General features: G+C 54.5%; 118 protein-coding genes and 3 tRNA genes (2 of these 121 cut by a window edge). 66 read left to right on the top strand and 55 right to left on the bottom strand.

The window, feature by feature from the left end; all coding sequences use genetic code 11:
• Positions 1-1,373 carry the 3' portion of an AAA family ATPase gene (locus tag SYN8016DRAFT_RS01205; protein ID WP_006852392.1) on the top strand. Its footprint begins 1,279 nt before the window's first position, so the window shows 1,373 of its 2,652 coding nt (coding positions 1,280-2,652); the start codon falls outside the window, past its left edge; its stop codon occupies positions 1,371-1,373.
• On the opposite strand, the gene SYN8016DRAFT_RS01200 is transcribed toward SYN8016DRAFT_RS01205, so the two are convergent.
• Positions 1,370-2,899 carry a hypothetical protein gene (locus SYN8016DRAFT_RS01200; RefSeq protein ID WP_006852391.1) on the bottom strand — a complete coding sequence of 510 codons (1,530 nt, stop codon included), beginning with the start codon at positions 2,897-2,899 and terminating at the stop codon, positions 1,370-1,372. The genes SYN8016DRAFT_RS01205 and SYN8016DRAFT_RS01200 overlap by 4 nt on opposite strands.
• A gap of 513 nt (positions 2,900-3,412) precedes the next feature.
• Between SYN8016DRAFT_RS01200 and SYN8016DRAFT_RS01190 the strand changes: the two genes are divergently transcribed.
• The 3 genes from SYN8016DRAFT_RS01190 to arsS are packed head-to-tail and all read left to right on the top strand — an operon-like array spanning position 3,413 to position 6,307.
• Positions 3,413-4,000 (top strand): glutathione S-transferase family protein, encoded by a 588-nt coding sequence (locus tag SYN8016DRAFT_RS01190; RefSeq protein WP_006852390.1) that lies wholly within the window; start codon positions 3,413-3,415, stop codon positions 3,998-4,000.
• Positions 4,001-4,056: 56 nt separating this feature from the next.
• Positions 4,057-5,268: a glucosylglycerol 3-phosphatase gene (gene stpA / locus SYN8016DRAFT_RS01185; protein ID WP_006852389.1), complete on the top strand. Its 1,212-nt coding sequence runs from the start codon at positions 4,057-4,059 to the stop codon at positions 5,266-5,268.
• Positions 5,213-6,307: an arsenosugar biosynthesis radical SAM (seleno)protein ArsS gene (gene arsS / locus SYN8016DRAFT_RS01180; protein ID WP_006852388.1), complete on the top strand. Its 1,095-nt coding sequence runs from the start codon at positions 5,213-5,215 to the stop codon at positions 6,305-6,307. The genes stpA and arsS overlap by 56 nt, the downstream gene beginning before the upstream one ends.
• Here arsS and SYN8016DRAFT_RS01175 read toward each other — a convergent pair.
• A complete protein-coding gene (locus tag SYN8016DRAFT_RS01175) occupies positions 6,300-6,524 on the bottom strand; it encodes a cell division protein SepF (RefSeq protein WP_253909757.1) in 225 nt (74 codons plus the stop codon). The two genes, arsS and SYN8016DRAFT_RS01175, sit on opposite strands and share 8 nt — an antisense overlap.
• Positions 6,525-6,618: 94 nt before the next feature.
• Here SYN8016DRAFT_RS01175 and SYN8016DRAFT_RS01170 point away from each other — a divergent pair, with 94 nt between their 5' ends.
• Positions 6,619-7,092, top strand: coding sequence for a hypothetical protein (locus tag SYN8016DRAFT_RS01170; protein ID WP_006852386.1), 474 nt, complete (start codon positions 6,619-6,621; stop codon positions 7,090-7,092).
• On the opposite strand, the gene SYN8016DRAFT_RS01165 is transcribed toward SYN8016DRAFT_RS01170, so the two are convergent.
• Positions 7,093-7,539: a Fur family transcriptional regulator gene (locus SYN8016DRAFT_RS01165; RefSeq protein ID WP_006852385.1), complete on the bottom strand. Its 447-nt coding sequence runs from the start codon at positions 7,537-7,539 to the stop codon at positions 7,093-7,095. It lies immediately after the preceding gene.
• 105 nt (positions 7,540-7,644) lie between these two features.
• On the opposite strand from SYN8016DRAFT_RS01165, the gene SYN8016DRAFT_RS01160 reads away from it, so the two are divergent.
• Entirely contained in the window at positions 7,645-7,881 is a 237-nt protein-coding gene (locus SYN8016DRAFT_RS01160) for a hypothetical protein (protein ID WP_083825887.1), read from the top strand.
• Here the strand turns inward: SYN8016DRAFT_RS01160 and SYN8016DRAFT_RS15675 are convergent.
• Positions 7,878-8,351 carry a hypothetical protein gene (locus SYN8016DRAFT_RS15675; protein ID WP_253909756.1) on the bottom strand — a complete coding sequence of 158 codons (474 nt, stop codon included), beginning with the start codon at positions 8,349-8,351 and terminating at the stop codon, positions 7,878-7,880. The two genes, SYN8016DRAFT_RS01160 and SYN8016DRAFT_RS15675, sit on opposite strands and share 4 nt — an antisense overlap.
• Before the next feature lie 61 nt (positions 8,352-8,412).
• Here SYN8016DRAFT_RS15675 and SYN8016DRAFT_RS01150 point away from each other — a divergent pair, with 61 nt between their 5' ends.
• The 4 genes from SYN8016DRAFT_RS01150 to SYN8016DRAFT_RS01135 all read left to right on the top strand — a co-directional run bounded on the left by SYN8016DRAFT_RS01150 (position 8,413) and on the right by SYN8016DRAFT_RS01135 (position 11,250).
• Positions 8,413-8,652 (top strand): hypothetical protein, encoded by a 240-nt coding sequence (locus SYN8016DRAFT_RS01150; protein WP_006852382.1) that lies wholly within the window; start codon positions 8,413-8,415, stop codon positions 8,650-8,652.
• 240 nt (positions 8,653-8,892) lie between these two features.
• Positions 8,893-9,894, top strand: coding sequence for an SDR family NAD(P)-dependent oxidoreductase (locus SYN8016DRAFT_RS01145; protein ID WP_006852381.1), 1,002 nt, complete (start codon positions 8,893-8,895; stop codon positions 9,892-9,894).
• Between the two features lie 78 nt (positions 9,895-9,972).
• Positions 9,973-10,554, top strand: coding sequence for a glutathione S-transferase family protein (locus tag SYN8016DRAFT_RS01140; RefSeq protein WP_006852380.1), 582 nt, complete (start codon positions 9,973-9,975; stop codon positions 10,552-10,554).
• Between the two features lie 60 nt (positions 10,555-10,614).
• A complete protein-coding gene (locus tag SYN8016DRAFT_RS01135; protein ID WP_006852379.1) occupies positions 10,615-11,250 on the top strand; it encodes a DUF3598 family protein in 636 nt (211 codons plus the stop codon).
• Here SYN8016DRAFT_RS01135 and SYN8016DRAFT_RS01130 read toward each other — a convergent pair.
• From SYN8016DRAFT_RS01130 to SYN8016DRAFT_RS01105, 6 genes are all read right to left on the bottom strand, one after another.
• Positions 11,229-11,696 carry a nucleoside 2-deoxyribosyltransferase gene (locus tag SYN8016DRAFT_RS01130; RefSeq protein WP_006852378.1) on the bottom strand — a complete coding sequence of 156 codons (468 nt, stop codon included), beginning with the start codon at positions 11,694-11,696 and terminating at the stop codon, positions 11,229-11,231. The two genes, SYN8016DRAFT_RS01135 and SYN8016DRAFT_RS01130, sit on opposite strands and share 22 nt — an antisense overlap.
• A gap of 9 nt (positions 11,697-11,705) precedes the next feature.
• Positions 11,706-12,101, bottom strand: coding sequence for a hypothetical protein (locus tag SYN8016DRAFT_RS01125; RefSeq protein ID WP_006852377.1), 396 nt, complete (start codon positions 12,099-12,101; stop codon positions 11,706-11,708).
• A gap of 78 nt (positions 12,102-12,179) precedes the next feature.
• Complete coding sequence (locus SYN8016DRAFT_RS01120; RefSeq protein ID WP_141561302.1) at positions 12,180-12,371, bottom strand: hypothetical protein; 192 nt, start codon at positions 12,369-12,371, stop codon at positions 12,180-12,182.
• Between the two features lie 1,092 nt (positions 12,372-13,463).
• Complete coding sequence (locus SYN8016DRAFT_RS15195; RefSeq protein WP_006852373.1) at positions 13,464-13,613, bottom strand: hypothetical protein; 150 nt, start codon at positions 13,611-13,613, stop codon at positions 13,464-13,466.
• 313 nt (positions 13,614-13,926) lie between these two features.
• A complete protein-coding gene (locus SYN8016DRAFT_RS01110; protein ID WP_006852372.1) occupies positions 13,927-14,247 on the bottom strand; it encodes an MgPME-cyclase complex family protein in 321 nt (106 codons plus the stop codon).
• Positions 14,244-14,993 (bottom strand): pyridoxine 5'-phosphate synthase, encoded by a 750-nt coding sequence (locus SYN8016DRAFT_RS01105; RefSeq protein ID WP_038013079.1) that lies wholly within the window; start codon positions 14,991-14,993, stop codon positions 14,244-14,246. The genes SYN8016DRAFT_RS01110 and SYN8016DRAFT_RS01105 overlap by 4 nt, the downstream gene beginning before the upstream one ends.
• 205 nt (positions 14,994-15,198) lie before the next feature.
• Between SYN8016DRAFT_RS01105 and SYN8016DRAFT_RS01100 the strand changes: the two genes are divergently transcribed.
• The 4 genes from SYN8016DRAFT_RS01100 to grxD all read left to right on the top strand — a co-directional run bounded on the left by SYN8016DRAFT_RS01100 (position 15,199) and on the right by grxD (position 17,066).
• A complete protein-coding gene (locus SYN8016DRAFT_RS01100) occupies positions 15,199-15,825 on the top strand; it encodes a 1-acyl-sn-glycerol-3-phosphate acyltransferase (protein WP_006852370.1) in 627 nt (208 codons plus the stop codon).
• 26 nt (positions 15,826-15,851) lie between these two features.
• Complete coding sequence (locus SYN8016DRAFT_RS01095; protein ID WP_006852369.1) at positions 15,852-16,391, top strand: hypothetical protein; 540 nt, start codon at positions 15,852-15,854, stop codon at positions 16,389-16,391.
• 68 nt (positions 16,392-16,459) lie between these two features.
• Positions 16,460-16,693 (top strand): BolA family protein, encoded by a 234-nt coding sequence (locus tag SYN8016DRAFT_RS01090; protein WP_006852368.1) that lies wholly within the window; start codon positions 16,460-16,462, stop codon positions 16,691-16,693.
• A 49-nt stretch (positions 16,694-16,742) separates the two neighbouring features.
• Entirely contained in the window at positions 16,743-17,066 is a 324-nt protein-coding gene (gene grxD, locus SYN8016DRAFT_RS01085) for a Grx4 family monothiol glutaredoxin (RefSeq protein ID WP_006852367.1), read from the top strand.
• Between the two features lie 23 nt (positions 17,067-17,089).
• Here the strand turns inward: grxD and SYN8016DRAFT_RS14335 are convergent, their stop codons facing one another.
• The gene (locus SYN8016DRAFT_RS14335; protein ID WP_006852366.1) at positions 17,090-17,362 is read right to left on the bottom strand and encodes a DUF6761 family protein; all 273 of its coding nucleotides are present in this window, start codon (positions 17,360-17,362) and stop codon (positions 17,090-17,092) included.
• Positions 17,363-17,480: 118 nt separating this feature from the next.
• On the opposite strand from SYN8016DRAFT_RS14335, the gene SYN8016DRAFT_RS01075 reads away from it, so the two are divergent.
• Positions 17,481-18,203, top strand: a complete 723-nt coding sequence (locus SYN8016DRAFT_RS01075; protein WP_370586583.1) for a response regulator transcription factor — start codon at positions 17,481-17,483, stop codon at positions 18,201-18,203.
• A 7-nt stretch (positions 18,204-18,210) separates the two neighbouring features.
• Here the strand turns inward: SYN8016DRAFT_RS01075 and SYN8016DRAFT_RS01070 are convergent, their stop codons facing one another.
• From SYN8016DRAFT_RS01070 to SYN8016DRAFT_RS01035, 8 genes are all read right to left on the bottom strand, one after another.
• Positions 18,211-18,435 (bottom strand): hypothetical protein, encoded by a 225-nt coding sequence (locus SYN8016DRAFT_RS01070; RefSeq protein WP_006852364.1) that lies wholly within the window; start codon positions 18,433-18,435, stop codon positions 18,211-18,213.
• 270 nt (positions 18,436-18,705) lie between these two features.
• Complete coding sequence (locus SYN8016DRAFT_RS01065; RefSeq protein WP_006852363.1) at positions 18,706-19,248, bottom strand: hypothetical protein; 543 nt, start codon at positions 19,246-19,248, stop codon at positions 18,706-18,708.
• Positions 19,245-19,526 (bottom strand): hypothetical protein, encoded by a 282-nt coding sequence (locus tag SYN8016DRAFT_RS01060; RefSeq protein WP_006852362.1) that lies wholly within the window; start codon positions 19,524-19,526, stop codon positions 19,245-19,247. Before SYN8016DRAFT_RS01060 ends, SYN8016DRAFT_RS01065 begins: the two co-directional genes overlap by 4 nt.
• A gap of 78 nt (positions 19,527-19,604) precedes the next feature.
• Positions 19,605-21,140 carry a carotenoid isomerase gene (gene crtH / locus SYN8016DRAFT_RS01055; RefSeq protein ID WP_006852361.1) on the bottom strand — a complete coding sequence of 512 codons (1,536 nt, stop codon included), beginning with the start codon at positions 21,138-21,140 and terminating at the stop codon, positions 19,605-19,607.
• 31 nt (positions 21,141-21,171) lie between these two features.
• Positions 21,172-22,125, bottom strand: a complete 954-nt coding sequence (locus tag SYN8016DRAFT_RS01050) for a cation transporter (protein ID WP_006852360.1) — start codon at positions 22,123-22,125, stop codon at positions 21,172-21,174.
• Complete coding sequence (gene trmFO / locus SYN8016DRAFT_RS01045; RefSeq protein ID WP_006852359.1) at positions 22,106-23,485, bottom strand: FADH(2)-oxidizing methylenetetrahydrofolate--tRNA-(uracil(54)-C(5))-methyltransferase TrmFO; 1,380 nt, start codon at positions 23,483-23,485, stop codon at positions 22,106-22,108. The genes SYN8016DRAFT_RS01050 and trmFO overlap by 20 nt, the downstream gene beginning before the upstream one ends.
• A 43-nt stretch (positions 23,486-23,528) precedes the next feature.
• Positions 23,529-23,651 carry a photosystem II protein Y gene (locus SYN8016DRAFT_RS01040; protein ID WP_006852358.1) on the bottom strand — a complete coding sequence of 41 codons (123 nt, stop codon included), beginning with the start codon at positions 23,649-23,651 and terminating at the stop codon, positions 23,529-23,531.
• A gap of 27 nt (positions 23,652-23,678) precedes the next feature.
• Positions 23,679-24,242, bottom strand: a complete 564-nt coding sequence (locus SYN8016DRAFT_RS01035; protein WP_006852357.1) for a gamma carbonic anhydrase family protein — start codon at positions 24,240-24,242, stop codon at positions 23,679-23,681.
• Between the two features lie 79 nt (positions 24,243-24,321).
• Between SYN8016DRAFT_RS01035 and SYN8016DRAFT_RS01030 the strand changes: the two genes are divergently transcribed.
• Positions 24,322-24,393, top strand: a tRNA-Lys gene (locus SYN8016DRAFT_RS01030).
• 71 nt (positions 24,394-24,464) lie between these two features.
• Positions 24,465-24,818, top strand: coding sequence for a response regulator transcription factor (locus SYN8016DRAFT_RS01025; protein WP_006852356.1), 354 nt, complete (start codon positions 24,465-24,467; stop codon positions 24,816-24,818).
• Here SYN8016DRAFT_RS01025 and SYN8016DRAFT_RS01020 read toward each other — a convergent pair.
• Both SYN8016DRAFT_RS01020 and SYN8016DRAFT_RS01015 read right to left on the bottom strand, forming a co-directional pair.
• Entirely contained in the window at positions 24,815-25,945 is a 1,131-nt protein-coding gene (locus tag SYN8016DRAFT_RS01020) for a HAMP domain-containing sensor histidine kinase (protein WP_256364591.1), read from the bottom strand. The genes SYN8016DRAFT_RS01025 and SYN8016DRAFT_RS01020 overlap by 4 nt on opposite strands.
• Positions 25,946-25,991: 46 nt before the next feature.
• Positions 25,992-26,375, bottom strand: a complete 384-nt coding sequence (locus SYN8016DRAFT_RS01015; RefSeq protein WP_006852354.1) for a PAS domain S-box protein — start codon at positions 26,373-26,375, stop codon at positions 25,992-25,994.
• Positions 26,376-26,453: 78 nt separating this feature from the next.
• Between SYN8016DRAFT_RS01015 and SYN8016DRAFT_RS01010 the strand changes: the two genes are divergently transcribed.
• The 4 genes from SYN8016DRAFT_RS01010 to SYN8016DRAFT_RS00990 all read left to right on the top strand — a co-directional run bounded on the left by SYN8016DRAFT_RS01010 (position 26,454) and on the right by SYN8016DRAFT_RS00990 (position 28,943).
• Positions 26,454-26,527 (top strand) — tRNA-Pro (locus tag SYN8016DRAFT_RS01010).
• A 468-nt stretch (positions 26,528-26,995) separates the two neighbouring features.
• Positions 26,996-27,388 carry a hypothetical protein gene (locus tag SYN8016DRAFT_RS01000; protein WP_006852353.1) on the top strand — a complete coding sequence of 131 codons (393 nt, stop codon included), beginning with the start codon at positions 26,996-26,998 and terminating at the stop codon, positions 27,386-27,388.
• 127 nt (positions 27,389-27,515) lie between these two features.
• Entirely contained in the window at positions 27,516-27,857 is a 342-nt protein-coding gene (locus tag SYN8016DRAFT_RS00995) for a hypothetical protein (RefSeq protein ID WP_141561301.1), read from the top strand.
• A gap of 237 nt (positions 27,858-28,094) precedes the next feature.
• Positions 28,095-28,943, top strand: a complete 849-nt coding sequence (locus SYN8016DRAFT_RS00990) for an RNA polymerase sigma factor RpoD/SigA (RefSeq protein WP_006852351.1) — start codon at positions 28,095-28,097, stop codon at positions 28,941-28,943.
• 383 nt (positions 28,944-29,326) lie between these two features.
• On the opposite strand, the gene SYN8016DRAFT_RS00985 is transcribed toward SYN8016DRAFT_RS00990, so the two are convergent.
• Positions 29,327-29,776: a hypothetical protein gene (locus tag SYN8016DRAFT_RS00985; RefSeq protein ID WP_006852350.1), complete on the bottom strand. Its 450-nt coding sequence runs from the start codon at positions 29,774-29,776 to the stop codon at positions 29,327-29,329.
• A 1,299-nt stretch (positions 29,777-31,075) separates the two neighbouring features.
• On the opposite strand from SYN8016DRAFT_RS00985, the gene SYN8016DRAFT_RS00980 reads away from it, so the two are divergent.
• Positions 31,076-31,276, top strand: a complete 201-nt coding sequence (locus tag SYN8016DRAFT_RS00980) for a hypothetical protein (protein WP_006852348.1) — start codon at positions 31,076-31,078, stop codon at positions 31,274-31,276.
• A gap of 572 nt (positions 31,277-31,848) precedes the next feature.
• Here SYN8016DRAFT_RS00980 and SYN8016DRAFT_RS00975 read toward each other — a convergent pair.
• The gene (locus SYN8016DRAFT_RS00975; RefSeq protein ID WP_253909754.1) at positions 31,849-32,196 is read right to left on the bottom strand and encodes a hypothetical protein; all 348 of its coding nucleotides are present in this window, start codon (positions 32,194-32,196) and stop codon (positions 31,849-31,851) included.
• Here SYN8016DRAFT_RS00975 and SYN8016DRAFT_RS00970 point away from each other — a divergent pair.
• The 8 genes from SYN8016DRAFT_RS00970 (at position 32,190) to SYN8016DRAFT_RS00935 (ending at position 44,642) form a co-directional block, all read left to right on the top strand.
• Positions 32,190-32,798: a metallophosphoesterase gene (locus tag SYN8016DRAFT_RS00970; RefSeq protein WP_006852346.1), complete on the top strand. Its 609-nt coding sequence runs from the start codon at positions 32,190-32,192 to the stop codon at positions 32,796-32,798. The genes SYN8016DRAFT_RS00975 and SYN8016DRAFT_RS00970 overlap by 7 nt on opposite strands.
• On the top strand, positions 32,792-36,088 hold the full coding sequence (locus SYN8016DRAFT_RS00965; protein WP_006852345.1) for an exodeoxyribonuclease V subunit gamma: 3,297 nt from the start codon (positions 32,792-32,794) through the stop codon (positions 36,086-36,088). The genes SYN8016DRAFT_RS00970 and SYN8016DRAFT_RS00965 overlap by 7 nt, the downstream gene beginning before the upstream one ends.
• On the top strand, positions 36,085-39,738 hold the full coding sequence (locus tag SYN8016DRAFT_RS00960; protein WP_006852344.1) for a UvrD-helicase domain-containing protein: 3,654 nt from the start codon (positions 36,085-36,087) through the stop codon (positions 39,736-39,738). Before SYN8016DRAFT_RS00965 ends, SYN8016DRAFT_RS00960 begins: the two co-directional genes overlap by 4 nt.
• Positions 39,735-41,414, top strand: coding sequence for an ATP-dependent RecD-like DNA helicase (locus tag SYN8016DRAFT_RS00955; protein ID WP_006852343.1), 1,680 nt, complete (start codon positions 39,735-39,737; stop codon positions 41,412-41,414). The genes SYN8016DRAFT_RS00960 and SYN8016DRAFT_RS00955 overlap by 4 nt, the downstream gene beginning before the upstream one ends.
• Entirely contained in the window at positions 41,415-41,804 is a 390-nt protein-coding gene (locus SYN8016DRAFT_RS00950; RefSeq protein WP_006852342.1) for a phosphomannose isomerase type II C-terminal cupin domain, read from the top strand.
• 103 nt (positions 41,805-41,907) lie between these two features.
• The gene (locus tag SYN8016DRAFT_RS00945) at positions 41,908-43,716 is read left to right on the top strand and encodes a DEAD/DEAH box helicase (RefSeq protein WP_006852341.1); all 1,809 of its coding nucleotides are present in this window, start codon (positions 41,908-41,910) and stop codon (positions 43,714-43,716) included.
• 48 nt (positions 43,717-43,764) lie between these two features.
• Positions 43,765-44,013, top strand: a complete 249-nt coding sequence (locus SYN8016DRAFT_RS00940) for a hypothetical protein (RefSeq protein ID WP_006852340.1) — start codon at positions 43,765-43,767, stop codon at positions 44,011-44,013.
• Between the two features lie 272 nt (positions 44,014-44,285).
• Positions 44,286-44,642 carry an RNA-binding protein gene (locus SYN8016DRAFT_RS00935; RefSeq protein WP_006852339.1) on the top strand — a complete coding sequence of 119 codons (357 nt, stop codon included), beginning with the start codon at positions 44,286-44,288 and terminating at the stop codon, positions 44,640-44,642.
• Positions 44,643-44,661: 19 nt separating this feature from the next.
• Here SYN8016DRAFT_RS00935 and SYN8016DRAFT_RS00930 read toward each other — a convergent pair whose 3' ends face one another.
• Positions 44,662-44,847: a hypothetical protein gene (locus SYN8016DRAFT_RS00930; RefSeq protein ID WP_006852338.1), complete on the bottom strand. Its 186-nt coding sequence runs from the start codon at positions 44,845-44,847 to the stop codon at positions 44,662-44,664.
• Between the two features lie 97 nt (positions 44,848-44,944).
• On the opposite strand from SYN8016DRAFT_RS00930, the gene SYN8016DRAFT_RS00925 reads away from it, so the two are divergent.
• The 6 genes from SYN8016DRAFT_RS00925 (at position 44,945) to SYN8016DRAFT_RS00900 (ending at position 54,102) form a co-directional block, all read left to right on the top strand.
• Complete coding sequence (locus SYN8016DRAFT_RS00925; protein ID WP_006852337.1) at positions 44,945-46,753, top strand: ABC transporter ATP-binding protein; 1,809 nt, start codon at positions 44,945-44,947, stop codon at positions 46,751-46,753.
• Positions 46,754-46,783: 30 nt separating this feature from the next.
• Complete coding sequence (locus SYN8016DRAFT_RS00920; RefSeq protein WP_006852336.1) at positions 46,784-48,874, top strand: cation:proton antiporter; 2,091 nt, start codon at positions 46,784-46,786, stop codon at positions 48,872-48,874.
• A 67-nt stretch (positions 48,875-48,941) separates the two neighbouring features.
• Positions 48,942-49,850, top strand: coding sequence for an LCP family protein (locus tag SYN8016DRAFT_RS00915; RefSeq protein WP_006852335.1), 909 nt, complete (start codon positions 48,942-48,944; stop codon positions 49,848-49,850).
• 27 nt (positions 49,851-49,877) lie between these two features.
• Positions 49,878-50,828 carry an aromatic acid exporter family protein gene (locus SYN8016DRAFT_RS00910; RefSeq protein WP_038013581.1) on the top strand — a complete coding sequence of 317 codons (951 nt, stop codon included), beginning with the start codon at positions 49,878-49,880 and terminating at the stop codon, positions 50,826-50,828.
• 60 nt (positions 50,829-50,888) lie between these two features.
• Positions 50,889-51,974, top strand: coding sequence for an FUSC family protein (locus tag SYN8016DRAFT_RS00905; protein WP_253909753.1), 1,086 nt, complete (start codon positions 50,889-50,891; stop codon positions 51,972-51,974).
• Between the two features lie 316 nt (positions 51,975-52,290).
• On the top strand, positions 52,291-54,102 hold the full coding sequence (locus SYN8016DRAFT_RS00900; RefSeq protein WP_253909752.1) for a TolC family protein: 1,812 nt from the start codon (positions 52,291-52,293) through the stop codon (positions 54,100-54,102).
• Positions 54,103-54,298: 196 nt separating this feature from the next.
• Here the strand turns inward: SYN8016DRAFT_RS00900 and SYN8016DRAFT_RS00895 are convergent, their stop codons facing one another.
• Entirely contained in the window at positions 54,299-55,606 is a 1,308-nt protein-coding gene (locus SYN8016DRAFT_RS00895) for an NHLP bacteriocin system secretion protein (RefSeq protein WP_038013067.1), read from the bottom strand.
• 119 nt (positions 55,607-55,725) lie between these two features.
• Positions 55,726-56,280, bottom strand: coding sequence for a photosystem II reaction center PsbP (psbP, locus tag SYN8016DRAFT_RS00890; RefSeq protein ID WP_006852329.1), 555 nt, complete (start codon positions 56,278-56,280; stop codon positions 55,726-55,728).
• 104 nt (positions 56,281-56,384) lie between these two features.
• Here psbP and recR point away from each other — a divergent pair, with 104 nt between their 5' ends.
• Positions 56,385-56,954 carry a recombination mediator RecR gene (gene recR / locus SYN8016DRAFT_RS00885; RefSeq protein ID WP_006852328.1) on the top strand — a complete coding sequence of 190 codons (570 nt, stop codon included), beginning with the start codon at positions 56,385-56,387 and terminating at the stop codon, positions 56,952-56,954.
• Positions 56,955-56,985: 31 nt separating this feature from the next.
• Positions 56,986-57,888, top strand: coding sequence for a lipoyl synthase (lipA, locus tag SYN8016DRAFT_RS00880; protein WP_038013580.1), 903 nt, complete (start codon positions 56,986-56,988; stop codon positions 57,886-57,888).
• Here lipA and SYN8016DRAFT_RS00875 read toward each other — a convergent pair.
• From SYN8016DRAFT_RS00875 to lysA, 7 genes are read right to left on the bottom strand one after another with little or no spacing between them, the layout of a single operon-like run.
• Positions 57,870-58,373: a hypothetical protein gene (locus SYN8016DRAFT_RS00875; protein ID WP_006852326.1), complete on the bottom strand. Its 504-nt coding sequence runs from the start codon at positions 58,371-58,373 to the stop codon at positions 57,870-57,872. The genes lipA and SYN8016DRAFT_RS00875 overlap by 19 nt on opposite strands.
• Entirely contained in the window at positions 58,373-59,350 is a 978-nt protein-coding gene (locus SYN8016DRAFT_RS00870) for a DUF952 domain-containing protein (protein ID WP_038013065.1), read from the bottom strand. Before SYN8016DRAFT_RS00870 ends, SYN8016DRAFT_RS00875 begins: the two co-directional genes overlap by 1 nt.
• A 35-nt stretch (positions 59,351-59,385) precedes the next feature.
• Positions 59,386-60,333 (bottom strand): rhodanese-related sulfurtransferase, encoded by a 948-nt coding sequence (locus SYN8016DRAFT_RS00865; RefSeq protein ID WP_006852324.1) that lies wholly within the window; start codon positions 60,331-60,333, stop codon positions 59,386-59,388.
• Positions 60,333-61,310, bottom strand: a complete 978-nt coding sequence (bioB, locus tag SYN8016DRAFT_RS00860; protein WP_038013578.1) for a biotin synthase BioB — start codon at positions 61,308-61,310, stop codon at positions 60,333-60,335. Before bioB ends, SYN8016DRAFT_RS00865 begins: the two co-directional genes overlap by 1 nt.
• 48 nt (positions 61,311-61,358) lie before the next feature.
• Positions 61,359-62,132 carry an isoprenyl transferase gene (locus tag SYN8016DRAFT_RS00855; RefSeq protein ID WP_006852322.1) on the bottom strand — a complete coding sequence of 258 codons (774 nt, stop codon included), beginning with the start codon at positions 62,130-62,132 and terminating at the stop codon, positions 61,359-61,361.
• Positions 62,129-62,962, bottom strand: coding sequence for a diadenylate cyclase CdaA (gene cdaA / locus SYN8016DRAFT_RS00850; protein ID WP_006852321.1), 834 nt, complete (start codon positions 62,960-62,962; stop codon positions 62,129-62,131). Before cdaA ends, SYN8016DRAFT_RS00855 begins: the two co-directional genes overlap by 4 nt.
• A 29-nt stretch (positions 62,963-62,991) precedes the next feature.
• Positions 62,992-64,353, bottom strand: a complete 1,362-nt coding sequence (lysA, locus tag SYN8016DRAFT_RS00845; protein WP_006852320.1) for a diaminopimelate decarboxylase — start codon at positions 64,351-64,353, stop codon at positions 62,992-62,994.
• Positions 64,354-64,446: 93 nt separating this feature from the next.
• On the opposite strand from lysA, the gene SYN8016DRAFT_RS00840 reads away from it, so the two are divergent.
• The 5 genes from SYN8016DRAFT_RS00840 (at position 64,447) to SYN8016DRAFT_RS00820 (ending at position 70,281) form a co-directional block, all read left to right on the top strand.
• Entirely contained in the window at positions 64,447-64,869 is a 423-nt protein-coding gene (locus tag SYN8016DRAFT_RS00840; RefSeq protein ID WP_006852319.1) for a GNAT family N-acetyltransferase, read from the top strand.
• 190 nt (positions 64,870-65,059) lie between these two features.
• Positions 65,060-67,642: an ATP-dependent Clp protease ATP-binding subunit gene (locus tag SYN8016DRAFT_RS00835; protein ID WP_006852318.1), complete on the top strand. Its 2,583-nt coding sequence runs from the start codon at positions 65,060-65,062 to the stop codon at positions 67,640-67,642.
• A 7-nt stretch (positions 67,643-67,649) separates the two neighbouring features.
• On the top strand, positions 67,650-68,783 hold the full coding sequence (locus tag SYN8016DRAFT_RS00830; protein ID WP_006852317.1) for an iron-containing alcohol dehydrogenase family protein: 1,134 nt from the start codon (positions 67,650-67,652) through the stop codon (positions 68,781-68,783).
• Positions 68,780-69,646, top strand: coding sequence for an alpha/beta fold hydrolase (locus tag SYN8016DRAFT_RS00825; protein ID WP_006852316.1), 867 nt, complete (start codon positions 68,780-68,782; stop codon positions 69,644-69,646). The genes SYN8016DRAFT_RS00830 and SYN8016DRAFT_RS00825 overlap by 4 nt, the downstream gene beginning before the upstream one ends.
• Entirely contained in the window at positions 69,643-70,281 is a 639-nt protein-coding gene (locus tag SYN8016DRAFT_RS00820; RefSeq protein ID WP_006852315.1) for a DUF2993 domain-containing protein, read from the top strand. The genes SYN8016DRAFT_RS00825 and SYN8016DRAFT_RS00820 overlap by 4 nt, the downstream gene beginning before the upstream one ends.
• Positions 70,282-70,320: 39 nt before the next feature.
• Here SYN8016DRAFT_RS00820 and SYN8016DRAFT_RS00815 read toward each other — a convergent pair whose 3' ends face one another.
• On the bottom strand, positions 70,321-71,241 hold the full coding sequence (locus SYN8016DRAFT_RS00815) for a phosphatidate cytidylyltransferase (RefSeq protein WP_006852314.1): 921 nt from the start codon (positions 71,239-71,241) through the stop codon (positions 70,321-70,323).
• Entirely contained in the window at positions 71,238-72,662 is a 1,425-nt protein-coding gene (locus SYN8016DRAFT_RS00810; RefSeq protein ID WP_006852313.1) for an aminotransferase class I/II-fold pyridoxal phosphate-dependent enzyme, read from the bottom strand. The genes SYN8016DRAFT_RS00815 and SYN8016DRAFT_RS00810 overlap by 4 nt, the downstream gene beginning before the upstream one ends.
• Positions 72,663-72,829: 167 nt before the next feature.
• Between SYN8016DRAFT_RS00810 and SYN8016DRAFT_RS00805 the strand changes: the two genes are divergently transcribed.
• Both SYN8016DRAFT_RS00805 and SYN8016DRAFT_RS00800 read left to right on the top strand, forming a co-directional pair.
• The gene (locus tag SYN8016DRAFT_RS00805) at positions 72,830-74,539 is read left to right on the top strand and encodes an AarF/ABC1/UbiB kinase family protein (protein ID WP_006852312.1); all 1,710 of its coding nucleotides are present in this window, start codon (positions 72,830-72,832) and stop codon (positions 74,537-74,539) included.
• A gap of 43 nt (positions 74,540-74,582) precedes the next feature.
• The gene (locus SYN8016DRAFT_RS00800) at positions 74,583-75,062 is read left to right on the top strand and encodes a hypothetical protein (RefSeq protein ID WP_006852311.1); all 480 of its coding nucleotides are present in this window, start codon (positions 74,583-74,585) and stop codon (positions 75,060-75,062) included.
• Positions 75,063-75,070: 8 nt separating this feature from the next.
• Here the strand turns inward: SYN8016DRAFT_RS00800 and SYN8016DRAFT_RS00795 are convergent, their stop codons facing one another.
• Positions 75,071-76,036 (bottom strand): RpoD/SigA family RNA polymerase sigma factor, encoded by a 966-nt coding sequence (locus tag SYN8016DRAFT_RS00795; RefSeq protein WP_006852310.1) that lies wholly within the window; start codon positions 76,034-76,036, stop codon positions 75,071-75,073.
• A 193-nt stretch (positions 76,037-76,229) separates the two neighbouring features.
• Here SYN8016DRAFT_RS00795 and SYN8016DRAFT_RS00790 point away from each other — a divergent pair, with 193 nt between their 5' ends.
• Positions 76,230-76,961: a pseudouridine synthase gene (locus SYN8016DRAFT_RS00790; RefSeq protein ID WP_006852309.1), complete on the top strand. Its 732-nt coding sequence runs from the start codon at positions 76,230-76,232 to the stop codon at positions 76,959-76,961.
• Between the two features lie 16 nt (positions 76,962-76,977).
• On the top strand, positions 76,978-77,826 hold the full coding sequence (locus SYN8016DRAFT_RS00785; protein WP_006852308.1) for a RodZ family helix-turn-helix domain-containing protein: 849 nt from the start codon (positions 76,978-76,980) through the stop codon (positions 77,824-77,826).
• Here SYN8016DRAFT_RS00785 and malQ read toward each other — a convergent pair.
• Positions 77,793-79,319, bottom strand: a complete 1,527-nt coding sequence (gene malQ / locus SYN8016DRAFT_RS00780; protein ID WP_006852307.1) for a 4-alpha-glucanotransferase — start codon at positions 79,317-79,319, stop codon at positions 77,793-77,795. The genes SYN8016DRAFT_RS00785 and malQ overlap by 34 nt on opposite strands.
• 194 nt (positions 79,320-79,513) lie before the next feature.
• On the opposite strand from malQ, the gene SYN8016DRAFT_RS00775 reads away from it, so the two are divergent.
• Both SYN8016DRAFT_RS00775 and SYN8016DRAFT_RS00770 read left to right on the top strand, forming a co-directional pair.
• A complete protein-coding gene (locus SYN8016DRAFT_RS00775; protein ID WP_006852306.1) occupies positions 79,514-80,554 on the top strand; it encodes an NAD(P)-dependent oxidoreductase in 1,041 nt (346 codons plus the stop codon).
• Between the two features lie 195 nt (positions 80,555-80,749).
• On the top strand, positions 80,750-81,745 hold the full coding sequence (locus SYN8016DRAFT_RS00770) for an LCP family protein (RefSeq protein WP_253909751.1): 996 nt from the start codon (positions 80,750-80,752) through the stop codon (positions 81,743-81,745).
• Here the strand turns inward: SYN8016DRAFT_RS00770 and SYN8016DRAFT_RS00765 are convergent.
• On the bottom strand, positions 81,714-82,265 hold the full coding sequence (locus tag SYN8016DRAFT_RS00765; RefSeq protein WP_006852304.1) for a hypothetical protein: 552 nt from the start codon (positions 82,263-82,265) through the stop codon (positions 81,714-81,716). The genes SYN8016DRAFT_RS00770 and SYN8016DRAFT_RS00765 overlap by 32 nt on opposite strands.
• A gap of 96 nt (positions 82,266-82,361) precedes the next feature.
• Between SYN8016DRAFT_RS00765 and SYN8016DRAFT_RS00760 the strand changes: the two genes are divergently transcribed.
• The gene (locus tag SYN8016DRAFT_RS00760; protein ID WP_006852303.1) at positions 82,362-83,357 is read left to right on the top strand and encodes a ribose-phosphate pyrophosphokinase; all 996 of its coding nucleotides are present in this window, start codon (positions 82,362-82,364) and stop codon (positions 83,355-83,357) included.
• A gap of 70 nt (positions 83,358-83,427) precedes the next feature.
• Complete coding sequence (locus SYN8016DRAFT_RS00755) at positions 83,428-84,543, top strand: glycoside hydrolase family 10 protein (RefSeq protein ID WP_006852302.1); 1,116 nt, start codon at positions 83,428-83,430, stop codon at positions 84,541-84,543.
• 29 nt (positions 84,544-84,572) lie between these two features.
• Here the strand turns inward: SYN8016DRAFT_RS00755 and pepN are convergent, their stop codons facing one another.
• The 3 genes from pepN to SYN8016DRAFT_RS00740 form a co-directional block, all read right to left on the bottom strand.
• The gene (gene pepN / locus SYN8016DRAFT_RS00750; protein WP_006852301.1) at positions 84,573-87,221 is read right to left on the bottom strand and encodes an aminopeptidase N; all 2,649 of its coding nucleotides are present in this window, start codon (positions 87,219-87,221) and stop codon (positions 84,573-84,575) included.
• A gap of 55 nt (positions 87,222-87,276) precedes the next feature.
• Entirely contained in the window at positions 87,277-87,738 is a 462-nt protein-coding gene (locus SYN8016DRAFT_RS00745; RefSeq protein WP_006852300.1) for a hypothetical protein, read from the bottom strand.
• 67 nt (positions 87,739-87,805) lie between these two features.
• Positions 87,806-88,378: a hypothetical protein gene (locus tag SYN8016DRAFT_RS00740; RefSeq protein ID WP_006852299.1), complete on the bottom strand. Its 573-nt coding sequence runs from the start codon at positions 88,376-88,378 to the stop codon at positions 87,806-87,808.
• Between the two features lie 103 nt (positions 88,379-88,481).
• Between SYN8016DRAFT_RS00740 and SYN8016DRAFT_RS00735 the strand changes: the two genes are divergently transcribed.
• From SYN8016DRAFT_RS00735 to SYN8016DRAFT_RS15190, 3 genes are all read left to right on the top strand, one after another.
• Positions 88,482-89,633, top strand: a complete 1,152-nt coding sequence (locus SYN8016DRAFT_RS00735) for a histidine kinase (protein WP_006852298.1) — start codon at positions 88,482-88,484, stop codon at positions 89,631-89,633.
• A gap of 46 nt (positions 89,634-89,679) precedes the next feature.
• Positions 89,680-89,752 (top strand) — tRNA-Glu (locus SYN8016DRAFT_RS00730).
• Positions 89,753-89,785: 33 nt separating this feature from the next.
• On the top strand, positions 89,786-89,938 hold the full coding sequence (locus tag SYN8016DRAFT_RS15190; protein WP_159098280.1) for a hypothetical protein: 153 nt from the start codon (positions 89,786-89,788) through the stop codon (positions 89,936-89,938).
• A 17-nt stretch (positions 89,939-89,955) separates the two neighbouring features.
• Here SYN8016DRAFT_RS15190 and SYN8016DRAFT_RS00725 read toward each other — a convergent pair whose 3' ends face one another.
• Positions 89,956-90,456 carry an SRPBCC family protein gene (locus SYN8016DRAFT_RS00725; RefSeq protein WP_006852297.1) on the bottom strand — a complete coding sequence of 167 codons (501 nt, stop codon included), beginning with the start codon at positions 90,454-90,456 and terminating at the stop codon, positions 89,956-89,958.
• A gap of 186 nt (positions 90,457-90,642) precedes the next feature.
• Here SYN8016DRAFT_RS00725 and SYN8016DRAFT_RS00720 point away from each other — a divergent pair, with 186 nt between their 5' ends.
• From SYN8016DRAFT_RS00720 to SYN8016DRAFT_RS00690, 7 genes are all read left to right on the top strand, one after another.
• Positions 90,643-91,794 carry an FAD-binding oxidoreductase gene (locus SYN8016DRAFT_RS00720; protein WP_006852296.1) on the top strand — a complete coding sequence of 384 codons (1,152 nt, stop codon included), beginning with the start codon at positions 90,643-90,645 and terminating at the stop codon, positions 91,792-91,794.
• Positions 91,795-91,967: 173 nt separating this feature from the next.
• Positions 91,968-93,491 carry a glucose-6-phosphate dehydrogenase gene (gene zwf / locus SYN8016DRAFT_RS00715; protein ID WP_006852295.1) on the top strand — a complete coding sequence of 508 codons (1,524 nt, stop codon included), beginning with the start codon at positions 91,968-91,970 and terminating at the stop codon, positions 93,489-93,491.
• Between the two features lie 58 nt (positions 93,492-93,549).
• On the top strand, positions 93,550-94,845 hold the full coding sequence (locus tag SYN8016DRAFT_RS00710) for a glucose-6-phosphate dehydrogenase assembly protein OpcA (RefSeq protein ID WP_006852294.1): 1,296 nt from the start codon (positions 93,550-93,552) through the stop codon (positions 94,843-94,845).
• 16 nt (positions 94,846-94,861) lie between these two features.
• A complete protein-coding gene (locus SYN8016DRAFT_RS00705) occupies positions 94,862-96,250 on the top strand; it encodes a cobyrinate a,c-diamide synthase (protein ID WP_006852293.1) in 1,389 nt (462 codons plus the stop codon).
• Positions 96,199-96,549: an acylphosphatase gene (locus SYN8016DRAFT_RS00700; RefSeq protein WP_006852292.1), complete on the top strand. Its 351-nt coding sequence runs from the start codon at positions 96,199-96,201 to the stop codon at positions 96,547-96,549. The genes SYN8016DRAFT_RS00705 and SYN8016DRAFT_RS00700 overlap by 52 nt, the downstream gene beginning before the upstream one ends.
• Positions 96,550-96,593: 44 nt before the next feature.
• Positions 96,594-97,187 carry a histidine phosphatase family protein gene (locus tag SYN8016DRAFT_RS00695; RefSeq protein ID WP_006852291.1) on the top strand — a complete coding sequence of 198 codons (594 nt, stop codon included), beginning with the start codon at positions 96,594-96,596 and terminating at the stop codon, positions 97,185-97,187.
• A 668-nt stretch (positions 97,188-97,855) separates the two neighbouring features.
• A complete protein-coding gene (locus SYN8016DRAFT_RS00690) occupies positions 97,856-98,203 on the top strand; it encodes a hypothetical protein (protein ID WP_006852289.1) in 348 nt (115 codons plus the stop codon).
• 29 nt (positions 98,204-98,232) lie between these two features.
• On the opposite strand, the gene SYN8016DRAFT_RS00685 is transcribed toward SYN8016DRAFT_RS00690, so the two are convergent.
• The gene (locus SYN8016DRAFT_RS00685; RefSeq protein ID WP_006852288.1) at positions 98,233-98,661 is read right to left on the bottom strand and encodes a hypothetical protein; all 429 of its coding nucleotides are present in this window, start codon (positions 98,659-98,661) and stop codon (positions 98,233-98,235) included.
• A gap of 367 nt (positions 98,662-99,028) precedes the next feature.
• Here SYN8016DRAFT_RS00685 and SYN8016DRAFT_RS00680 point away from each other — a divergent pair, with 367 nt between their 5' ends.
• On the top strand, positions 99,029-99,715 hold the full coding sequence (locus tag SYN8016DRAFT_RS00680; protein ID WP_006852287.1) for a GAP family protein: 687 nt from the start codon (positions 99,029-99,031) through the stop codon (positions 99,713-99,715).
• Positions 99,716-99,789: 74 nt separating this feature from the next.
• Here SYN8016DRAFT_RS00680 and SYN8016DRAFT_RS15455 read toward each other — a convergent pair whose 3' ends face one another.
• Positions 99,790-99,966: a hypothetical protein gene (locus tag SYN8016DRAFT_RS15455; RefSeq protein ID WP_006852286.1), complete on the bottom strand. Its 177-nt coding sequence runs from the start codon at positions 99,964-99,966 to the stop codon at positions 99,790-99,792.
• Between the two features lie 576 nt (positions 99,967-100,542).
• Here SYN8016DRAFT_RS15455 and SYN8016DRAFT_RS15185 point away from each other — a divergent pair.
• Complete coding sequence (locus tag SYN8016DRAFT_RS15185; protein ID WP_006852284.1) at positions 100,543-100,713, top strand: hypothetical protein; 171 nt, start codon at positions 100,543-100,545, stop codon at positions 100,711-100,713.
• 994 nt (positions 100,714-101,707) lie between these two features.
• On the opposite strand, the gene SYN8016DRAFT_RS00675 is transcribed toward SYN8016DRAFT_RS15185, so the two are convergent.
• From SYN8016DRAFT_RS00675 to folD, 4 genes are read right to left on the bottom strand one after another with little or no spacing between them, the layout of a single operon-like run.
• Complete coding sequence (locus tag SYN8016DRAFT_RS00675; protein ID WP_006852282.1) at positions 101,708-103,189, bottom strand: AAA family ATPase; 1,482 nt, start codon at positions 103,187-103,189, stop codon at positions 101,708-101,710.
• Complete coding sequence (locus SYN8016DRAFT_RS00670) at positions 103,186-103,701, bottom strand: divergent PAP2 family protein (protein ID WP_006852281.1); 516 nt, start codon at positions 103,699-103,701, stop codon at positions 103,186-103,188. The genes SYN8016DRAFT_RS00675 and SYN8016DRAFT_RS00670 overlap by 4 nt, the downstream gene beginning before the upstream one ends.
• Before the next feature lie 2 nt (positions 103,702-103,703).
• Complete coding sequence (gene crtE / locus SYN8016DRAFT_RS00665) at positions 103,704-104,642, bottom strand: geranylgeranyl diphosphate synthase CrtE (protein WP_006852280.1); 939 nt, start codon at positions 104,640-104,642, stop codon at positions 103,704-103,706.
• A 41-nt stretch (positions 104,643-104,683) separates the two neighbouring features.
• Entirely contained in the window at positions 104,684-105,565 is an 882-nt protein-coding gene (gene folD / locus SYN8016DRAFT_RS00660; RefSeq protein WP_006852279.1) for a bifunctional methylenetetrahydrofolate dehydrogenase/methenyltetrahydrofolate cyclohydrolase FolD, read from the bottom strand.
• A gap of 71 nt (positions 105,566-105,636) precedes the next feature.
• On the opposite strand from folD, the gene SYN8016DRAFT_RS00655 reads away from it, so the two are divergent.
• Positions 105,637-107,742 carry an HDIG domain-containing metalloprotein gene (locus tag SYN8016DRAFT_RS00655; RefSeq protein WP_006852278.1) on the top strand — a complete coding sequence of 702 codons (2,106 nt, stop codon included), beginning with the start codon at positions 105,637-105,639 and terminating at the stop codon, positions 107,740-107,742.
• Here SYN8016DRAFT_RS00655 and SYN8016DRAFT_RS00650 read toward each other — a convergent pair.
• The 6 genes from SYN8016DRAFT_RS00650 to SYN8016DRAFT_RS00625 all read right to left on the bottom strand — a co-directional run bounded on the left by SYN8016DRAFT_RS00650 (position 107,732) and on the right by SYN8016DRAFT_RS00625 (position 110,344).
• Positions 107,732-108,412, bottom strand: coding sequence for an RluA family pseudouridine synthase (locus tag SYN8016DRAFT_RS00650; RefSeq protein ID WP_006852277.1), 681 nt, complete (start codon positions 108,410-108,412; stop codon positions 107,732-107,734). The two genes, SYN8016DRAFT_RS00655 and SYN8016DRAFT_RS00650, sit on opposite strands and share 11 nt — an antisense overlap.
• A gap of 3 nt (positions 108,413-108,415) precedes the next feature.
• Positions 108,416-108,823: a hypothetical protein gene (locus tag SYN8016DRAFT_RS00645; protein ID WP_006852276.1), complete on the bottom strand. Its 408-nt coding sequence runs from the start codon at positions 108,821-108,823 to the stop codon at positions 108,416-108,418.
• A 41-nt stretch (positions 108,824-108,864) separates the two neighbouring features.
• A complete protein-coding gene (locus SYN8016DRAFT_RS00640; RefSeq protein ID WP_006852275.1) occupies positions 108,865-109,161 on the bottom strand; it encodes a hypothetical protein in 297 nt (98 codons plus the stop codon).
• Entirely contained in the window at positions 109,154-109,648 is a 495-nt protein-coding gene (locus tag SYN8016DRAFT_RS00635) for a hypothetical protein (protein ID WP_253909750.1), read from the bottom strand. Before SYN8016DRAFT_RS00635 ends, SYN8016DRAFT_RS00640 begins: the two co-directional genes overlap by 8 nt.
• Before the next feature lie 185 nt (positions 109,649-109,833).
• Complete coding sequence (locus SYN8016DRAFT_RS00630; protein ID WP_006852273.1) at positions 109,834-110,136, bottom strand: MTH1187 family thiamine-binding protein; 303 nt, start codon at positions 110,134-110,136, stop codon at positions 109,834-109,836.
• A 10-nt stretch (positions 110,137-110,146) separates the two neighbouring features.
• Positions 110,147-110,344 carry a hypothetical protein gene (locus SYN8016DRAFT_RS00625; RefSeq protein WP_371212433.1) on the bottom strand — a complete coding sequence of 66 codons (198 nt, stop codon included), beginning with the start codon at positions 110,342-110,344 and terminating at the stop codon, positions 110,147-110,149.
• Between the two features lie 167 nt (positions 110,345-110,511).
• On the opposite strand from SYN8016DRAFT_RS00625, the gene SYN8016DRAFT_RS00620 reads away from it, so the two are divergent.
• The gene (locus tag SYN8016DRAFT_RS00620) at positions 110,512-110,970 is read left to right on the top strand and encodes a hypothetical protein (RefSeq protein WP_006852271.1); all 459 of its coding nucleotides are present in this window, start codon (positions 110,512-110,514) and stop codon (positions 110,968-110,970) included.
• Positions 110,971-111,082: 112 nt separating this feature from the next.
• Complete coding sequence (locus SYN8016DRAFT_RS00615) at positions 111,083-111,289, top strand: hypothetical protein (protein WP_006852270.1); 207 nt, start codon at positions 111,083-111,085, stop codon at positions 111,287-111,289.
• Here SYN8016DRAFT_RS00615 and SYN8016DRAFT_RS00610 read toward each other — a convergent pair.
• Positions 111,286-111,564 carry the 3' portion of a 2Fe-2S iron-sulfur cluster-binding protein gene (locus tag SYN8016DRAFT_RS00610; protein ID WP_006852269.1) on the bottom strand. 3 nt of this gene lie beyond the right edge of the window, so the window shows 279 of its 282 coding nt (coding positions 4-282); the start codon falls outside the window, past its right edge; it ends in the stop codon at positions 111,286-111,288. The two genes, SYN8016DRAFT_RS00615 and SYN8016DRAFT_RS00610, sit on opposite strands and share 4 nt — an antisense overlap.

Raw genomic sequence — 111,564 nt, 5'->3', positions numbered from 1 at the left:
CAGATCAGACCATTTCCATTGAGGGATCAGACCTGAAGGAAGGTGAATCATGTGAACAAGCAGGGGTCTTCCGCATTGGCGTTGGAGAGCACGTCCGTCTAAAGATCAGCCCAGGCGAAGGAACAGGACTCGCCTCACTCGAAAACACACAAAAGACCCTCCAAAGTGCCTTGCAAGCTGGCTTAAAGCGTTGGAACGCAAGCTCCGTTGAGGAGGCTCAACAACGCAACGAACAACGCAACCTCCTTCTCCAACAGCAAGCACTTTTAAAAGCCCAATTAACACAACTGGCTCCTCCTCCAGGACAGAACCTCCCCAACCTCGAGGAGTTACGTCTCCAGTTGGATGCCCTCAATCAAGGTCTTCCAGCCAACGGTCTGAAACCCAGTTCAGATGATGAAAAAGACCTAGAAACGTGCCGGATTCACTACCGAGAGTTGAAAGACGAAAGCAACACCCATCAACAACAGATGCGGCAACTGGAAGTTCAGCACAATGCCGAACAGAAACAATGGCAGCAAAAGCGTCTCCAGCAAGAACGACTCAAAGCAGAGCAGGAGCAACGTTTAAAGCAACATCAAACACTTGAACAAGAGGTGGGATCGCAGGAACAACTCGCAGAATTGATCCAAACAGTGATCAATCAACAACAGGCATTGAAAGCTCATATTCAGGACCTTCAACGACCCATCCCAGGGCAAGAGATCTGCAATCCAAAAGCGGAATTAGAAACGCTTGATCGCCTAGAGCATCAGCTCACAGAGCAGCGTCATGAGCTGGGGAGCCAGCGTGGTGCACTCCTGGAACGATGCGACTCTCTTGGACAGAGTGATCTCCACTCCGCAGTGGCAGAAGCCTTAGCAAAGCTCGACTTAGCCATGCAAGCTGAACAGCAAGAAGCCCTCTTGGTCCGCGCCCGTAGCCATCTACTTCAACGCTTTCAACAAGCGCGCAGTGATCTCTCTCAGCGCTATTCCAATCCGCTTAAACAGAACATCAATCAGGTCCTTCAACCCCTGCTGGGCAACCCAAAAGACGGCTGTTCGCTTGGTTATGACCCACAAGATGGCTTGCAACAACTAGGCCTACAACGGGAGGGAACGCTCTTTGCCTTTCAGCAATTAAGCGGCGGGATGAAAGAACAATTGAATGCAGCCCTACGCATCGCGATTGCTGACACCCTTAAAGAGCGGCATGGGGGCTGTCTTCCCCTGCTCTTCGACGACGGCTTCACCAACACGGATGCTCAGCGCTTGCAGGGCGTTTTGAAGATGTTGCAAGAAGCCGTTTCAAGGGGCCTCCAGGTGATTGTTTTGAGCTGTGATCCTGATCCCTACAAATCCGTGGCCGACAACGTCATCATGATTGATTAAAGCGCATTTTCAATCACATTCATCGCTCGGAGATAGGCCGGAGGATCATCATCAACTTCCATATCCTCGAACCCTGAATCGCCTCGAATCAGGCGTCTTGCATTATCTGCAATCACGGCATTAACGATCAGATCCATGGCCTCCGGCAGGTCCAGATTCTGCAAAGCCTCGGCATAACGGCGGCTATGGGATGGTCGAACAGATTCTTGACAATAGGTAGATAATTGCCGGCTATCAGTCATGACTGAAAAAGCAACATCTTTGGTCGCTTGTCGCCCATAAATAGCCATATAGAGCAAATTGATCATGGATGCATCGTGAACAGGAATGGAATATTTGCGCGCAATTTGTGGCCAATAACGCAAAGCCTTCAACCCCTCTAGACCGCCCTTGCGTAAGCCGGCAGCTTCACACCAACCTTCCAATTCCTCCATGCTTTCAGGACAACGCTGCTCGAGGCGCATGTGATCTGAAAGCACCTGACCAACCTGAAAATTCCGTGTGGGCTTCCCTGAAACGGGCATCATCATGCTGCCGCGAACATCAGCCACCATCGCCGTGAGTTGCGCAAAGGTGTGGTCACGAACCTTCTCCATGTCCCCTTCACGCACCAGGGCCGCTTCAATTCTCGGCACGCCATAACCTAGTTCAGTAAGTGAAAATGGCTGGCGGTTGTACAGCCGTTGACGATCGCGGCGTGCCATCGACACCGTGGCGGCCTGATCCAGGCATTGATCCAAAAGAAGCGTGAGCAACGTCGGCAAAACGCCTGGATTCTGTTTGTGAAACGAGTAACCAAAGCCTGCAAACACGGATGCCATGTTTTTAGCTGCCTTGATGTACTGGCCCTCCACGTTGTGAACCCCCGGAGAAACCTGAATATTCGGCGAAAGACAATCAAGCAAACGTGCGCCCAAAAGAGCCGTTAACGCATTGGGATGACAGAAATTGGCCGTGAAACTATCCAGGGGATTTCGTAAGGCTCCATGCCGATGAAAGCCTGAGAAAAAAGCCAAGTTGGGCTCTTTTTCGCAGAGCACATAAGACTCATTGGCGATTTGATCATGACCAAACGAGCCAGCAAGACAAGCAATCACCACCTGCTCCCTGTTGAGCTCCGAGCGCAGCCGACAAGCCTCTCTCAGATCTTCCTCGACGTGGTTGCTGTTCGCACTAAGGATCACCAACTCACAGCGCATCAGCAGGTCGGCTAAGGAGTTGGTCACACGCTTGCCAGCAAGCTCGTGGGTGGCCATCGCCTCAATCGTTGCCACATGGACTTCGTCCATGCCTTGAATCACATCGTCGGGAAACGCGCCAAGCAAGTCACGACCTGGGCGAGGGGCCAGTAAGAGATGCCCCTCACTGTTTTTCTGCATGGCGCAGTTGTAGGCCAGGGAGGCGGGATAGAGCCCCACGCTGTAGAGGCCAACCTTGCCTTTCTCCAGCTCCAGAATGCGGCGGTGGATGGCGTCCCGATCAAGAGACGGCGAAAAAAATGAGTTGCTATCCAGCACCGTCTCCATCAACCCATCGCTTTGCACACCCCAACACTAAAGAAGGCATAGCTGAGCTCGATGTTCCCGATGAGGAAGCACCAGGCTGCGGGCATGCTTCGCGGCATGAACAAAGGGAGCTGCGCTCAAACAATCACGCCTCAAAACCCCCGCTAGCAAGGCAGCTACAGCCATCTCGCGCTCTCGCTGTTCAACACCAAAGGCCCAGAAACCAAGCAAAGATTAAAACTGCCTAAAGAATGAGGTCAAACAAACAAGACAGCCCTTCGCCATAACCAGCACAAAGACAAAATAGTGTTCAATTCAATACAGATTCATCACGCTGGTCTTCAGCCAAGCAACAAAGATAAGAGTCTGATTCCGCACCAACAAACCACAGCCATCTCACGACTTTTGATCGAATCGACAGGAGCGCTGGATCCCTTTTGATATTGGTATTTACAATGAATCAGCCATTGTGATAACACTGGAACCCCCCGGGTGAAGCATCACCAAAAGCTTTAGAAATCTGAGGAAGGTTCCATGGTGTTGACGCTATACGGAGGTCCAAAAACGAGGGCAAGCCTGCCACGTTGGTACATGGAAGAAAAAGACATCTCCTATCAATTAATCGAACTAGATCATCGGAAGGGCGAGAACTACAACACAGAATTCCTCGCAATCAACCCATTTGGAAAACTTCCAACACTGATTGATTCAAGTATTTCAATGCCAAATGGAGAGCCTCTCACCCTCTTTGAAAGCGGAGCAATCCTTTTGCACTTGGCAGAGCAATATAGCGAAGACATCCAAACAATTGAACACAAAGCTCTTACAAGCCAGTGGTTACAGTTTGCCAACTCAACCCTATCAATTGCCCTGTTTGTTCCAAGGCATCGAGAGAAAGAATTTCCGCATCTCATGAAAGAGTTGGATCGCCAATTAGAAACAGGTCAACCCCTTGTAGGGAACATCTGGGGAGCAGCGGATTGCGCTATTCAGGCCTATCTAGCTTATTTGCCTTTAATGTTTCCCCAGATCGATCTAACTCCCTATCCATCAATCCGAACAACAATCAAACATGTTGAGCGTCGTCCCGCTTATCGCAAAGCCATGGGAAATCTGCGCTAAAACACCCCATCGCGCTCTCGAACCGCTTCAAAACTCCTAAGGACATCGCTCAAACAATGGCACCACTAAGCCTTGATGCACTCCGTGACGAAATGAGTGCGGAGACAGACTTGCTGATCGTGCAAGACCTCGACGGAGTTTGCATGCCCCTTGTCAAAGATCCGCTCACCCGCAGCCTTCGCGCTGATTACGTGCAAGCGGCGGCAGCGATGCAAAACAAGTTCAGCGTGCTGACGAACGGTGAACATGAGGGCAGGCGAGGTGTAAACCGACTCGTTGAAAAAGCCCTAGGCGACAACCAGAAGGCCCAACGGGAGGGGCTCTACCTGCCAGGGCTGGCCGCGGGAGGCGTTCAATTTCAAGACCGATTTGGCAGGGTTTGCCACCCCGGGGTCAGCGATGAGGAAATGAGCTTCCTGGAATCCGTGCCTCAAAGGATGGAAGATCTATTGCGCTTCAAACTGAGTCAAGTCCTGCCTGATTTACAGGGCCAAGCACTCGAGGAAGAACTCAAGCTCGCCATTCTTGATACGCAAGTCTCACCAACCATCAACCTGAACAGTCTGTTCAGCAGGATCCAAGGAGACGTGGATCGCCAAAAACAGCTGCAATTGATGTTGTCCGATTTGATGGATGCCCTGATGTCAGCCGCAGCAGAGGCTGGACTACCCAAGTCATTTTTTCTACACGTCGCTCCAAACCTGGGACTTGATGCCTCTGGTGAGGAACGAATCAAACCGGCAGAACCTGGCGATGTTGGAACCACTGACATCCAATTCATGCTGAAGGGAGCCATCAAAGAAGTGGGATTGCTCGTGCTCATCAATCGGCACATCGCACAAAAAACCGGAACTGCGCCACTTGGTGAGACGTTCAATGTGCGCAACGCGCCCCACGATCATCAAGCCCTGCTGGATCTTTGTCATCAGCACATCAAACGCGATGCCATTCCGATGCTGGTTGGCGTCGGTGACACCGTGACGTCCACGCCCTGTCCGCTGGGTAATGGTTGGTTGCGAGGAGGAAGCGACAGAGGATTTTTAACCCTTCTTCAACAACTCGGTGCAAGTTATGACCGGCCAGCCCGTGTTGTTCTTGTGGATAGCAGTCATGGAGAAGTCGATCGCCCGAATTTGAGCAACAGCCAGCTCTCAGGGATCAGCGATCCTGACGACCCACTCCGTTTTGACTGCCTCGTCAAGGGAGGTCCCAATGAGTACGTCGATTGGTTTAAAACATTGCCTTATTCCTGCACTGATGCTGAATAGCTCATCAGCAGCGCTGCAGCCTTCTCCAAAACCAACACCTCGGTCCCCTCATCCCCTCCCCTTGACATCCATCTCCCCCCTCACTGAGCAAGATCCCAAGCGAAGCGCGAAGCCGTTCCCTGCACTCAACCGTGGAGAGCTTGAGACACTTCAAGTGAATCTGGGCTACCGCTGCAATCAGAGCTGCAGCCATTGTCATGTCAATGCGGGACCGTGGCGAACGGAAATGATGGAAGAGGAGCACATCAAGCTCATTCCCAAGGTTCTCCAAACGCTCAAACTCAACTGCCTCGACCTAACGGGAGGTGCTCCAGAACTGCATCCCCAATTCCGATCACTGGTCCAAGAAGCTCGAGACCTTGGTGTTCAAGTAATTGATCGCTGCAATCTCACGATCCTTCAAGAACCTGGCCAAGAAGATTTAGCTGCATTTTTGGCCGATGCAGGAGTCAAAGTGGTTGCTTCTCTCCCGTGTTTTGAAGAGGAGAGAGTGGACACCCAACGAGGTTCTGGTGTTTTTCAGCGCAGTATTGCTGGCCTACAAAGCCTGAATGCACTGGGTTATGGAATGCCAAATAGCAACCTTGAACTGGATTTAGTCTTCAATCCTTCAGGGGCACAATTACCACCTGCACAAGGAGAATTAGAACGCATATATCGCGAAAAACTCTTAGAAAATCATGGCATTCATTTCAGCAGATTATTAACCATCACAAACATGCCAATTCAAAGATTTGCCCAAACGTTAAAGGCCCGTGGTGAGCTTGAGGCTTATTACGCCTTGCTGCATCAAGCCCATCGCGACAACAACCTCAGCGCAGTGATGTGCAGACATTTGATCAGTGTCGACTGGACTGGACACTTGTTCGACTGCGATTTCAATCAACAATTAGGCATCCCCGTGCGTTCTGGACCAAGGACCCTTAATGAACTTCTGAATCAATCTGGAACCGTCAACAACCAACCGATAGCTGTTGGAGCTCACTGTTTCGGATGCACAGCTGGAGGGGGCTCCAGCTGTGGTGGGGCGCTTAGCTGAGCTGATCAATATCAACAGAGGCCGGTGCAAATAACAACACCCGCTCTCCCACACGACGCTCCTGCCCCTGCAGGGCATAGACGCCACCAGAAACGAAGTCAGCGGTGCGCTGCGCCAGTTTCGGCTCCATCTCTGAAAGGTTGAGCAGAACAGTGCGTTGCTCGCGTACAGCCATGACCGCGTCCAACCCCTCTTCGAATCCTCGAGGTTGGAGCACGATAATTTCGTGAAAGCCTGAAACGCCAGAAAGGTCCATACTCACCAGATTGACGGAAGCTTCTGCTCGCCACAAGAGCAGTAATAATTAATCAATGATTGATCCAGACCCAAAGACCAAAGGAGGACACTGCGGCACGACGCCAAAGAAATTCGCAATCGGAATTGCTCCGCTGGGGACGGTCTCCATCGGAGTTGTGCCCATGGGGGTGATTTGTATCGGAGTTGTTCCGATGGGGGTCGTCTCGATCGGAGTTGTCGCGATGGGTGTGATCAACCTCTCGGTGGTGGGGATGGGTCTGTTGGCGATCGGCGTAAACACCATGGGCGTTTGGACCGCAGGACCGATGAGCATGGGGCTCGTGCCCTTAGGCAAAAACTCAACTGATCACAGCGCTCACCAGCATGGCCAGCCAAACCAACATCAAGAGGGCGATGACCCGAGGTTCATGGCCTACCCCACCCGGGCCGAAGCCGAAGCCCAGGCCGCTGCGCAAGGATGCCAAGGGGTCCACGCGATGGGTGACTTCTGGATGCCCTGTTCAGAGCATCCAAGCAACGATCAATGATTAAAGGCAATTAGGGCAAACGGCTCGCACGTTCAAACTCGATTCGATCAGTTCAAAGTTGAATCGCTTGGCTGCATCACGGCCAGCCTCAAGAACTGGGATGCTTTCAAATTCTTCGGTGCGGCCGCAGCGAACGCAAATCAAATGATGATGATCGCCATGATCGCCGCTGGAGAGCTCGAAACGACGACCGCCATCACTCAGTTCAAGCTCTTGCAGAAAGCCCATCTCAACCAACAGTCTCAAGGTGCGGTAAATCGTCGCCAATGAGACCCGGGCCTTTGAATCCACCAGCAATCGGTGGACATCCTCGGCACTGAGGTGAGTACCCCCACCGATTTGCTCAAACAGATCGAGAATCAGTCGACGCTGGGGAGTTAAGCGCCTGCCGTCCTGATGCAAACCACGCTCTAGAGGTCCTTCAACCGGAACTGGCAACGAGGCCATTGGCGTCTGCACCGGAACAACTCTTCTCAACAGTACCGATTAATGCGAGAGGAAAACATGGCAGGGAAAAAGACCGGTAAGGTTTGACTCTGTTTTCCAATTGCTGTGTCTACCTCCTGGCGAGTGTTGATGCGCTTTGTAGCCAGCGGGCTGTTCCTTCTGGCACATGGATTACTCGTGCTCGAGTACGTGGCGCTTGGCACTGCCCTGCACGGCATTGCTGAAGTCTTCCTTGCGCCCTGGGCGATCCGTCATCGGGCCTGGGATTTGATCGTGATCGGTGTTGTCTTCTGCGTCTTTGATCTGTGGGGAACGCTCAGGCTCACCAACATGATTGGCTAATCAATCCACCAACGCTGAACCAACCCAGACAAATCGGAGGACGCTGCGGGGACCGTTACCACCGAAAGTCGCTGTCGGTCCTTGGCATAGTCGTAACGACAAAAGCCAACACCTGTCCCAGAACAGGCGGAAAGAGCAGGAAGGGCTGATCCAGAGGGATCTCGCCTAGGCCCCTCAATGGATTGATCGGGTTGTGGCAACCAGCCTGATGCCAACAACGAAGCATCTGCCGCACGGATCGACTGACCCACTTGCAACTGAACAGTCGTGGAAGACATGGAGTCAGCGAAGACGGCACCACCACTCAGAAATGGCAGGACGCAGAGTGCAAAGCGCAGTCCTTTCATCGCTTCCAAACCATGACTGACTTCGGCATAGCAACGATGCAAGCCGAACGTCATCAACGCAACGAAACGCTTGGAACCATCAGCAGCCCCATCCGCAACCTCATCCGCAGAAGGCTCCAGCAAGCAACAACCAGCCCCAAAGGGAAGAATCAGCGCTTATAAGGAGTGAAGACACACAAAGCCCATGTCCGCTCAGGCCGTGATCGACCTTGCCAACGCCATCAAAGCCGATGCAACGTTGAAAGCTCTCTGTGCATCAAGTCAATGCGCAGATGTCGATGATCAATGCAGTGTTGCCAAAGAGAGGGGATTTGACATTCACCCCCATGACTTTGATCAATTCAATAACGGCGACCTGGTAGAAGCAAACGACGAAGACACATTTCTCAAGCCATCCTGGTGGGAGCGCATTCCACAACAGTGAGATCCTCGAGAAGAGGCCATCAAGCAACCCACTCAAAAACCAACCAATCATTTCTTTATATTGCATTCATTTTATAGACGCCAGCAGCATTAATAGCTTGCTTTAAAAACATTGTTAGACGCAATTAACCACTACAGAAAGTACAATGTAGTGATCAATAAAGCATCACAGTAAGAGCAAGGAAGTCTATAGAACGCAAAGCCCCCAATCTTCTCTTATCAATCACCATTCCAGCCCTGAATGCAAGACGAGACTGCTCAACGAATTCTGATCACAGGAGGAAGTTCTGGCATCGGACTCGAGGCAAGCAAACAATTAACGCAGAGAGGGCATCGGCTCACACTGCTCTGCCGCACAGCAGAGCGCTGTCAAGAAACGGTAAGAACCTTGTCGGCAGAGAGCGAGGAGCACATAAAAGCAGAAGGAATAGCCATGAACCTCACAGATCTCAAAAGCATTGAAACTGGTTGCAGCACAATCCTTCAAAAAAACGAACCGATCGACACCCTCATTCTGAATGCTGGAATTCAAAATGTAGGAATCAAAGAGCCACGATTAACTGAACAAGGGATCGAAGAAACGTTCTGCGTTAATCATCTGGCCCATCAACTGATCGCCATGCGCCTGCTGCCATTGCTTATCAAAAGCAAGAAACCTCGGCTCGTGATCACCAGCTCTGAAGTGCACAACCCAATCAGCGGAGGAGGGCGCGTTGGCCTACCAGCCACACTGGGAACACTTGCTGGATTAAAAGATCAGAAAAGCATGGCAATGCTCAACGGTCAGAATAATTTTGATGCCGACAAAGCCTATAAAGATAGCAAGCTCTGCAATATCCTCATGGCAAAACATATTGCCATCAAACTCAAACAAAGTGGGCAAGAGATCCCAGTGGTTGCATGGAGCCCAGGACTGATCATTCCTCAAGGAAGCGGTGGTTTTTTTCGAACAAGTCGTCAGCAAAATCCGATCGGCCTGGCTGTCTTTACGTTCGTTGCAAGAGACTTACTTCGGCTAACAGAAACCGTGCAAAAAGCAGGATCACTCCTTGCAGGACTAGCCGATAGATCTATCTATGAAAAGAACGGATTTCAATACATCAGCAATCAACTAATAAGACCTGGAAAACATGTTTTCAAAGAAACGGAGACAAGCCATGAGGGAAACAATGAGCAGCTTGGAGAGGAACTATGGACACTCAGCGAACACTTGATCAATCAGAAACTCGGCGAGACCCCTTAGATCCAAGACCTCTTTTTGGGATCACATCAAGAGCAAGCATCTATTAGCATCACAAGAGAAACAAAGATCTTATTAGAGATGGCAATCATCCTTTACGGCGGGCCCCAAACCCGCGCCTCCATGCCCCGTTGGTACATGGAAGAAATGGGCATTGCCTATGAGCTTATCGAACTCTCGTTAGCTGAAGAACAACATCTAAAAGAAGATTTTCTATCGATTAATCCCTTCGGGAAACTTCCAGCCATGAAGGATGATTCCATTGTCGATGCCAACGGACAACCCTTGGTCTTATTTGAATCAGGCGCCATTTTATTGCATTTAGCCGAGCATCATGGCAACGAGATCAAGAGGCCGTGCGATCGATCATTAATCAGCCAATGGACACATTTTGCCAACTCAACATTAGCATTTGCTATTTTCGTTCCAGACCAAAAAGCAAAAACTCTGCCGCGACTTTTAACGCAACTGAATTCAGAAATTGCAAAAGGATATTTTGTCAACAACAAATGGGGCGCCGCTGACTGCGCTATCTCATCTTACTTGGCATATATCAAATTATTCTTCCCAAGTGAAGATCTCAGTGCCTATCCGTCAGTCGAAGCATTAATTCAAACCACGCGCGAACGTCCTTCCTATAAAAAAATCATGGGGATCGGCTAATCAATACTTAAAGCAGCACATCCAAGCTAGCCGAACTAACGAAACCAATCTGACCAACCGATGCATGATCTTCGTAAAATCTTGCTCTTGCACAACAGTGGGCATTGGCAGGGATGCTTTATCAGAATGGATCACACAGGAAAAGAACAAGAGCGCTTCTCCACGTCCCTTGAGGTCAAAGAAGCGGAAGGCTTTATTCAGACATGTTTAACCTACAAAGAGAATGGCCGGCAGCAATCGATGAATTTCGGATCGATTCCTCCATCGATGCAAGTCACAAATACTGGACATTGGTCAACAGGTCCTAATTTCATCACACCATGGAACTGGGTTGCGGAGCTCTGCGTTGTCAATCAACAACAACGCCGACGCATGATCGTTCGCCACGGGGTGAGCGGACTCGAACGGATCATTTATGTCGTAGAAGCCAAAGAAGACACAGAACCACAAAACCCGTCACAGCCACTGGAGTGCCAATCAACATCCTTTGGATCGTTACAGATTTGGCAACCGGAGCCAGGAGTGGAGCTATTCATTGATCCAAGAGATCGCCAACAAGGAGATATCACGGGCTGTGGTATCCGCTGGTGTGATCAAAACGGAATCACGCATCAAATTCTGCGTCAGTACAACGCAGAAGGTGCCCTTTCCCCTTTATCGGACAGTTGGATTGATCAGCCCAGTTGCGCCCATTGAGCCAGGGAGCGATCACGATTTTTAATTGAATCCATTGAGTCGTACACCATCTCCTGCCAGTCCGATTCAGGCAACCCGGCAAAGAGCATCAAGTTGAGAGGGTACTGATCAGAATCGGTGCAACGGCGAAAGTCGTCACGGAACAGGAAAACAGGTTTGTTGAGTGCATAAGCAGCTCCAACCTCCACCATCACCCCCTCATCTGGTGGAGTTCCATTCACGATCGCAAAGACCCCGTCAGCGTCACGGACATCCTGCATGCATTGCTGGGCCACGCGATAGGCCCATCCAGGCTTGCTGGTGTCGAGATCGGCATTGCGTTCAAAAGGCTCCCAAACCGTAAGACCAAGATGGGCGAGAGCCTCCACAAACTCAGGAATCAGAAGGCGCTTGCACTGGGCGGAAAACCCGTAAGGAGAAGCCAGATAAATGGTTTTCGATGTCATGAAAAAGTTTCAGGGATGCATGGATCTTGAGGCGCGATAGCGACCTTCATCTTCTACAGCGAGGTCAACATTTTCCCAGGGAAAAACCAACCATTCATCAGCTGAGATCGTTGTAGCGGCATCCCACCATTCTGGAGCGCACTTGCTCATCCAAACAACAAACGTCGCGTCAACCTGTTCGCGGATCGCTCTCAAGGTCTGCCCACTTTCATACACATCGTCCACAACTAAGCAACCGTCCTTTGGTTCTGGCAGCCAAGGAAGGGAGAGCGCGTGACTCAAAGCCACTGCAAGGCAAACACCACCGCGAGGAACACCGTAAACGCCTGCGAAGGAACGAGAGCTATAGCGTTCAGTGATTGTCTCAACAGCTAAATCAAATTGGATCCAAGAAAGTTGCAGCATTTCATTTCAGATCGCACCTCCATTCTATAGATGAACCTGGCAAACTAGAATTCAAAGGCCAACAAAAGAAGCAGTTACTCATCCATCAAAGCAAGACAATGCAGAACTGTTGGCGCTGACATCCGAGAAACAAAACAGGTGAATGAGTGCTTGGTTTGGAGATAATTGGGCTCTTTTATAAAAGGCTTTGCCATCTTTTTGACAAGTTCTTGACGCTCTACCTTCATCGTGAGCTGGGGCAAAACAGGCATCATTGAGTTGCTTGGTCACCTATCTTGAAATGAGCTCAAACCAATGTGTTACAAAAAAGAGCTTGAATTGCTACGAATCCTGTCTGCGCCTGATGCTGTGATCCACGATCAAGGCCTTGGATCAAAAGAGATCAGGGAGAGAACGACTAAACAGATGCCTCATTCTTCAACGCATCAAGCCAATCTGGCCTCATAAGGAGACTCACAACTTCAACAACCCTTGATGGGATAAGGACGATCTCACTACTTGCATTCAACTTGCATTTAATTTGCATTTGATTTGCATTTGATTTGCATTTATTAATTTCTCGGTGAAAGATAACAGCCCATCAACACTGTATCAGCCATGAATCATTAGCAGTCATATTCCACTTCTGAACGCTGTTGATGTCGAATGACATCGTCATCCCTCATCTGTGATTCGTCATAGTCAAGCGCTCGAATAGGGCACGCCGATGCTTTGAAAGGCTTATGCTCTCCTTCGCAAATCACGGTTCCAATAGGCTGTGCTGAGGCGATACTGATTTGCATCAGTGAATGCTGCTACCAAGTAATTCATAACTGCTTTCAAGCAGGGCGCCAGCCTCTGTGCTGTCATCAAGATCAAAGAGAATCAACAGGACCCGAATCTGTTGTGGCAGTTAAGGAGCGAGCACTCAATCCATCCAGGCCAAGCCATGCTTGACGTCGTGATCAACTTTGCCCCAGAAAAAAATCAGACCAACAACATGAACGGCTTAACCATACCGCTTCATAAAGTCATCCAGGGTGTAAAACTCCTTATCTGTGGAGGTTTCTTTGATCAATTCTTCAAGAGTTTTTTGCTCCATCAACAATTGATACTCTTTAAATGAGAGATCAAACCTCGGATCATAGGCATCTTTAAACAAATGAAGATATTCATTGCACAACGCTTGAATAACTTGGACTCGACTAAACTCCATTAGCGACTGACTAAATACTCATCATTGTCATGCATCGCCTGCCTCGATGCTTTGATCAACCAATCATACGATCAAAACCGATCGTTCCCACAGCAGGATTACAAACAAGCCAATAGGGGGGTTCAACGATAAGAGCGATATCTTTGAGCCGAAAACACCGCTTACGCCTAGGGCTTACAGACCTCGGCATTCATTGAACAGCCCTCACAACAGACCTGCCTCCTCAAGAGTTCCTGCTGAGCATTGGAGGCTGCTGCCAAGCCGAGAGCCAACACGAAAGCAGACATTGCGGCGAGCAAGGGAAGTCGAATCACCATGACGGACGCCAAGATCTCAAGAGTTAAACTTTTCTAATTTTATTAAAACACTTTTGCACCAGCTCAGCGAAGGAAACTGATCCCAATCGTGCACATTTATATGGTTAGACCGAAGCAATCCCGGACACAACAATCGCGAATCAGATTCTTTCTATCATCAAACTAAGTTGCGAGCTTGATTTTTGCAAGAAGCTTGGCTATCCAATATCAATCATTAGACGTCTAACGAGCGCACATTTTATTTGAATTGATAAGAATCGCCACTCGTTGCCCCCAGTCATCACCCTCAGAGGTGGGGTTGAATTCTATTTGGTCAGTTCGCTTCAGCAAGAGGATCTGGAATGGAATCAGTTGGTGCTTCGAATTGCCCCTCGATCACATATTCCAGCCGCAACTTCATAAATGTGATGAAGGTTGCATCTGTAGAAACCACTGCTGCGGAAGGTTGGGGAACCTTGGCTTTGATCTCAGATAATTCAGGAGTATTGAGAAAACTTGGATTGCGAACCAGCCAAAAATCAATGGTTTTGCCCTGTTCGCCGTAATGCCTGCGTCTTTCTTTGAGAACTTCTTCCAGAGGTTCCTCTTCTGTCAAAAAGCGAGCACTGGCTGCAACAAAATGATGGGTGGTCATGAGCAACTGCTTCCGAACAAGGGGTCACGTCTGGGATTCTGAACCAGACTCTTCATCTCTCTCACGGCTTCTTGTAAACCCACGGAGAGAGCCCGGGCCACAATGGTATGCCCGATATTGAGCTCTTCCATGCCTGGAATAGCAGCAATGGGCTCCACGTTTTGATAGGTCAAACCGTGCCCTGCATTCACCCGTAATCCCATCGACCTGGCTTGTTCCGTTGCCTCGATGAGACGGGCCAAGGTGATGGGTTGTTCTCTCCAGCTGGCCTGCGCATAGCGTCCGGTGTGAAGTTCAACCCAACGGGCGCCGCTCTGCTGACAAGCTTCAAGTTGATTTCGATCAGGATCCACGAACAAGCTGACCGGAATGTCGTTGCTCTGAAGCGTATCGATCACAGAAGACAAGCTTTTGCACTGACTTCGGACATCCAATCCTCCCTCTGTTGTGACCTCTTCTCTCCGTTCTGGCACCAAGGTGACCATGTCTGGTTGTTCTCGCAGCGCAATCTCCACCATTTCTGAGGTGGCCGCCATTTCCAAATTCAAGCGGGTCCGAACGGTTTGCCGTAAGAGCATTAAGTCACGATCTTGGATGTGACGGCGATCTTCCCTGAGGTGAATCGTGATCCCATCAGCGCCACCCAATTCAGCCATTAAGGCCATCGGCACAGGATCGGGTTCGACCGTGCGCCTGGCTTGCCTGACATTGGCAATGTGATCAATGTTGACCCCGAGACTGGCCACAACCCTCACTCAAAGGATCAACTTTATCCGCGGGTTGCCCACAACCGAGACGCCGCTCTAACTGCCCAAGCTGGAGCGATCCAGAGACAGGAGCCACCTACATTTCAAGCGTGTAGGAAAGCGGTCTTCAGCCGTGGGCAGCGCTCTGAAAACTAGGGGAGAGGTCTTGGGTTCAGCGATGAACCCTTTCTGGTCATCGCTTGCGATGTTGTTCACGCAAGACCTGGCATTGCCTTGGTATTTCCGAGAAAGACATGTGCTTGGCAGCCACCACCTCCCGAAGGAGGGGCCTGTTCTTTTGGCCCCCACCCATCGAGCGCGCTGGGATGCCCTGATCTTGCCGATGGCAACGGGGCGACGCGTCACCGGCCGTGATTGCCGCTTCATGGTGACGCGCACCGAAATGAAAGGCCTTCAGGGCTGGTTTCTTTATCGGCTCGGCTGCTTCCCTGTTGACCAAGGACGTCCAACCCTCACGACACTTCGCTACGCGATTGATCTCTTAGGGGCTGGCCAGCAGGTGGTGGTTTTTCCTGAAGGGCGAATCAACCGCACCGACGAACCGATTCGTTTGCAACAGGGACTCGTTCGTCTTGCCCAAATGTCCACAACAAGTGGGATTCCTGTGAAAGTTGTTCCCGTTGGGATCGCGTACAGCAAAGCCATCCCCTCAGCATTTAGTCGTGCAGCCGTCTGCTTCGAGGCACCGCTCGTAGCGGAAGGAACGGGAAGGGAAGCTGCCGCTCGTATGAGTGAACAGTTGGCCAATCGGATGCATACGGCTGAACAAGCGGCCCGACAGGCGGTGGGCCGACCGCTAAGAAGCCACTAAAGTCCGCCCACTGTCCTGCTCAGTTCATGCGTTCCCGTCTCACCATCACCGCCTTGGCCCTTTTGGCTGGATTGGCTGCTGCTCCAGTGCAGGTGTTGGCTCAGTCTTCAGATGGAACCACCCCCTCTGTGAGCAAAGTTCTGGCATCCAGTGGTGCTGGATTCAACGTGGCAGCTGTCCAAAGCCTTCTCAACCGCGGTGATGCAGCAGTCGCATCAGGAAATCTTGGCCAAGCCAAGACCGATTACGACAATGCTCGGACTGCTGCAAAGCAGCTGCTGGCTTTCTATAGAGATCTCAGTGGTGCGTTCAGAGGTCTGGATGCACGCATTCCCAGGGAGATGGATTCCAAAGGACGCGAAGCTCTATCCCTTCTGGCCCAGGCCAATCTGCGCTTAGCCGCTTTGTTCAGACGGCAAAATCAGCCCGAAGTTGCTGTACCAGTCCTGGTTGAAGTCGTTCGTCTGATGACTCCGACCAGCAACGAGGGTCAAAAGGCCTATCAAAGCTTGCTTGAGCTGGGATTTGTAGAGACACCCTTCGCAGGAGCAAAAGCAGCGAAATAAGAAGTGATCCAGAGGAGTCATTCACGACGTTGATCTGCCAGCATCAGCTCAGTTCAATCCGGCGTTGCATGGTTCAGTCAGAGGCGGTGAGTTCGGCGATTCGCCGAGCTCTTCCAGATGCTCAGGTCTCAGTGGAAGACCTCACTGGAGGTGGAGATCATCTTCAAGTGAGTGTGGTGTCTGCAAAATTCGAGGGTCTCACCCGAATCAAACAGCACCAATTGGTCTACGGGGCCTTGCGGGAAGATCTTGCAAGTGAGGCGATTCACGCATTGGCGCTTATCACTTCAACTCCTGGCTAAGTATTCGCTCGTTCGTTAAGTCTTTATCTTCTTACTCAAACGTTGATCTATGGATTCCCAAACCAAAGAGCGCATTCAGACGCTGATCCAGTCCAGCCCAATTTTTGTGTTCATGAAGGGCACGAAATTAATGCCTCAATGCGGCTTTTCAAACAATGTGGTTCAGATCCTCAATGCCCTAGGCATGAGTTTTGAAACCTTCGATGTCTTGTCGGACATGGAAATCCGTCAGGGCATCAAGGATTACTCCGAATGGCCCACGATTCCCCAGGTCTATGTCAAAGGGGAATTCATGGGTGGATCCGACATCCTGATCGAAATGTATAACTCGGGTGAGCTGAAGGAAAAATTGGAGATCGAGCTCGCCAGCTAAATCTGTGCGATTGGATTTGATCCTTACCAATCGCGATGGGGATGGCTGTACAACGTACTGACATCCCCATCGGGGCCAATAAAGCTAGATGGATCCATGATCCATCGCTCAACCAGAGACTCGAGGCGAGCCATTTCGCGGGTTTCCAAGGCGCTACAGCGCCTCAGAGCGTGCAAATACCCATCGGCATACAGTCTCAGCTCAGATGGGGTGTGGTACCTGGTGGTCAGCTCCTGACAGGCATCACACAGCGACTGGAAGTGTCGAATGGCTTCCGGATGCTGAAGGGATGTCATCTTTAGTGTGAGCTGCAGCCTCTGCTACCAGCAATCAATGGAATGGTACTAGCGTAAGCGCGGTTTTCCGTGCTGTGTGACCTCCTCATCCCGGGACCTTCTGGACAACAGTCCTGACTTGGTCTCCACTTCACAATTCGTGCCGACTGCAGGTCAGCCTCGAGAACCGTTCCGGGTTCTGGTTGTTGAGCCTCACCCCACGCTGAGAACTGTTCTGGTTCAGCGTTTGCGTCAAGACGGTCATCTAACAGCAGCGGTTTCCTCCCCTGCTGAAGCTCAGGAGCTTTGCCAGGACCAATCTCCTGATTTATTGGTTTGTGCTGAGCTCCTCGAGCAAAGTTCGGCTTTGCGCTTGGCCCAACAATTGCGGTCGCCCGTCATCGTCTTAACCGCGCGTACTGGCGCTGAGCCGGTCGTTGGTCTTCTCGACGACGGCGCGGACGATGTGCTCCGCAAGCCCTTCGGTCTTGAGGAATTAGCGGCACGCTGCCGCACGCTGCTTAAGCGGGGCCATAGCGGTCTTCAAGAGCGCGTCAGTGTGGGGCCGTTAGAAGTTCACCTCCTTCTTCGCCAGGTCACCCTGCGCGAGAAGCCTGTGGAACTCAGCCCACGGGAATTCGCCTTGCTCTGCGCTTTGTTGATGCCTCCCGGCATGGTGCGGAGTCGTCAGGAATTGCTGCGAATGGCGTGGCCTCCCTTTAGTGGAGGTCCGCGATCTGTTGACACTCAGGTGCTCACCCTGCGTCGCAAACTGGAGCAAGCAGGGTTGGGAGACGGCGGTGGTATCACCACCGTTCGCCAGCAGGGCTACCGATTCAGTCTTGAAAACATCAGGGACTAAGGGGCAGTCACTGCATGGCTTTTGCTGAAACGAAAGAGGGGGGCAATTGGTAAGGAAGACCCAATCCAGTTGTCCCAACTGGATTGAACCAACGATTGCGAATAAGAACAGCGTTGGCCTCTGCCGCTAAACGGTTTGAGACCAAAACATTACCGGCAGTGTCTTTGATTCCAGCAGCGTTGATGTCAACAGCCCTGGGCGCCTTAGCCAGCAGCCATAGTGGAATAAACATGGCTCGGCGTAGCAAGAGAGACTGCTAAAGAATTATTGATTAGCGTCCTGTCAGGTCTCGCCCTGCTCGAAATCCATGACTAGCTTTGTGATTGCGAGCAGCCTCGTTGTCTTGAATTTGGCCATGATCTCTACAATCTGCTATCAGTGCCGATAAACCTGTCAAAGCTAAATTTACTTAAATAACCACTTAGTCCATACCGATTGAAAGATCATTCTGGTTCGAATTTGTAACCATCACGTCATCCTATGTTTTGAATGATTCGAGTTATCAAGGGATAAGAATCAAGCCCTGCTGGACAGCAAACGCTACAGATCCTTCACCAAGAAGCATCAAAGCTGCCAACACTGCAAGCAGTTGATAAGTCCAAGGAGGCGTCAACCTGCCAACACCCTTGGTTCGCAAGGTGCTCCGAGCTTGGATTAAGTCCAGAAAACGATCAAAGTGTTCAAGGCGCTGTGGAAGCAGCCGTTGGCTTTGATCATGGGTTGTGATGTAAAACACCTTCCCTCCTTGACTGGTACCCACAGGAACGAGGGCTTTCATTTCGCTCCAGTTGAGGCTCCAGCCACGACGCAGCAACCAGCGGCACCAGGCAGGGTGTCCAACCGTGATTCCAGTATTTGTAACGGTGACTTGTTCACTAAGCATCGCCAAAACAGCGAGCAATCCCAGTGGGACAGCGGCAAGAAGCCACAACCTCAGGGATTCCGGGGCCAAGGCCGGCAAAGGAAGCACCAAGGCTAAATAGACGGTGATTAACGTCCCGCGAATTAACGGCGAGAGCTGAAAACAATGGTTGTTGTTGTTCATCGATCCTCCGGAGATGCTGGTAATGGCTCAATCACGTCGTTGGGCCGATAGGTCCCGCCAAACACTTCAGCCTCGCGACCTTTCCAGAACTCACCCAAACGCATCAGATCGGAATGGGCTTCTTTGAGACTGCTCATGTAGTCCTCGTGGCTCATGCTGCCGCGAGCCTCTTTGAGCTTGGCCAAGCGCAACATCTGCAGCATCCAGGGCTTACTGAGGTCCCCTCGACTCTCGAGATAGCGTGCCAATTCAGCGGCGCTGGGAGGAGTGGACTCCACGATGGGCGTTGCTAAAGGAACAAACCTTAGGCACTGACAACCATGTCAGCGTGGTGAACGCGTGATCCTGCTGCCGATTTAAGCGGGAAGGGACCAAGGATTCAGGCCAAGATCCGCGCCGATTCGGTGGCTGCAGGCATAACCACTAAAAGCCACGGCATTGAGCCCCTGGCCAGGGAAGCAGGAATCACCAACGCAATACAGGTTTTTCAGGCCGGTGCGGTTAAACGGCATCGGCAACAAGCCAGGAAGTCGGGTCGCAGGAACCGGCCCATAGCTCCCACCCATGCGGCCAAGGAATCGACGATGCGTCCGGGGTGTGCCAATTTCCTTGAATTCAATGGCGCTCTTCAGGCCGGGGATAAGAGCTTCCAGACGATCGATCAAGCGATCGGCATCCTGCTGTTTCTTCTCGGCATAAGTGCTTGGGGACAAACCTTTCCAATGGCGCATATCGCTCTGGGTAAAGGTGTGCAGGATGTGTCGTCCAGCTGGAGCCAACGAAGGATCCAGAAGCGATGGCATCGAAACAAACACCACACCTTGCTCCGATTCCATCTCAGCCCAGTCTTCAAGCAGGAGGTGGTGACAGTGAAAACCAGGGGGAACCACTGAAGCGTCGATGCCGAGATGGAGGGAAAGGAATGATGAAGAGGGCTGGTAGCGCTTGCGCCAAGTGGTTTCAGCCGCAGGGGTGTGCTCCGGACCAACCAGCGTTGACTGTGCTGATCCTTCCCCAGCGAAGGTGTCCCAGCGCGTGGCGTTGCTCACGATCCGTCTCGCTCTTAGCTCCTCACCATCAGCAAGCCGAACGCCAACAGCCTCACCCTGCTCAATCAGAACGTTGGTGACGCGATGTTTGTAGCGAATTTCGCCGCCATTGGCTTCCAAACCAGCCACGAGTTTTTCGGCGATGACACCGACACCCCCTTTCGGATAATTAATGCCGCCGGCATGACGATCGGAGAAGACCATGCCGGCATTGATCATGGGTGTGCGATCTGCTGGCATCACCGACCAGCAGAAACATTCCATATCGATCAGACGCAAGAGATCCTGATCCTTGATGTGCTTTTTGGCCACATCTCCAACATTGAAAGGAAGCCACCGCGCCAGACCAAGACAAGCCAATGGGGCCTTAAAAAAAACTTTGGCGAGATAGGCAGGATCCTCCAAAGACAGCAATGGCATCGCATCTAAACAACGAAACACCTGCCAGCAGGTCTCGTAAAAAGCGCGAATCCCCTTGGCTTCATGGGGGAAGCGGGCACTCATTCGCGTGATGAAATCGTCGTAGTCCCTGTCTACGGCCATCGTGAGGCCGTCTGGAAGGTGGTATTCAAGCTGCACAGCGTCAGGAACCGTCGCGCAGTGTTGGCCGACGTCCGCCAACGCTCTCGTGAGCAGGTTGGTGTGCCCCTTCTCTCCAAATCCAAAAATCATCGACGCACCAACATCAAAGGTGTATCCCTCTCTGCGAAAGCTCCCACCAGACCCGCCTGGAATCAGATAGCGCTCGAGGACCAACGTCTTCGCCCCCTTGGCAGCCAGTTGTGATGCTGTGACCAGGCCACCGATCCCGGATCCGATGACAATTACATCCCAGTCAGGCATCGGAGCGACGATTCATCCTTCGATCCAGACCCTAGGAGGCGCCGGTCGTGGAGAAGGGAGGAGTGGCGGTCAAAATCACCTCCGATCTCACCGGCATGGCTAAAAGCTCCCGGCAGCGCTCCTCGATTCGTTCTCGGATCAGATCGATGGCTGCACCATCCATCGGTTGATTTGGGTTGAGATACACCACCACAAAGGCCGTACGCCCCACCTGCATCACGGTGAGGTCGAGCAGCCAACACGACAACCCGGCCAGCAAGTCTTCCAGAGCGAGTCGAGTGCTGCGAACAACCTCCGTTTCTGCCGATGCACCAGCAGCCTGTCCGAGCGCATTCAAAAAGGTCTGCAAAGGGTCTTTCAAGATGACCAAGCTGACCACCAACACCAACAGCGAATCGGTGATCGGGCTGAGGGCGGCCAGGGGGGTTCCCTTGAGCAGCGGTGAGCCCAGCAATGCAATGCCCGTCAGCCCGCTGATTAAGGCATCCATTCTCGCGGCCTTCGCTTCCATCAACAGCAATTGAGACTGACGACCGGAACGAATCCAATCGTGGTGATGGCGCCATGCCAAACCCCAGCAAATCGCCACCATCGAGGTGGAGTAAAGCGCCACGGGCCCGAGCGTCACCACGGCAATGGCACGGCCGCTGGCGTAATCAATCAAGGTGCTCAGACCACTCATGGCCGCAAAGCTGAGGACACCAATCAGGACCAGTGAGCGGAAGAGGACGTACAACGCTTCTTGACCGTCGTAGCCATAGGGATAGGCCCTGTCCGGGGGACGAACCACATTGCGGCTAATCCTCGAAGCGACAAGGCCTGAGCCCACCATCACTGCGGAATAAAGCCCATCGAGGAGAAGGGCATACGACCCTGAAAGCACATGAACGCAAACACCAGCGACCGCCATACAGGCGCTGGCATAAACCCCGATGCGCAGTGAGCGCCTTTCAATTTGACGCGCTTTAAGCGGGGCAAGCGACATGGGCAACCTGGCTCTCTTCAATGGTGCTTTGAAGATCCGCCAAGGCTCTATCGCGGTAAGCGCCATAACGGGCGCGCTTATCTCTGATGCGCTCCTGAAGCTCAGGCATCAAGCCGAAATTTGGGGGCATGGGCTGGAATTTGCCCGATGGTGCCTCACTGATGAAATGGGTGAGTGCTCCGATCATCGTGGTGTGCGGCAACTGAATCGGTTCTTGACCATGAACCAGCCTTGCTGCATTGGTGCCAGCCAACCAGCCTCCTGCAACAGCGGCTGCATACCCCTCAGTTCCCGTGATTTGGCCAGCGGCTAGCAGATGAAGTCTGCGTCGGAACTGGAGGGTCGGCTCCAACAGTTCTGGTGCCTCCAAAAAGGTGTTGCGATGCATCACGCCAAAACGCACGAAATCGGCCTGCTCCAGGCCTGGAATGAGACGCAGCACGCGTTTCTGTTCCCCCCACTTGAGATTGGTCTGGAAGCCCACCAGATTCCAGAGTCGGCCATCCTTGTCTTCCTGTCGCAATTGCACAACGGCATAGGCCCGTTTGGCACGGCGTACATCCCGGTCATTCACATCCCCCCAGCGCGGATCCCATAACCCGATTGGCTTGAGAGGTCCGTACCGCATCGTGTCCTCGCCACGACGGGCCAACTCTTCAATGGGCAAACAGCCCTCAAAAAAAGTGGCACTGCTCTGATCAAAGTCCTTGAGTTCCGCTTGTTCGGCCTCCAAAAGAGCCGTTCGAAACGCCAAAAACTGGTCTCGATCCATCGGACAATTGATGTAATCGGCATCGCCCTTGTCGTAGCGACTGGCACGAAAGGCCTTGGTCATATCGATGCTTTCCCCTTCAACGATCGGACTCGCCGCATCGAAAAAATGGCAATCATCTCGGCCCGTGAAAGCACGTAGATCATCAGCCAGTGCCTCACTCGTAAGCGGACCTGTGGCCAGCACGGTGATCTGATCAGGATCCGGCAGCGCTAGCTGCTCTTCTCGACGAATCGTGACCAAAGGATGGGCGTCTAAAGCAGAGGTGAGTGCTGCGCTGTAGCGACCACGATCAACAGCAAGAGCACCGCCGGCGGGGACGGAATGATGGTCTGCCGTTTGGATAACCAAGGATCCAAGACGCCTTAATTCTTCCTGCAACAACCCTGCTGCACGATCACTGCTAAGAGCGCCGAAGCTGTTGCTGCAAACAAGCTCTGCAAACTCAGAGCTGTGATGAGCAGGAGAGCGCTTGAAAGGGCGCATTTCCCAGAGCGTGACGGGAACACCTGCTTTTGCGACCTGCCAAGCAGCTTCTGTACCGGCAAGGCCAGCACCAATCACAACAACCGAAGACTGTTCGCTCAAGGACGATGGGATCGAGAACTCAACTCAACCCTATCGATCACCATCAAGCGCGGCTTCGTTTGATCATCAGCTGGAGCTGACCAACGGCAGCACGACCAATGTTGAACCCAGCCCAGGCAAGTGCCAGAAGGATCGGAGAAGCCACGAGCACAAGCCGAAGGTCCATGAGTCCATTTAGAAAAGCTTTTGGAGTTTAAGGACAGTCGGGAGAAGCCGGGATCAACAGTGGGCAGTCCGTTTGGTTTTGCAGCAATTGAGACCACTGCGCAGCCAGCTCGGCGTAGTGATCTGCGTGGTGCCACTGATCATCGATTTCCTCCTGACTCAGCTCACGTTTCACCTTGGCAGGCACACCCGCCACAAGGGTTTGGGCTGGAACATCCTTCGTGACCACAGACCCTGCTGCAACAAGAGCCCCACGCCCAACGGTGACGCCATTGAGGACAACGGCACCGATACCAATCAAACAACCAGCCTCCAGCAAGGCGCCGTGAACAACGGCTCGATGTCCAATCGTCACGTTCTCGGCAATTTGAACAGGAAAATTCGGATCGCCATGCAGAACAGCTCCCTCCTGAACATTGCTACGAGCACCGATATGAATGGCTGCCATGTCTCCACGGACAACGGCGGTTGGCCAAATGCTTGCTCCGGAACTCACAGTCACATCGGCCATCAGCACCGCTCCAGGTGCAATCCAGGCATCCGAAGCGATGCTGGGTTGGGGCCAAGGGTTGTTCATTCCCAACTCGGTCATCAACGGGGGGACAAGCATCTTGCAGGTGGATCGTTAAGTGATAACCTCCACAGGTGCCTGAATGGCATGCCCATGCGGCGGGTCGCTAGCTCAGCGGTAGAGCACTCGGCTTTTAACCGATTGGTCCTGAGTTCGAATCTCAGGCGACCCATTAGTTCAAAGCTACACCTTTCTCCATTCTTTTTAGTGGTTTCAGGCGCAGGCACCTCTTATCGAAAAACGATGAAATGCGTCGCCATTGTTGATGATGATCCGCGATTACGTGAATTAATTCGAGACGAATTAATCGATGAAGGCGTTGATCCTGTGGTTTGTTCCGACGGAGAAGCCTTGTTGGAGCTCTTGGATCAACGCCAAATTGATTTGATTTTGCTCGACTTGATGATGCCAAATATGAGCGGAATGACCTGCCTACAACACTTACGAGACCGCTCCAATGCTGTGCCGGTTTTAGTTGTCACTGCTTTCAATGAAGACAGCAAACGCAGCGAAGCCAAGGCCCTAGGTGCTAGTGACTTTATTCTTAAACCAGACCTATTCGAACTCCTACCCGAATTACTCGAGCGTTATCTTTAAAGAAAGCTCTTTACTCCAACAGACGACCTAGGGCATGGGAATCGCAATGTCACAACGAGACCCTGACTGATCGAACTTGTGAATCCTTGAGGCGACGCACAACTCGCTGACCCTCCCATTCCTTCCATCAAACTTTTCACCAAAGGGAGTCCAAGTCCACCTCCATCGGTCATGTCAGCCTTTCGATGCTCCTCAATACGGACAAATCGCTCAAAGGCGGCATCGTAATTGTCATCATTTTGCATCCCGGGTCCATTGTCTATAAATTGCAGCTCAACGTGTGATGGATTTTTGATTAAACGTATCTGGATCAACAGCCGAGAACGACAAAACCGACGGCTGTTATCGAGAAGGTTATCGAGAATCAGATAAAAAGCATCTTGGTCAAGCTGAACCTGATATTCATCATTTTCATTAGCAACAATCGTCTGTAGACATTCTCTTGATTCAGGATTCAGCTTGGCGACCCATTGATCAATGTAAGTTCGCAAATCATCTATTTGCAACGTCCAACGGCGGCAGTCAGCATCTAACTCCGAAAGCAACAAAAGATTATCAACAAGACTTGCCATACGCTGTGTCTCTGCGGTGGCATCGGATAAGGATTGGTGAATTTTCCCAGACAGCTGCTCTTTACGCTTCATCCGATGCAAATTTCCGGTAATAATCGCAAGCGGAGTTCTTAACTCATGAGCAAGCTTATCGATAAATTGCCGTTGTCTTGCCAAAGCTTTCTCTAACGGCTCAAGATCACGAAAAATCAACAAAACAAAGCTCTGGTTCATCTGAATGATCTGACGCCAACTCACCGAGCGAGTAATCAGTTGCGACTGATCAAGATCAGGCTCAGAAAGTGCTTGTATTAGATAAGAATTACGACCATCAGCAGAAAGGGCTTTTTGTAAAGGGTGCGTTGGCTCTTGATCCCCCATGGGGCTTCGATCAAGATGGTGGAACTGCAGCAAAGCGGAAAGAGGCCTTCCAACCATCTGCAATGTGATTCCTCCTCCCCAGAGATCTGCAGCTTGCTGGTTAGCCCAGCGCACTGCAGAGGATTCATCCACGATCAACATCGCTTCACCCGTGGAATCAAAGGCAACTCTCAGCAGTCCGAGCGACTGACTCATCTGATGGATCAGAGATCCAGAATCTGCTGACCCTGAAGAGCTGTTTTCAGCAAGCATGGGGTCCTTCCAGGGGCCTCAGCGTTGCCGCAAAACTCCATCCACCATCATCACTACGCTCAGCAACGATGAAATGTTCACTACGAATTTCAGCTCCATCACGACAAATCGTCGCCAACTCAAGGGGGTGATTAACAAGCTTTGATGTCTCTGTCAGCTTGAAACGAGAGAATCCAGCGTGATGGAGCTCACGAAAGGACGCTGGCAAAATCATCCCAATGGTTTGACCAACTAAGCCATCGTCCCAGCCATAAATCAGACGAAAGCGGTCGTTGAACTCAACCACCTGCCCCTGCTCATCCGTGCGGACGAAAGGGAGATTGTGTTGCTGCCTCAATGCGTCGACAGCGCCTGGCGTCCAGGAATTTGACATACCCGGAAAAGCTTTTTATCAGCTTAGACACGCATCCTTGGGATCAGGAGGACCCATTCCTTTAAAGTGGCGGAGCTGCGGGGTGTAGCGCAGTTTGGTAGCGCGCCTGCTTTGGGAGCAGGATGTCGCAGGTTCGAATCCTGTCACCCCGACTGCAAAACCAGTCAGTCCAGCACTGACATTTCAGCCGCCTCCCCAAGGCGGCTTTTTTATTGCCTGCAGAGTGGTGGGCGCAAAATGGTGTGCAAAGCATTGATCGCTGAGGCTGATCATCTCGACATCGACTGCACGGACAGGCTGGCTAGCAAGGCAGAGAAATACGGCATTAAACCGATCAGGTTGCTTGCTCAATCAACCAGGTTTGGTGTGGAGCAGAAGCAACAAGGCAAGAGATGGAGCCGTACTGGTTCAGCGTCACTGCGTAAAAGGCAGTGGATCGATCACTGAACATCGAGTGGCCTAGGGCAATGGTTGAACCGAAACGCTGTGACAACTCCAGAAGCAGACACCAACAGAAGCCAAATTTGGTAGAAGTGGAGTGAGGACATCGGTCTTGTTTGGTAAGACCTGTGTCTATCAATCAACCACTAAAAAACCGACTAAGCGCCGAAAGTAGAGCAATGAAATTCGAAGCCTCATTTTTGGAAGACGCTTACCCAGGTGTTGACTTCTGGGAGGTTGCACAGACCTTTGAAGTGAAGGTCAGGGTGATCGCTGAGGCTGAAACACCGGAAGAGGAGCCATCCGTCTCGTTTGCGAGAGCCGTTCTTGATAAGAAGCTGATAGGTGATGTCGAGTTACCGGAGGAGGTCAACCGATGGCTTGCGGACTATTTCAGGCGGAATCCAGATGCAGCAGAAGTGTTTGATGACATGTGCAAAGAGCTGGTATTCAAGAGCGGAGGCAAGATTGCTGTTGATGGGGCGACAAGAGGACCGAATAAAGCACTTGAAGCAGAAGACCGCATAAACCTCGCGCTCAAATCAATAGATTTTGATGGAGGTAACGACTGAAAAGGGTTGAAAGGTGGACTCACCCCTGCTGAAGACCGCTAGACAAAACACGACGAAAGAAATGACCTATCGAGCGGTTTTAGTCAAACCACTGCGTCTGTCATAAAAACCCCGCTCATGGCTGGGGTTGCTGGTCTTCTGCTGCACCCACAGTGATGGATACCGCATTAAATCAACATCTGCAATGGGAGTTGTTAGCTTTGACGAACCAAGAGCAGCAATTAAAAACATCCGAGACCCAGTCAGCAATGAGCAATTTGCATTAGCCATTGGCGTTCCAGAATTGGGCGTCAGGCCTCCAAATGGTCTAAAACAGACAACAGCCATGATCATTGATTGTAAAACAGGGAGATACGCGGCGACCTTCGGATGGAAGATCGAACGTAAAAATCAAAAGCCATGGACTCGCAAAATCGGTGGATTTTTTTACTGGTTCCATCAAAAGAATTTTAAGCATTCTTTATGGTGATGAAAACAATAAAGAGCCCATACAAACGAGTAACCAGCGATTACTCAAAAAATGAAAGCGACTCAACCCTGTTCCTGCAGAAGCCACCTAACGATTGAACGCGAACAGCTGCCCCTCACGAAGCCACAAGCAAGTTCATAAGTACTAAAGCAGGATCATGCCAATGGTGATGGATCTCACATCAAGGAAGGACAACACGCGCCAAAGTTCCTTTGATAGTCCATCGCTCTGAGCTGAATGCCATTCTTGGATAACGGCAATATCGACCAATTCAAGAACGAGATGGGCCGAACCCCATTGCTCACAGCGGCAGAGGAGATCACTCTCGGAACGGCTGTGAAGTTAAGCCAGTCACCCAAGGCAACCCGCAGCCAAATAAGAGCTGGGAAAAGAGCTAAGGATCGAATGATCAAGGCCAACCTCAGGCTTGTGGTCAATGTTTCAAGGAAATACATGCATCGCCAACTCGGCCAATTGGAGTGGGGAGATTTAATTCAGGAAGGCTGCATTGGCCTAAACCGAGCAGTCGAAAAATTCGACCCAGAACTGGGCTACAAATTCAGCACCTACGCCTACTGGTGGATCCGTCAATCGATCAGCAGGGCTATCGATCAGACAGGATCTACGATCCGAGTTCCAGTCTCCCTGAATCAGTTGATCACCAAGCTCAATCACTTACCAAGAGGATTAACCGATCTAGAGATTTGTGATCAGCTTCAGATCAGCGATGAACAACTTAAAAACTTACGCCATGCACTTGTAGCAAAGAGACCCACATCCTTAGATATGAGACTGGGGGGGGACGGTGATGGCTCAACCCTGAGTGAAATGCTGTGCGACGAACAGTCCACACTCCACATCGACAAATTCCAATGGGAAACAGTCCGAGACAGCCTCCAACTGCACACAAAATTAGCTCAGAATAATGACCAAGAATTGCTGCGGCGCAATGTGATTGGTGAAGAGAGCCTTCAATCAATCGCCAACGAAATCGGAATAAGCCGAGAACGAGTTCGTCAGAAAGTTGAGCGTGCCAAAAAACAGCTAGCAGCAAAGTTGATCGAACACCGACAGCTAGTGGCGTGAATGCAGAGGCTCCTAGGGGTAACAGTCACTGAGTGGATTCAATAGTCATTCCCACCCTCAAGAGTTGCTTAGTAAATGATGCCGAATACTGCGAGGGTTAGGGCTGATTGTCGGTATCGCGCAGAATCGAAGACAATTAGCAGGAGAGCTGGTATCTGCATAGATGGTGCCTCTATTCGTTGAGGAGGCAAGAGACAAACAGATCACATAGAAGCTTAGATCAGGCTTTGATTTTATTCAAGAGATATGGGATAAACCTAATGCACTGAGCCGAATCACAAACCCTATGAGTAAAATCGCGGCACTGCTGATGAATAAAGTTATTGTGTTTGAGAGGTGAATGCGAAATTTGCCTTACAACCTGGTTCATTGAGGACAAGATATTAATCGAGAACTTCTTGCTGTTGAGGAACATGCTTGAGCAGGACATGCTTTTGCATAACCAACAATGCCGAGCAAACAACAAAAAAAGAAAAAGTTAAAAGAAGTAAAACAAGCTTTTTGGGAAAGGATAGGCCAGTGTTCTGATCTAAAAGAGTTTTACTAAGCTGATCTCTTTGATTTAAAAGCTCATCGAGCTCAAGAGTTAAGACTTGCTCCTCCTTGTCGAGGCGTACGATTTCTGAATCATAATCGTCTTGAATACTATAAACTTCTGAGCATTTTTCAACTATATTCTGACGAATTTTTTCCATTGATACAATGTAAGACTGTCTTAGCTCATGCTTTTGATCAATAACGCTTTGAATAAGAGTTTTCTTGGTTTTGATTTGCTGAGCAAGAGAAGAAATACGCTGCTTCAAACTAGCTGGCTTAAAATTTTTCCCTGTCATCAGCTTTCTGGGCATTACTATCAAATTATACCTCTATCAGGATGCTTACAAGCTAGATACCAAGACTTTAACCACAATAACAACCTTGAGCAGGCAAAATCGACCCTTACACAGCAAACAAATCGATACAAAAATCATGCAGATTAATCAAAATTACCTGCATTCAGTAGACCTCGAATCTTTTTAATCCCATCAGTAAGACGGCTAGCCTGATCGGCGAAGGGGATTGAGTCGAATTTACTACAGCTTCATGGCCAAATGAAACAAAGTGGCATGACAAACACATTCAGGGCTAAAAATACCTGAAACATGTCATAAACCTAGCATCGAAACAAAGTAAATTCTGAGTAGTATAATGCTTTAGGCACTAAATGGGATGCAAAACCATTCTAAATTAGTCAAAAACATCAAGTAGGGTTGTGATGATCATAGCTGCCATCAAACCAGACGTAAGACCAAACACAACCAGCAGGGAACCTTTTATTTCTGAAATCATGCCAATAATTGTGTATCGTTAGCTACATCAATCAATTTCCTTTGAAATGTCGCTTTCTAGAATTCCAGAAAAATGCTTAGTAGCACTAGCTATAGTAGGAGGCTTCATTTTACTCATCCCGATTGCCAAACAGGCATCGTCCCAAAACACTTGTATTGCTCATCATGTTAAAAACTCATCGAAACAAGGTGAAAAGATCGACTCCTTAAGAATAATGGGTAGTGTCCGTTATTGTGCTGGAGGCTCTTAATCAAAGATATCAACTGAACATATCCTTGTGAGTTCATTCAGATTATTTTATGCACTGAGTTTCTTGAATCAGCCGAGCAATGAGACTTGATGACTCACTTCAAAAAAAGTGATGGACTCTTATAAGGGTGACGAATATAATCGCGTTTATCTGTGATTCTTAAATCAGTTTTCAATTAATCGCAGTTGCCACCTTATTGCTAAGCATAGCTGGACCATGTTTCATCATTTAATGAAAGGCCTATTCCTCTCAGCATCAACGACGACACTGTTATCTACGGCATCGGCGATGATTGCGATCTCCTCAAAAACAAATGAAATCCATCAACTAACCATCAATATAATTGAGACTTCAAATCAATCTTCATGACCACTTTTGACACAGCAAAGAAACTTAAGCCAAATGGTTCAGAAAGTGCGGACAAATCCTTCGACTAGTCTCAAGAACTGGATTCTTCCCTACAATTAGAACTACAATAAACACATACAAACTCACAATGCTCGTTGATTAATCTTTCAAGCAATTTCCTTTAGTGTCTATTAAGTTTTAAACAATGGAATACTCACAAAAGATCACTCTACTGGCCACTATTTCGGTAAATCTAAACGTCCCCGAGCTTCAAAGCAAGGAACAGCTCAACCAATGGATTAAGTCGGATGCTGCACGCATTCACTTCATCGACCATTTGAAGCCTACGTCGTTTATCGACCTTGAAGTGGTTAAAGCAGCCTCAGAAGCGGACCTTGTGATCTAGGAGATAGAGACAGAGAAACTAGTTTGGCTTATTCCATGTTCACGCTGCAGGCCATAGCTGAGACAGTGGCTTGCAAACGCTGAGATCAGAGAGGAGATTTCAGATGGGGCTATCGAAGAGGCCACCAAGGCTCACAATCCGTCCAGAAAGTTGAACCACGCCAAGTTCTATTTAAATCACTTTATTGAGAAGATGGTTGAAGAACCAGGCTAGACAATGGGGAAATCGTTATTCAGCCAGTTGAGAATTAAAAACGTTAAACAGTCTTGACCATTGCCTTAATGAGTCCGAAAATTACTGAGGTACCATGACATCGAAATAATTTACATTCTCCCTTAATTTATGCCTAGAGCAGTAACAGGAATCGCCAAAAGCCCCTTGCCACTTAGCACCCCTATTGTTAGATGAAGTATTGATGCCGAATACTCGCCTAAATAGAGAATAGATCTTGCTTCCTGAATCACTATCAAGAGCACAAAATCTACAGCAAGCACTACCTTAAATCAATTGAAAATTACGAGTCAAACAGCCTGACTAAATAGAGACAACCTGATTCGCAAAAAAGCGAGAATTTAGTCTCCAATCGTGACAAGAGCATTTTTGTTTTTCCACCAAACCCAATCTCGAATCGGCGGTGTATTGCGAAGCTGCTCTCGCGTGAGACCAAGCCTTAATTTCATCGACGCGTCCAGGAGCACGTCGAGCATCTCTTCGCCATTGGTACAAGCAGCGAGAGCCTCATTGGTGCGTTGTGCACCGTCGAGAGCGTTCACGAGCAAGCTCACGCGACGAGCCACTGGCAATGATCGTGGGTCCACAGCGTGTTCACAACGGCCATCAGGGTAAGCATTTCCACGCATCGCATTCGTACCAGTAAAGGGAATTAATGTGATGACGCTATGGCCTGTTTGGCATGTCATCACTCCCGTGCAACCACTGGGTGATCGGAGACGTGCATGGCTGCTATCAACCGCTGCAGCGTCTACTCAGCGCTCTACCAAAGAATGACCACGTCGTGTTTTGCGGAGATGTGATCAACCGTGGGCCCGATACCTCCTCCACGATGCACTTGGTTTGGTCTTTAGTCACGGCTGGACGGGCGACCTGGCTGCGCGGAAATCATGAGCAGGCGCTCCTACAGAGCGTCAGCGAAGCGTCCCTGACCAGCCCCAACCCATGGCTTAAGCGGCTGGATCAGCTCCCCGATGTTTTTCAGGGAGACGGATGGCTGGCAACCCACGCAGGGTTCGACGCCAATGGTTCTCCCAACCTGACCATCCGTGAGACCTTCTGGGAGCATTACGACGGCAGCCGTGGACTGGTCGTGATTGGTCATACCCCTCGAACGGATGTGGAACGACATGGTCAGATCGTGATGATTGACACGGGTGCGGTGTATGGAGGAAAACTCTCGGCTTACTGCCCAGAAACAGAGGCCGTTGTGCAGGTAGAGGGAGTACAGGTGGATACGGCTGCTCCACGCAACCGGACGGCCCCATCGGTCCAGGTAGAGCCTTGCTAACGGTTTACCGCAGCAATCGCACAGAGTTTCTTGCAACGCTTCTGGCTCAAACGCTGACGCTTGACCCCCCAGGTCCGTTTGAAGAGCTGGAGATTGTCGTCAACACCTGGCCCACAAGCCGATGGCTCGGCGAGCAGCTTGCCAAAGCCAATGGCATCAGTGCTCTGGTGCGTTTTCCCTTTCCTGGATCGCGCTTACGTCAGCTGGTGCGCTGCATCTTGGATCTCGATCCAAGCAGCGAAGATCCTTGGCGGGCAGAACGACTGGTTTGGTCGGTTTTAAAAGTGCTCCCCGATCTTCTCGACCACCCCACTGCTGAAAGCCTGAAACTCTGGTGGGAGCAACACGCAAGCGCCGCTGGACGGCTCAATCGTGATCATTGGCAGCTTGCCCGCTGCCTCGCCGATGCGGTGGATGACTACGCCCTCTACCGACCGCAGGAACTGAGCCAATGGATTGAGGGCCACGGAGACGCTGACCTACCGGCTCATTTGCGCTGGCAACCACAACTCGTTCGGGCCCTGGCCGCAAGCCTCCCCTGTGATCCCTTTGGTCTCCAAGTGCAAAAGGCCGTGGAACGTTTGCGGGCAGGTGATGTTCCAGCAGCAGCCCTTCCGCCTCGATTGCGTCTGTTTGGCATCAGCAATCTCGCCCCGGTGCAGGTGGAGCTCCTGCAGGGCTTATCGGGCCTGATGGCGATCGAGCTTTACCTGCTCACACCCTGTCCAGAGCTATGGCAACGCTCCGAACAGAGGAGACAAACGCTCGGACAAGCATGGAACACCCCACCCGATGGGCCCTGGCTTTTGGAATCGCCCCGTCTGGAGGCGATCTTGGGACGCATGGGAGCTGAGTTTCAGTTGCTGTTAGAAGGCAACGGTGATTGCTTTCTCGGCCAATGGGATCAGGGAGACCTCTTCGCCGCGCCGATTCAGATCGCTGCATCCGAAGGTCGGCCAGCCACGCTCCTGGAGCAAGTGCAACAACAGCTGGTGGATGGAAGCGCACCACCCCTCACGCCTGCTGATCAAGACCGCTCGTTGCGCTTTTTGGCCTGCGCAGGACCATGGAGAGAAGTGCAACTGGTCCGCGATCAGATCCTGCAATGGCTGGCCTCTGATCCAAGCCTGGAGCCGCGAGATGTCTTGGTGATGACTCCAGATGTGGAGCGCTATGCCCCGCTCCTCACCTCCGTCTTCGGTGATCAAGACGCCACGGGAGTGAGCATTCCCTGGAGACTCACCGATCGCAGCCAACAATCCACTCCAGGCCTGAGCCAAGGATTTATGGCCCTGTTAAGGCTGGCAAGTGAGCGCTTAACAGCCTCCGGGCTTGAGGCTCTTCTCGCCAACCCCGCCCTGCAAGTCCTCCAAGGCATCACGGCCACGGATGCCGTGCGCATCACCCAGTGCCTCCAACAGACCGGCTTCCGTTGGGGGGTGAATGGCGTAGAGCGGGGTGGCGATGACACCCATAGCCTCCGTTGGTGTCTAGATCGCTGGCTGCTTGGCCTGGTGCTGCCTGCCGAACCAGGTCTTGCTCCTGGAGGCTGTGCTCCTTACCAGGGGGGGCTCACCATTCAGCAACTCGAACAATGGTGGCCGCTTCTAGATGGACTAGCGCAATGGATCACGCGTCTACGTCAACCCCATCCCCCCAGCGCTTGGACCTCCCAGTTGAATCAGCTTCTCCAGCATCTTTATGGCGATGGAGGGGACTGGGCCTGGGAGCAACAAGCGATCGTCCAAGCACTCGACACGATGCAGCAACAGGCATCTGAGTGCACTCTTGACCTTGACCTCTCCGTCGTGGTCTCCATTCTTGATGAAGCCCTCTCCGCCGATAGCGGTCGTTTTGGCCACCGCAGTGGTGCCCTAACGATCAGCGCCCTAGAGCCCATGCGGGCGATTCCCCATCGGCTGATCGTGCTGATGGGGCTGGATTCACAAGACTTTCCACGTCAACAGGAACGCGCCGGCTTTCACCTCTTGGAACAGCAGCGCCGACTCGGCGATCCATCGAGCACAGATCAGGACCGCTACGTCCTGCTGGAAGCCTTGATGTCCGCGCGACAACATCTCCTCATCAGCTGGAATGCACGCGATGAACGCAAGGGCGAAGCGCTTCCCCCAGCACCACCGGTCCAACAATGGCTCACCTTGCTGAAGGACCAACTCACCCCCGAACAGTTTGAGCGCGTGGTGTTGGAGCAGCCAGCCAACCCCTTGGATCCTCGAAATTTTCTTGCCAATCGCTCCGGCTCAGCCTTCAGTTCTGATCGTCACCACCTCGACGCCAGGCTCAATCTGGATCGCCGCGATCCCATGGGCGTGAGCAAGAACTCCTTGGGCTTAGCCCATCCCCTGCACTGGACTCCAGTGGGCGACGCTGATGGTTTGGATACGGATGCCGTCAGCCGTTGGCTAGAGGCTCCCCAGCGCTATTGGCTCAAAGCGCGAGGATTGGAAACACGGGAGTGGTCCACCCCCGTAGAGGATCTCTCAGCGCTCGAACTCGAGGAGCGGCAGCGTCAATCTCTTCTGAACCAGTCATTCCTCGATCAGATCGATTGGCTGGCTACCGATTCGAGCTTGAAGTGGGAGCACGCGCTTCCAGGGGAATGGGCGAAGCAACTTCGCGGCCAAGGGACGCTTCCACCTGGCGCAGCAGGCCTACTGGCTGCAAATCGCCTCGAACAGCGCTGGCAAAACCTGCAACAAACCCTGTTGCACCTTGGGCCTTTGCAGTGTGAATCGATCCGCGCAGAGAGCGAGTCACGCACCGTGCTCAGAGCTGGATCAACCACGGTTTGGGTCAGCGCCGGACGGCTCCAATCACGCACGGCCTTGGGCGGCTGGTTCACACACCTCATCCAGCAAGCGGCGGGAGGATCCACCCCAACGGCTGTGATCTGTCGTTGTGACAGCAGCGCCAAAGCCGATCAATTTCAAATCGCGCTTCACTGGCAACCTCTGGATCGAGAGCGAGCTCAGGAGCTTCTCTTGTCTCTAAAGGCCTTGGCACATGCAGGAGCTGAAACGTGCTGGCCGGTCCCACCGGCCAGTGGGTTGGCCAGAGCCCTCACGTTGAACAAAGGTCTTGAAAAAGCAAACCGAGCGTTTGAAAGCCGCTGGGATGGGGGATTTGCAGGTATGGGAGAGCGAGAGCGTCCAGAGATGCAGCTTTGTTTTGGCGACCACTTCGATGCTGACAATTTTTTAAGCGAAGCCGGCTTTGAAGAGGCCTTTCAAGCGTTGTATGCACCGATGCTGGAGGCGCAGCGGCCATGAGGAGCCGTTTTGAACCCAATCAGTACCCCCTCGATGCCGGAGTGCGTCTCATAGAAGCCAGTGCTGGCACGGGCAAAACCTTTGCATTAGCCCACCTGGTCTTGCGGCTGGTGACTGAACGGAAGCTCAACCTCAAAGAGCTTTTGGTGGTCACCTTCACAGAAGCCGCTGCTGCCGAATTACGGGATCGCATTGGCCGGCGTCTGAACGACGCCCTACAAGCCCTGCTCCAACCCCAAGCGCAGGACTCCGACTCCAAATCCGGCTCCCCACCCAACTCACCACCCAGAGATGCCGTGTTGGAGGAGTGGCTGTCCATCCATGGGCAAGATCCCCACAGCCGGCGCACCATTGCCAGCCAGCTGCTGGAAGCGCTGGAAGGACTGGAGCGAGCCGATATCACGACCATCCATGGCTTCTGCCGGCGCAGCCTTCGCCGGCAAGCTCTCCAGAACGGCACAGCGATGGAGGTGTGCCTTGACGATGACAGCCACCATCTCTGCCAAGAGGTGGCTTACGACTACTGGGAACAGCAGGTGCTAGCCCTGCCAGCTGACGACGTTTCCGGGCTCCTGCACGCCGGCCTCTCAGCCGATCAACTGAGCCAAGCCCTCCGTCGTTTGGATAGCGATTGCGCTGTTCGGATCGCCAACACGGAAGGGGCCCACGAGCAACCGCGTCCGCTGATCGAGTGCTTTGACCACTGGCTCCGATCCAGCTGGACTGAATTTGAAGCGCAGTGGGAAACCAGCGGACACGCCTTAGAAACAGCCTTTCGCGACTGCGCCACGGATTGGCGAAGCCAAGGCCAAACCGACACCAAGCCCTACGCACCGAAACCGAAAAAAGATCGCGCCAGCGCAATCGACGCTTGGATCAACCAGGAAAACAACACGCAATCGTTACGCATTAGTTACGGCACCGTGCGACAACAGCATCTGCTCGCTGACTACTTCCATCCGGGTTGTTTCAGCAAAACAGCCCGCCGCTGCAGCGAAATCAATCCCAACCTTCCACAACCAACCCTGCAACAAGCCATTGCGGCGCTATGGGATGGCCCAGCTGAGCAGGTCTGGCGCCATGCGCTCAACCACGGACTCCACACCCTGGCTAGCCGCCGCGCTCAACAGGGCGTGATCAGCTTTTCTGGCTTGCTCGACGCCCTTGATCCCAAACCATCAGACGCGGAACCACAACGCTGGCTAGCCCCGATTCAGCAGCGCTACCGCGTTGCTCTAATCGACGAATTTCAAGACACGGATCCTCTGCAGTGGCGCCTGCTCCAGGCCTGCTTTGCAACGCCAGACCATCTCTTGCTGATAGTGGGCGATCCCAAGCAAGCGATCTACCGCTTTCGAGGAGGAGATCTCAACACCTACAAACAAGCCCGACAAAGCGCCGATCGAATCGACAACCTGCTCGACAACCGGCGTACAACGCCTTCCCTAATGGAGGCGATGAACCAGTGGATGGCTCCAGGCCTCATCTTGTCGGACCTCGAGGTGCCGCCCGTCACCCCCTGCGCCAGTGCCCTTCCCTTAGACCTCCAGGACGGCGAGCAGCCTCTCCAACTGATCGAGCTTCCAGCAGATAACCCTGACGACCTCCCCTCCCGCACATCCCTCGAATCGACCATTCCGCCCTTGGTCGCAGGCCAAGCCCTCCACCTGCTGGACAGCGATCCCTCTCTCACCCCATCGGATCTTTGCGTTCTTGTGAGCCGTCATCGCCAGGCCGAGGCGGTGCGAGAACAGCTCGCCCTAAGAGGACTTCCCAGCCGCCTGGTCAGTCCTGGAGATGTCCTCAGCACCACCGGTGCCACAGAGCTGCAACATCTCCTCGATGCCCTCGCCACGCCCGCCGATGGCGGACGCTTGCGGCGACTCGCCTGTTCTGCCTTGATGCAATGGACAAGCCGTCAGTTGCAGAACGCGGAGAGCAACGGTGATCTCGACCGACTGGCAGGGCAACTTCGCAACCTGCAAGACAACCTCCCATACCTCGGGTTGCTCGGTTGCCTGTCCCAACTCCTCGAGGGGCGAATGCTCGCTGATCTCTCCAGCCGCGGGCGCTTGTTAGGCGACATTCAGCAATGTGCCCGACTGGTGCAAGACGCCATGCATCGACAGGGTCTCGACCTGGGCAGCGCCGCAGATTGGCTGAGGCGACAACGCTTACAACCGATCGAACCCACCCCCGACATCAGACAGCCCCACAGCGACTTGGCAGAAAGCGCGGTAGCCGTCGTCACCGTGCACCGAAGCAAAGGCCTGCAGTACCCCGTGGTGATCTGCCCCTATTTATGGCAAGCACCAGCGGAGAGCAAAGGCCCCCTTTGGCGAAACCCAGCCAACGATCCAAAAGGCACTTGGCAGGTGGCGCTCAACCCCCATTGGGACCGGGGACACAAAGCCGCCGAACGTGATCAATACGACAGTGCTGCCGAAGCAGAGCGGCTGGCCTACGTGGCACTCACGCGGGCGGAGCGCCATCTCGTGGTGTTTTGGTGCGTCGCTGCTGGACAGGAGGCCAACCCTCTGGCCAGCTGGATGAAGGAGCTCTCCTTAGGCGACGCACCAGGCATGAGTCGCCATTCACCGTTCGAGCACACAACCCAGCCGTTCTGGCGTCCAACTCCGAGGCTTGAGACCTTGCAGTTATCGGAGGTTCCTCAACGCAGCCTCGACCGCAGCTGGGGTCGGAGCAGCTATTCCGCCTGGATCTCCTCTCAAAACAACCGTCACGCCCCAGCTCCTGCGGATCCACGCACGCTCGAAGAGGGCCGTGACATCGATGCTGTAGCCGACAGCGAAGCCCCCATCAACCCGGACGATTCAGCCGATCTAAATGGCCCGCTTGCCGCCTTTCCCAAAGGCCCAGGAGCGGGAGATTGTCTGCACAGAATTCTTGAACAGGTGAACTTTCAAGGTCCTGCAGACCAAGCGCCCAATCAGCTGGTGGTAGCTGAGGAGCTTGGCCGAGCGGGAATCGACCACGAGCACAGCGATGCTGTGATCTCAGCGCTCAACAACGTGCTGACGGCACCCCTAGGAGGCCCCCTCAAACACTTAAAGCTGTCCGATTTGGGTGCGGGTAGACGTCTTCATGAGCTCAGCTTTGATCTACCTGTTGCCCAGCAAGGCGATCCCGTGCGCTCTGCAGGCTTAGCCCATGCGTTCGAGGCAGACAGCGACCATCGTTTTGGTGCTCACTACGCGCAAAGCCTGCGGTCGTTGGACATTCGCAGTCGGGGGTTTCTCACGGGATCGATCGATCTGGTGTTCACCGATGGGGATGATCCAGCCACAGCCCGATGGTGGGTCGCGGATTGGAAAAGCAATTGGATTGGAGAACGGGACGAGGCTGGCCGTGGCATCGCCTGCGGACCCCGGCATTACAGCCAAGCCGCAATGGAGGAGCAGATGCTCACCCATCACTACCCGCTCCAGGCCCATCTCTACCTGTTGGCCCTGGATCGCTACCTGCGCTGGAGGCTCGATGGCTACGACCCCGAACGCCACCTCGGCGGCTACGCCTATGTCTTCCTCAGAGGCATCAGCCCGAAAGGGGGCTCAGGGCTCGTGATCGAGCCCGCCCCCTTAACGCGAATTCACCGGCTGGACCAGTGGCTTGAGGGGCTGTCGTCATGAAATCTGCAGCGTCGGAGGCTCTCCTTTCCCTTCACCGCGGATTGCTCGCCACGCTTCAACGGCGCTTGCCGCCGGAGCAAAGCAGTGAACCACTTGTGGAGCTCTTGCGTGCCCTCACCCTTGCGCTTGGCCGAGGGGACATTTCCCTTGCACTCCACGATGGATCCGAGGTTCCAGAGGGGATCGAGAGTGATGGCTGGCCCAAGGTTCACCGGGAAGCCTTGCTGGCGAGTGGATGGCTGGACGGTGACCAATCCATCTTGGTCTTGCACCACAACACCCTCTCCTGGCGTCGCTGGCATGGAGCCATGCAAGAGCTCGAACGCGAACTTCAACGCCGCTACCTCCAGACCCCAAGCCATGCCACACCCCACGGCAGCCGTACCAGCCAGCGATCGAAGACCTCCGATCTCAGTCCCGAACAGCGATCGGCGATTCATGCCATCGATCGCTACGGCGTGGTTTTGCTCAGCGGAGGTCCCGGAACCGGTAAAACCAGCACGGTGTTGCACATGCTGCTCCGCGCCTTTGAGAATCAACCAAATCTTCGGGCCCGCCTTGCCGCTCCCACAGGCAAGGCCGCACGCCGCCTCCAGGACGCCATTCGCAGCCACCCAACCACCGCGTCCTTGCCCTGCACCACTCTTCATCGCCTGCTAGAGGCCCGTCCGGGAGGCTTTGGCCGTCACCGACGCAACCCCCTGCATTTGGACCTGCTCATCGTCGACGAAATGTCGATGGTGGACTTGGAGCTAGGCCGTGCCCTGTTGAGTGCACTGCCAAGCCATTGCCAACTGGTCTTGGTGGGAGACAGCGCTCAGTTGCCACCAATTGGTGCTGGAGCGGTCTGGCAGCATCTTCAGGCCCCTGATCAAAACGAGCGATTTAAGGAGGGGGCGATCACCCTCACGAAGGTGTACCGCAACCGAGGTGCCCTCGCGCAGATGAGTGCGTTGCTCCGTGACCAAGGCTTGAACCCGTTCTGGTCGCAACTGAGCACGTTGCCGAAAACCTCCAACATCAGCCTGTTTCAGCCCAAAACAAAGCAGATCCCCGAGGCTGTGCATGCCGTACTCACGCGGCATCTTGACCATCTCCAGGCAAGAGCAAGAGCTTTAGAGCTCGACGCTGATGGGCAACCCCATCAACAACATGCGCAAGACCTTCTCGGCATCCTTGACACCCTCATGGTGCTCTGCCCGCGACGTCGCGGGCCATGGGGTGTGGAGGCCGTCCATCAACGGATGATTGCTAGCTCTGAACCTCAGCGCTGGCCGTCGGGCTTGCCAGTGCTGTGCAGCGAAAATCAGCCAGAACTGGGCCTCGCCAATGGAGATCTCGGGGTGATGATCGGAGAGGGGACGCATCAACGGGCTCTGTTTCTCAGCAGCGACCCCTCGGGCGAGAGCCGGCATGCGCTGTTGCATCCAGCCCGTCTTCGACACCTAGAACCGGCCCTGGCACTCACCATCCACAAAGCTCAGGGCTGCGAAATGGACAAGGTGCTGCTGCTCTGGCCTGCACTCGACGATCGCCAAAGCAGTTCGCTGCTTTACACAGCCATCACCCGCGCCAAACAGCAACTGCTTTTATTTGCAGATCCAACAGCATTGGCCCTAGGCCGCTCAGCAGGATCTCGGCATCCTGAAGATCAAAGCAAGATCGGGGATGCGTAGATGAGCGGGATCGTGAGCGGGATCGAAAGCGGAATCGAAAGCGGAATCGAGAGAGTGATCCGCCCTTGGGGCTGGTACGAAGATCTCGGCAGTGGCCCGGGCTACAAGCTGAAGCGTTTGCTGATAAAGAACGGGCAACGCTTGAGCCTGCAACGCCATCAGCATCGCAGCGAGAACTGGACAGTGGCGCAAGGAAGCGGCGAGCTGTTTTGCCAGGGGCAATGGTCGAATGTCTCAGCAGGAGACACCCTGCATATTCCCAAAGGAGCCATCCACCGAGCGCTGGGCGGCGATGGCGACCTGCTGATCATTGAGGTCCAGCATGGCTCGATCCTCGAAGAAAGCGATATCGAACGCCTAGAGGACGATTTCGGCAGAGTGTTAACATAAATTCTCAACCTTTGATCGAAAGGCAAGCAATACAGCGCGGCTCACGCCGATTGGACGTTGCAAGCCTGATTTAAAGGATTAATCAGGCAATTGCCTTTCAAGAATGACCAATACACCAGCTCAGGGCGAAGGGTCCTGTTCAGTGGATCTCAGCATGTCTGAGATTTCCGAGACCACGCCATCCGAACCCAACGATGACGTGTTTACAACGGTGATTGAAAAAGTCGAAGAGCCAGAGGCACCGTCTGGATTCTCAGAATTCGGCTTCAGCGAAGCCCTGCTCAAAACACTTGCTGATAAGGGATATAAAGAGCCCTCGCCGATTCAAAAGGAGGCTATCCCTGAGCTCATGCTCGGACGCGATCTCGTGGGCCAAGCGCAAACCGGCACAGGGAAAACAGCCGCCTTCGCTCTGCCTTTGCTGGAGCGATTGCAAGGCGACAGCCCACTCCCGAGCGTGCTTGTGCTGGCACCGACCCGTGAGCTCGCGATGCAGGTGGCAGAAGCGTTTAAGGCCTATTCCGCTGGGCACCCTCACCTCAACGTGCTGGCGATCTACGGGGGATCCGATTTCCGCTCCCAAATCAACGCGTTAAGGCGTGGTGTTGACGTCGTGGTGGGCACCCCAGGACGGGTCATGGATCACATGCGCCAAGGAACGCTGAATACCAGCGGATTGCGCAGCCTCGTCCTCGATGAGGCCGATGAAATGCTGCGGATGGGTTTCATCGACGACGTCGAATGGATCCTTGAACAATTGCCTGAAGAGCGTCAGGTCGTGCTGTTTTCAGCGACGATGCCGAACGAAATTCGCAGGCTCTCCAAGCGCTATTTGCGTGAACCGGCAGAAATCACGATCAAAACGAAGGAGAAGGAGGCACGCCGAATCCGTCATCGCTGCATCACGATGCAGAACTCTCACAAGCTCGAAGCACTCAACCGTGTGCTCGAGGCGGTGACGGGTGAAGGAGTGATTATTTTTGCGCGCACCAAAGCCATCACCCTCACCGTTGCGGAATCCCTAGAAGCCGCTGGTCACGACGTGGCTGTGCTCAACGGAGATGTGCCCCAAAACCAACGGGAGCGCACCGTGGAACGCCTGCGCAAAGGAACCGTCAACATCCTGGTTGCCACCGATGTGGCAGCGCGCGGACTCGACGTTGATCGCATCGGTCTCGTGATCAACTACGACATGCCTTTTGATAGTGAGGCTTACGTGCACCGCATCGGTCGCACAGGCCGAGCGGGCCGCAGTGGGGAAGCCATCCTGTTCATCACGCCCAGGGAGCGGAGATTCGTTGGCAATCTCGAACGCGCCGTGGGACAGGCCATCGAACCGATGGACATCCCTAGCAATGCCGAAATCAACCAGAGTCGACTCGACCGTCTTCGCACCCGCTTGAGCGCTGAAGCCACCAGCGAAGACAAACCAGAGGAAGAAACCGCTCTGCTTCAAGAACTCATCCAACGCGTGGCCCAAGAGCTCGAGGTGGAACCCGGTCAACTCACCCTGGCCGCCATGAGGTTGGCCGTTGGCGAAGGACCTCTGTTGGTGCAGGGCGATGAAAGCTGGTTGAAAGCTCCAATGCGCAACGACAGGAGAGATGACCGACGCGGAGATCGCGGTGGTCACGAGCGCGGCAGGCGACCCGAGCGGGCATCACGCCCACCCGAAGACGATATGGAGCGGTTCAGGGTTGAAGTCGGCCATCGCGATCGCGTCAAACCCGGCAACCTTGTTGGAGCCATCGCCAATGAGTCAGGACTCGAAGGACGGATGATTGGGCGAATTCAAATCTTTGAGACGCACAGCCTGGTGGACCTTCCCAAAGGGATGCCTGAGAACGTTTTCAATTCACTACGCCGACTGAAAGTGATGAACCGAGAGCTTCAAATCCGCCAGGATTCCTAACTCTTGAATCATCTTCTCCGCCTTGTGATCAGCCTCTGCCTATCGCCCATGCTGATCACAACCACCGGATCAATCGCGCAGGCCGCCGATGATTCGGAAGAAATCAAGAAGCTTTGCATGGCTGGTTTTAATGCCGCCATGTCTCAAGCTGGACAAACGCCACCAGAAGGCATGGGTGATTTCACCTGTTCATGCTTTGCAAGAGAAATGAAGGGCCTTGCTTTTATCATGCAAGCCCAAACAATCTGCAAAGAATTGGCCGCCGAGAAGTACGGCCCCCTCATGAAAACTCAGTGATATCCCCTGACGCATCCCTGGTGCATCACTAACGCATGGTCAGGATCTCCTCACCATGCGACAGAACATCGAAAAAAATGAAACTTTTCGATTTTCTGATCAAATGTTGTGATGTCGCTCCATGCAAACCTGTAGCGTGGTGAGGCATCAGCTTCATGTTCGGCTCTGATCGGCTCGCTCCCCCAGGCTTCAGCTCTCCAGCTTCAGCATCAAGGACTTTCCTTTTCGGACCAAAACTTCTCTGATCAAATGTCCAACGGTCCCCTCAGGAAATGACCATCTACATCGGCAATCTGTCTTTCCAGGCAGAACAAGAAGATCTTCTCGATCTATTCGGTCAATACGGAGAGGTTAAGAGCGCAAGTCTTCCTCTCGATCGCGAAACAGGCCGCAAGCGCGGATTTGGCTTCGTTGAAATGGCCACAGACGAAGATGAGCAAAAAGCCATCGACGACCTCCAGAACGTGGAGTGGATGGGTCGCATGATCCGCGTTAACAAAGCAACCCCACGTGAGCGCACTGGCGGCGGCGGTGGTGGCGGCGGCCGCGGCGGTTACGGCGGCGGCGGCGGCAACGGTGGTGGCAATGGCGGCGGTGGCGGCGGCTACGGCGGCGGCAACCGCTGGTGATCCATCGGGGGGAGACAGCTCATCGAGCCGTCTCCTCCATTTCAAGCTTGCAATCCAGCTCCAAACGACGATCGATCAACTTTTGAATGCGATCCCCAGGCCTTGTCTCTTCAACAGGCAGAACGGGTGCTGCATTGCGTACTTCATCACGATGCTTCCGCGCTAAGAAGCGATGAAAACGATTGAAAGCTCTTGTACGAGTCATCCAGTCTCCTCGATCTCTGATTCCGGTCTACACCGTTTCAGGAGGTTTGACGCTGTTGGGCAACACAACGCTTGAATAGAACGTCTTGCCATTGGTGATGGCCGATCAAATTCTGCCTGGTCGCACTCAGCCTGCCCTGCCAAGGCTTTTAAGCCATCTCCAGCCCTACAGAAGACGGGTCTGGATGGCAGTGAGCTGCTCCATCATCAACAAAGTCTTCGATCTGCTGCCTCCAGTCCTCATTGGCCTCGCCGTTGATGTTGTTGTTCAGCAAGATTCTTCATGGCTGGCAGCCTTGGGTGCCACAACAGTGCCGAGCCAACTGATTGTGCTGGCGCTGCTCTCCTTCCTGGTCTGGACCGCAGAGTCACTCTTTGAATATCTCTACGGTGTTTTGTGGCGCAATCTTGCACAAACCACCCAACACAGTTTGAGGTTAGAGGCCTACGACCATCTCCAAAAACTTGAGATGGATTTCTTTGAAAGAGATAGCACTGGGCGCCTTCTCACCGTTCTTGGTGATGATATCCATCAGCTGGAACGCTTTCTTGAACGGGGCGCAAACGAAATCCTTCAATTAGTCACCACCGTTCTGCTGGTCGGTGGCGCCATGACACTCATGGCACCGGGAGTAGCACTTTTCGCCTTTCTACCAATCCCAATCATCCTTCTGGGATCACTCAATTTTCAACGTCGCCTCGCGCCGCGATATCGCGAAGTACGCCAACGAGCTGGAGATCTCGCCTCTCGACTTTCTAACAATCTTGGCGGGATGCTCACGATCAAAAGCTTTGCAACTGAAGCATGGGAACTCGAACAACTACGTTCAGCCAGTGATTCCTACCGACAGTGCAATCGTCAGGCGATTCGAATCTCTGCTGCCTTTATCCCCCTGATTCGCTTTGCAATCTTATTTGCCTTTTTAGCAATCCTTCTGATCGGCGGCATCCAAGCTTGGCAAGGACTTATCGCTGTGGGGACCTACAGCTTCTTGGTCTTTATTACCCAGCGACTGCTCTGGCCCCTCACCACATTGGGACGAACCTTGGACGATTATCAACGTTCAATGGCCTCCACACAGCGAGTACTCGATCTCATTGACACTCCGATTCAAATCGCCAGTGGAAGCACTCATCTCAACCCACGGACTATCAAAGGAGACATACGCTATGAACATGTTTGCTTCTCCTATAGAGATCGCGAACCACTACTCAACAACTTCAACCTAGAGATTCGTGCAGGAGAAACCATTGGCATTGTGGGTGCCACAGGTTCAGGGAAAAGTTCACTGGTTAAATTACTCCTGAGGCTTTATCCGCTCACGAGCGGCAGGATTGTTCTTGACAACCATCCGATTGCATCGCTGCATCTGCAAGATCTTCGCCGCTGCATTGCACTCGTGAGTCAAGATGTTTATTTGTTTCACGGAAGCGTCGCAGAAAATATTGCCTACGGAACTCCTGAAGCGTCTAGGTCGTCCATCGTTTGGGCAGCAGAACAAGCCGAAGCCCTAGCTTTTATCGAAAGCCTCCCGCAAGGATTTGACACGCTTGTAGGCGAACGAGGTCAGCGTTTGTCCGGTGGTCAGCGCCAGAGAATCGCCCTAGCTAGAGCCATCTTAAAAAATGTACCCGTGTTGATCCTTGATGAAGCAACAGCCGCTGTTGACAATGAAACAGAGGCGGCAATTCAGCGTTCGCTCATGCGCATTACGGCGAATCGGACCACACTGGTGATTGCGCATCGACTTAGCACCGTGCGACATGCCGATCAGATCATTGTGATGGACGCTGGTCGCATTGTTGAACAGGGCACCCATGATCAACTTCTGCACAAACCAGGCGCTTACGCCGACCTCTGGCGGGTTCAAGCTGGCTTACGCAGTGACGAAGCGCTGACGCTTTAACGCCAAAACTTTTCATCCAAGACTTCGCCGATGGCTGCTTCGCTGTCCCACCTGATGCATCACCCACTGGGCATTTTTGCTCAGCTTGTTGGGATCAGCGTCTTGATTCCGCCCTTAACCAGACGGCTAAGGCTTCCCGATCTGGTCGGACTGTTAGCCGCTGGCGTCCTGGTTGGTCCCCACGTCTTGCATTGGATCGATGCCAAAAGCGAAACGATCACGCTTCTTTCTGATATCGGAGCGATCTATTTGCTGTTCACGGTTGGACTGGAAATCGACCTGGAAGAGTTCAACAGGGTGAAAAGTCGCTCCGTGACCTTCGGAGCCCTGATTTTTGTTCTGGGGGTTGGAACGGGGTTCGGCATCGGCCAGATCTTTGGCTTCCCCTTAGTGCCCAGCCTGCTCTTGGGGGCCCTGATGGCCACACACACTCCGCTGGGATATCCAATCGTGAGGAGTTACGGAGCCCAGCGTGACGAATCCGTGATTGTGAGCGTTGGAAGCACGATCTTCACCGACATTGCAGCGCTATTACTGCTCGCTGTAGCCCTAGGGCTGGGCAAGGGAAACCTCACACCGAGCAGCTTTACGGCGCTGCTGATCAGCATCGGTGTGTTTGCTTTCGTCGTCGTCTGGGGCATTCGCATGCTTGGGCGCCATCTATGGATGCGCAGCGTCATCGATGAAAACCGGGTGTTTCTGGCGGTGTTACTCACCTTGTTTGTGGCTTCCCTTGGCGCTGAACTCGCAGGGGTTGAAAAAATTGTGGGCGCCTTTCTGGCTGGGCTCGCCGTGAATTCCGTCCTTCCAGAAGGCAAGGTCAAAGAGCAGGTGATCTTTGTAGGGGGAGCCTTATTCATCCCCATCTTCTTCATTCATTTAGGACTGCTGCTCGATCTCGGCAGCCTCGCCGACAGCATCAGCAACATTGAATTCACAGCCCTCATGCTCACTGGCGCTTTGGGATGCAAAGCCCTGGCGTCCGTGATTGCCGGGCGCTGGTTCCGCTACAGCCGCAATCAAATGCTGCTGATGTGGTCGCTCGCCATGCCGAAGGTGGCCGCCACGCTTGCAACGGCATTCATTGGTTATCAAGCCGGCTTGCTCGACAACACAGTTCTCAACAGCGTTCTGGCCGTCATGGTGGTTACGGCGACGCTCGGTCCAACCCTCACCACTCGATCCGTCGTGGCCCTGATGGAACCGAATGAACACTCCGGCTTTGGAACACCAGGACTCAATCCAGATCAGGACGTACCTGGAGAGGTGGTGCGCCGCCCGCTGAAAGTATTGGTGCCAGTGGCCAACCCAGAGACAGAGTTGAGTCTGCTGAAGTTGGCGGCTCGACTCTCCCAGGGAGAGGGTGATCACAATGGGCAGCTTCTTCCGCTCGCACTGGTGAGCCCAAGCCTTGAGGAAGCTCGCGGTGGCTTAAATCGGGCCCTGTCCGCCGCAAGGAGCAGGCTCAGTCAGGCAGCCAGCAACGGAGAGGGCCTTAAGGCAACCACGCGTTGCCTCCTACGCGTGGATGACGACATCGCTGCGGGCATGAGCAGAAGCGCTTTAGAGGAGGGAGCCGATCTGCTTTTAATCGGAGCAGGACGCCCTGACCCACTACGCAAATGGCTCCTGGGCGATCTGGTCGATGGGGTCTGCCGAACGGCTCATTGTCCAGTGGTGGTAGCCAATCTGGGGCGGCGAGACCTCAAGGAACTCAACCAAATTTTGGTTCCAATCAAAGATCTATCGGCCAGTGCGCGCGAACAATTTGAGCTCGCCCTGCGGCTCCTATCCACCGCGCCTGACCCAACATCCACCACCATCAGCCTTCTTCACATCCATGATCCGCGCTTCAATCGCCACGAACGATCCTGGATGGAAGAGCAACTACTGAGCTGGTGTCCGCGTAACATCTCCAGCCAACAGATTCAAATCAAACTGCTGCAAGGACCTGGCATCGATTCAAAAATCCACTGGTTCAGCCAAAACCAAGATCTCGTGATTCTGCGTTCACAACGACGTCGCGTTGCTGGCCTCCCCATTCCGGCCAGTGATCGCACGAGCAACTTGGTGCATCAGTTGGGCTGTCCGGCCCTAATGATTAGCGATCCACTCCACTAATCATGGTTGTCACGACACAAACTTCAACACAATTCATCGGTTGGAGGAACAGACCTAGAATTTGCAGATGAACGGCCAAAGAAGTCCGAATAAAAAAACCCTGTTCACAGCAGCAGCGCTTGGACTCTTTGGCGGCTTGTTGCTATCGATCCCTCTCAGTCGATCCCTGATTCCATCAACAGAACTTCCCAATCTGGTCTCCGTCAGCAACCCATTTGAAGGCTGGTCCAGCTTTGACAATGAGAATATCGTTGTTCTTGGGATGGATGCTGGAGGCGGCAATACAGACACCATTTTCATCCTTGGAATTGAAAATGGTGAAACCTCGATCATTCAAATCCCAAGAGATAGCTACATTGATTCTCGCAGCTTTGGTCCCATGAAGGCCAACGCACTTCATGCGAGAGGAGGACCAGATGCCGTTAAGACAGAATTAACTCGCTTAATGGGCCGACCAATCAATCATCATATTTTAGTCAATCTCGAAGGAATTCGCACCATTAGTGATTTACTTGGAGGCCTAGAAGTTGATGTACCTAAACGCCTCTACTACCAAGATAAAAGCCAAGGATTACTGATTGATCTTCAGCCAGGCCCTCAGGTGCTCAAAGGCCGTGAGCTTGAAGGTTTTCTACGCTGGCGCCACGATGGACAGGGTGACTTTGGCCGACTTGACCGACAACAACTCGTCTTGAAAAGCCTCTTCAATAAACTCATCCAACCACAACATCTCATCCGTTTGCCAGCCCTCATCACGGCAGCTGGACGCAATCTTGAAACAGATCTTGGCCCTATGGAGTTAGGCAAACTGATCACCACAATGGGAACAACAGAACTCCAAACCAGTCGGCTCAAAGCCCGTCCTTTTTATCAAAATGGAGTGAGTTATCTCGACACACAATGGCCTGCAAACGTTCCAGAACGAGGCATCGATTCGAGTGAATCCAGCAGCAGACGCTTCCAGTTGCTGTTCTGAGGACGTCTGCAAGCAAGCATGTCTGGCATGAACGACAACATTGTCAAACAAAGCCTGCGACTCGGGATTAGTGTCTTAATTACCTGCGCAATCGCTCAGCACTTTGATCGAATCGACTTCGTTTGGTATCCGGTCTTAGCCGTAATTTTTGTGGTTGATGATCAAGATGAAAATACTCTACGAGCAGCTCGAGGCAGAATTCTTGGCACGATTAGTGGGGGCTTGGTTGTCTTTCTAGTCCATACACTTTTATCAGGCTGGATCGGGATATTGGTCAGTCTTCTGATCACCGTCCCCCTGCTTCGACGCCTGGGCTGGACCAGTGGTTTGTCGACAGCTGTTGTGATTACTGTGATGTTTCTGGGGATCCATGATTATGCACTCTTAAATTGGAGTTATGTCCTCAATAGGAGCATCGACACCCTCGTGGGAATCTGCGTCGCCTTAGTGATGGGCCATTTGCTTTGGCCGAAAGATCGCTTGAAGCGCATGGAAGAGATTCATCAAAAACTGATGACCGCACTGAATCGGCGGATGCAGCATCACATGCAAGCACTGCAGGGGATCACGACTCCACCACCTCCATTAAATCCTGGCTCAATCACGCGAGATATTTTAGAAATTCAGCGTCTGATTAATATCGAACAACAACTCGGTCCACGGCATCGCCACCAGCTCATTCGGCTGCGCTGGAAACAACGCATCAGCCTTTGGCGCAGCCTTCAATCGCACTGGATTTTAAGCGAGAGGCTTCTTGATGATCTAGCGCACAGGAACCAGTCTCTACGATTACCTGAATTGGCTGAACAGTTAGATCCAAACTATGTGATTGGCTGGAAGCCATTACAACTCCACGAGCAAGATCATCCACTTGGCCTCGCCCAACGGATCCTCTTGGAGGAAGAGTTCACATGCTTTCTGCGACTGGTCAGCAGTCAAAGACGCCTGAATCAAATTTTGATTCAACAAAGCAAATAAATGATGGATCATAACCATCACCCTCAACAGAGCAAACGTCATCACGCTCAGCATCCCTGGTTGACTCGACAAGATCTACGCCTCGCCGTCGTCACCGGACTCAGTGCCGGACTTGGTCTCCTAAGCCCTATTCCCTATGGCTACTACTTACCACTCACAACAACAGCTGTCTTAGCAAGCACCTACGGAAATTCAATGAGGCTTGGCATTCAGAGACTGCTGGGCTCCCTCATGGGTGTCATTATTCTGATCATTTTCACCCGAGGACTGGAGCTGCCTCTTCCTTTAGGGCTCGGACTGGCTCTAGCCACAACGCGGCTTTTTGGAGGGATTTTAGGTTTACAAGTGGGCTACAAAGTGGCTGGGAATATCATTGTGATGGGATGGCTTGTCCATGAACAGGTGGAAACCGTCTGGGGCCCGATTCGCCTCTTCTGGACTGGACTTGGGATTGTTATATCACTGTGGGCATCACAATCGATATGGCCCAGTCGAAGCATTCCCACACTCCATCAACAATTTGCATCACTACTCGCAGCTATCGAACAAGAATTATCAACGGAGAGTCGTCGGCTGAAGGATGATTCCATAAGCGCCAGATCACCAAAACAACAACAGGCGAATCGCATCTCCCTCCAAACACAACTCAATGCAGCGAGACAGCAGCAGGCCATGGCACAAATGGAGCTAGGAGTGAATCCTGAACAGCATCCGTTGCATGAACTATGGAGCAGCATCGACCTTCTAGCTTCACAACTACTCACCTCCCTATGGGCGATAAGAAGCCTGAGTGCGCCCATTCAGAAGCCTGAAAAAATTAAGCAACTTCACCAAAAGGAAGCGGAATTATTAGACATACTCTGCAAGCAGATCCTATCGATCAGCAGCGAGCTCAGAAGCCCAAAAACAATTAGCTATCAAAAATTAAATCCTCAGGCGATGCTTAAGATCAAGAATCTTTCTTGTGATTATGGCCAATGGCTCGAACAAACCACCCACGACCACCTAGCCACTGAACACAGCCAGATCAGCAAGCAACGATTCAGACAAATCATCCTAAGAGTTACCTTGATTGACTACATTCGATCGGCCATCATCGAAGCAGTATCGATTCCATCCATGACAGCCATCTCAAACAAGTCATAGGTAGAAGATTCAATCAATCCCAATTAATAAGCATCCCAAAGATCCATCCAAACTGACCGAGAGTCTCACCCAAAAAGTTGATCCAAAAAGGCGAAGCTTCCTCCCATGCATTAATCCCTCAAGGGAAAAAGTCTATGGAAGGAATTGGCGATGCATTGCTGCAGCCTCGTTCAGCTTGCAAACAGTCTCATGGTCATGATGGCGATGGATCGCGAACGGTCAAACTCAACCAACTTGTGCCATGCACACCTGTCACTGCTGACCAAAGTGCGTGAACATACCCAAAAGTGGCTTTAGGAGCCGTCATCCGAAGCACGTGTTGAATTCCTCCCGATGTGATCTGGTCCTCAGCCGTTACCTATCCGCGCTCGGATTGATTTGCAGCACCTTCGCGCCCGTCGCCGCTCAGACCATTGCGGCTCCTCTTGATCGAGACGACACAACAGAACAACTTGAGAAAAACTGGGAACGACTGAATACCCAGGTCAACGCTACTGACACGTTGACCGGTCCAGCACCAGCGATCGAGAGCAGTGACGATCTCCGAACCCTGGAAATCCCCCAACGGCTGATCGATGTCAATGCTCCCCCCTCCGGTGTGCTGACAGAACAAGACGCGCAGCCTGATCCACTTCTTCGCCTTCCTTCATCCACTGACCGCCAAACACGCGTCCTTTCTCTCACTCTTGAGAATGCTGTCACGACGGCCTTCCGCAACAACCCTTCCCTAGGCGCTCAGCGAGATTTAATCGAGGCGCAGGCCGCCACCATTGCATCCGAATCAAGTCGCTATTGGCCAACGATCAGTGTGTTCGCCAATCTGGATGGATTTCAAAGCGGAACAACCACCTACACCCCCTACGGCAACAACACCTACGGACTGGGATCGCTCTTTAATCAAAAAGATCAGACTCCCAATTTTGCGCTGACCAAGAATGGGAAAGACATCAGTGGAGTGAGTGCTGGACCCTTTTACCAGCCACCCGGGGGGGGCATCGGGGTGGTATCCAATGGGGTCTCCGCCGATGCGGGGCTTCAAGTCGATTACGACATCATTAATTTTGCGCGAACTCCCAGAGTTCAAGCCGCACAAGCCCGTCTTAGGCAACAAGAAAATCTCTATGCCAACCAATTAAGAGCGATTCAGCTTGAAGTGAGTGAGGCCTATTACAACCTTCAACGTGCTGAGCAACTTGTGCGCATTCGCGATGCGATCGTTCGCACCGATCTTGTCGTTTTAGAAGACACTCTTAATCTCAAACAAGCTGGTCTTGTTCCAAGAGTGGATCTGCTCAGACGGAGCAGCCTTCTCGCTTTGGACGAAGAAAGCTTGATCCAAGCGATGGCTGATCGTGCGGTCGCCCGCCGTGACCTTTGGACCGTTCTCAACCTGTCGAGTGAGATCACCCCCAGTGCCAGCGACCCGATCACGCTCCAACCACGATGGCCCTTAAACCTAGAAAAAACGGTGTTGGCGGCTTATGACGACAATCCAGAGCTCACAGCGATTCTCGCCACACAACAGGCACTGATGCGTCGTCAAGATGAGGCGGCTGCCCAGCTACTCCCGCGCCTCAGCCTCTTTGCAGCAGCCGGTGGCCTGGGCGCCGTAGAACGCACCTTCAATATTTCGCCAATCGGAGGTGGATGCTGCGCCGGCACGTTTCTTCCACTCGAGCAAGTCAGCGGTTACGAATGGTCGGTGGGGCTGGCCTTCCATTGGATGATCTTTGATGCCGGTGGAACCTCAAACAGAGTGAAAGCACTGCAACTTCAAGAGCAAGCAGCCGCCGAGCAATATGCGAAGACCCGAAACGCGATTCGCTTACGACTCGAGCGAGCGTTTTTAAACCATGAAGCAAGTTTGGCGAAATTAGTGTCAGCCAGACGAGCGGTTGGTGCCAGCAAAGAGGCCTTCCGCGACACACAACTGCGCTACCAGACCGGACTGAGCGATGAAGTGGACCTGTCCATGACCCAAGAACAACTCGTGAATGCCTTGGTGAGACGATTATTTGCCACTGTGGATGTGAATGTCACCTATGCACGCATGCTGCGTGAACTCTTACCCATGCCTAAGAATCCTAACGACCCCGTATTAACCCAATTAACGCTTCGTTTTCCTTGAAAGCAGCCCTAGCTATTGAGACTTTGAAGACCACCAGCGCTCAATTCGATATCCAAAAATCACCAAAAAAACGACAAACCAAAACCATAATTCTGGTGGATTAGCATTCAAAAGCACGATCAATAAAACCAATTCAGAGATTAACCAAGGAATCTCTTGTTTGAGGAGTGGACGCAATGACATCGTGGAAACAGAATCAAGGAAGAGTGTCTGGTTGGCGCAGAAAAGGTAAGTCAAAGAAGCGGTCAATCCTCAAGGAGCGATAACCGCCTGTGAGCGAACGAAGCCCCGGCAAGACATAGGTGACCGGTGAACGCCATTCGACATAAGCAAAGGTGTCCACAGTCAAACCATCGCGAATCGGGAAGACGCCACTTCCATCAGAAAGCGTCCAAAGGAATCCATCATCAGAGTTGGATTGACGCTGCAGACTGATCTCAGCTCGCATCACTGGGCCATCCCCGGCCAAGTCTTTCGCCAGCTGTGCATTACCGGTTGTTGTGGCGATATCTTCTTGGGTTGCAGGCAAGGTGAGCACACTCGTTACCTTCCCTTCAATGCCGCCAAAACGCCCCCTTTGGTTCCAGCGCGGGACCACTTCAACGGGGAGCCCTAGGGGTAAGCGACGCGCATCAGCAGGGGGGAAGTAGGCGACAGCGATCAGATCGCGGCCGTTACCTCGGGCCTCATCACCCCGTCCAATCGTGCCAAGACGATCCCCCATTTTGATGGTCTGACCGGGAATCACCTGCAGATCCAGCACACGGCCATCGCGCTGGGCTGTAATCGTGCCATCAAAGGCTAATTTCGCCTCACTGACGCGAATCTTGCGCTTCAGATCATCAATAACAAAGGTCCGATCGAGCTGCTCAGACTCAAGATCTAGTTTGATTTGCTGAAACATCGTCAGCGCCTGTTTGCTTTGAATCTTGAGGTCATCCAAAGCAACACTGGTGCTGGTCAGTCCTTGCTCTGCTGACACCACTTCATTGGACAGGGGAGCGACCACCGCGCGACGCGATAACCATTCAAGGTTGCGAAGCTTTCCCGCAAACGTGCTCTGGAGGTCACCCAGCCGTCGCTCGTCATCTTTGAGTTTGGCGAGCGTGGTATCGAGAGCCTGTCGTGCAGTCTCAATCCTCAATGCATCGCGCTGGTTTAACTCGATATTTTGTTTTTGAAGCTGATTTAAATTCCCTTTTTCTTGCTCCAGTTCCCGTTCAAGCTCAGGCAAATACAGCGTCATGAGGACCTGCTGTTTCTCAACGCGATCACCGACACGCACATCCACATCAAGCACTTGACCAGCAGACCTGGCATTCAAAACGCCAGCATTATCTGGATAGATCAGAACGCCTTTCCCTTCAACTTGAGTAGGGACTGGCCAAAACAAAAGCCAAGCCGTGAACAATCCCCCCATCCCTGCCAAACAGACCCCAACCTGCCGATGGTCATCAAGACCATTCCAACGCGTTTTCAACTTGCTGAGGGATATTAAAGCCACAAGGAATATCTATTCTGCAGGTCCATCCTGAAAACCATGGATGAGGGCAAGTCTAAGAACATTAATCTTGTGTCAACAATGTTCAAGGATCAGCCCCTCCTCCATGGCTAGGACATCTATCAGATCAACAACGTAAACGATGTAATCACAGACTCAAATAAGTCTTTAACGCGAGGCCAGCGGCTTTCATTCGTGCTTGTGGCAAGCGTATACAAACGGCCCCGATCAACAACGACGGTGGCCAGCTCATGGCGGTCACGATCCTGAAGATGCACGGCGTACTCGAGGTCATAGAACGTATGACCTGAGGACTCCCGTTCTCGCGCTTCGATCAATTCGGCATTGCGTCCACTCCCATCTGGGGCGATCACATCACGGCGCAAGCGTTCCCCAACGGCAACAGCACTGCCAAGGGTTTGTAGATCGTTATCAGCATCCACATCCGAGACCACCAGGCTCACCGTCTCATCACTGTTGATCAAATCGTGAAAGACAACGGTGGGACCTCCCGTCACCGCCACACGGGTCCAACCCGTGGGATAGAGGAAGGCGTACCTGCCGTCAGGGCTCTGGAACGAATTAAGACCAGCTCCAGCGCCACTGCAGGCGGTGAGCAATAAAACACAGACGACGCTGAGGAGCGATCGGAGCGGAACTTGCGAAGGAAAGCGCATCGAATCGTTCATGAATCCATCCCATTCTGCCCGGAGATCTCCCTGCCTAGATTTCAGAGACTTGCAGAAGAGTTCTGAGCGGCTTCACCCGACCGCTAGCCCGGTTGATCGACCAGTTCGAACGTCTCCCTGGCATTGGTCCACGGACCGCACAACGGCTGGCTCTCCATCTGCTTCGCCAACCGGAAGAGCAGATCCATAGTTTTGCTGATGCTCTATTGGCAGCAAGGAGTCAGGTGGGGCAATGCCAAACCTGTTTCCATCTCAGTGCGGAACCCACCTGTGAGATCTGCAGGAATCCAGAGCGCTCGATCGGCTTGCTTTGCGTGGTGGCCGATTCAAGGGATCTGCTTGCCCTGGAACGCACCAGAGAATATGCGGGCAACTATCACGTTTTGGGCGGCCTGATCTCTCCGATGGACGGCATTGGTCCAGAAATGCTGCAAATCAGCAGCCTCGTGAACAGGGTCGCAGCAGACGACATCAAAGAAGTGATCCTGGCGCTCACACCAAGCGTGGAAGGGGACACCACCAGCCTTTACCTGGCTCGCCTGCTCAAACCATTTACGGACGTCAGCCGAATCGCCTACGGCCTTCCGGTCGGAAGCGAACTCGAATATGCCGACGACGTCACCTTGAGTCGGGCGCTTGAAGGCCGTCGAGCAGTTGAATGAACCCCCCAGAAATGCGGTCATGAAAACGAGCATGAGCCGTTACAGCGCAATCCGCCCCAGTGAGCGCCTACCCGAGTGGTTGAGACGGCCGATCGGCAATGCCTCGGCGATTGAAGAGGTGCAAAACCTGGTCAAACAAAACGGGCTGAACACGATCTGCGAGGAGGGCCGCTGCCCCAACCGGGGGGAGTGCTACGCAGCCGGTACCGCCACCTTCTTGCTCGGTGGCTCCATCTGCACCCGTAGTTGTGCGTTCTGCCAAGTCGACAAAGGCCGATCACCAGAAGCCCTGAACCCTGAGGAAGGGGAACGGGTGGCGGAAGCCGTGCTGCGCATGGGACTGCGCTATGTGGTCCTCACGGCCGTAGCCCGCGATGACCTTGCAGACCATGGGGCCAGCTTGTTCACCAACGCGATGGCGGCGATCCGTGCCCGCAACCCCTTGATCGCCATCGAAGTGCTCACCCCAGACTTCTGGGGCGGTGTGGCCGATCAAACCAAAGCCCTCCAAGCTCAACGGCAACGGCTAGCCAGCGTTCTGAAGGCACAGCCCGTTTGCTTCAACCACAATCTCGAGACGGTGAAACGACTCCAAGGCGAGGTGCGCCGTGGGGCGACCTACATCCGCTCGCTTGGACTACTCGCCGCGGCCAGAGAGCTTGCCCCATCGATTCCCACCAAAAGTGGCCTGATGCTTGGTTTGGGTGAAAGCAAAGATGAAGTCGTCGACACCTTGAAAGATCTACGCCGTGTGGATTGTCAGCGCATCACACTCGGCCAGTACCTCCGGCCCTCCTTGGCCCATATCCCCGTAGAGCGTTACTGGCACCCCACGGAATTTGCAGAGCTTGGTGCCATCGCCAGCGACCTTGGTTTTTCTCAAGTGCGCAGTGGACCTTTGGTCCGCAGCAGCTATCACGCGGCGGGCGACTGAGCCGTCCAGCGCTGCTCAGCTCGCTGCTGCACCTGGGCACAATCAGCCGTCATCAGCGCACCAGCACCACCCCAAACCATGCGCAGAGGCAAATCCCAAACAGCTGCTTCCACCTCGCGCACCGTGTGGAAGCCCCGCTGTTGGAAATAGCGCACCAAACGCCGATGTTGGCCCTCTGCATCGCGAATCGCCAACAGCCTGGCCCTCCGGCAAGGGGTGGACTCCAACGCCCAAGCCATGGTGGCGGCCCAAATCAAATCGCCTGTTCCGGCCGGAGCTTGGGGACGAACGCGCATCGTATCGAGCTGCAATCCAGCGCTGGCCCCATAGGCCCAGGCTTTCATCTCGCCCTGAAGTTGCAAGCGATCACCAGCCAACTGTTCAGCCACCACCAGACGCAAACTCCACAGCCCTAAGGGGCGTCCCACCTTGAGGCGCAACAGCAAGCCGCGCTCGCGCGCCTGAGCTTCTAAGTCATTGAGCATCAGCACGTGGGCAGGGAAGAGAAGGGACTCACCTCGACCACCGAGGCAATGGGAAGCGGGCCATACAGATGCGGGAAAAGCACGCCTGTGTGAATGGCATCTGCTCGCAGGGGGGCCGACACCAGCTTTGGATCGATTCTGAGCGATAGGACGGCACCAGCGTCGGCATAAAACCGATCAAACGTGGCTTGCACCTGCTCTTGCCAAGACAAATGAATGAATCCCACCTGCTCAAGAGAAAGTCCGCGGGTTGAAACGCGATAGTCGCCGTGCTGCAGCGCAGCCTTCCAATCGGCTTCCAAGGCGAGATGAAACAACGGCTGATCGATGGGAATCGCAATGGCATCCGCCGGGAAAATCGGTTGCATGGCGCCTGGCAACCAAGGATCTGCCCGTTGCATCAACCGCTCCATCATCGGGTCATCGAGAAAGCGCATGAGCCACTCCCGCAATGGCGCCAAGTGATGATCGGCATCAAATCCAGCTTCATCCGCCAGACGCCATTGCCGTACAAACGGCCAGAGGGCCGCATCCGCCAAAGCCAGCCGATCCTCCAGCAACCAGCCGTTCCGACGGATGCGTTCGCTCCAACGGCGCAGGATCTCAAGACCAGCCTGGCGATGGTTCTCCTTTAAGGCTCCTGGATAGCGATCGGTGTATTTGAAACGGTCGAGATGATGCTTGAACGGCCCATCATTTTCTTCGATCAAAAAGTCCGAGCCCTCTCCCTCCAACACGCCTCGGGGATCGGCCTGCTGCAAAGCCCAGCGCATGATCGCCAAGCTCTCATCGATCACGCTGCCATCCGGGAGGACCAGCACAGGAACCGTGCCCTTCGCCGAGACCTCCAGCATCGCTGCAGGCTTGGCTTTGAGCTCAATCTCACGCCACTGCACCAAGAGCCCTGCCTGGAGCAGGGCCCAGCGAGCACGCATCGCGTAGGGACAACGGCGAAAGCTGTAAAGGATGGGCAGCAAGTGAAGCCTGAAAGCAAGTCAGGGCTACTGAAGCACTAGGCCTGAAGCTGGTCGATCTGTTGTTGGCGCATCGCAAATCTGCGGCGATCGGCCTCTGTGAATTGATCGATGCAATGCAAACACTGCACGCCCTTGATGTAACTCGGCAGAGTCTGCTGCTCAGAGGAAACCGGCAGGCCGCAAGCATGGCAAAGGCAGTAGTCGCCCCGTTCCAACTGGTGGTTGAGCGCAACGCGTTGGTCAAACACGAAACACTCCCCTTGCCAACGGCTGTTCTGCTCAGGAACCTCTTCGAGGTAGCGAAGAATGCCTCCGCGCAAATGATGGACTTCGCCGAATCCCTGCTGCTGCAGAAAACTGCTGGCCTTTTCACATCGGATTCCTCCCGTGCAAAACATCGCAATCCGCTGAGGTCCCTCTCGCTCCACACGGGGACGAAGCTCTTGATCCACCCAGTGGGGGAAGTCTCTGAAACTCTCCGTTTGCGGATTCAGGGCCCCGGCAAAACTACCGATCGCCACCTCGTAGGTGTTGCGCGCATCGATCACCAACGTGTTGGGATCATCGATCAAGGCATTCCAGTCTTGAGGGTCCACGTACGTGCCCACACTGTCGCGAGGGTCCACTTGAGGCTGGCCAAGGGTGACGATTTCGCGCTTGCTCCTGGCCTTAAAGCGTCGAAACACTTGATCCGGATTCCAGCTGCGCTTCACCTCCAAACACTCGTAATGGGCATCACCCAGCCGAAGTTCGCTGCGTAGAAGAGCGAGCAATCGCTCCACTCCCAGCGAAGGACCGCACACCGTGCCGTTCACGCCTTCAGCAGCAATCAGCACTGACCCGAGAACGGCTTCGGCCTGAGCCAGGGGGGGAAGGGCGCTGAGCAGCTCCTGTTGATCCGCCTCAGCCAACGGGGTAAAGGCATAAAACGCCGCCACCAACAGATCGCTCTGGACTCCATCAGCTCCCATTGCCGGTTCCATCAGGCAGCCGCAGGGGAGTGCCAGTTGGCCTGCACTCCGGCCGTACGAAGCAGGGCACGGTCAGCCTCCACAGCAGGGTTTCCCGTCGTGAGCAGCGTTTCACCATAAAAAATCGAATCTGCACCAGCCTGCAAACACAAAATCTGAGCCTCCTGGCTGAGCTGTTCCCGACCCGCGCTCAGACGAACCCGACTGCTTGGCATCAGGATCCTCGTGACAGCAATCATGCGCACGAGCTCGATCGGATCGATGGGAGGGAGTTCTTCGAGCGGAGTGCCCTCCACTGCCACCAAGGCGTTGATCGGAACGCTTTCTGGATGGGGGTTGATCGACGCCAGCACCTCCAGCATGGAGGCTCGATCCTTCACGGTTTCCCCCATGCCAATAATGCCGCCGCAGCAAAGGGTCACACCCGCTTGACGCACCCGCTCAAGCGTCTCCAGACGTTCTTGAAAGGTGCGGGTGGTGATGATTTTGTCGTAGTGCTCAGGACTGGTATCGAGGTTGTGGTTGTACGCCGTTAAACCCGCTTCAGCGAGGCGTTGGGCCTGGTCATCGGTGAGCATTCCGGCGGTCACGCAGGCTTCCATCCCCAGGGCACGCACGCCACTCACCATCTTCAACATGGCATCGAAGGGGGCACCCTCGCGGATTTCACGCCAAGCCCAGCCCATGCAAAATCGATCCGCACCTGCCTGCTTGGCTGCTTTGGCACGCTCTAAAACAGAAGCAACCTGCAATTCGGGCTGCCCCGTGACATCACTGCTGTGATGCATCGATTGAGGGCAGTAGGCGCAGTCTTCTTCACAGCCTCCGGTTTTGACGCTCAAAAGCGAGGCCAACTGAACGTGATAGCCAGGGTTGGACGCACGATGCACCCCCTGCGCACGCCAAAGCAAATCCATCAGTGGAAGATCCAGAAGCGCTTCGATCTCGCTTCGCGTCCAGTCGTGGCGCACTTCAACCGCTTCCGTCATCACCCTGAGAGAAAACCTCGAACCCTCAGGATCCCAGAGCATCGGCGATTAGACCACTAACCCCCCAAAGCGACGGGTTCGGCTTTGGTAATCCACAAACGCACCCACTAAGGCATCACGATCGAAATCGGGCCAGAGGACATCGGTGACGTGGATTTCGGCATAGGCAAGCTGCCACAACAAAAAATTGCTGATTCGATGTTCCCCACTGGTGCGAATCAAGAGATCGGGATCGATTTCACCGGCGGTGAACAATTCGCCTGCGAGGGTCTGCTCGTCGATCTCAGCAGGGTCAAGCTCCCCACTTGCTGCCCGTTGAGCCAGCCGTCTGGCAGCAATCACCAGCTCATGCCGTCCGCCGTAATTGGTGCAAACGTTGAAATGAATTCCATCGTTGGACGCCGTGCGCTTTGTCGCCTCCTCAATCAAGGACTGAAGACGGGAAGGCAGGGGCTCAAGATCACCAAGAAAACGGATCCGCACCCTCTCCGCCTCTAAGGCCTGAAGCTCCCGTTCGAGCACCCGCTCAAACAGCGTCATTAAAAAATTCACCTCGTCGCCAGGGCGAGACCAGTTCTCCGTGGAGAAGGCGTAGGCGGTGAGAGCCTTCACACCCCAATCGCTACAGCGACGCAAGGTGGCTTTCAGAGCCTCAACACCTGCCCGATGCCCCATCACCCGCGGCAAACCCCTTGATTGGGCCCAGCGTCCATTGCCATCCATGATCACTGCTACATGGGCCGGCAAACGCTGAGGATTGATCTCGGCAGGACAAACCTCAATCCGAGCGTCATCTGAACTAGTGGCCAAGCGTTGACTCAAGGCGATGAGTCCTGGGAAGCACTTTTCACGCTACGTGAAGACCCGGTTTTCGCTGGCGTTGAAGTCACGGGAGCCGCCATCAATTCGGTCAAGAGATCCTGAAGACGCGAACTCGTGATCGGACGTTCGAGCTTGCCCTGATTCGCGAGCGACAGCGTGCCTGTTTCTTCCGAAACCACAACGCAGATGCAGCGGTCAAAGCGTTCCGTGATGCCTAAGGCCGCGAGGTGTCGGGTGCCGTAGCGGCTAATCCCTTGCCGCGACAGCGGCAAGATCACGCCAGCGGAAATAATGCGATTTCCCTTCAGCACCACAGCACCGTCATGAAGAGGGGTGTCAGAAGCAAACAGGTTGAGAAGGAGTTCACTGCTCAATTGAGCATCGACGGTCACCCCTGGATTCAGGAAATCCTCGGGGCGCAAATCACTACCCAAATCCACCACGATCAAGGCACCACGGCGCGATTTGGACAGCCGGCCTGCCGCATCCGTGAGTTGGGCAACGGTGCTGGCGGTCGCTCTGAGCTTGCTTTGCGGATTCCCCAACAAAACGGCAAGCCTTCCGGTGCCGAGAAGCTCCATCAGCCGGCGCAATTCCCCTTGCCAAAGGATGGCTAAAGAAAGCGAGCAGGCAAGAACCAAGGCATCGACCAACGTCGATGTGAGCGGAAGATTGAAAAACCGTTTAACGAACCAAGCGAGAGCAACAAGAAACAGGTACCCCCTTAACAGCCAAAGGGTTCGCTGCTCGTTGACTCTCGTAAAGAGAAGAAAACCAAGAGCAGAGGCGCAGAAAACGTCGATCAGCAGGCGAAGTTGCAACACCGCCATTCCGTTTATGCACCCCTCATACGTTCAGCTCACTTTAACGAGCGCAGGCGATCTGGCATCAGGTCATAACGAAGCAGATCCTCTGGCTGTTCTCGCCGCTGAATCAGCTCCGCCTCGCCTTGATGCACCAGCACGGCCGCGGGTCTTGGAATCCGGTTGTAGTTCGAGCTCATCGAGAGGTTGTAGGCACCCGTCGCCAGAACCACGAGCACCTCCCCACTGCGGCAAGTCGGAAACGGCAGATCCTTGAGCAACACGTCACCGGATTCACAGTGCTTTCCGGCCAAGGTGATCGTTTCGTCTGCCGTTGCCAGGGGACGATCAGCAAGACAGGCCGTATAGAGCGACTGGTAGGTGATCGGACGCGGGTTGTCGCTCATCCCACCGTCTACGGAGACATAGGTGCGAATGCCAGGAACCACCTTGCGTGCGCCCACGGTGTACACCGTCACCCCACTGGATGCCACCAGAGACCGACCCGGCTCGCACATCAAGCGCGGCAGCTCAAGACCACGCTCCCTGCAGGCCAAGGTCACGGCTTCAGCCACCACCTTGACCCAGGCATCAATCGACGGTGGATCGTCGGATTCGACGTAGCGAATTCCCAGCCCCCCGCCGACATTGAGATCACGCACTGGATGTCCGAGCTCACGGGCCAACTTGAGGGCATCTGCCATCACAGCCGCCAAATCCCGATGCGGATCCAGTTCAAAAATCTGCGAGCCAATGTGCGCGTGTAGGCCTTCCACACGGGCCCAAGCACACCCGGCCAACGCTGTCAGCACGGGCTGCAATTGATCGGGATCAAACCCAAATTTGCTGTCCAAATGCCCCGTACGGATGTACTCATGGGTGTGGCACTCGATGCCCGGCGTGAAACGCAACATCAAGCGAACCGGTGCTCCACCCTTGGGAACGAGCTCAGCGAGGCAATCCAGATCGTGCTGGTTATCAGCCACCACCATCACGCCATGGCTGTAGGCAAGGGCGAGCTCCTCCACCGACTTGTTATTGCCATGCAGCACCATGCGTTCTGGCGGCATCCCTCCATCGAATGCTGTGAGCAACTCTCCAGCTGAAACGGCATCAAGACCCAGCCCTTCTGAGGCCACGAGTCCTGTTAAGGCCAAGGAGCTATGGGCTTTTGATGCATACACGGCAAGGGAATCGCCGGGGTAATGACGCTTTAGGGCTTCGCGGTATTCCTGAGCCGAAGCGCGAATGCTCTGCTCATCAAGGACGTAAAGCGGGGTTCCGTATCGCTCTGCGAGTTCGCTCAGACGGCAGCCCCCCACCATCAGACGGCCCTGATCATCAAGCTCAGCCGAGACGGGAGCGAGATTTCGATTGGGGCTGACGGGATCACAGCCGGATTCATAAGGGGTGGCCATGGCTTCGTCAGGGGCAGGCAATCAGGGCAATGTAAGAAGCGACGCTTCTCAACCCTGACTCCAAAAACACTCAGGCTCAATCCAACGCATGCTTTGGCCTGCCTGAAACTCGATGCCCGAGCGCTCAATGGCCTTTGGAATGCCGACCATTGGGAGCGTGAACTCTCTGATCCCAGGCGCATTTGTGTCGGAATTGCCGAGGGCTCAGACAACTTGTCTGCAGTGGCCTGCGGCTGGATTGTCCTCGATGAGCTCCAAATCACCGTGGTTGCCGTTGATCCTGAGCATCGGCGCCAGGGACTGGGCCGAACTGTTTTGAAACAGCTGCTCCTGGACGCCAGCAGCGCCGGGGCAAGGCAGGCCTTTCTTGATGTGGCCGAAGACAACCATGGAGCCCTCGCTCTTTACGGGGCTTTGGGCTTCCACACCATTGGTCGCAGGTCTGGTTATTACCGCAACGGCAAGGACGCCTTGATTCAGTCCCTTGAGCTGCAAACAGACATCAAACTGAATTGAATCAATTCAGCACGCAATCGGTAGGGATAACCGCACTGATCAAACAGAAACCCGCACTACATTTCTGCATTGATTAACACTTTTTGGGATGCTCACCCCAAATCACTACTGGGATCTGAGTTGGTATCGAGAGTGATCACAACAACTCTTCATCCCTGATAGCTTGGTTTCACCATTAACGGCCCTCAAGATGTTCGAGCGGTTTACCGAGAAGGCCATCAAGGTGATCATGCTGGCCCAGGAAGAGGCCCGTCGCCTCGGCCACAACTTTGTTGGAACAGAGCAGATTTTGTTGGGTTTGATCGGTGAGGGCACTGGCGTCGCCGCCAAAGTGCTCAAGTCGATGGGCGTCAACCTCAAGGACGCTCGGGTTGAAGTTGAAAAAATCATTGGAAGGGGATCAGGCTTTGTTGCCGTTGAGATTCCTTTCACTCCCCGTGCCAAGCGCGTCCTTGAACTCTCCTTGGAAGAGGCGAGGCAGTTGGGTCACAACTACATCGGCACCGAGCACCTGCTCTTAGGCCTGATCCGCGAAGGCGAAGGGGTTGCGGCACGCGTGCTCGAAAACCTCGGAGTCGACCTGGCGAAGGTGCGCACTCAGGTGATTCGCATGCTTGGTGAAACAGCTGAAGTGGGAGCTGGAGGTGGTGGCGGAGCCAAAGGGTCCACCAAAACTCCAACGTTGGATGAATTCGGCACCAACCTCACCCAACTGGCAACTGAATCCAAACTGGATCCGGTCGTTGGACGTCACAAAGAAATCGATCGGGTGATCCAGATCCTCGGCCGACGCACAAAAAACAACCCTGTTCTTATCGGGGAACCAGGAGTTGGCAAGACGGCTATTGCTGAGGGCCTTGCTCAGAGAATTCAGCAGGGGGATATCCCAGACATTCTTGAAGAGAAGCGCGTTCTCACACTCGATATCGGCTTGCTCGTTGCAGGCACGAAATATCGAGGGGAATTTGAGGAGCGGCTCAAGAAGATCATGGAAGAGATCAAATCAGCCGGCAATGTGATCTTGGTGATCGACGAGGTTCACACCTTGATCGGTGCTGGAGCGGCTGAAGGTGCCATAGATGCCGCCAACATCCTCAAGCCAGCACTGGCTCGTGGCGAACTCCAATGCATCGGAGCCACCACCCTTGATGAATACCGCAAACACATTGAGCGCGATGCGGCCCTGGAGCGTCGCTTCCAGCCCGTCACCGTGGGCGAACCTTCCATCCCAGACACCATTGAAATTCTGAGGGGACTGCGCGAGCGCTACGAGCAGCACCATCGCCTCAAAATCACCGACGCGGCCCTCGATGCAGCAGCAACCTTGGGGGATCGTTATATCTCCGATCGTTTCCTCCCAGATAAGGCCATCGATCTCATTGATGAAGCTGGAAGCAGAGTTCGTTTGCTGAATTCCAAGCTTCCCCCTGCCGCCAAGGAAGTGGACAAAGAGCTCCGCGCTGTCCAGAAGGAAAAAGAGGATGCTGTTCGCGATCAAGACTTCGGTCGCGCAGGAGAACTCCGCGACAAAGAAGTTGAGTTGCGTGAAAAGATCCGCACGCTGCTGCAAAGCAGCCGAGAAGAGTCCCCTGTTAACAGCGGGGATACCGGCCAAACCAGCGAAGGTGCGGTGGGAGAGGCTCTGTCCTCCGATTCAGCGGAAGGATCAACAGCCCAACCTCAACTCCTCACCACTCCGATTGTGGACGAGGAAGATATCGCTCACATCGTGGCCTCCTGGACTGGAGTCCCCGTTCAGAAGCTCACCGAGAGCGAGTCCGTCAAATTGTTGAACATGGAGGAAACGCTCCATAAGCGTTTGATTGGACAAGATGAGGCGGTGAAAGCGGTTTCCAAGGCGATTCGGCGGGCACGCGTTGGCCTGAAAAACCCCAATCGTCCGATTGCCAGCTTCATTTTCTCTGGCCCCACCGGCGTTGGTAAAACCGAGCTCACCAAGGCTCTCGCCGCCTATTTCTTCGGTAGCGAAGAAGCGATGATCCGTCTCGACATGTCGGAATTCATGGAGAGGCACACGGTCAGCAAATTGATCGGTTCACCTCCTGGATATGTGGGATTTAACGAAGGAGGACAGCTCACAGAAGCGGTTCGCCGTCGTCCCTACACCGTTGTTCTCTTTGACGAGATTGAGAAGGCCCATCCCGATGTCTTCAACTTGCTTCTGCAACTTCTCGAAGATGGTCGTCTAACCGATTCCAAAGGAAGGACCGTTGATTTCAAAAACACCTTGATCATCATGACTTCGAACATCGGTTCGAAAGTGATTGAAAAAGGTGGTGGTGGTTTAGGTTTCGAATTCTCTGGTGAAAATGCCGAAGAGAATCAATACAACAGAATCAAATCTCTTGTAAATGAGGAACTGAAGCAGTATTTCCGCCCTGAATTCCTTAACCGTCTTGATGAAATTATTGTCTTCCGTCAACTCAACCGTGAGGAGGTGAAAGACATTGCTGAAATCATGCTGAAAGAGGTCTTCGCTCGTATTGGCGACAAGGGAATCACCTTGACGGTGTCCAATGCTTTCAAAGAGCGGCTTGTGGAGGAGGGTTACAACCCTGCTTACGGCGCAAGACCTTTGCGTCGTGCCGTGATGCGTCTTCTCGAAGACAGCCTGGCAGAGGAAGTCCTCACCGGGCGCATCAAGGAAGGGGATTCCGCTGAAGTGGACATCGACCACGACAAAAAAGTGGTTGTTCGACACCTCAACACCACCACCCCAGTGACACCTCAACTGGCCAACGCTGGGGTTTGAGGCAAGCATGACCACGTCGTTGGTTTGCCATACCCATGCCATTGCTCCTTCCCGGGTGATCCGGGGAGAGCAAGCCTGGCAACAAGGTCTCCCCGCTATTGCTGATCTCTGTCAGCGACCTGCCCTACTGGGACGCAGCCCCGCAACCCAAGGCATTCGTGCTCGTTTAAAGGCCGATCTCATCGGCTGTGATTTGGCCGTTGTGGAGAGCGAACTCCAGTTCGACTGCTGCGAAGACGACCTCACACGCCTGCAGGCCCAACTTCAGGCAACAGCCTGTGACGCCGTGATTGCAGCCGGTGGAGGAAAGGTTTTAGACGCAGGAAAACTCCTGGCCCATCGACTCAAACTTCCATGCATCACGGTGCCGCTCAGTGCCGCGACCTGCGCCGGGTGGACAGCGCTTGCCAACATCTATTCCCCCGATGGAGCCTTTATTGCCGACGAGGCACTCGCCGCTTGCCCAGATCTTTTGATTTTTGATCACGACCTGGTTCGCCAAGCCCCGAATCAAACCTTGGCCAGTGGCATCGCCGACGCCCTAGCCAAGTGGTACGAGGCCTCTGTAGGAAGCGGATCCAGCACGGACGGAATCATCCAACAGGCCGTACAGATGGCCCGGGTGCTTCGCGATCAACTTTTGATTGATGCCCGCGAGGCGATGGCTCAACCGGAGAGTGAAGCCTGGGTTCGGGTGGCTGAAGCCTGTGGTCTCACCGCCGGGGTGATTGGTGGCCTTGGAGGTGCGCAATGCAGAACGGTTGCGGCCCATGCGGTCCATAACGGCTTAACGCAATTGCATGCCTGTCACAGCAAGTTGCACGGAGAAAAAGTGGGCTTCGGCATTCTTGTGCAGCTCCGGCTAGAAGAGCGCCTTGGCGGCAATCAATTAGCCGCCCAATCCCGTCGTCAACTTTTGCCTCTGCTTCAAGAGCTGGGTGTCCCGGTCACGCTCCAAGATCTTGGACTTGGAGAAGCTGGGTTGCATGAATTGCGCGCTATTTGCAGCTTCGCCTGCCGGCCAGGCTCCGACCTTCACCATCTCCCCTTCGACGTCACTGAGACGGATCTGCTGGAAGCTCTCGTGAGCACCGACGCAGACAGTCGCTCCTTCAGCACCTCGCTGGAGACCGAAGCTTGACCAACAGGCGCATTCTCGAGAACGCTGCATCCACCCTTCTCGATCCTCTGGCCCGTGAACAGCTCCAGGGCTTGGAGTGGTTGAAACTTGCCTGCACCGATGGGGAGGCAGACCACTACCCAGTGGTGACTGTGGGCAGTGGGCCACCGGTGTTGTTACTGCACGGATTTGATAGTTCCAATCTGGAATTCCGACGTCTGGTGCCCCTGCTTAAAACCACCAACACGCTGATCATTCCCGATCTGTTCGGTTTCGGGTTCTGTCCAAGGCCAGAACAAATCAGTTACGGACCTGAGCTGGTGCTCAACCATCTCGATGCCCTGCTCGACACCCTGCCAACAGACGAAACCATCGGTGTGATCGGAGCATCGATGGGTGGATCTGTCGCGATGGAACTGGCGCGGCGCCACCCCGAACGCATCGATCGCTTGCTGCTTCTTGCTCCAGCAGGACTCGACGGCAAACCGATGCCCCTGCCACCGGTGCTGGACCAACTAGGGGTTTGGTTTCTAGGCAGACCTGGCGTGAGACGCGGTTTATGCAGACAAGCCTTCGCCGATCCCGACAGCAACGTTGGAGAGCCAGAAATTGAGATTGCATCCCTGCATCTCAAGGTGCCTGGGTGGGCCCGTTCCTTAGCGGCCTTCGCCCGCAGCGGAGGGTTTGCCGGGTGTGGTGACCCCCTTCCCCCTCAGCCCCTGCATGTGCTCTGGGGTGAACAGGATCGAATCCTGCGCGCTCCTCAAAAACGTTCCGCTCAGGAATTATTGGGAGACAAGCTTGAATCGGTTGCCAATTGCGGGCATCTTCCCCATCTCGATCAACCGGAGTTGGTGGCGAAACGCTGGCAAGCATCAGAATGATTGCCATGAACGCAAATAGCTCTGGCCCGCTGCTACAGCTGCTGTCCAATGGTCTGCAAATTTGGATCCGAGGTCAATGCGATGACGTCGGTGAGTTGAAGCTGAATCTCCAAGGATCAGCGTTGCAACTTCTGCGCGGCAAGCTGGAAGGTGTGTCCTTAACCGCCCGCAAAGTGAGTTTTCAGAAACTCCCCCTTCTGCGGGCTGAGCTCAAATCCGGTGCCCTTCAAGCCCACATCAATCCCTCCAATCCTGGCCAACCGATTCAGCTTTCCCACCCCTTCACCATTGATGGAGAGGTGGTCCTCAGCGGAGCCGATCTCAACCGTGCCCTCGCCAGTGATCGTTGGAGGTGGTTAGGAGATCTCATCAGTGAGCAATTGATGGGGCTCACACCTCTGCAAACCTTGAGCATTGACGACGACTTGCTGGAATTGCAGGCAGCCGTAATTGCAACCCAAGATCCTGTTCGCGCTCGGTTTGGTCTTCAGGCCGCGGAGGGCACCATTCAAATCACCCAGCTCGAGACAGGAAAATCGTTTTTATTGCCCATGGATCCCGGCATTCACATTGATAAGGCCAACCTCAAAGCAGGTCAATTAATCCTTCAAGGGAAGGCCACTGTCAGTCCCTGATCAGTCCTTGATCATTCCGTGACCTGCAATTTTGAAGCGCTAGTTGCCGAGCAAAGGCATGATCAAAATCAAGGCGTAATACACCACCGCTGGGGTGAACAAATAACTATCAATCCGATCCAGAATCCCCCCATGACCTGGAAGAGCATCTCCCGAGTCTTTCACTCCTGCATCGCGTTTCATCATCGACTCGGTCAGATCACCGACAAGAGCAAATAACGCCACCAGCGCTCCAAGCAAACCACCACTTAGCCACCCCAGGCTCCAGCCCATCAGGCTTGCCATCAAAGCCCCCACCACAACAGAGCACAAGGCTCCTCCGATCGCCCCCTCAATCGTCTTTGACGGAGAGATTGGAGACAGGGGATGGCGTCCGAATCGACGACCAATCATGTAGGAGCCAATATCACTCGCAACCACCATCAAACAGGCAGCCAGAGTGATTAATAAGCCCGATGAAAGCCAGGAATTATCAATGCTTAACCGTTGCAAAATGGGGGCAACTTCAAAATCAGTCAAGTTGCGAAGTCTCAACCAATGGCTTGGAAGAAAGCCGAGATAAAACAAACCAAAAATGGAAGCGGCGATGTCCGCAATCGATCCTGTAACCGGCTGCAAGAGCAACCAACCACAAATGGCTGCACCCGATAAGGGCAGCACGGCATCAGGCAAAAGAGCCGGAAGGCCTCCTGAATTGGCCCACTGCGTGCTCAGAAGCAAGAGCTGACACGCCACCAGCGTGGTTTTCGTGGCAGGCCTCATGCCTTTGAACTGGGCCATTCGGAAAAATTCCAACAAGCCCAGATGCACGATCACCCCCAACGCGAGCGTGAACCACCAGCCGCCAAGTCCCACCACCAGCAACCCAAAAGCGCCAGCCAGCAGTCCACTGAGCAAGCGCTTGCGATCAAAACCCGTCTTGGTTTTGCCTTTGCTGCTGCTTGCTCCTTCTGAAATCACCCCAGTTGCACCTGCGGCTCTTCAGCCAGAACTTTCACCTTACCGGGCACCAGTGCCGGCCATCTCCGGTGCTGACTCAATAACCACTCCAACCGATCCGATTCAATTCTTTCTCCAGGGATCAGCAATGGAATCCCTGGCGGATAGGGACAAATCATCTCGGCGGCAATGCGCCCACCACTGTCCTGAAGAGACAGCTCACAGGCTTGGGCCCGAACGGCAAGCGCTGGAAGCAGTTCAGGTGTTGAACTGGTCTCCAGAGGCGGCACAAGCAACGGCTCCAAGCGCCCAGAACAGGGTTGGGACAGCTGGAGCTTCCGCCAAAGCTGTTGCATGCGTTGAGCCAACCCACGCTGAGACGCCAAGCCAAGGCAAAAGGTCAAACACAAAGGTTCTGGGAGCTCGGCGATCAATCCCCGCTGCATGAACCAGGCATCGGCATCCAAACCGCTCATTCCCTGCTCTGCCGTCACCAAAATCAAACGCAAGGGGTCATCACTGCTGCCCAAGGGCAGTCCTGCAGCACGAAGGCGAGCGGCGATTTGATGCGCTTCCTGCAACCTTCGCTGCAGCAAACGCTCCCATGATGAGGTCAGCATCCAATGCAACGTTGCCTCACAGGAAGCCAACAACAAGGCACTGGGGCTGCTGGTCTGAAACCTGAGCAACGACGCTTGCACCGCTTCAGAGCTGACTCGCATCCCTTGCAGCCAAAGCACGGCTGTCTGCCCGAGACCAGGCGCTGATTTATGCAGGGAATGCACGACGAGGTCAGCGCCCGCATGCAGGGAGGAGCGCGGGAGGTCCTCCCCGCCAGAGAAAGCGAAGTGGGTGCCATGCGCCTCATCCACCAGCACGGGCAAGCCGCACCGATGCAGGGCTGCGATCAACGGCGTGGGATCGGACGCATACCCGTGATACGTGGGATGCACCAACACGGCAGCCACGATCGCCTCGGGGATGGAAGGCAAAGCCATGAGCGCTTGCTCCAGGCATGGCTCAGACATCGCACCGGGATGTCCACGATCAGACAGGAAAGGAACGGGTAAAAACACAGGCCGGATCCCTCCCATCACACAGGCAGCAATCAAGCTGCGATGCGCATTGCGCGGCAACAACACCGCCTGCCCAGGTCCTGCTAAGGCCGAAAGCGCTGCTTGAAGCAAACCGGTGGCTCCGTTCACACCAAACCAACAACCGGCAACACCCAAGACGGAAGCCAGTTGTGTTTGCGATTCAGCCACAGCCCCTTCGCTCTCAAGGGGGCCACCAATCTCTGGAAGTTCTGGGAGGTCCCAACTACCGGGTGCCTGCCGCAGCAAACGCTTCAAAGCGGGCGGCAAAGCTCTGCCCCGACCATGCACTGGCAAGTGCAGAGGCTGCCGACGATCAGGCCGCAATAACGGAATTAAGGAGTGCATAAGGGCCTGCGTTTCTTCAGTCCAGCCACAAGGGGCAGGGTCGCCCAGAAAGCGATGGAACGAAAAGACAACAACACGACAACGATGGCCATTCAATCGCCCATGAAACGAGTTGATGGAACGATCTGCCTAAGATTCACGCTCTAAAGATCTGAAGTGTGTTGGATATGGCAGAGCGAATCAGTCTGGCCAACAACACCCCGCCTAAAGACGCTTCTGAACAACGCATGCGTTACGCCCCTGGCAAGGATGCGCGCTGGCTCCTACTCCGACCCTGGATCTATTTGCCGCGGGTGCTCCAAATCATCTGGGCACTCACGGGGTTGGTCGTCAGCTTGCTGCTTCGCGGCAGAAGCAAGGACGCCGAGGTGCAGCGAAAACTGGCCAGAACCCTGCTTCGCACCCTCACCAATCTGGGGCCTTGTTTCATCAAAGTGGGGCAAGCCCTGTCCACACGGCCTGATCTAATCCGACGCGATTGGCTCGATGAACTCACCAAGCTTCAGGACGATCTCCCCCCTTTCAACCATGCGATCGCCCTGCAAACCATTGAAGAGGAGCTAGGCGCTCCGGTGGAGCAACTCTTCGAAGACTTTCCAGGCGTCCCTGTTGCCGCCGCCAGTCTAGGACAGGTCTACAAGGCGCGTTTGCATGGTCAGCACTGGGTTGCCGTGAAGGTGCAACGGCCCAATCTTGCGTTTATTTTGCGTCGCGACATGGTGCTGATTCGCACCTTGGGCGTGATCGGAGCACCTTTCCTGCCTCTCAACTTGGGCTTCGGATTGGGAGAGATCATCGATGAATTTGGTCGCAGCTTGTTTGAAGAAATCGATTACTACTGCGAAGCCGACAATGCCGAACGATTTTCTGCGCTGTTTGCTGATAATCCAGCCGTCACGATTCCAAAAGTTGAGCGCCTGTTATCCGCTAGGCGTGTGCTTACAACCTCCTGGATTCATGGCACAAAAATGAGAGATCGCCAGGAGTTGAAATCTCAACGTCTCAACCCCCCAGCCCTGATTCGCACGGGGGTGATTAGCGGCCTCCAGCAACTGCTCGAATATGGATACTTCCACGCCGATCCTCATCCGGGAAATCTGTTTGCCCTGAGTGGACAAACGGGGGATCTCGGCCATGTGGCCTACGTTGATTTCGGAATGATGGATTCCATCAGTGATGCCGACCGCTTAACACTCACTGGTGCCGTGGTTCACCTGATCAATAAGGACTTTTCAGCGCTCGCGAAGGATTTCCAACAGCTGGGATTCTTGGCACCCAATGCCGACCTGGAGTCGATCATTCCTCCGCTGAGAGAAGTGTTGGGGGGAAGCCTGGGCGACTCCGTTGGCACCTTCAATTTCAAGGCGATTACCGATCGCTTTTCGGAATTGATGTACGACTATCCATTCCGCGTGCCAGCTCGCTTTGCTCTGATCATCCGCGCCGTTGTGAGTCAGGAGGGTCTTGCCCTGCGCCTAGACCCAGATTTCAAAATCATTGCCGTGGCCTATCCCTACGTGGCGAAGCGACTCTTGGCGGGAGACACCAAAGAAATGCGCGAAAAGCTTTTGGAGGTCTTGTTTGATTCCGAGGGCCACCTACGCCTCGAACGACTGGAAAGCCTCCTCGACGTTGTGGGAAGCGATGCACCCACACCGGGTGCTGAGCTCATCCCAGTTGCGGGAGCCGGTTTGCGCTTACTGCTGAGCAAGGATGGCGCCGACCTGCGCAGACGGCTGCTGCTCACCCTCGTGCGTGACGATCGCCTCAGCACAGCAGACATCAGATCCCTGACCTCCCTGCTTGGACGCACCTTCAGCCCGCGTCGCATTGCAGGGCGCATGCTCCAACAACTGAATCCACTAGCTGCCGCTTAGGGTCCCCCCAACGCTTTCACCTCACACTCTCAACCTCACTGTTATGGGATTAGCCCCTGACCTCATGCCCATCGAGTTAGACCAAGCCGACCTCGATGCACTCAGTGATTTCTTTGGTGATCTCGATCCCAGTGAAATATTGCTGGAATACGCTCCGATGAGCCAGCCGCCCTATCTCGTGGCGGGGCTGGGGCTAGCCATTGGCGTGTTGTGCGGGCTCACCTTTGCGCGTCTGATCCAGATTCGCTTAGACGGATGGAAGCAAGATCGGCTCGCCCTTTTGCCCCTTGGGACGGCAGAAGTCACGATGAGTTATGCCGGAACCCTGCTCGGCATCACTCTTTTCATCGGAGGGTCACTTCAAGTGTTTGGCTTCGCGTCTGGGGCTGGATACCTGGTTGCCATGCTGCTTTCCCTTCTCACGGGTGGAGCGTTATGGGTGCAATTGGAGCGATTAATGACTCAAGTAGAGTCTGGCAATTTCAAAGCCGTTGATTTCGACAACTTCGACGAATTCTTCTGAATTCAGGCTTAAACAAGCACATAGGCCTGGAGTTGTTCATCACCTCGGCGCAACATCTCTAGACCTTCACGTTCGAGCCTGCGCGTGCGGTCTCGACTCATCTTCATGGATTTGGCAATGCCCGTGAGGCTCATCGGCTCTTCCCCGTCCATCCCGTAGCGCATTCGCAACACTTTGCCCTGTAATTCAGGCAGCTGGCTCAACAGATCACGCAGATCTCCCTTCAAGCATTCGCCTTCAACCTGTTCAGATGGCAACTCACCATCACCAGCCAGCAGCTCCAGCAGTTCGGTGTCATCGCCATCTCCCACCTTCATCTCCAAGCTCACAGGCTGGCGGGCACGGCACATCAAATCCTTCACTTCCTCTTCTGGAAGTTCCACAAACGAGGCCAGTTCCGTCACCGAGGGGGTGCGGCCCAGCTCTTGGCTTAATTCTCTCTGGCCTTTTTTCAGCTTGTTCAACATCTCGGTGATGTGAATCGGCAAGCGAATCGTTCGGCTCTTCTCCGCAATCGCACGGGTGATGCCCTGACGGATCCACCAATACGCATAGGTGCTGAACTTGTAGCCCCGGGTGGGATCAAATTTCTCCACACCACGCACCAAACCAATCGTTCCCTCCTGGATTAAATCCAGCAGTTCCATGTTCCGCTTGGTGTATTTCTTGGCGACGCTCACCACCAAGCGCAAATTGGCAGCCACCATCCGCTCTTTGGCGCGCCGGCCCGCCTGCAGCTTGCGCTTGAGTTGCGCTGCACTCACACCAGCCGCTTTGGCCACTTCTTCTCGGGCTACCTGGTCTTCGCCACGCTGGTCCTTTAATTCCGCTTCCAACGCCTCGAGATCCATCAGCTCCTGCACCTGACGGCCCAGCGTGATCTCCTGCTGATGACTCAACAACGGCACTCGGCCGATGTCTCGCAAATACGAACGCACGAGGTCCGCATCGGGGAGCAGAGCCAAGGGCGCCATCGGCAATTACGAAACGTTTTCGTTTCCTAATCTACCACTTTTTATGATTTTCTTCACGTTGGCACCCGTTTAATCCACTTGACAAAATGACGAAACTGAGATCTTTTCCGTCATGACCGCTACCACTCTTGATGATCACTCTTGATCACCACTGGATCAAAACAGTGTCAGATCATTGCCAAGGAGTGAACCGGTGAGCCGTCAACGGTTGCAAAAACTGATCGCAGCTGCTGGGGTCTGTTCGCGGCGACACGCTGAAGACCTTCTGCGCGAGGGCCGCGTCAAGGTGAATCAGGTCACAGCGGGACTGGGCGACCAAGCCGATCCAAGCATCGACCGCATCGAGGTGGATGGTTGTCCCTTGTCTCAGCCCTCGAGCCCAAAACTGATCCTGCTCAACAAACCCCCCGGGGTCATCAGCAGCTGCAGTGATCCCCAAGGGCGCAAGACGGTTCTCGATCTCATACCCGAGTCGCTCCGACGCGGCCTTCACCCGATTGGCCGACTGGATGGAGACAGCCGCGGAGCTCTCCTGTTAACCAATCAAGGTGCCATCACCTTGCAGCTCACGCACCCCCGCTATGCGCACCGCAAAACCTACAAAGTGCTGGTTAGAGGGAAGCCCATGTCCACAACGCTGCAGCGCTGGCGCAACGGTGTGAGCCTCGACGGCATACCCACACAACCGGCCGAGGTTTCCCTGCTGAAACAAGGAGCCAACCAATCGCTTTTACAAGTCATCCTCACGGAGGGAAGGAATCGCCAAATCCGCCGGGTGGCCGACGCCCTTGGCCACCCGGTGCTGGATCTTCAACGAACAGCCATCTCGTCCATTGATCTCGGTTCTTTGCCAGAGGGCCAATGGCGCGAGTTAACAGGTTCAGAATGGACCTCTATCCGTCTGGAACGGAACGAGTGCCCCTGATAACGGCATCGCCGCGATGAAGTTTTCCCTCCCTTGGCGACGTCTCAAAAACAAGCAACAAGCTCCCACGCCGCTTGAGAGTCGCAATAACTCCCTGGAGGAGGCGGGACAACTGCTGCGAGAACAGAGAGAACGAAAAGGCCTCAGCATGCGAGACCTCTCCAAAGAGGTGAGAATCACAACACCGGTGCTGGAAGCTCTCGAACGCGGCTGGCAAGACCGCCTCCCGGAACCCGCCTATTTAGTGGCGATGTTGCAGCGCTTGGAGACCTATTTCGACCTTCCAAACAACAGCCTTCTTGCAGCCCTCCCGAACAAACCCGGATCGAATCGCTTAGCGACCAACGGTCGAGGCACGCGCTTCACTCTTGGCAGCATCGATATCTTCACCACGTGGCAAGGAAGCGTGGTCTATGGCGCTGTGATCCTCGGATCGATTCTGGCTCTGAATCACCAACAACGTCATCTGATCAACCTCAATGCCTTCTCGCCAAGGCCAATCCCGATTAATACACCGCTGGACAGTGATCAGATGTTGAAGGGTTTGCGCCCGCTGGAGGAGGTGATCACTGCCAGTCCTGGACAGCCTGCTCTCCCTCTCGATCAACGCACAAAACCCGGCGTACTCGAGATCAACCTCAACCAACCACGGCAGATCAATCTGCGCAGTGAAGGAGGAGATCGAACCAACCTTCAGGGCGCCACTGGAACCATGACCTTGCAGCTTTTACCCCCAGTGGACCTCAGCATCAATCCACCACCAGGCGAGGCCGACTCCGTGAGCTGGAACGGACAAGTTCTCGCTCCAAAGGCCAATCAACCTGGTTCCTATCACCTGCCCCAGACCGCTGCTCTCTCCCCGTAACCCTTGAGAGCTCCTTGCAAGGCCTCGTCAAAAGCGCTCATCCGCCAGCACCAATTGCCGCCAACAGTGCCTGGCGTATTGAATCGGGCTTGATCATCCAAATGCAGCAAATCCTGCAAAGGAGACACGACGAGCTCAGCGGACGTTGCCATTCCGAGTTCCATCAATTGCCATCCGGGTGACTCCACATGACATCCCAGCAGCTCACCAAGCTGGCGCCTAGAGGATTCATCCAGTCTCTGCCACCACCCCATCGTTGTGGGGTTGTCATGGGTACCGGTGTAGACCACCCAACGGCGACCTTTGACATTGCACGGCAAATAGGGGTTCTTGGGGTTGCCATCAAAGGCGAATTGCAACACCTTCATCCCTGGTAAACGAAAGCGATCACGGAGCCGTTCCACATCTGGCGTAATCACGCCAAGATCTTCGGCAACGAGAGGAAGCTTCCCTCCGGCATCGCGACGAAGCAGGCGCAACAACTCATGGCCGGGTGAGCGCTGCCACACCCCATTTTGGGCCGTGTCGTCATCGCCGGGAACCGCCCAAAATCCTGCGAGGGCTCTGAAATGATCCAAGCGCAGGCGGTCGGCAAGCCTCCACTGCCGCTTCAGGCGATTGCGCCACCAACGAAATCCAGTCCGCCGGTGCCTGGCCCAGCTGTAAACCGGTGTTCCCCAAAGCTGACCTGTCTCCGAAAAATAATCGGGTGGCACGCCGCTCTGAAGCCGCATGCGTCCATCAGCCGCAATCGAAAACAGGGAGCGATGGCTCCAAACATCAGCGCTATCGCGAGCCACATAAAAGGGCAGATCACCAAGGATCTCGATGTTTAACTCCCGAGCTTGCGCGCGCAGACGTTGCCACTGACGATCGAGATGCCATTGGAGAAGTTCCTGCTCCAGCAAGGCCTCGCCATGCTGAAGCCGCCACTGCGCCAAGGCAGCAGGTTGCTGCACAGCGAGCGGATGGGGCCAAGACCACCAGGGCAAACCGCTGTGTTGCTCGCGGAGCACCACAAAATTGACGTGATCCGGCAGCCAATGCGTTTGGTCGACTTTCCAGCGCTCAAATTGTTGTTTGCGCGCAGAGGATTGCTGAGGCCAATGGGCTGCAAGCGCATGGGCCAGGGCCGCAGCACGCGCATCCGCCAACTGAAAGTCCACCTCAGCGCTGGCTTCCCGCGTGGGCTCAGCGCCAGGGAGATGCTCAAGATCACTGGACGCCAAAAAGCTCTCTTCTGCCAAATCTTCGGCATCCAGAAGCCAAGGATTCAGGGCAAAACTGGAGGGGGAGCTGTAAGGCGACCCTGTGCCATCAGGAGGAGCCAGGGGCAAAATCTGCCAAACATTGATGCCATGGTCCGCCAAAGCCTTCAACCAGGCGCGGGCTGACCGTCCAAAGCTTCCACACACCGGTGAATCCGGCAGGGCCGTGGGATGCAGGAGAACACCAACCCTCTGCCCCCTTTCGCTTCTGGAGTGTTTAACCATCGAAGCCAATCATTCGGGGAGTCAGACGGTCGAAGGGCATGAAGGGATCCGACCTTTTTGATCTTACGGAGCGTCTCAACAACGATCGACACGCGCGGCTTAGCGCATCGCCATGACTGAAAGTTCTTAGCCGGCTTCGTTTGTAATCAGAAGATTCGCGCCTTAGCGTTGGCTCCGGTTGATCTGGTGATGACGTGCTCTCCCCCCAATTACCACGCCATGATTTTCGCGAACGTTCTCCCGATCAAGTGAGAGTGGCCGTCTTCGGGGCCACCGGATACATCGGACGATTTGTCGTCAAAGAGCTGGTGAAGCGTGGGTATCAGGTGATGGCCTTCGCCCGCGACTCCAGTGGCATTGGAGGGCGCCAGGGTCAAGCAGAGGTGGTGGCCGATTTTCCTGGCGCAGAGGTGAGATTTGGAGATGTCACCAATCCAGCTTCCCTGGCAACACATGCCTTCAACGAACCCACCGATGTGGTGATTTCTTGCCTGGCATCGAGAACAGGTGGCAAGAAGGATTCTTGGGCCATTGATTATCAAGCCAACCTCAATACTTACAGCGAAGGACGTAAGGCTGGGGTAGCGCATTTCGTGATGCTTTCAGCCATCTGCGTACAAAAGCCAATTTTAGAATTCCAAAAAGCGAAGCTTGCCTTCGAAAGACAGCTTCAGGAAGACAAAGAAATCACCCATACCATTGTTCGTCCAACAGCCTTTTTTAAAAGCATTGCTGGCCAATTTGAGAGCTGCAAAAAAGGAGCTCCTTATGTCATGTTTGGCAATGGAGAGCTAACAAGTTGCAAGCCAATCAGTGAACAAGATCTTGCATGCTTCTTAGCTAATTGCGTTCATGAAACAGACAAAGTGAATCAAGTTTTACCCATCGGGGGACCCGGCCCGGCCTTGAGCGCTCGGACGCAAGGGGAAATGCTCTTCAAAACATTAGGCCGCTCCCCGAGAATGCTTTCGTTACCGATGGCAGTCATGAATGCCCCAACGGCCCTATTAGAAAAAGTTGCAGAGCTGATACCAGCCGTGGAAGACACAGCTGAATTCGCCCGTATCGGTTGCTATTACGCCAGTGAATCGATGTTGGTATGGGACGAAAAGCGTGCTTGCTATGACCCCGATGCAACCCCTTCCTTTGGCGATGACACCCTCGAACAATTTTTTGCAAGGGTCCACAAAGAAGGAATGGCTGGCCAAGAGTTAGGGGATGCTGCTCTGTTTTAACGAGACCTCCTACGTTGTCCCAAAAAAATCCATCAGCCACTGAATCAGAACACAAAGAAGACTTATTCCAGCTCTTCAATCTTTTCCTGGAAGTGAGATCAATCAGGAGATGCATCCTTCCTTTGGGTCCAATGGCAGTTCGCTGCTAAGGCTTTGATTCCCAATTCAGCGAGGCTGAGCGAGACTGGCTGATCAATGATCAGAACATCACGCATGGGGGAGCCGGCGTTGAGTGGGGACTCGCAGCAAAAACCGAGCAAAAGCTGGTTGGGCGACCGCCCCGGGCGCAGTCTTTTGCGCATTGGTGCTGCATTGTTGGGCACGGCCTTAGCAGGCACAGCGCTTGCAACGATCTGGCCCAAACCAGACGTTGCCGGCGCCGATGTGCCGTCGTCCGAGGGGTTAACAAGCCTCGCTCCGCTTCCGGAACAAGCCGTGATGGTGCTGGTCGTCGGCCTTGACGCAGACACGATCAATGCCGTCTCCAATCAAGCGGCGCCGCAAGGGCCTGCCAACGCCGACAGCTTGATGCTGGTCAATATCAGCGCCAAGCAACCCGTTCAAATTTTGCAGTTGCCGACAGAACTGGCCGTTCAACTGCCAGGGATCGAGGAGATGCAAGCGCTTTCCAAAACGTGGCAACACGGTGGAATCGCCCTGACCTCTGACGTCGTTGGCGAGCTGATCGATCTGCCTGTGAACAAGCCAGATCGCTACTTAGTCCTCTCCAGACAGGGCTTGCGCCGATTCGTCGAAGGACTTGGAGACATCGAAGTCACCCTGAACCAAACCTACAAATACGAGGACAAATCCCAGGGTTACAGCGTGAACCTGCAGGCCGGACTCCAAACATTGAACGGCGCTCAGGCAGAACAACTCGTACGACATAAGCCCAAGCCCAATGACGACCATCAGCGCAGAGTGAGACAAGGCCTGCTGCTCCAAGGGGTGCATCAGCAGTTAGCTGAAATCGATGTCGTCACCGTGGTGCCCGAGCTGCTGAATGTGTTCTCCAATCAAGTCACGACAGATATCAGCACCACGGAGATGCTGAGCCTGGTAGCAGCAGCGATCAATGCGCCAGCACCACCGGTGATTACGGAGCTGCCGCTGGCACCACGGGCCGGACAACAGAGGCTGCGCGAATTGAAGCCAGATCTCAACTTGCCAATCTGGCCAGCTCAGAACTGATGGCTGGGTTCATGCGTTTCCAGCGCTGCTGGATGGAACGAACCAGTGCATCCGAAGCAGCCTCACCATCATCGGTCGTATCCAAGTGACCACACCAGGGCAAGCCATCCCTGCGACGGGCCGTTAAATCCCAGCGGCCGCCAAGTTGGGCTAAGCCAACCAATGGAATGTTGAGGGAGTGACACAGGGCGACGGAGGCCGGTGCCATGCCAGGGATCAAACCAGCTGCATTTGGCTGGACCAACAGCAGCACAGGACATCGCCAGGCGGCCAGCGCATCAAGCCAGCTTCCCGACGAGCCCTCAGCCATCGCCGCGTCTCCACTCAAACGCAGCAGTGTGGGGCGATTGTGATCGCGCTGCCGCGAGGCCAGTGCCTGCAAGCCGCTATGGGGTTCCGACCCACAGGCCAACGGCACCAACTCAGCCGAAAAGCGATCGGCAAGCTGAAGAGCACCCTCACGCATCGAGAGCTCAGGAAGGGGGCCAGCTCCGACAAGAGCCAAGGTGAAATCGAGCATTGATCGACCCTAGGGAGATCCGATCCGCACCGTTTATGGATAGGAAGGCGATGCAGCACTACGATCGGATCATCGCCGTTCTCAAACGCGGGCATCGTGACAAGTTTCCTCACCGCTGCCCGAGCCGAGCAAGAGAAATTGCAGCACGACACCAGACGTCTTCGCCTGTTTAGCGGCACCTCAAATCCCGCACTAGCGCGAGAAATTGCCGCCTATCTCGGTGTGCCCGATGGCCCGAAGGTGTGCAAGCGCTTCGCCGATGGTGAGCTGTATGTGCAAATTCAGGAATCGATTCGCGGTTGCGATGTGTTCCTGATCCAACCCACCTGCGCTCCGGTCAACGACAACTTGATGGAGCTGCTGATCATGGTGGATGCCTGCAGGCGGGCATCGGCGCGACAGATCACCGCGGTGGTCCCCTATTACGGCTACGCCCGCGCAGACCGAAAAACAGCCGGTCGGGAATCCATTGCCGCCAAGCTCACCGCCAATTTGCTCGTCAAATCGGGAGTGGATCGCGTGCTGGCGATGGATCTGCACTCAGCCCAGACCCAGGGGTATTTCGACATCCCCTGTGATCACATTTACGGCTCCCCCGTGCTTGTGGATTACCTCTCCGCCCAAAACCTGGGAGAGGTGGTGGTGGTGTCGCCTGACGTCGGTGGCGTGGCCAGGGCCCGAGCCTTTGCCAAGCAAATGAACGACGCACCTCTGGCCATCATCGACAAGCGGCGCACCGGTCACAACATGGCTGAAAGCCTCACCGTGATTGGAGATGTGAGTGGCCGCACGGCGATCCTGATCGACGACATGATTGATACCGGCGGCACAATCTGTTCCGGCGCCAGGCTGCTGAGAGAGCAAGGAGCCGAAAGGGTGATTGCCTGTGCCACCCATCCTGTGTTCTCGCCTCCAGCCATTGAACGCTTGTCGGCAGAGGGGCTTTTCGAGCAGGTGGTGGTCACCAACAGCATTCCAATCGAACCCGATCGCACATTTGACCAACTCCATGTGCTCTCGGTTGCCAACATGCTCGGCGAAGCGATCTGGCGCATCCATGAGGAAAGTTCTGTCAGCTCGATGTTCCGCTAACTCAACCCAAGCTTGATCTGTGGTGTTGCGACACTTTTTTTCGGCGCTCGGCCTTCCATTCCTGCTGCTGATGGCCCCTCCAGCCACGTTTGGCCAAGGCACCGACGTCCTGCTGAGCAAAAGCCGTCTACCAAGTGTGGAACGAAAACAGGCGCTGGGGGTCTGGCTCACCAATAGTCCAAGCCCGCTGTATTACGACCAGCGGACCATCAAACAAGCCGTGGATGAGCTTGAGCAAGCGGGATTCTCCGTGCTCTATCCCAATGCTTGGAGTCGTGGAACGACGTTTCACACCAGTGAGTTTGCCCCGCTGGAGCCAGCCCTCAAGACCGCTGGTGTGACGGTGGATCCGATTTGCACCTTGAGCAAGGAAGCGCACAAGCGCGGGATGAAAGTGGTGCCCTGGTTTGAATACGGATTAATGGAGCCCGCCTCGGCAGAGGTGGTTCAAGCCAATCCGGAGTGGGTGTTGTCACGGGCCAACGGTGACCCGGTGATGAAGATGCACGGCAAGGAGATGGTGTGGCTCAATCCTGCGCACCCCCAAGTGCGCGAGCGCTTCATCGGCCTCGTTGTGGAGGTGATGAAACGCTGCCGAATGGACGGGCTGCAACTCGACGACCACTTCGCTTGGCCAGTGGAATTGGGTTACGACCCCTACACCTCAGCGCTTTACAAGGCTGAATTCGGCATGGCTCCACCCCGCGATTACACCAATCGCTATTGGATGACCTGGCGTCGCCGCCAACTCACCGGTTTACTGCGCGACCTTCGCATCCGCTTGGAACAAGAATCGCTGCCGGTGCGCATTAGCCTCTCGCCAGGTCCCTTTCGGTTTGCTTACAACAACTGGCTTCAAGATTGGGAGCTCTGGGCCGTGGGCCAGCTGATTGATGATCTCGTCGTTCAAAACTATGCCTATTCCCTCAGAGGATATGCCAAAGATCTCGACCAGCCCGCCCTACGCAAAGCCCGCGAATGGGGCATCCCCATCCAAATTGGCGTCTTAGCTGGCTTCGGCAAACGGACAACTTCAATGGATGTATTGAAGGAAAAGGTACGACTGGCAAATGATCGCGGCTATGGCGTTATTTACTTTTATTGGGAAGGACTATGGGGCCAACATTCAGGATCAGAAGGCGCTCAATACCGCAAGGAATTGTTCAAACAAATGGGAGCACAGTAAAGACTTTTACTCTCATTGATTAGCGGGCTTCATCCCAACATCATCTCCACAACTTCGCGCGTGTTGGAGGAAAGCTGAGCGGCAGAGAGTTGATCCAGGGCTGCCTTCACAAGCGCTTGACGCTTGCTGCTGTAGGTGCCCCAACGACTGAAAACCTTGGCCAGGCGCGACGCCGTAATCGCGTTGCGCTGATCCAAGGCAATGATTTGTTCAGCCATGAACTGATAGCCGCTGCCATCTTCAGCGTGGAACACCAACAGGTTCCCAGCGAATCCACCCAGCACCGCACGCACCGCATTAGGAGCCATCGGATCAAAGCGTGGATGCTGCAAAAGAGAGGAAACACGCTGCAAGCCATCCGCTCGGGGTGTGGAGGCTTCCAAGGCAAACCAGCTGTCAAAGATCACTGGCTTCTCTTGCCAACGATCGTGGAATTGCCGCAAGGCGTCCTCGCGTTCTGGGCAATCCAATGGCTGGAGCGCCCGCAGGGCAGCCCGCGCCAAGGTCATCGACGGTCCACTGACGGCAGCCAGAGCATCGGAACGCACCGCTGAATCTCCGGCTGCAGCCAGCCAAGCCCAGATCAAACCGGTGAGTTGCCGTTGCCCCTGCCCCTCAGGCCAAGCCAGGGCAAGATCGGGCGCAACCAGATCCAGCCGCTCGCGCAGCAAGGGGGCCAAAGACTGACCAAATTTTTCGCGCAGCGCGCAAGCCGCTCGGTAGAGCGCTGGTGGATCAGCCTCCTGCTGGAGTGCTTCCAACTCAGGGCCACCGGGGAAGGCCATCAACGTGGCCAGCACCGCTGGGTCCTGTTCTCCAGCCGCGGCCAGAAGTACGGACAAAGCCTCCAACATCTGGCCTTCCAAATCGGCATTCGGGGTTCCAGAGGCCCGAGCCAGCACAATCCTTCGCCAGAGTTGTTGTCCCGCATCCCAACGGGCAAATGGATCGTTGTCGCAGGCCAACAAGGTGAACAGCTCAGCCGACTCTTGACTCGCCTCCCAGTGCACTGGAGCAGAAAATTGCCTGAACAGGGAGAGGGCAGGGGGCTGCTCAGAACAAGGCAAACCCTTGAGTTCCAGCGTGTGCTCCTCCTGATCCAGCACGAGGAGCTGCTCTTCCCCAGGCACACCATTGGCTGGGACCAGAGCCCAGAGCAAGGGAATCACCAGAGGCAGCTTTTTGGGCTGACCTGGCGTTGGCGGGGTGCTTTGACGCAAGCTCAGTCGCAACACTCCGCGCGTGGAATCCCAATCACGCTTCACGGTCACCGTGGGAGTGCCCGCTTGGTCATACCAACGTTTGAACTGCTCACAATCAAACCCAAGAGGTTCTCCCTGCGAGCAAGCACCTTCCACAATGGCCGACACAAAATCGTCTGTGGTGGCCGCTTCACCGTCATGGCGTTTGAAGTAAAGCGCCATGCCACGCATGAATCGTGTCTCGCCCAGAAGCGTTCTGAGCATGCGAATCAACTCAGCGCCCTTCTCGTAAATCGTGGTGGTATAAAAATTGTCGATCGCCTGATAAGCATCTGGCTTTACCGGATGGGCTGTGGGGCCCGCATCTTCCCGAAACTGCGTGTTGCGCAGCATCGCTGCATCTTCAATCCTCTTTAAGGCTTCTGAATGAAGATCAGCGGTAAAACATTGATCCCTAAAGACGGTGAGTCCTTCTTTTAAGGAGAGCTGAAACCAATCACGACAGGTGATGCGATTCCCCGACCAATTGTGGAAATACTCGTGGGCAACAACACTTTCAATACGCTCCAGTTCAGCATCGGATGCGGTTTCCGCATCGGCCAAAACTAATTTCGAGTTAAAAATATTGAGGCTCTTGTTCTCCATCGCGCCCATGTTGAAATGGCGCACCGCAACGGTATTGAACTCATCCAGGTCGTATTCCAAGCCGTACACCTGTTCATCCCAAGCCATCGATCGCTTCAACGACTCCATGGCATGGGCCGTAAAGGGCTCATCGCCTGGCTCCACATGAAGCCTCAGCGTCACATTCCGTCCCGAGCGGGTCACAAAACGATCGCAGACTTCGTTGAGATTTCCAGCGACTAGGGCAAACAGATAGGACGGCTTGAGGGAGGGGTCCTCCCAAGTCACCTCATGGCGTGTGGGATCACCAGCAAGGGGCCCAGCACTTAAGGCATTGCCATTGGAGAGCAACACCGGATAACGCTCGCGATCGGCCTCGATGCGAACGGTGAAACGACTGAGCACATCGGGGCGATCCGGGTGATAGGTAATCCGCCTAAACCCCTCGGCTTCGCACTGCGTGGTCAGCATTCCTCCACTGGCATAGAGGCCCTCAAGCGAGGTATTGGCCTGAGGGTCAATCCTGCAGACCGTCTTGAGCTGAAAAGGCACCTGCGGAGGCTGGTGAATCACCAGTCGCTCGGCGGTCACGTTGTAGTCGGAAGGCTTCAGCGCGTTGTCATCGATGGCGATCGATTGCAACAACAAATCCACCCCTTGAAGCACAAGCGCTTGTGGCTCCGCCCCCAACAGCGGAGTGAGCTCCATGCAACAGCTCACCTCAACGGCATCAGACCCGATCACCACATCCAGAGCAATCGATGGAATACGCCAGGGGAAGGGCTTGTAATCCTTCAGCCGAATCGTCGGAGCAGTGATGGAGGCGGAAGCCATGGGGAGGAGAGTCTGCATCGATCTTGGCGTGCAGACGCCATCCCCGTGGAGGCTGATCCGATGATTGAGCGGCCTATTGAGCGGCCTTCTGTTTCTTCAACGCGTCTTCCACCTTGGTCTTGACGTCGGCAGGCACCTTGTCGGGGCAGAACTGCATGGCACCGGTGATGATTTGAAATTCGGCACCGGCAAACAGCTGCTCATTGGTCAGCTTCTTATTCCCTGTCGATGCAACCTTGCCACCGTGGCGTCCATTGAGGAGCTGGACATAGGTTGCGGCAGCGATGCCAACAGCTTTCGGAAACTCAATCCCTGCTGTGCGGGCATTGCAGACGTAGGAGGAGCCCATACCGCGATAGAGGAAGACGTCCTCGTTGCTTGCAGGCGACGTTGGCGCCTTTCCGGCTGACTGAGCCATCGCAGCAGGACCTGCTAAGCAGAGAGGCAGCAGAAGCAATGGTGCCGACAGAGCAGTACGGAGTCGGGTAAGGGGACGCAAAGGATCAAACCGGAATACGCCGCCATGGTGCCGCATCCTCCCCGCTTCGGGCTAGTGGAGAGATGTCTAAATTTGACTCAATTTGATCCAAATCGGATCTTTTTCAGAGCGGAATCGGAGCTGAAGCATCCTCCATCCTTGTTTCGTGATGATGTTCAACGATCTCGAGCACGTTGTTTTGCCAGCTGTAAATCGCTCGAGAGCGATAGCGGTCCTCATCAATTAACCGGGTGTACTCCTGGACATCCCAATCTCCGTAATGGGATTCAAACACCATCTCGTGTTCATCCACCTGTCGAATCCGGGTGCGATGAGGCGTTGGCTCGAGATAGGCACGATTCCGTTGCAGCTGATGGCCCATCAAGGTGGCTTCCATCACACCAGCTTTCTCGTAGCGGGGTTTGCGATCAAAAAAGTCGGTGTCGCGTTCAGGCCACCAACTAAATCGGTAGCGGGGCTCACCAAACTGAAATTCCGAAAAGATCTCAACCCGAATCATCATGTCGAGGAAAAAAACTTCCTCGTTGTTGAAGAGGTATTGACGCCTCGATCTCCAAAGACCCAAGTTGCGCGCAAACCACCGTCTCAGATTGCTATCGAGATGCACGCGCTCAGAGGGCGGGGGCGCTCCGTTGGGAGGGTTTGAGCCTCGTTGTTCAAGCGGCAGAAGGGGCATGCCGTCTCCTAGGTAACAACAGAGTGTTCCCCTTCTTCTTAGCGGATCTGCGAGGCAGAGCAAAAACCCATAAGGTAAGCCTCAACATTGCGTAGCTCCCTGGGTGGATGGGATTGATCGCAATCCGCGCCAACAATTGAGTTTGTTACTCGTTGCCGGTCGCCACCATTTGTCCAGCCGCGACCTTCGCGAGTTGGTGGAATTTCTGCAGAACGAAGATTGCGGGTTCGATGTCAGTCTTCAAATCTCAGATCCAACCCAACAACCTGAGTTGCTGGAACTGCACCGCCTGGTGGTGACACCATCACTGGTGAAGCTGCAACCACAACCAAAGCAGGTGTTTGCGGGAAGCAGCATCTTTCAACAACTGCGGGGCTGGTTGCCGCGCTGGCAGCAGGACGAGGTGGTGAGCGGACTTGGTTTAAGTCTTAAACCCACAGAACTGGATGGCAGCCGCACCCAACGGGAGCTCCAACTCGAAGATCAGTTGTTGGTGCTGCGTCAGGAAAACGAAACATTGATTGATCGCCTGGAAGCGCAAGAGCGCTTGCTGAGGATGGTGGCCCATGAACTACGGACGCCACTCACCGCTGCGACTCTTGCCGTACAAAGCCAGCAATTAGGCCAGATCGATATCCATCGCTTCAGGGATGTCCTCAAAAGACGCCTCGAGGAAATCGCCCTGCTGTCGAAAGATCTGCTGGAAGTGGGAAGCACACGCTGGGAAGCCCTGTTCAACCCTCAGCGCCTTGATTTAGCCAGTGTGGCCGCTGAAGCGATTCTGGAACTGGAGAAACTCTGGCTCGGCAGAGATGTGACCATCCACACCGACATCCCTGCTGATCTGCCCAAGGTGTTTGCGGATCAACGCAGGATGCGCCAGGTGCTCCTCAATTTGCTGGAAAACGCCCTGAAGTACACACCCAACGGAGGCTTGATCTCCTTGACCATGCTTCACCGCACCAGTCAGTGGGTGCAGGTGAGCATCAGCGACAGCGGACCAGGCATTCCGGAAGAAGAGCAGCAGCGCATTTTTCTTGACCGGGTCCGGCTTCCTCAAACATCAGCTGGGGCCTCGGGTTTTGGGGTTGGACTCTCGGTTTGCCGGCGCATTGTGGAAGTGCATGGCGGCAGGATCTGGGTGATCTCGGAACCAGACAAAGGAGCCTGCTTCACCTTCAACGTGCCCGTCTGGCAGGGGCAAGGTCAAGAGAAGGAGAACGTTGCCTTGACGGAGGGTCAGGCTGAACCGTAATTTCACTGGGTGCCGGAAGTTCTCAAGACCTTTCGTTCACGTTCTTGGCCCCATCGTCTAGAGGCCTAGGACACCTCCCTTTCACGGAGGCGACAGGGGTTCGAATCCCCTTGGGGCTACTGAAGACCTGGATGAGACTTCATCCGGATCCAATGAACACTCTCCTCTCGGGGGGAGTTTTTTTTATGCCGCACCAGCGCATGGCGACGGCCTGCAGATGGCTAGAAGCCAACATCAACGTCCCTGAAACCACTCTGTCCAAGCCAAGCAACTGGCTGCTCTGCCAGCCCAGCAAATTGATCTGAAAGAACAGTGGAAAGAGTTAGTGAGCTGCTCTGCGTCGCGCTTCCGCTTCAACAGCTTTGAGGTTGGTCGTGAGATCGTCCCGCAGCCGTTGTTCGATCAGGCCGATGGGCATTCCTAAACAGCCCTGCACGGTGAGTTCGTAGAAAAGGGCTGTGGCGTCAGGCATGGTTCTCAACCGCCAGGTTCCCTCAAACCGCCGGAAGTCGCCCTTCTTCATCTTGAATCTCAGCGCCCCTTCAGAAAGAAATTCTTCGAGCTCTAGCTCAACGGAAGCCGAAAACTTCATTCCTAGAAATTGCTGACACCCCTCTTGCTGCAAATGCACTTTGTTGCCCTCTCGAAGCAGCAAACGACTGCTTGCAAGATTGGGAATGAAAGTACTGAGTTGGTCGTAATCCGTCAGAACAGCCCAAATCTGATCGGCTGAAACTGGCGTTAACAGCTGAGCGGCGAGGCGACGAACGCCATCAGCCATCCTCTCAACGGTTTGTTCAATGGGCTGGTGATTCGAAGACATCGCCTCTCCAGTGGGCGTTTCGCCGCGCTTCAGTTGTGTCAGACCACTGATAGATGCCAAACCGTTTTCGCTTCTAATCCTGAGAGATTGACGTCGTTGACTCTAAGGAAGAAACTTCAATTCAGCGAAAATTGAGTAGCAAGTCAGTGGTGACGCTTATAGTCGCGCCTTAACAGGACGTTTTCAATGCGAGTAAGCGCGTCTCCTCAGACAACCTCTGATGAAAGGGCATTCACGATTGTCTTCACAGGCTTGGGTGGGCGTCGCGCAGAGCTATCTCGCTTAAACGTCTCTTACAGCCGCCTTCGGGACACAATGTGCGTGCTTCTCTCCAGGGGAGCGCGCATCCAGTCGGTGAGTCCAGCGGGCTCAGAGCCGGCAGCCGCACCCGTTAAATCCGCACCCCCAGTCTCTGCACCTGTGACTACTTCCAAACCCAAGGCCGCAGCCCAAGCTGTGCCAGTCAATCTGTACAAGCCCAAAGCTCCCTTCCTCGGAACAGTCACTGAAAATTATTCCCTTCTCAAAGAGGGAGCGATTGGCCGCGTGCAGCACATCACCTTCGATTTGAGCGGTGGTGATCCACACCTTGAATACGTTGAGGGTCAGAGCATCGGCATCGTTCCTGCTGGTGAAGATGCCAAAGGCAAGCCCCACAAACTGCGTCTGTACTCGATTGCCAGTACGCGCCACGGCGACAATCTCGAGGGCAACACGGTGTCCCTCTGTGTACGCCATCTCCAGTACGAAAAGGATGGAGAAACCATCAACGGCGTTTGCTCGACCTACCTCTGCGACGTTGAGCCCGGCACCAAGGTCAAAATCACAGGGCCTGTTGGCAAGGAAATGCTTCTTCCCGAGGACGAAGAAGCCAATGTGATCATGCTGGCCACCGGCACAGGAATCGCCCCCATGCGCACCTATCTGCGTCGCATGTTTGAGCCAAAAGAACGGGCAGAGAACGGTTGGAATTTCCGAGGCAAAGCCTGGTTGTTTATGGGAGCACCTAAAACAGCCAACCTGCTTTATGACGAGGACTTCCTCCATTACGAGAAGGAATATCCCGACAATTTCCGCTACACCAAAGCCATCAGCCGCGAACAGCAGAATCCAAAGGGCGGCCGGATGTACATCCAAGACCGCGTGTCTGAGCATGCTGAGGAGATTTTCGCGATGATCGAAGATCCCAAAACCCACGTCTATATGTGTGGCCTACGTGGGATGGAGCCCGGCATTGATGAAGCCATGTCCGCAGCAGCCGAAGCGAAGGGGCTCGACTGGTCCGAACTTCGCCCCAAACTGAAGAAAGCTCACCGCTGGCACGTTGAGACTTACTAAACCTCAACGATCTCGGCCTCAAAGTTGAGTGAATCAAGCTCGCCATTGGCGGGCTTTTTTTATGGCCAATCCTGTTGTTTTTCAGGAGACAGCCACAAAACCCAGCCTGCAGGAAGAATTGCGCTGTCCGATCGAGAAATCCTGGTTAAACCTTCCTAAGAGGTGCTGTAGCCATGACCGCAACGATCACGAACCCACTGAGGGTTGGGCTGCGACAGGAGCGGGTGATCGCTCCCCAGTGCCTGGTGATTTTTGGAGCAAGCGGCGACCTTACCCATCGCAAGCTGGTTCCAGCCCTCTTTGAGTTGTTTCAGCAACGACGACTTCCCAGCGAATTTGCCCTCCTGGGCTGCGCCAGAAGGCCTTGGAGCGACGAAGAATTCCGCAGCAAAATGGCTGAGGCAATGGGTGACAAGGTTCGCGACCATCCCGAGGCGTGGGAGCAATTTTCCGCCGGAATGTTTTACGAACCAGTGGACCTTCAGAAACCTGAAGACGTCGTGAAACTCGGGGGTCGCCTTCAGGAGATCGACCGTCTTAGAGCCACACGAAGCAACCGCACCTTTTACCTGTCGGTGTCACCGAAGTTTTATGCCAGTGGCTGCCGCGCTCTGGCCGATGCAGGCCTGTTGAAGGATCCCCAACGCAGTCGCGTTGTGATTGAAAAACCATTCGGACGGGACTACGGCAGCGCCCAATCCCTCAACAGGGTGGTTCAAGGCTGCGGCCAAGAGAACCAGATCTTTCGCATCGACCACTACCTCGGCAAGGAAACGGTCCAAAACATCATGGTGATGCGGTTCGCCAACGCGATTTTCGAGCCCATCTGGAATCGGAACTACATCTCCAGCGTTCAGATCACGGCCTCGGAAACGGTGGGAGTCGAAGAGCGGGCCGGTTACTACGAAACGTCGGGTGCCCTGCGCGACATGGTGCAAAACCACCTCACCCAAATGTTGGCGATTACCGCCATGGAAACCCCTGGTCGCTTTGATCCAGAAGCCATCCGCAGTGAAAAGGCCAAGGTTCTTCAAGCGGCACGCCTGGCTGATGAACTTGAACCCTGGAACTGCTGCATCCGCGGGCAATACGGACCTGGCGGCAGCGACGGCGCTCCCCTCAGCGGCTACCGGCAAGAACCAGGCGTCGATCCCCACAGCACCACGGAGACGTACGTGGCGATGAAGCTGTTCATCGACAACTGGCGCTGGCAGGGCGTTCCTTTTTATGTGCGCACCGGCAAACGCCTCGCCAAGCGCCTGAGCGAAGTGGTGTTGACCTTCCGCGAAGCCCCCGTTCACCTCTTCGATGCTGCCGGTGGCAGTCCAACGGCCAACCAGCTCATCCTGCGCATTCAGCCCGATGAAGGTGCTGAATTCAAATTTGAAGTGAAATCTCCAGGCTCAGGGATGCGCAGCCGGCCTGTCGAGATGGAATTTTCCTATGACGAGTCCTTTGGCGAACCATCGGATGAGGGCTATGTACGCCTTCTCGCAGACGCCATGTTGAGCGATCCAACGCTCTTCACCCGGAGCGATGAGGTGGAGGCAGCTTGGAGGCTTTACACCCCTCTGCTGGAACTGATCGAAGACAGCCCCTGGAAACTGCCTATTCACCCCTACGAGTCACGCACCTGGGGACCTGCCGCTGCCGATGCCCTGTTAGCCCAAGACGGTCTGCTCTGGCGTCGCCCCTAGATCAAGCCCAAAACAAGATCCAATTTCACCTCGTTTCCGCCCTTCCTCAGGCCGCAACATGTCTCCTCAGCTCACGCTTCAAACCCCCCTCGAGCTACCCCCTTCGGAAGTTCCTCATTACCTCGATCAGCTGTGGTCCGGCGATCAAGAAAGCAGCATTGGGGCTCACACCTTCTGCCTGTTGATCTGGCAGCCGGCATGGGTGGAACAGCAACTGGTCCGCACAGGAAGACTCGGGGGCCCAATCATGGGCGTGCAACGCGATGAGGTGGAAAAGGCTGGACGGAAAGCGGTGCTCGATCTTGATCTGCCCCTCAGCACCCCGCCGCTGGGAAGCTCGGTATCTAACAGCCTGGCCAAAATTGATGGCAGCCAAACCAGTGATGACCTTCGTGGTCAACATGTGGACGGGGCCTTGAGTGCCCTGAGGCCACGGCGCTTGATCACCCTTGCCCCCAGCCTGGATTCCAGCCGCCCGTTAGAAACCCTGGTGGCCGCCTATTGCCCCTTACCGGAAGAGGGCGGGGGCACGGTTGCTTGTGGAGATGTGGTGGTGCTCCGCGGCGGAACTGGAGCCCTGCGAGAGGGACTCAACACCTTGCAGCCCCTGCTTCCTGAAGACCTGCCCTCCTGGGTGTGGTGGAACGGACCCCTCGATGAGTCGCCTGAGCTACTGGAGCAGCTCTCGATCGCGCCTCGCAGGCTGATTCTCGATTCCGCTCTTGGTGATCCTTCTTACTGCCTAACCCTGCTCGCCAATAGGCTCGCAAGCGGCCAAGCCGTCAATGACCTGAACTGGTTAAGGCTGGGCAGCTGGCATCAAACCCTGGCGATGGTGTTCGATCCGCCGCAGCGTCGCGATGCCCTCAGCCATGTGGTGCAACTCGACATTGATGTTGAGGGAGATCACCCGGTCCAAGGCCTGCTGCTGGCCTCTTGGATCGCCGATCGACTGGGCTGGACCCTGAAGACCACCCATCGGCATGAGGCCAAAACCAGCGATTCCACGATCAGCGCCGTGTTCCAACGTCCCGATGGAACCGAAGTGCCGCTACGGGTGTCTCCCGTACCCATGGGGCAACCCAGTATTCATCCGGGACAAATCGTGGGGCTGCGGATCATTTCTAAACCCGAACAGGGTGGGGCGATGTGTGTGATTCTCTGCGCGGAATCCGGAGGTTGCATGCGCCTCGAAGCCGGGGGCATGGCCAGCATGGAACTCGTGGAAGAGGTGGTGCCCTTGCTTCATACCCATGTGGAAGCCGACATGGCTCGACTGCTTGAGGGTGGGCACGATTCCTCCAACCCGCTCTTGGCGGCGGCGGCCCCTCTAGCTGCCAAGCTTCTCAGTTGATTCCTAGCTGAGCAGCATGGCCTGTGTGATCGCTGCTCCCTCTAGCAGCAGCGGCAAAACCCTGCTCAGCCTCAGCCTGATCGCTTGGGCGCAACAGAAGGGATTGAGCATTCAACCCTTCAAGGTGGGACCCGATTACCTCGACCCCCAACTGCTTGGGGCCAGTGCGGGGCGCCCATGCCGCAACTTGGATCTGCCCTTGTGCGGACCCGACTGGGTGAAGACCAGTTTCCATGGCTATGGAGGTCGCTGCGACCTAGCCCTCGTGGAGGGGGTGATGGGGCTGTTCGATGGGATCGGCTCAACCGGAGAAGGGAGCAGCGCCGCCGTGGCCAAACACCTTCAGTTGCCGGTGGTGTTGGTGGTGGATGCCGGCGGCCAGGCGCGATCACTCGCCGCGCTCGTGAGCGGATTTCGTGATCTTGACCCCGACCTGCATTTCGCAGGTGTGGTGCTCAATCGCGTGAGCACGGAGCGCCATCGCTCCCTTCTTGAAGAGGTGTTGGCGGCGATCAATGTGCCATGCCTGGGGTGCCTTCCGCGGGATTCAAGCCTCGATCTCCCCAGTCGACATTTGGGCTTGGCACCAGCCCATGAACTAGATCAACTGAACGTTCGCCTGGGGCAATGGGCGGCGATCGCTGATCAACATCTCCAGATGGGGGTTTTTGAGCGGTTGATGCAAGCGCCAACGCCAGGTCCAGAACCGATACAAACCGTGTTGGCCAAGGCTCTGGCAGAGGACAGCAAGCGAGAGCCCCTACCAGTGGCCGTCGCCCAAGACAACGCGTTTCATTTCCGTTACCCCGAGATGCAGGATTGCCTCGAGGCGATGGGGATGCCAGTGATCCCTTGGCACCCCTTGGAGGATGAACCGTTACCGCAAGAGGCCTATGGACTGGTGATCCCAGGAGGCTTCCCAGAACTCCACGCCAAACAACTCAGCCGTTGCCAACAAAGCCTGTCAGGACTGCGCGACTGGCTGCAACACAAACCGCTGTATGCCGAATGTGGCGGCATGTTGATGTTGGGCACCAGCCTGATGGACGGGGAAGGAGAAACCCATGCCATGGCGGGCGTCTTGCCGTTTCACGCCCAACGCGGGACATTGCAGGTGGGATATCGCCGCCTAACGGCAAGCTGTGACAGCTTGCTTTTGAAGGCAGGTGATCAGTGGATGGGGCATGAATTTCACCGCTGGCAACTCAGCGAGGAACCTGTGGGCAGATGGCAATCGCTGTGGCAGGTTGATGGCTGGCATGTTGATCGCAGAGAAGAAGGATGGGCACTTCCAACCGTTCACGCAAGCTGGGTGCATCTTCACTGGGCCAGCTCATCGACGATCTCATGCCGATGGCGCGACGCTCTCGAAACCGTGGCGAATCAGATAGCGACCGATTCATAAAGGCCACGCGTCAGAGACAACAGCCCTTGAAGGAGCGCTGGCGGTTCCTGATCGAAGGCAGCGTGCAAGGGGTGGGATTCAGAAACAGCTGCCGGCGACGCGCCCTCGACCTCGAACTTTGCGGTTGGGTTCGAAATCTCAAGGACGGGAGAGTGGAGGTTCAGGCCGAAGGAGGCGAAATGGCCTTGAACGAATTTCGTCTGTGGTGTGAGCGCGGCCCGAGCACGGCAACCGTCAAAAGGGTGCTGCTCTCCAAAATGCCCGTCACGGGCAATGACTGGTTTGACATTCGGGCTTAAGAGGGACCAGACAGCACCGATCTTCAACTGAGCTAATCCACACCATGGGCCATGAACGTCAGATCTGGTTGCTTCGACACGGAGCCACTGAATGGGCCAAAAATGGACGGCACACCGGCAACACCGATTTGCCCTTGCTGCCGGAGGGCGAAGAAGAGGCCAGGCTGCTTGCGCCTGCCCTCACATCCCATCGGTTTGCAGCTGTGTTTAGTTCACCGCTTCAACGGGCAAAACGCACCTGCGAACTCGGTGGCCTAGGCCAACAACGACGGATCATGGAAAGCTTGCGCGAATGGGATTACGGCGATTACGAAGGAATCACAACCCCTGAGATTCGCAAGAGCATTCCGAACTGGACGGTCTGGAGCCATGGCTGCCCCAATGGAGAAGATGCGGAAGCCGTTCAACAACGCTGTGAACAATCCATTACCAGCGCCCTAGCGGAGCCGGGGGAAGGGGATGTTGCCTTATTCGCCCACGGACATTTGCTTCGTGCGCTGACAGGCACCTGGTTGGGACTCGGAGCAACCGGTGGGCGCCTGTTCCAGCTCGGCACAGGAACGATTTGCATCCTGGGCTTCGAGCGAGGGCAACGTGCGATCACCCGCTGGAATGCCCCTACCAATGGCTTGTTTTAGAGGCTTGGCAGCGTTCTATCGCCAATGCGTATGTATCTCTATGTACGAAACAAGACTTCCAGTTCAAGCTTCTGCTGAAGAGACTGGATCTCTTCAGTGGGAGGGTGGCGTTGGAGACCGTCACTCTTTTTTTGTGCTGAACCACCCCCGACCCTCACAGAAAAATGGGTATGTATCTCTACGGACATTTCTCCATCCCTAAGCCATCTTTGTTGTGGAGCTATGACTGGGGAGTTTTAGCTCCATACAAAAGGGACGGTCTTGGAGAATGCGACCGTTCTTTTTTATGAAACAAATCATTTTTGTTGGCACATCGCTTGCCTTGGCTGTATAGCTATTCAAACTTTGCTCACTCGTTGATACAAACCAACGGCAAACTCCAAGAGTCAGCTGCCCTAATCCATCACCATTCAAGTCAACGCCCCTGCAGCAAGGCTGCCTTTCAAGAGACTTAAGAAACAACACAGATAAGCAAACTTTTTAGCGGCGAACATCCATGCCTAGCCCAAGCCTCTCAAACGAGAAAGCCGTGAATGCAGGGTTCCAATATGTTTCGTTCGTCAACTATCACAACGGAATGAATTCCCATCCGCACGATCGCTACAATGCGGGTTCAGAAGCTGCCAGGATAACTGGTAATTTCTACCTACTAAAGGTACACGAACATGATGAAGCCGTACGTTTTATACGTGTTCACACTGCCAGATTGCGAACCCACCGCAAAACTCAAAGCGTACGTAGAAACACTTACAAAGCCTCAACAAGCCACACTCGAATTCGTTCCCTTACGTGGACCTGATGGCGGGTTCACCGCCCTTGCAGAAAAGCTTCAAGTCGATAGCGCGCCCACCCTCGTTGTCACCTATGAAGGCCTATCTTGCGAACTTGATGCCGATGGTGACGAAGATTGCGACCATACAGAAGAACCGGTAGAGCGCCTGATTGGCGTTGATGCCATTACCAAACATCTGCTCAGCACCATTGACGGCTATACAAATGCGAATCCACCTGAATAAGAAAGAAGATTAACCAGGGCCCCAGCTGATTATTTTGCAGCATCAAATACAGACTGATTAACTTCATTGCAATGGCCGTTCATATTCACCTTGGTTACAATCATCCAAGCGATAAAATCTATCTCTGAGCTTAATTGACCCGGCGGATTAATCTCTATCTCCAAGGTCCCGTTTAACGACAAACCGTTTTCATTTTTGTTGAGATCAGCTTTTAGGCTACGGTCTGTCATTTGTGCCTCATCCCATTGACTGTCCTTATGGGACATGAACCTATTGTTAGCGAGGTCAATCTTCAAAAACAATGTTTCTTCTTTTGTTTCCTCTTTGATCAGCTTCTGAGTTTTAATTTCAGTAAAAATAGCTCGTGTGGTTGTCTTGCACTCCAGAAAAAGGACGTTATCGGCCAAGGCAGGAGACGCTGAAAAAAGCAGACCGCTGAGAACAAGAAAACGTTTCATCCAATCAAAGTAGCGACAACAAAAAGGCAAAAGCAAAGGCAATGCAAAATCCGAAGGAGGGAAGGGGATGCTGAATGTCGCAATGAGTCCCCCAATCGAAAACAATCAGTCCGGCACTGCCAGCTTTTTCAATAGCTTAGGGTTATTTTTTCATCGTATTCAATTCTATTAAATCTTTTTCAGCTGGCCAAAATCAAGTCTTAGCCTGGAAGAACTGGGATGATGCACTGCAATAATGAACTCCGATGTGGAACCGTCCAGGCAGTTCACCATCAAGCAGACACCCCGCTTGAGGAGAGGCTCAAAGTAGCTGATTGAGCGCAGGCCCTAATACGATCGAGCTGGCATTTTGTGTTTCCACTAAACGATGAGCGACACCACGCTCTGGGCTGAGCTCCTCGCCTATGGAACTGGCATCGGCCTATCCCCGATTCACATCGCCGTGTTGTTGCTGCTTCTCCTAGGACCGCAGCCATTGCAACGTGGTGGCTGGTTCGTGGCGGGATGGATCATCACCACGATGGCGACATCTGTTCTTTTGGTCACCGTGGGGCATTCGCTGGTGCTGGACATGACGCAAGGCTCCCATCACCGCACTGGATTGGATCTCCTCGCAGGTGGAGCCTTAATCGCCGTTGGAGGCAGGGAATTGCTGCGCTCCTTGACCGATGGAGACTCACCTCCGGCATGGACCACAAGCGTGGACCGCTTTGTGAACATGCCCCTTCCCCTGCTGCTTTTGTTGGGTGCGGTGGCGGAAGTTGCCAGTCCCGACGATCTCGTGCTGTTCGCAAAATCAGCAGGGGTGGTCTTGGCGGCCCAACTGCCTACATGGCAAGAACTGGTTGGTCTTTTGGCCTTCACCATCGGAGCAAGCCTTTTGCTGCTCACCCCATTGATTGCCGTTGCGGTTGGCCGCGACAAGGTTGTGCCTGTATTGGAACGCGGAAAAGAAGTGCTCTTTGCTCGAGGAGAGCTGGTTGTCGCCGCCGTCAGTATTGGGATCGGGGGCTACCTCGGCTGGCAAGGAATTAGTGGTCTCACCATGACCTAAACAAGCGCTTGAATCGAATCAAGCAGGAGAGCTAACCACTCCTGCTTGAAACTTAGAGCTGTGCTCCGAAGCAGTCAAAGGCCTTGTTGCTGACGGATGATCCACGCTGATGCAGCTTGCTGCTGCTTCCACGCGACAAGCAACTGTTTAGCGATCGATTGCAACTCCTCAACGTCTTTAGAACCGTCAATCTCTCTTGAAAACTTCTCGATTTCGAACATTTGCCCGATAGTCAAAGCAATTGGATCCATGGGTCTTTTTGCTTGGCGAGCTGAAGTTAGCCCTTAAGCAATGACGACGCAAATCCATCAGGTAGTGATTGCAACCGATTTGACGATTACATGCTCAACTCACTACATTTCGCTTATTACAGATCATTGCCTAACGGCGCTTATGCCTTTGATTGAAACAGCTAATTAGCCTAAAAAGCATTGTCACGCCTGGCCTCGATGCACTTCTCCTGGAAACAACACCTAGAGCTTTCCAGAAAAGTATCTAAGAGTGCAGACGCCCATCAAGGCGTCGCTCTCGCTCTGATGGGAGTGGGTTTATCGATACTGGCCAAGGATCTATTGGCTGCTGAGCTGCTTGATCATTCGAGTTCACAGACACCAACGAAGAACTAACCTTTCGATCACAAAGCGATTGCTCGCCTTTGTCGCCGCAGATAGGACAAGATAAAAAGCTTCGCTTGCCAGGGAGTGATCAACTGACCAACGAAAGAAATCGGCTTTTTACAGGATCTACAGCAAGGAGAGTATGGATAGATACAAACCGCATCAAAGGAAGACCATAAGGTTTTAGTACTGTTCATCAATCAGATACTGATGGCGAAAACAAGCACCGCAAAGAATGAAGCGATCCCAAATGGACAATTAATGCATTTGGCCCTAGAAGTTGCTAGCAAAGCGATTGAATTGCAGCAGAATAATGACAACAACAGAGATGCAGCCTTCGACATCACAGTTGAATCATTGCCACCGGTATGCGCCTTATAACAGGATCACATCAGATCCTGCAGCCGCGATTGAGCAACCTATCAATGAAAAGTATCTGTTCCGCGCCAACCCGACATCCGACAGAAGCACCATCAAACGAATAACAATCAACAGAAGTAGGTATTTTTACTCGTTAAAAGAATTATGTAGTTGCTGATGCCGAGGGCATGAATATCTCCTATTAAGTTAGTGTTATCCACAGGAGTAGCCATGAACTTTACAGTTCCCGCAATCTCAATTGGTATCGTCACATACACATTATTCCATCTCTGCTTTTCACATATCATGCATTAATGGCTACATAGCCAAGACCAACGGATTCGTAACGACCGCCTTAGCGATCAGCAAGGCGGTTTTTTATTGCATGATCAAGCACACATTAAGCAAACAAAAAGTGCGCAAGCAGGCAAGACAACTCTTGACTGATGCAAAGTAAGCAAATAAACCTAGGAACGATTTATATCGCAATCATTTACTTGCCAGCAAATGAAAATCATCGTACTCAATAACCACTTGAGAGAACAAGATGAAAGCAATCCCAACCGGACACTCATACACATCAATCACAGAGCGCTGGGATAGCGTCGACGCTTACCTGGAATGCGTCACAAGTTGCGACCTTAAGGATGGCGTTTGCGTGACCATGTGCATCACCAAGCATCTGGAGCCGCAAACAGCATCAGAAGAATAATAATTTTCCATGCATCCACCTAGGGAAGGAAGGTTAACCCTGACAGTTTTCACTCAAAATCATTCATAACATCTGCTAAATAGCGTCACAAAGACAAGAACATGCCTTCGCTTCGTTCTGCTGAATAGACCTGCAAAGCGCGTATCAACAGCCTCATAGGATTACAAGCATATTCAATCTCTCGCAGGGTTTTTGAAGACCATCTTTGGCTTAAAAAAGCCGATCTTTTCTCCCCTTAGAGATGCTATGCAGGGCATGAAGATCTTCTGTGATCCCTACCCATTCACATGAACAGCAGACATGTCATGGGTGTGATTCATTTTTAAGAGCCCGAGACCAGCGTTCCACCGCTGCGGCTGATGATGACTTTCCCGCTATCCAAACAGCCTCTTGCGCCCGGCTTACAGCGACATAAGCCAACTGGCGTCGCAGGACGAGGTCCTGTGGCCAGAACACATCATCGGCAACAAACACCTCTCCGAAACTGCTGCCCTGACTGCGGTGAACGGTGAGTACAGCGGCTGGACCCAAGGAAGCAAAAGCATCACGGATCAAGAAATAGCGGCGCCAAAGGGGCCGCCCACCCCGCTTTCCCGCATCTCTTGCCTGCGTGCGTAACCCCTGAAGCACACCATCAAGACGCTGCCGCGCCGCACTCCCGGACGGTGGCTGCAAGCGCAAACTGAGCTCTAGCTCACCACTACGAACCCTCGCCGTCACGGTCTCAATCACAGGGGCCTCGAATCCAGCGAGAGCCATCTGCGTCTCCCCCGCAAACCCAAATTCAGCCAGATCACAGCGTTCGGGGGTGACATCCTCCACCACCACTTCACGATTCGAGCCGAGCACCAGATCGGGTTCTTCCCCTGTCTCTGCGCCGTCGCGGGAGGCAGGGGCCATCACCGCCGTCCGGCTGATCAGAACTTCACCTGGAAGAACGGCCATCTGATCGGCCATCTCACCATGAATGGCCCGTCGCGCATGGGGCACAAGCGCATCCAGGGTGCGATTGGTGTAGCAAAGAATGCGTGCTGCATCAGGGTTATCACAGGCCGCAGCACGGCGCAGACCCTCTTGAGCCTGGATCAGCCAAGCCGAGCGATTGAGCACACCCACCTGGCCCAATTCGCTGCGCAGCGGTGGCATCAAGGGCGGCAGCTCACAGGGCAAGCGTCCATCGCGCAGGCAGCTCGCCAGCTGAAGCACTGGGCCTTGATGACGCACCACTTGCTTTAGCGACGCCGTGATCGCACGGTCCATGGAGAACACCGGGCTATCCGCTTCCCCCACCGGCGGAAGCTGGGCCGGATCGCCAACGAACACCAGCCGAGTCTTGAAAGGATGCGCGCACTGCAGTGCGACCGACAACAGCGAGCTATCGACCATGGAGGACTCATCGACCAAGACCAGGCCGAGATGTTCCAACGATGCCGCCGTTTGTTCCGTGGATTCGCAAACCTCCCGATCCCCCTGGCGTCGCAACTTGAGACGCAAGAGTCGATGGATGGTGGAGGGGTACCAGGTGGGATGAAGGCCCTCTAAATCAAGGGCATGGCGCAACACACCCACCGCTTTATGGGTAGGAGCTACAACGGTCCAACACAGGCCTGTGGCTTCCACTTGGCGCAGCAAGCGCATCGACAGGAAGGTTTTGCCGCTGCCGGCATAACCGCTCAACACAAACGGAACGCCAGGGTCTTCGCTTGCTAACCACGTCTCAAACAATGCAGCTGCTGTCTGCTGATCGTCGGTAAGAGTGGCCTCAGACGGCTTCAGCCTGCTCACCCGCTGAACAAACCAAACGTTTGGGCCAAATGCAGGGGCGACCCCACAAAAAAGAGTCCAGGTAGGGCGATTAAAGGTCCCAGCAAACTGCCCACCAACACCTCCGTTCGGGTGTGACCGAGCCGTTCTTTGAGTGGCTTCTCCGGTTGGTTAGGCCAGAGCGAGTCAGGCAATTCATTGAGGCGTGCAGCCGTGAATCCTGCCGCCCGGCGCACCCCACTGGCGTCGTACATCACCACAAAAGCCACCGTGGCAGCCAGCGCAAACGCAGGCTGATCAAAACCGATCTGCCAGCCCACGCCAGCGGCTGTACCTGTGACCAATGCCGAATGACTGGAAGGCATTCCTCCGGTTTCAACCAACACCGCCGGCCTCCAGCGCCGATTCAGCACCAATTCAAGGAACAGCTTGGAGAACTGTGCCAAGCCGCAAGCCGCCAATCCCCAGGCGAGCACAGCATTATCCAAGATCTGTGCAGGCATAGACAGGGTCGACATCATTGAAATCACCATGGTCAACAATCGCGACTCGCCACGTAATCGGCGAGAGCCAACAGGGGCGCCGCCTTGTCCCGCCATGGGTCGAGAGCCGCCTTGGACTCCCGCACCAACTGCAACGCCTTCTCGCGCGAAGCTTCAAGGCCCAGAAGTTTGGGATAGGTGGTTTTATCGGCGAGAAGATCCTTACCTGCCGTTTTGCCTAGCACCTCGCTGCTGGCAGTGACATCGAGGATGTCGTCAATGATCTGGAAGGCCAAACCAATACCGTTGGCGTAGGTGCGCATCGCCTGCAGTTGCTGATCACTCGCGCCGCCGATCAGAGCTCCGGTCACCACACAGGCACGCAGCAAGGCCGCGGTTTTATGGAGGTGGATGTACTCAAGCGTCTCGAGATCAACCGCTTGACCCTCGGATTCAAGATCAACCACCTGACCTCCGACCAATCCGGGGGCACCCGACACGAGCGCCAATTCACCGACAACCCGCAACAAGCGCTCCGCGGGAACGTTGGCACTGCGAACAGCCACCATTTCAAAAGCACGGCTGAGCATGGCATCACCCGCAAGGATGGCCATGGCATCGCCGTACACCTTGTGGTTGGTCGGACGCCCCCTGCGCAGGTCATCGTTGTCCATGGCGGGCAAATCGTCGTGAATCAACGACATGGTGTGGATCATCTCCAGAGCCACCGCCGTTGGCATCGCAAGCTCGGGCGACCCCCCTACTAATTCACACGCCGCCAGGCACAAGATCGGGCGCAAGCGTTTCCCCCCCGCCAGAAGGGAGTAGCGCATGGCATCGCGCAAAGATTCAGGACGCTCGGGGCCCATCGAGGCATCCAGAGCGATCTCCACGCGATCGCGGGAAAGCTTTAGGTAAGCCGCAAAATCAAAGCTGGAGGGGAGCTCACCGGAGGACGGCACGCTTTCGGGGCTAGTGGCCGCAGCGGACATGGTGAGCGAAGTGCTGAGGGAATTCTCTCAGGCCGAGGGGTTCAGACCACCAAATCGGACAAGTCCAACGCAACCTGATGGCGTCGACACCAGGCCACCACAGTGTTGACCAGCAACATCGTCACCGTCATCGGGCCCACTCCTCCAGGAACTGGAGAGAGCGCTGCAGCAACCGGTTCGAGCTCCTCAGCACGCACATCACCGCACAGTCCGCCCTCAGGGCGGCGATGAATCCCCACATCCACCACCACGCAACCAGGAGTGATGTGGTCTGCACCGATCATTTCAGGACGCCCTGCGGCGACCACAAGAATCTCGGCCTGACGGGTAATCGATGCGAGATCTTGCGTGCGCGAATGGGCCACCGTGACGGTGGCGTTCGCCGCCTGAAGCATCAGGGCCATCGGCTGACCCACCAGGATGCTCCGCCCCACCACAACGGCACGCTTGCCGGCGGGATCGATGCCTTGATCACGGAGCATCACCATCACGCCAGCCGGTGTGCAGCTGCGTGGGCCCTGCTCACCCTTCAACAGCCGCCCAAGATTCAAGGTGTGCAGTCCATCGGCATCTTTGTCGGGATCGATTTCAGCCAGGAGAGGCGTCTCATCCAGCCCCTCCGGTAGGGGCAGCTGAAGCAGGATTCCATCCACCCGCTGATCCGCATTGAGCGCGCGAATCGCTGTCAGCACCTCCTGCTGTGATGCATTGGCCGGGAGATGGGAGCCAAAGCTTTCCACCCCGATGCGCGCACAGGCCTTCTCTTTGTTGCGGACGTAGACCGCACTGGCCGGATCATCGCCAACGCGGAGGACCGCCAGGCCTGGTGATCGCCCTGCGGCCGCCAGGCCGGTTTGAATCTGCTGCTGCAAGCGCGCTTCCAGCTTTGCGGCGAGCTGCTTGCCATCCAGCCGGAGAGCCATCGAGGTCTGTTGACACTGATCCCAGCATGCTTCCTCAGTGGGGCTAGCGTCTGTATCAGTGATCAACAGCTGTGTTCCGATCTCATCCTCTGGCCAAGCTCTGGAGAAGCTGGTTGCGGAGTGAGTCACCGCGACGCCCTGTGCTGCGTTGGAACCGCCTCCAAAAGGCTGGACTGCTTCTGGTCTGCATTGCCGTTGCGCTTGTTTCCAGCTGGCCCTGGCTGGTAGAACCCGACTTACGCCCCGGCATCCCAGCACCGTTCGATTCCTTTGCTCCGAAAGCCGCACGGGTGGTGGACAGCGAAGCGCTCGAGCAGAGGAGATCCAGCTTGATGCCCAACACCTTTGTGCAGGTGGTGGATGCGCAGCAATCAAGCCTTCTCAAGCTCAGACTCGAGCGTCATCTCGCCGAATTGGAGCGCGTCGCCAGGAGCCAGAACATTGATCGAATTGGCCCCGTCAATCTGACCACAGACGAACAATTCTGGCTGGAAAAACGATCCCAACAGGATCGGAAAAACTGGGACATGACGATCCGCAGGGCTGTCGATCGGATGCTCAGCCAAGGTCTTGTGAACACGCTGGCGATTGAACAGCTCCGAAAGGCCTCATCCCTGCAACTCGAAGCCTTGGGACCTGAGGACGCTCCAGCCAGAACCCTTGGCAGCAAGATCGCGACGACCACACTTCAAGGAGCCAGCAACCTCCAGACCGATCCCTTGCGCAGTCAACGACTGATTGAAGAGCTGATCACGCAACAAGGCATTCCAACCATTGAAGTCAAAGCGGGCGATCTGATCACGCGCAAAGGCGAACCGATTAGTTCCCAGGCCTACGACGTGCTCGATTTCTTTGGACTGATTAATCGCAGCCCGAAGCTGGGGATCTGGTTGTTGCGTTTCACCGAAGCACTGGCGAGTTGCGGCGTGATGCTGCTCGTGATGAAACGGGAAAGACCCTGCCTTGAGGCGTCCCACGGGTTTCTGGCGATCGGCCTCCTATTGATCAGCCAATTCAGCAAGCTTTGGTTTGGTGCAGCCGTAAGCCCCCTGGCTGTGATCGTGCCTCCCACCCTGCTCTTGGCCCAAGGGCTTGGAACCACCAGTGGCCTGGCCTGGATGGCCGTGAGCTGTTTGCTGTGGCCGACTCCCGTGAGTGGATTAGGCGAAGGCCGGCTGCTGATCACGGCGGCCGTTGCGGCGATCGCCGCCATTCAGGCCGGTCGATTACGCAGTCGAGCGCAGTTGTTGCAACTGGCGGTGTTGCTCCCCTTGGGTGCGTTGGTCGCCGAAATGGTGGTGCTGCGGCAACCGTTTGAAGCCGTGAACCTGTCCTGGACGCGGCTCACACCCGACACCGGAGAACTCGCGTCCGAGGCCCTGCTGATGGGTCTACTGATGATGCTCACGATCCTGTTGATTCCCCTGCTGGAGAGCTCATTCGGCCTACTCACTCGGGCCCGTTTGATGGAACTGGCGGATCAAGAGCGTCCATTGCTGCGACGGTTGTCGTCAGAAGCACCTGGAACCTTTGAACACACGCTGATGATCTGCGGGCTGGCCGAAGAGGGTGCTCGGGCCATTCGGGCCGATGTGGATCTGATCAAAACCGGATCGCTTTATCACGATGTGGGCAAACTCCATGCCCCGAACTGGTTCATTGAGAATCAAACCGGCGGCGAAGAGAATCCGCACACCAAATTGAACGACCCGGTGGCCAGCGCCGGAGTTCTCCAGGCCCATGTGGACGAGGGCCTCAAACTGGCCAGGCGCTACCGCTTGCCGCGGCCCATCGCGGATTTCATTCCGGAGCATCAAGGCACCTTGCGCATGGGCTTTTTCCTGCATCAAGCCCAGCAGAGGGACCCAACGATTTCAGAACACCTGTTTCGCTACCGAGGCCCCACCCCTCGATCCAAAGAAACGGGAATCTTGATGCTGGCTGATGGCTGTGAGGCCGCCTTGCGATCACTCCCCCCCGACACCAGCGACAGCGAAGCGCAAACCACGGTGAAGCGCATCTTGGAGGCGCGCTTAGCCGACGGACAACTGAGGCAAAGCGGACTCAGTCGCGCCGAAGTGGACCTGGTGATGCATGCCTTTGTGCGCGTCTGGAGGCGCATGCGACACCGCCGGATTCCCTACCCAATCCCGGCGAAACGCAGCTTCAGCGCCTAAGCAATCGCACGGGCCAAGGCAGAAGAGAGCGCACCCGAATGCGCTGCCCGCTGAAGGGGTCGGAAAAGCTCATGCCGAGCGCATGCAGATGAAGACGGTCAGGGGAGGAGCCAACCCCAGGCGCTGCATAAATCGGATCGCCGATCACGGGTAAACCAATCGCTGCCAAATGCGCCCGCAATTGATGGGAGCGGCCTGTTCGAGGAACAAGCCAAAGGCGTGAGCGGTCATCTCCAAGCTGGGCACAACGCCAAAGGGTCAGGCAGGAGCGCCCATCGCGGTGAGGCCCATAACGGGGCGGGTGGGCAGACAAACGCGCCAATGGCACGCGCACCGATCCTGAGAGGGCCTTGGGATGGCCATGCACATCAGCCACATACAGCTTGTGCACTTTGCGATCGGCAAACAGGCCGCTAAGCCATTTCAAGCTCAGCGAATCCCTGGCCAACAGCAGCAAACCGGAGGTGTCGCGGTCGAGACGATGCACGAGGCGGAGCTCCGGCAGCACAGCCTGAACCCGGCTGATCAAGGAATCGCTCTGGGCGGGACCAAGACCAGGCTGACTCAGCAAGCCGGAAGGCTTCTCGACCACCACAAAATGGGGATGCCAGCAATGAACCAGAAACCCCGAGAGGGATGATCCGACCAACAAGTCCGATTCCTCGGCCATCGCTCAGAGGCGACCACCACGACGATGGCCGGGACGGCACCAGTAGAGCAGGGCCAGCACGTTGAGGAGGCCCAACACAATCGTGGCCACACCCAACACAATCGCTTGGTCTCCTCCCCCGAGAGCCAGCAAAGAAAGACGAACGATGCCGTAGGGCAGGGATCCAGCCAAAGCCATCGACAAGGAGACGATGGCCAAAATCACGCCCCAGTGGCGCTCACCAAGCAAACCAGCAGAGGCCACGATTCCCACGATCGCCGCCGGCCAGGCAAGCGCAAAAGCCACGCTGATCGTGGCGGCCTGAAGGCTGGATGCCTGAAACGCAACCAGACCAATCACGGGCAATGCCAGCAAATTCCCGGTGAGCCCGAGCCAGGTCATCAACCAGTAGCCGGGCAACTTGGGACCCATCGAAGATCAGACCAGGAATAGCCACCGTAAACACCGGTGTGTCAACTCTCGTCATCCAACAAGGTTTCGAGCGTGGCAAGCAGCAAGGCAATCGCTTCTGCCCGGGTCAAGGCGGCATCACTCACCTCATCCACCCACCCCTGGCAGAGCGTTTCAATTTCCTCAAACAAGGGTCCAGCACTACGCAGTGCCTCCATCACGGCTGCGGAGGAGGTTTCATCCCGTTCATCGCCATCCATCACCACATAACGACGCCCGTCCTCCCCCATGTAGGTGAGACGGCCCTCTGCATCGATGTTGGGACCGGTAATCGGCGTGATCGGTGCGTCCTCATCCATCGCCTAACCCCTCAGCAGGAGTGCTCTTTGGAGCACCCCGTTTCAGACGATTTCCACAAAAACCTCGAAACAACGCTTTCACTTCAGCCATCGGCAATCCCTGCACCAGCCTTGCCTCAATTTCATCGCGCCGCTGGGACTGGTGATACAAACGCAATTCCTGAAACGAGCTCATCGACTGCTTTTCGATCTGGGCAAGGGCACTGCCAATCTGATGATCAGGCAAGAGAGGTCCCTGCTGACAATGCTGCATCACGTGGGCTGATTCATGGGCCAGCACCGTCCACACCTGAGCGGGATCATCTTGAAGGTTGTTGGAGCACAACAGCAAGGCATTCCTTCCGGCATGAAAGGCACCTAAGAGTCCAGATGGGCAGTCTTTTGCCACCAAGGTTTGGGTGCCGGCTTGACGCAGAAGAGAGGAATAGTCGCCGATGTCAGCCCATGACTGGGCACGCACTGGAGATCCAATCGAAAGAGAGCCCATCAAAGGGGCTCCAATTCCAACGAGGACAAACCACGAGGAACGAAGAACGGATTTCCACATCAAGAGCCTGGCCGATGCCTGGTCTCATTCAAGACACAAGGGAGACAAATGAGAATGCGCGGCTTTGGATCTACAGATTTGCGCCAGACCCAAAGCCCTTCTTATCGGCAACGCCTAAATAACGCTCAAGGCAGGATCAAGCGCTCAACGCTGGGAACTTTGTCGCGGAACGACTGCTCTCGATCCACACGGGTATTCACACGCAGCGTGGCGTGAATCCTCGGCACCCCCTCACCATGCAGCCGCTCATGACAGCGCTTCACGCAGGCAAACACAGCATCCCAATCCCCCTCGATCGCGGTTCCATTCGGCCCGAGCTCATACTCAAGCCCCGACGCTTTGATCAGCTCGTTGCAGATCGCCACCCACGGCGCCAGCGAACCTTCAACGCCCACAGGCACCACACAGAGATCCACGCTCACGTTCATCGGTAGGGGCTCAAAGGACGGAAGAGGGCTCTCCGCCGTCACGAAGACAGGCCTGCGGATAGCGAATCGTTCTCCAAGCACCACAACTTGTTTGGACCTCTAAACCGATCCCACGCTGCTGAATGGAGAGATCACGGCCTTGCCCCGAACACCAGCTCTGAGCCGCTGCTTCAGCAGCATCCATCGATTCATAGGGAGCATCCAGCACTGGGTGGGGACTGCCGTCCAAAGCAATCAGTCTGTATAAAGAACGAACAAGTTTCGGCAATGTTCCAATCACGCATCTGTCCCTAGTCTTCCACCTCTGCGCAACAACGCCAGCGGTGAAGCAAGAAGACAGCCGAAACGTCACGATCAGCTCAAGATGAGCTCACGATGAGCCACCCACAACTCCAAGCTGCACTTGAGCAGCTGATGGCGCGCGCGCCCTCGGCATTGTTCAAACGAGCAAGACGCCTCTACCTCGACAAATACCCCCTAGACGGCCGCGATTGCAGCAGCGCGCTGCGGTTATTTGTGGCAGAGGAACGGGTTGAAGAATGGGTCGAACCCGACCCGGAGGCCGCTCCGCTGGGAAAGATTGCCGTCGTGACGATTCGGCCAACGCGTTTGTCGTTGGTGCACTGGCAGCAAAGCGAACCCGCCTCCGAACAGATGTGCTCCGACTACCTGCAAAACACCTGGGGGCTCGATCCCAGCGGCTTCAAGGCGATGAGCGATCCCTGGTTCAGGAATGGCGGGCAACAGAAACAAGCCCAAGCCCCTGATGGCTTGATCTGGACCCGACGATCTGCTTTTACGGCCGAAGCCTCTTCAACCGCAGCCAATGAGTGAGCCAGGGGCGCTCAGTAACAATGTCAAGGGTTGAAAACAAAGGAAATCCTGAAGACCGAAAGATCGGGGAACAGCCATCGCTAACCCGGAATTAAGCCTTGATAAGAACGTCATGAGATCCCCAGTTGCTGAACGCTATGTGCTCCGTCAAAACTGCACTGGTAGCTACTTGAGTTTGAATCACCAAACCCAGTCGATTGAAGGGGTCTCGAGCGTCGAAGCCGCCTGGAGTTTTCATAGCCATGAAGGGGCCGTGAACCATGCCCTGCTCATCGGCCAAACCCATGGAGAAACCCCGGACGTGATCAAGCTCGCTTAGAGCTCGTCTTCCACATTGGTCTTGATCGAGCAATCGCTCAGCGGATAGCTCACGCAAAGCAAGGCAAACCCCTTGGACATCTGATCGTCATCCAGGAAGCTTTGGTCAGCTTGATCAACGCTTCCGTTGAGAATCTTGCCGGCACAGGTACTGCAAGCACCCGCACGGCAGGAATAGGCGAGGTCAATGCCTTGCTCTTCAGCGGCATCGAGGATGTATTGATCATCGGCACAGCTGAAGCTGGATCCACCTTCGATGCTGATCGTGAAAGAAGC

Origin of the sequence: Synechococcus sp. WH 8016 (genome assembly GCF_000230675.1) — a bacterium.
Classification (GTDB): Bacteria; Cyanobacteriota; Cyanobacteriia; order PCC-6307; family Cyanobiaceae; genus Synechococcus_C.
This window is presented reverse-complemented; position numbering and strand designations above follow the sequence as displayed.

Bases quoted from the DNA above. Each gene is read 5' to 3' on its own strand.
- SYN8016DRAFT_RS01200 (WP_006852391.1), bottom strand. From the start codon at position 2,899: ATGGAGACGGTGCTGGATAGCAACTCATTTTTTTCGCCGTCTCTTGAT.
- SYN8016DRAFT_RS01190 (WP_006852390.1), top strand. From the start codon at position 3,413: ATGGTGTTGACGCTATACGGAGGTCCAAAAACGAGGGCAAGCCTGCCA.
- stpA (WP_006852389.1), top strand. From the start codon at position 4,057: ATGGCACCACTAAGCCTTGATGCACTCCGTGACGAAATGAGTGCGGAG.
- arsS (WP_006852388.1), top strand. From the start codon at position 5,213: ATGAGTACGTCGATTGGTTTAAAACATTGCCTTATTCCTGCACTGATG.
- SYN8016DRAFT_RS01170 (WP_006852386.1), top strand. From the start codon at position 6,619: ATGATTGATCCAGACCCAAAGACCAAAGGAGGACACTGCGGCACGACG.
- SYN8016DRAFT_RS01165 (WP_006852385.1), bottom strand. From the start codon at position 7,539: ATGGCCTCGTTGCCAGTTCCGGTTGAAGGACCTCTAGAGCGTGGTTTG.
- SYN8016DRAFT_RS01150 (WP_006852382.1), top strand. From the start codon at position 8,413: ATGTCCGCTCAGGCCGTGATCGACCTTGCCAACGCCATCAAAGCCGAT.
- SYN8016DRAFT_RS01145 (WP_006852381.1), top strand. From the start codon at position 8,893: ATGCAAGACGAGACTGCTCAACGAATTCTGATCACAGGAGGAAGTTCT.
- SYN8016DRAFT_RS01140 (WP_006852380.1), top strand. From the start codon at position 9,973: ATGGCAATCATCCTTTACGGCGGGCCCCAAACCCGCGCCTCCATGCCC.
- SYN8016DRAFT_RS01135 (WP_006852379.1), top strand. From the start codon at position 10,615: ATGCATGATCTTCGTAAAATCTTGCTCTTGCACAACAGTGGGCATTGG.
- SYN8016DRAFT_RS01130 (WP_006852378.1), bottom strand. From the start codon at position 11,696: ATGACATCGAAAACCATTTATCTGGCTTCTCCTTACGGGTTTTCCGCC.
- SYN8016DRAFT_RS01125 (WP_006852377.1), bottom strand. From the start codon at position 12,101: ATGCTGCAACTTTCTTGGATCCAATTTGATTTAGCTGTTGAGACAATC.
- SYN8016DRAFT_RS15195 (WP_006852373.1), bottom strand. From the start codon at position 13,613: ATGGTGATTCGACTTCCCTTGCTCGCCGCAATGTCTGCTTTCGTGTTG.
- SYN8016DRAFT_RS01110 (WP_006852372.1), bottom strand. From the start codon at position 14,247: ATGACCACCCATCATTTTGTTGCAGCCAGTGCTCGCTTTTTGACAGAA.
- SYN8016DRAFT_RS01100 (WP_006852370.1), top strand. From the start codon at position 15,199: ATGTTGTTCACGCAAGACCTGGCATTGCCTTGGTATTTCCGAGAAAGA.
- SYN8016DRAFT_RS01095 (WP_006852369.1), top strand. From the start codon at position 15,852: ATGCGTTCCCGTCTCACCATCACCGCCTTGGCCCTTTTGGCTGGATTG.
- SYN8016DRAFT_RS01090 (WP_006852368.1), top strand. From the start codon at position 16,460: ATGGTTCAGTCAGAGGCGGTGAGTTCGGCGATTCGCCGAGCTCTTCCA.
- grxD (WP_006852367.1), top strand. From the start codon at position 16,743: ATGGATTCCCAAACCAAAGAGCGCATTCAGACGCTGATCCAGTCCAGC.
- SYN8016DRAFT_RS14335 (WP_006852366.1), bottom strand. From the start codon at position 17,362: ATGACATCCCTTCAGCATCCGGAAGCCATTCGACACTTCCAGTCGCTG.
- SYN8016DRAFT_RS01070 (WP_006852364.1), bottom strand. From the start codon at position 18,435: ATGTTTATTCCACTATGGCTGCTGGCTAAGGCGCCCAGGGCTGTTGAC.
- SYN8016DRAFT_RS01065 (WP_006852363.1), bottom strand. From the start codon at position 19,248: ATGAACAACAACAACCATTGTTTTCAGCTCTCGCCGTTAATTCGCGGG.
- crtH (WP_006852361.1), bottom strand. From the start codon at position 21,140: ATGCCTGACTGGGATGTAATTGTCATCGGATCCGGGATCGGTGGCCTG.
- SYN8016DRAFT_RS01050 (WP_006852360.1), bottom strand. From the start codon at position 22,125: ATGTCGCTTGCCCCGCTTAAAGCGCGTCAAATTGAAAGGCGCTCACTG.
- SYN8016DRAFT_RS01040 (WP_006852358.1), bottom strand. From the start codon at position 23,651: ATGGACCTTCGGCTTGTGCTCGTGGCTTCTCCGATCCTTCTGGCACTT.
- SYN8016DRAFT_RS01035 (WP_006852357.1), bottom strand. From the start codon at position 24,242: ATGACCGAGTTGGGAATGAACAACCCTTGGCCCCAACCCAGCATCGCT.
- SYN8016DRAFT_RS01025 (WP_006852356.1), top strand. From the start codon at position 24,465: ATGAAATGCGTCGCCATTGTTGATGATGATCCGCGATTACGTGAATTA.
- SYN8016DRAFT_RS01020 (WP_256364591.1), bottom strand. From the start codon at position 25,945: ATGAGTCAGTCGCTCGGACTGCTGAGAGTTGCCTTTGATTCCACGGGT.
- SYN8016DRAFT_RS01015 (WP_006852354.1), bottom strand. From the start codon at position 26,375: ATGTCAAATTCCTGGACGCCAGGCGCTGTCGACGCATTGAGGCAGCAA.
- SYN8016DRAFT_RS01000 (WP_006852353.1), top strand. From the start codon at position 26,996: ATGAAATTCGAAGCCTCATTTTTGGAAGACGCTTACCCAGGTGTTGAC.
- SYN8016DRAFT_RS00990 (WP_006852351.1), top strand. From the start codon at position 28,095: ATGCCATTCTTGGATAACGGCAATATCGACCAATTCAAGAACGAGATG.
- SYN8016DRAFT_RS00985 (WP_006852350.1), bottom strand. From the start codon at position 29,776: ATGACAGGGAAAAATTTTAAGCCAGCTAGTTTGAAGCAGCGTATTTCT.
- SYN8016DRAFT_RS00980 (WP_006852348.1), top strand. From the start codon at position 31,076: ATGGAATACTCACAAAAGATCACTCTACTGGCCACTATTTCGGTAAAT.
- SYN8016DRAFT_RS00970 (WP_006852346.1), top strand. From the start codon at position 32,190: ATGTCATCACTCCCGTGCAACCACTGGGTGATCGGAGACGTGCATGGC.
- SYN8016DRAFT_RS00975 (WP_253909754.1), bottom strand. From the start codon at position 32,196: ATGACATGCCAAACAGGCCATAGCGTCATCACATTAATTCCCTTTACT.
- SYN8016DRAFT_RS00960 (WP_006852344.1), top strand. From the start codon at position 36,085: ATGAGGAGCCGTTTTGAACCCAATCAGTACCCCCTCGATGCCGGAGTG.
- SYN8016DRAFT_RS00955 (WP_006852343.1), top strand. From the start codon at position 39,735: ATGAAATCTGCAGCGTCGGAGGCTCTCCTTTCCCTTCACCGCGGATTG.
- SYN8016DRAFT_RS00950 (WP_006852342.1), top strand. From the start codon at position 41,415: ATGAGCGGGATCGTGAGCGGGATCGAAAGCGGAATCGAAAGCGGAATC.
- SYN8016DRAFT_RS00945 (WP_006852341.1), top strand. From the start codon at position 41,908: ATGACCAATACACCAGCTCAGGGCGAAGGGTCCTGTTCAGTGGATCTC.
- SYN8016DRAFT_RS00940 (WP_006852340.1), top strand. From the start codon at position 43,765: ATGCTGATCACAACCACCGGATCAATCGCGCAGGCCGCCGATGATTCG.
- SYN8016DRAFT_RS00935 (WP_006852339.1), top strand. From the start codon at position 44,286: ATGACCATCTACATCGGCAATCTGTCTTTCCAGGCAGAACAAGAAGAT.
- SYN8016DRAFT_RS00930 (WP_006852338.1), bottom strand. From the start codon at position 44,847: ATGACTCGTACAAGAGCTTTCAATCGTTTTCATCGCTTCTTAGCGCGG.
- SYN8016DRAFT_RS00925 (WP_006852337.1), top strand. From the start codon at position 44,945: ATGGCCGATCAAATTCTGCCTGGTCGCACTCAGCCTGCCCTGCCAAGG.
- SYN8016DRAFT_RS00920 (WP_006852336.1), top strand. From the start codon at position 46,784: ATGGCTGCTTCGCTGTCCCACCTGATGCATCACCCACTGGGCATTTTT.
- SYN8016DRAFT_RS00915 (WP_006852335.1), top strand. From the start codon at position 48,942: ATGAACGGCCAAAGAAGTCCGAATAAAAAAACCCTGTTCACAGCAGCA.
- SYN8016DRAFT_RS00910 (WP_038013581.1), top strand. From the start codon at position 49,878: ATGAACGACAACATTGTCAAACAAAGCCTGCGACTCGGGATTAGTGTC.
- psbP (WP_006852329.1), bottom strand. From the start codon at position 56,280: ATGCGCTTTCCTTCGCAAGTTCCGCTCCGATCGCTCCTCAGCGTCGTC.
- lipA (WP_038013580.1), top strand. From the start codon at position 56,986: ATGAGCCGTTACAGCGCAATCCGCCCCAGTGAGCGCCTACCCGAGTGG.
- SYN8016DRAFT_RS00875 (WP_006852326.1), bottom strand. From the start codon at position 58,373: ATGCTCAATGACTTAGAAGCTCAGGCGCGCGAGCGCGGCTTGCTGTTG.
- SYN8016DRAFT_RS00865 (WP_006852324.1), bottom strand. From the start codon at position 60,333: ATGGAACCGGCAATGGGAGCTGATGGAGTCCAGAGCGATCTGTTGGTG.
- bioB (WP_038013578.1), bottom strand. From the start codon at position 61,310: ATGACGGAAGCGGTTGAAGTGCGCCACGACTGGACGCGAAGCGAGATC.
- cdaA (WP_006852321.1), bottom strand. From the start codon at position 62,962: ATGGCGGTGTTGCAACTTCGCCTGCTGATCGACGTTTTCTGCGCCTCT.
- lysA (WP_006852320.1), bottom strand. From the start codon at position 64,353: ATGGCCACCCCTTATGAATCCGGCTGTGATCCCGTCAGCCCCAATCGA.
- SYN8016DRAFT_RS00835 (WP_006852318.1), top strand. From the start codon at position 65,060: ATGTTCGAGCGGTTTACCGAGAAGGCCATCAAGGTGATCATGCTGGCC.
- SYN8016DRAFT_RS00830 (WP_006852317.1), top strand. From the start codon at position 67,650: ATGACCACGTCGTTGGTTTGCCATACCCATGCCATTGCTCCTTCCCGG.
- SYN8016DRAFT_RS00820 (WP_006852315.1), top strand. From the start codon at position 69,643: ATGATTGCCATGAACGCAAATAGCTCTGGCCCGCTGCTACAGCTGCTG.
- SYN8016DRAFT_RS00810 (WP_006852313.1), bottom strand. From the start codon at position 72,662: ATGCACTCCTTAATTCCGTTATTGCGGCCTGATCGTCGGCAGCCTCTG.
- SYN8016DRAFT_RS00805 (WP_006852312.1), top strand. From the start codon at position 72,830: ATGGCAGAGCGAATCAGTCTGGCCAACAACACCCCGCCTAAAGACGCT.
- SYN8016DRAFT_RS00800 (WP_006852311.1), top strand. From the start codon at position 74,583: ATGGGATTAGCCCCTGACCTCATGCCCATCGAGTTAGACCAAGCCGAC.
- SYN8016DRAFT_RS00795 (WP_006852310.1), bottom strand. From the start codon at position 76,036: ATGGCGCCCTTGGCTCTGCTCCCCGATGCGGACCTCGTGCGTTCGTAT.
- SYN8016DRAFT_RS00785 (WP_006852308.1), top strand. From the start codon at position 76,978: ATGAAGTTTTCCCTCCCTTGGCGACGTCTCAAAAACAAGCAACAAGCT.
- malQ (WP_006852307.1), bottom strand. From the start codon at position 79,319: ATGGTTAAACACTCCAGAAGCGAAAGGGGGCAGAGGGTTGGTGTTCTC.
- SYN8016DRAFT_RS00770 (WP_253909751.1), top strand. From the start codon at position 80,750: ATGATCAGAACATCACGCATGGGGGAGCCGGCGTTGAGTGGGGACTCG.
- SYN8016DRAFT_RS00765 (WP_006852304.1), bottom strand. From the start codon at position 82,265: ATGCTCGATTTCACCTTGGCTCTTGTCGGAGCTGGCCCCCTTCCTGAG.
- SYN8016DRAFT_RS00755 (WP_006852302.1), top strand. From the start codon at position 83,428: ATGGCCCCTCCAGCCACGTTTGGCCAAGGCACCGACGTCCTGCTGAGC.
- pepN (WP_006852301.1), bottom strand. From the start codon at position 87,221: ATGCAGACTCTCCTCCCCATGGCTTCCGCCTCCATCACTGCTCCGACG.
- SYN8016DRAFT_RS00745 (WP_006852300.1), bottom strand. From the start codon at position 87,738: ATGCGGCACCATGGCGGCGTATTCCGGTTTGATCCTTTGCGTCCCCTT.
- SYN8016DRAFT_RS00740 (WP_006852299.1), bottom strand. From the start codon at position 88,378: ATGCCCCTTCTGCCGCTTGAACAACGAGGCTCAAACCCTCCCAACGGA.
- SYN8016DRAFT_RS15190 (WP_159098280.1), top strand. From the start codon at position 89,786: ATGAACACTCTCCTCTCGGGGGGAGTTTTTTTTATGCCGCACCAGCGC.
- SYN8016DRAFT_RS00725 (WP_006852297.1), bottom strand. From the start codon at position 90,456: ATGTCTTCGAATCACCAGCCCATTGAACAAACCGTTGAGAGGATGGCT.
- SYN8016DRAFT_RS00720 (WP_006852296.1), top strand. From the start codon at position 90,643: ATGCGAGTAAGCGCGTCTCCTCAGACAACCTCTGATGAAAGGGCATTC.
- zwf (WP_006852295.1), top strand. From the start codon at position 91,968: ATGACCGCAACGATCACGAACCCACTGAGGGTTGGGCTGCGACAGGAG.
- SYN8016DRAFT_RS00710 (WP_006852294.1), top strand. From the start codon at position 93,550: ATGTCTCCTCAGCTCACGCTTCAAACCCCCCTCGAGCTACCCCCTTCG.
- SYN8016DRAFT_RS00705 (WP_006852293.1), top strand. From the start codon at position 94,862: ATGGCCTGTGTGATCGCTGCTCCCTCTAGCAGCAGCGGCAAAACCCTG.
- SYN8016DRAFT_RS00700 (WP_006852292.1), top strand. From the start codon at position 96,199: ATGGCGCGACGCTCTCGAAACCGTGGCGAATCAGATAGCGACCGATTC.
- SYN8016DRAFT_RS00695 (WP_006852291.1), top strand. From the start codon at position 96,594: ATGGGCCATGAACGTCAGATCTGGTTGCTTCGACACGGAGCCACTGAA.
- SYN8016DRAFT_RS00690 (WP_006852289.1), top strand. From the start codon at position 97,856: ATGAAGCCGTACGTTTTATACGTGTTCACACTGCCAGATTGCGAACCC.
- SYN8016DRAFT_RS00685 (WP_006852288.1), bottom strand. From the start codon at position 98,661: ATGAAACGTTTTCTTGTTCTCAGCGGTCTGCTTTTTTCAGCGTCTCCT.
- SYN8016DRAFT_RS00680 (WP_006852287.1), top strand. From the start codon at position 99,029: ATGAGCGACACCACGCTCTGGGCTGAGCTCCTCGCCTATGGAACTGGC.
- SYN8016DRAFT_RS15455 (WP_006852286.1), bottom strand. From the start codon at position 99,966: ATGGATCCAATTGCTTTGACTATCGGGCAAATGTTCGAAATCGAGAAG.
- SYN8016DRAFT_RS15185 (WP_006852284.1), top strand. From the start codon at position 100,543: ATGGCGAAAACAAGCACCGCAAAGAATGAAGCGATCCCAAATGGACAA.
- SYN8016DRAFT_RS00670 (WP_006852281.1), bottom strand. From the start codon at position 103,701: ATGGTGATTTCAATGATGTCGACCCTGTCTATGCCTGCACAGATCTTG.
- crtE (WP_006852280.1), bottom strand. From the start codon at position 104,642: ATGTCCGCTGCGGCCACTAGCCCCGAAAGCGTGCCGTCCTCCGGTGAG.
- folD (WP_006852279.1), bottom strand. From the start codon at position 105,565: ATGGCTCTCCGGCTGGATGGCAAGCAGCTCGCCGCAAAGCTGGAAGCG.
- SYN8016DRAFT_RS00650 (WP_006852277.1), bottom strand. From the start codon at position 108,412: ATGGCCGAGGAATCGGACTTGTTGGTCGGATCATCCCTCTCGGGGTTT.
- SYN8016DRAFT_RS00645 (WP_006852276.1), bottom strand. From the start codon at position 108,823: ATGGGTCCCAAGTTGCCCGGCTACTGGTTGATGACCTGGCTCGGGCTC.
- SYN8016DRAFT_RS00640 (WP_006852275.1), bottom strand. From the start codon at position 109,161: ATGGATGAGGACGCACCGATCACGCCGATTACCGGTCCCAACATCGAT.
- SYN8016DRAFT_RS00635 (WP_253909750.1), bottom strand. From the start codon at position 109,648: ATGGGCTCTCTTTCGATTGGATCTCCAGTGCGTGCCCAGTCATGGGCT.
- SYN8016DRAFT_RS00630 (WP_006852273.1), bottom strand. From the start codon at position 110,136: ATGAACGTGAGCGTGGATCTCTGTGTGGTGCCTGTGGGCGTTGAAGGT.
- SYN8016DRAFT_RS00620 (WP_006852271.1), top strand. From the start codon at position 110,512: ATGAGCCACCCACAACTCCAAGCTGCACTTGAGCAGCTGATGGCGCGC.
- SYN8016DRAFT_RS00615 (WP_006852270.1), top strand. From the start codon at position 111,083: ATGAGATCCCCAGTTGCTGAACGCTATGTGCTCCGTCAAAACTGCACT.